Genomic DNA, 115,343 nt, shown 5'->3' on the forward strand with positions numbered 1-115,343 from the left:
GCGCATTTGACCTGCCACATAGGTAAACGAAATAAAGATCAGGCAGATCACAGCAACGATACGGGCTGTTTTGGAATAGTAACGGTCGCCGATGAATTCCGGCACGGTAAACTTGCCGTATTTGCGCAAGTACGGTGCCAGCAGCATCGCCAGCAGGCAGTAGCCGCCGGTCCAGCCCATCAGGTAGACCGAGCCGCCATAGCCAAGAAAGGCAATCAGGCCGGCCATTGAGATGAAGGAAGCAGCAGACATCCAGTCTGCTGCGGTCGCCATGCCATTGACGACCGGGTTAACGCCCTTGCCAGCGACATAAAATTCGCCGGTGGTGCTTGCCTTGGCCCAGATCGCGATGCCGATATACAGCGCGAAACTCAGACCAACGGCGATGTAGGTAAGGGTGGTAAGATCCATCTTGTCTGTCTCCCCAGATCAAGCGTCAATCGTCGTCTTCATGAACGCCGAATTCGCGGTCCAGTTTGTTCATCTTGGCCACATAGATGAAAATCAATGCGACAAAGACGTAGATGGACCCCTGTTGGGCAAACCAGAAACCAAGCTGGAAGCCCGCTATTTCGATCGTATTAAGGGCGTCGACAAACAAAATGCCGAAACCGTAGGAAACGATGAACCAGATCGCCAACAAGGTTGCGACCAGTTTCACGTTTCTCTTCCAGTAGGCTGCGCTTTGGTCATTCATCGCGCGTCTCCTTCCTAGAAATGACAACTTCCTCTGCCGACGTCTTGGTTATGTTGTTTTCGGTCGGCGGCCTGTAATCAGTGCCGTCATGGCGCAATCATCCATTTAGGGCACCAAAATCCGATACCAGTTTTCGATAACGGCCATAAGCTAATCATTAGTCGTATGAGAACGGGAGGAATAGGGTCGCAAGATGCTGAAAAAACTGAAAAACATGAGCAAAATCACAGCGCTTTGCCATTTGCACTGCAGTGCATCATGGCGTGCATTAAATATTTTAAATAAACGTATAAAGTTTGTTTTTCAGGGGTAAATCTTACGATTTGGTCACCAAAGTTAATGCTTATGTGACTGCGAACGACACCAAATGTCGTCGCGTCGTGGCGCATCTTTCCTGATCTGAAACGCATTTTCAGGGGGGATTGGTGGCCGTGTTTTACCCCTTCGGGCATTTCCAAAGCTGTTTGCTTTGTATCCTGCGCGGTTTGAAGTTGTTTGTAGAAGGCCGGTCGGTTACAAACGGGCAAAGTATTTCAGGTGCGCGCAGATTGCGTACCGTAGTTTTCCGATCCCGTGTGGTCGGACCCAACGACATTTTTGGATGGGGAATTTAATGGCATCCTACCAGTATATCTACGTCATGAAGGACCTGACCAAGATCCTTCCGGGCGGTCGCGAACTTTTTAAGGGCATTACACTGTCCTTTCTGCCCGGCGTAAAAATCGGTGTTCTCGGGAACAACGGTGCGGGTAAATCGACCCTGCTTAAAATCATGGCGGGCATCGAAAAGGATTACGGCGGCGAAGCATGGCCAGCCGAAGGTGTTCGTGTTGGTTATCTTGAACAGGAACCGCACCTTAATCCTGAGAAGGATGTGCTTGGCAACGTGATGGAAGGCTGTGGTCAGATTGTTGATGATCTGGCACGCTTTAACGAAATCAGCATGTCGTTCGGCGAACCGATGACCGACGACGAGATGACGAACCTTCTCACAGAGCAGGGCGAGCTTCAGGAACGCATCGATGCCGCCAATGGCTGGGATCTCGAGCGGACGCTTGATATCGCCATGGACGCATTGCGCTGCCCACCGAAAGACGCAGACGTTAACAAGCTTTCGGGTGGTGAACGTCGCCGTGTTGCGCTTTGCCGTCTTCTGTTGGACAAGCCTGACATTCTGCTGCTTGACGAACCGACTAACCACTTGGATGCGGAATCGGTTGCGTGGCTTGAACGTCATCTGGAAGATTATCAGGGTACCGTCGTTCTGGTGACCCACGATCGTTACTTCCTCGATAACGTTACCGGCTGGATCCTTGAACTCGACCGTGGTCAGGGCATCCCGTACGAAGGCAACTATTCGTCCTGGCTGGAACAGAAACAGAAACGCCTTGCACAGGAAGCCCGTCAGGAAGGCAGTCGCCAGAAACAGCTTGCGACCGAACTTGACTGGATCCGTCAGAACCCGAAAGGCCGTCAGGCAAAATCCAAGGCCCGTGTGCGTGCTTATGACGATCTCGTCGCCGAAGCCGCCAAGGCTGTGCCGGATTCAACCAAGATCGTTATTCCGATTGCCGAACGTCTTGGTACCGAAGTTATCACTGCCGAAGGCCTGACCAAGGCATTTGGCGACAAACTTCTGTTTGATGATTTGCACTTCCGTCTGCCGCCGGGCGGCATTGTTGGTGTGATCGGTCCGAACGGTGCGGGTAAAACCACCCTGTTCCAGATGCTGACCGGCAATGATACCCCGGATTCCGGGACGTTGAAGATCGGTGAAACGGTCAAGATGGGCTATGTCGATCAGTCGCGTGACTCACTTGATCCCAACAAGACCGTCTGGCAGGAAGTTTCAGATGGCCTTGACGAGATTCTTCTGGCGAAACGCCCGATGAGCTCGCGTGCTTATGTGTCGCAGTTTGCGTTCAAAGGTAGCGACCAGCAGAAAAAAGTCGGTCAGCTTTCCGGTGGTGAACGTAACCGTGTTCACCTTGCCAAGATGCTGAAATCTGGCTCGAACGTACTGCTGCTCGATGAGCCGACCAACGACCTTGACGTTGATACGCTCCGTGCGCTTGAAGAAGGCTTGCTGGAATTTGCTGGTTGTGCCGTGGTTATCTCGCACGATCGTTTCTTCCTTGACCGTATCGCCACCCACATTCTGGCCTATGAGGGCAATTCGCATGTCGAATGGTTCGAAGGCAACTATCAGGAATATGAAGCGGATTACAAACGCCGCTATGGTGATCAGGCCGATCGCCCGCACCGCATCAAATACAAACCGTTGACCCGCTAATTCGCGCGCAACGGGTTTGAATGACAAAAGGCCACCTTCGGGTGGCCTTTTTCTTATGTACTTGGGGGCGTGTGATTTCAGCATAGAAAAAGCCACCAACCCGAAGGTGGTGGCTTTACCTTGATGTCTGGTTCGCCAAGAGAATGACGATTAGAGGCCGGTTTTTGCCTTAAGCGCCTTGGTCAGTGCGCTGACATCATCGCCATTCTGTTGAATGACAGATGTAAACTCGTCGCGCTGGGTAATCCCCATGCTTAAGCCTTCAATCGACACATCAATGATTTTGAATTCATTGTCAAATTCGCGCATGCGCCAGACGATGCTCACCGGAGGACCATCAGGGCGGACAAACCGCGAATTAACGAACGTGTCTTTGTTGTTTTGTGTCTCGTTGCCGACGACAAACTGCTCACCATTAAGTTCTTTGAACTGGTTGGCATAGTTCAAAGCCAGATAGTTTTGCAGCAGGGTGGCAAAGTCGCTGATTTCTTCTTGGGAAATTGACCGCCAATAGCGGCCAAGAACAAAGCGCGACACCACATCCATTTCAAAGTAGCGATCCATAAGAGCAACAAATTTCTTACGGCGTACGTCGTCAGGAAGGGTCTGATCGGTCAGGTCGGAAAGTGCCTGATCGGCAAGTGCTTGAATAACTTCAGATGCACTTTGTTCTGCTGCGATCTCAACAACCTCGACAGAGGTGTTATTTGCAGCATTCACTGTCAAAGGCCACGCCGCCGCCAAAGCAAGAACTGCTGTGGCGGCGGGAATGGCGAATTTGTTTTTCAGCATGGCTATCATTTATTCGCTGGCTGCTTCTACCGCTTCATCGAAATCAAAAGATGCACTTTCATCTTCGACTTCCGAGATCGGCGATGGTGTGCCGTTGCGGATGGCCGTGTTTCGCTGCTGACGATACAAGCTGCGCAATGCTGCATAATAGTCGATTGACGATTTCTGCAGTTCGTTCAACTGATTGATCGTGCTGTAGCGTGCATGCAATGCAGTCGCGCCCAAGCCACCCCAGTAAAGGGCTTCAAAGGTCTCGCTGTTTTCAGCGCCCCAGGTCAGCGGGTTGGCGACGTAGTCAACTGCAATGCCGGTGGTGTCACGCAGGTTGGATGGGCCAAGCAGCGGCAACACAATGTAAGGGCCGCCACCAATGCCATAATGGGCAAGGGTCTGGCCGAAATCTTCGCGGCGATATTCAATGCCGAAATCTGCAGCAACGTCATTGAAGCCCAACAAACCAAGTGTGGAGTTCATGATGAAACGCTGCAGAGAAGCTGCACCCTGATCCGGATCACCTTGCAAAAATGCGTTCAAGGAGTTCAACGGTTCATTCAGGTTGCGGACGAAACTTCCGACGGCTGTTTTAACGGGTTGCGGTGCAATGTCGCGGTACCACATTGCAGCAGGATACAGAACCATGAAATCAACTGCACTGTTCACGCCATGAACAACACGGTTTACTGGTTCGATCGGATCGTAATCACTCATGTCCTGCGCTGGTTGCGTTGAAGCACAAGCCGCCAAAAACGACAGAGACCCGACAGCACAAAGTGAAAGAAGATTTCGAAACTTCATTATTTTTAGCCAACCGATGTTCGATACGTACACTGTCCCCAATTCGCCGACGCTTTTGTGTCAGAAACACAAAAAACGCAACCCGACCTACTTCCTGCTCAAGAAGGGTGTCGTGTCGTGCCTTCGCCTCGAATATCCATGTGGGTAGCATAGGGTGAATTTAAACGCTAGCGAACAAAAAATTGAAAAGGATCAACGTCTTTTTTGGTGTGGCTTTTTTGTCATACCCCTTTTGGACAGGAAAATAGGGCTTGAGCATATATAAATATATCTTTATATCTGTCTTTAGTGAACGGGAGGCGTTGCTATGGAACAGGTTCTGGCAAGATTGCGCGCGGCGGCCGAAGCAACAAGGCTTCGCCTGTTAGCGATTTGTGCCGAGTGCGAACTGACCGTGAGCGAAATCACTCAGATCATCGGTCAAAGCCAGCCACGCGTGTCCCGGCATCTAAAATTGCTGTGTGAAGCTGGACTGCTTGTCCGATTCCGTGAAGGAACTTGGGTATTCTATCGTACCCCGCACAATAGTGCGGGTGCAGATATGGTCAGGCCGATACTTGATCTCCTTCCCGTGGATGATGAAACGCTGTCACTTGATCGGGCCCGCCTTGATCAGGTTAAGGTCCAACGCGAACAGATCGCGACCGAGTATTTTCGGGCCAATGCGAAAGACTGGGATCGTATCCGGTCGCTCCACGTTGACGAGGCTGTGGTCGAAAAGGCATTGCTTGATGCCGTCGGCAACCTCGCGGGCGGACGAATTCTTGATGTCGGTACGGGCACCGGTCGTATTCTTGAGCTGCTGGGGCGCACTGCCGAAGAAGGCGTTGGCGTTGACATGTCGCGTGAGATGTTGGCGGTTGCGCGTGCGCGTTTGCAACGTGCTGACCTTTCAAATTGTCTGGTCCGTCAGGCCGACATGTATCAATTGCCCTATCCCGGCGGCATGTTTGACATCGTGATCTTGCATCAGGTCCTGCATTTTGCAGAAAAACCCGAAGCCGCAATTGACGAAGCATCACGTGTTCTGGCCCCCGGCGGGCGTCTGGTTGTGGTCGATTTCGCATCCCACGACCGTGAAGAACTGCGCGAAGAACACGCACACCGCCGTTTGGGGTTTGACGATGCGGCAATCAGTACGTGGTTTCGCGCATGTGAACTTGCCCCTGACGATGTCATAAGCCTGCCGGGCAAGCCGCTAACCGTGCGGATCTGGTCTGCCAGGGCAGATACGGAAACAGCAAAACAAAAAACACACAAGGCGGCGGAATGATCCGCAGCCTGCCCCGAAATAGTAAAGGCCCAGTCCTATAATAAAAGACCTGGCCAAGGGAACGTGAAGACAGGATTGATATGATGACGGCACAAAAAAATACGGCAGCAAAAAATGACCTGCGGGTTTCGTTCGAATTCTTCCCCCCGAAAACGGAGAAGATGGAAGAAACCATGTGGCGGTCCATCCATCGGCTTGCGCCATTAAGCCCGTCGTTCGTGTCCGTGACCTATGGGGCGGGTGGAACCACCCGTGACCGCACACACAGCAGTGTGACGCGCATTCAGGGCGAAACCGGTATTCCGGCCGCCGCCCATCTGACCTGTGTGGGACATACCAAACAGGAAATCGAACAGATTGCGCGCAAATACTGGGACGAAGGCATTCGATCCATCGTGGCTCTTCGTGGTGATTTGCCCGATGCCGGTGATACATATGTGCCGACACCGGGGGGGTATGACTATGCGGCCGATCTGGTTGCCGGGTTAAAGGAAATTGCGGATTTCGATATTTCGGTTTCGGCTTATCCTGAAATGCATCCCGATGCGCCCAGTGCGGATTTTGAAATTGACTATCTGAAACGCAAACTCGATGCCGGGGCCAACCGGGCGATTACACAGTTTTTCTTTGATAACGAAACGTATCTTCGGTTCCGTGATAAATGTCAGGCAGCGGGGATTACCGCGCCGATCGTTCCGGGTATTTTGCCGGTGACCAATTTCGGGTCGCTTTTGAGATTTGCCAAGATGTGTGGTGCGGATGTACCAAAACGCTTCCATTGGCGGTTTGATGGACTTGATGATGATCCCGACACGCGCCGTATGGTTGCATTCCACGAAGCCATTTCACAGGTTGAAGGGTTGATGAAAGAAGGCGTGACCGATTTCCACTTCTATACCCTGAACCGAGCCGAGTTGACCTATGCCATCTGTCATGCGCTGGGCATTCGCGGAACAGAACAGGCTGTTGCCTGAACTCTGCACGCCAATTGCAACGCATGATAAAAATGACTGGATAAAGATGATGAATGATCGCAAGGAACGCATTGCCCTGCTGCGCAAACGGGCTGAAAACAAGATTTTGATCCTTGATGGCGCCATGGGCACCATGATCCAGAAGCACACCCTGACCGAGGATGATTATCGCGGTGAACGGTTTGCCGATTGGAAACAGGACGTCAAAGGCAATAACGATCTGCTGTCACTGACCCAGCCTGACATCATCAAGGATATCCATCTGCAATATATCGCGGCCGGTGCCGATCTGAACGGAACCAACACCTTCAGCGCGACGACGATTGCCCAGGCCGATTACGCCATGGAAGATCTCGCCTACGAGATCAATTTCGAAAGTGCCAAGATTGCGCGTGCGGCCTGTGATGAATGGGAAGCCGCCCATCCCGGTGATGTGCGGTTTGTAAATGGTGCCATTGGCCCGACCAACCGGACCGCATCCATGTCGCCAGATGTGAATAATCCGGGGTTCCGCGCCATCAGTTTTGATCAGTTGCGCACAGCCTATAAAGAAGCCGTAAACGGTCTTTTGGACGGTGGGGCGGATACGCTTCTGGTGGAAACCATTTTCGATACGCTGAACGCCAAGGCGGCCCTGTTTGCAATTGACGAAGTTCTGGAAGAACGCGGCGAAGACGTTCCGATCATGATTTCGGGAACGATTACCGATGCATCGGGCCGCACCCTGTCGGGGCAGACGACAGAGGCATTCTACAACTCTGTTCGTCATGCCAAGCCGTTCTCGATCGGCCTTAACTGCGCACTGGGTGCCGCACAGCTGCGCCCCTACGTTCAGGAACTATCGCGCATTGCTGAATGCCGCGTTTCGGTTTATCCCAATGCAGGGCTTCCCAACGAGTTTGGTGAGTATGACCAGACCGATGCGGAAATGGCCGAGCTGGTCAAAGAATGGGCCGATAGTGGCATGATCAATTTGTTGGGCGGTTGCTGTGGCACGACCCCGCCGCATATCAAGGCGATTGCCGATGCGGTTGGTCAGTCCAAACCGCGTCCGTTGCCAAAGATTGAGCCGAAAATGCGCTTGTCCGGCCTTGAGCCGTTCGACGCTGCATAAACCTGATATTGAGTGCGAAAAAGAGATCGAACAGACCCATGAGTGACATTTCAAGATTCATCAATATCGGCGAACGTACCAACGTTGCGGGCTCGATTAAGTTCAAGAAGCTAATTGTCGACGAAGACTATGATGCAGCCCTTGAAGTCGCCCGTCAGCAGGTCGAAAACGGTGCGCAGATCATCGATATCAACATGGATGATGCCATGCTTGATGCTGAAACGGCGATGGTCAAATTCATCAATTTGATCGCTGCCGAGCCAGACATCTCGCGTGTGCCGATCATGGTCGACAGTTCGAAATGGAATGTCATTGAGGCCGGGCTTAAATGTCTTCAGGGCAAGGGGATCGTTAACTCGATCAGCCTGAAAGAAGGCGATGAACCCTTTATCGCACAGGCCAAAATGCTGCGCCGCTATGGGGCGGCTGTGGTTGTGATGGCGTTTGATGAAAAAGGTCAGGCCGACACGGTTGATCGCAAGATCGAGATTTGCGAACGCAGTTACCGGGTACTGGTCGATCAGGTCGGTTTCCCGCCAGAAGATATCATTTTCGATCCCAACATCTTTGCGGTCGCAACGGGCATCGAAGAACACGACAACTATGCCGTTGATTTCATCGAAGCCTGTAAGCTGATCAAGGCGCGCTTGCCCTATGCCAAGATTTCCGGCGGTGTGTCGAACGTATCGTTCTCGTTCCGTGGCAACAACCCGGTCCGCGAAGCGATGCATTCGGTGTTCCTGTATTATGCCACCCAGGCGGGCATGGATATGGGCATCGTTAATGCCGGTCAGCTTGTGGTCTATGAACAAATCCCCGAAGAACTACGTGAACGGGTTGAAGACGTCATCCTGAACCGTCGTTCGGATGCGACCGACCGTTTGCTGGAAGTCGCGGACAAATACAAAGGTACGGGCGGGCCAGAGAAAAAGGCCGATCTTGAATGGCGCAAAAAACCAGTCAATGAGCGGTTGGCACATGCCTTGATCAATGGCATTGCCGAGTTCGCCGAAGAAGATGCCGAAGAAGCCCGCCAGCAGGCCGAGCGTCCCCTTCATGTCATCGAAGGCCCCTTGATGGATGGCATGAACATCGTTGGTGACCTGTTTGGCGCCGGTAAGATGTTCTTGCCGCAGGTCGTGAAATCGGCCCGTGTGATGAAAAAGGCAGTGGCCTATCTGATCCCGTTCATCGAAGAAGAAAAAGACGGGGTGCGCGAAACCAACGGCAAGATCCTGCTCGCCACGGTAAAGGGCGATGTCCATGACATCGGCAAAAACATCGTTGGTGTGGTCCTGCAATGTAACAACTTCGAGGTTCTTGACCTTGGTGTGATGGTCCCCACCCAGAAAATCATCGAAACGGCCAAGGCCGAGAAGGTTGATATGATCGGACTGTCGGGTTTGATCACGCCATCACTCGAAGAAATGACATATGTCGCAGCCGAGATGGAACGCGAAGGTCTTGATATCCCGCTTTTGATTGGCGGGGCGACAACGTCCAAGGTTCATACCGCGGTTAAAATCGCACCGAACTATAACAAATCGGTGGTTTACGTCATTGATGCGTCGCGCGCAGTCGGTGTCGCCAGCAAGCTGGTGTCTGAAACACATCGTGAAAAGTTCGCGTCCGAAATCCATGCTGAATATGTCGCGATGGCGGAAAAGCACGCGGCCCAGCAGTTGCAGAAAAAGCGTTTTGCGATTGACCATGCACGTGCCAACAAGGTGCAACTTGATTGGGACGCCTATGACGTTCCTGCTCCGGCAAAACCCGGCATTACCGTGTTTGAAGATTTCGATCTGGCCGAACTGGTGTCGCGCTTTGACTGGAAGCCGTTCTTTGAAACCTGGGAATTGCATGGTCGGTTCCCTGATATTCTCAAGGACGAGAAAGTCGGTGAAACCGCGCGCAGTCTTTATGAAGACGCGCAGGCGATGCTCAAACGCATTGTTGATGAAAAATGGTTCAAGCCGCGCGCCGTTGTGGGCATCTGGCCGGCCAATTCGGTCGATGACGATATCGAGGTAACCCCGGCACCCGATCATAATGAACCGGTGATGCTGCGCACCTTGCGTCAACAGATGTTCCGCGAGAACAACAAACGTCCGAACCGTGCACTTGCCGATTACATTGCACCAAAAGACAGCGGTAAAACCGACTATATCGGTGGCTTTGTGGTCACCGCCGGTCCGCAGGTTGAAGAAATCGCTTCCAAGCTTGAAGCCGAGCATGACGATTACAATGCGATCTTGGTTAAGGCATTGGGAGACCGTTTCGCCGAAGCCTTTGCCGAACGCATGCACGAACATGTGCGTAAGGACCTTTGGGGCTATGCATCGGATGAAACGCTGGCCAATGATGATCTGATTTCGGAAAAATATCGCGGTATCCGTCCGGCGCCGGGCTATCCTGCCTGCCCGGAACATACCGAGAAACGCACATTGTGGCAGCTGCTTGATGCCAATAAAAATGTCGGCGTTGAATTGACCGAAAGCTGTGCCATGACCCCGGCATCGTCGGTAAGCGGGTTCTATTTCGCCCACCCCGAAGCCAAATATTTTGGCCTTGGCAAGATCGAACGCGATCAGGTCGAAAGTTATGCCGAACGTAAAGGCATGACCATGACCGAGGCCGAACGTTGGTTAGCACCGAACCTGAATTACGATCCGCGTCGGGCATAAAGCCCAACCGGTCGCAATGAAAAACCCCGCAGACTGCACTCTGCGGGGTTTTTTACGTTCTCAGGGACCGGATTAAAATGGTGCCAGTCTCTGCTCATCCAGTCTCAGTTTATCTTGTCGTTTCCATGAAACGACCACGCTCTGTGATGCCAACAATCAAAATACCAATCAGCGCAAGTGACAGGTAACCACCGACAAGCGGGGTGACGGTCCCGTTAAATTGCTGGCCGATGATGCCACCGGCAACCACACCAATGATCGTGCTGTAAACACCAATCATCGAAGACGCGGTTCCTGCAATCGCACCAACTGGCTCCATCGCCAGCGAATTGAAGTTGGGCATGGTCAACGAGAAGCAGAACAATGTCACCGTCAAACCAATGCCAAACACCGGAAGGGGTGGTTGGCCATTAAAGGCGATCGCAATCACAACATTGATCAGGCTGCTAAGCGCCATGACAAAGAGTGCAACGTGCGAGATTTTGCGCATACCAAGCTTACGCACCAGTCGTGCATTAACGAACGACGAAAAACTCATGCAGGCTGCGATCATGCCAAACGCCAGCGGGAACCAAACGCCAAGACCATAGACTTCCGTCTCAAAGATCTGCTGGGCGGAACCGATATAGGCCATCAGACAGGCAAACATCATTCCCATTGCGGTTGAATAGCCAAGCGTCTGACGATTGGTGGCCGTGGTTTTAATGTCCCGTGCAATCCGGCGGACGGATAATTTGTGACGGTATTCCGGATGCAGGGTTTCGGGCATACGCAGCATGTACCAGCAGGCAATGGCAATCGCCAGAACCAGCGTGCTGACAAAAATCATGTGCCAGTTGGCAAGCGCAAGGATCAGGCTGCCTGAGGCGGGTGCAAATACCGGAAGGATGATGAACACCATCATGACAAACGACATGACACGGGCCATTTCCCGACCTTCAAAACAGTCACGCGTGATTGCCATGGTCAGAACGCGTGGTGCCGCGGCTCCAAGCCCCTGAACAAAACGGGCGATCAGCAAATGGTCGTAGCTGTCAGCAAAGATCGCCATGATCGTGCCAACGCTATATATGCCCAGTCCGACAATGAGCGTCGGACGGCGACCAAAACTGTCGGCAAGCGGGCCATACACGATCTGCATCAAGCCAAAGGCGATCATAAAGACATAAATCAGCAACTGCATGCGATTGCCGTCTTCAATGCCAAAATCGTCGGCGATCGGACCAAAGGCAGGCAGAAGGTTATCAATTGAAAGGGCGACAAGCCCGATGGTGATCGCCATCAGGCAGACAAATTCAGCAAATCCGGGCAGCGGACGCGCCGCAGGGGCACCCGTTGGTTGAGGTTCATTCATAATTCGAAATTCCGTAGAAACGGTTTGGGGTGGCGCAGTTATATCTGCGTTTGCAGGCCACAGCATGGCGTATTTCACTTATAGATGGCAATGATCGTTTTTTGAAACACGCGATGCGGCCATGCGTGTTTTCCTGTCAAATAGCGCGACGCCATAAAACGCAAAATATATGCTGCCGGTGATGCCATAACGCTAAATTAGACATGGTGTTTACGGTCTTTACCCTTTATTCGCAGCAATCACCGATCCTATGATCCTTGTTCTTTCAATATTTGCTCGCCGGTGTTGCGGAAATGGCTGAAAAACTTATCAAATCGAATATCTTGCTCAGCCGCATGCGCCGTTTGGCTAAAAGCGAGCAATTGGTTTTGTCGATACTGGCCTTGGCGGTTGGTGCCTTGGCTGGCGGTGGGACAATCCTGTTTCGCGACGGGATTTTACTTGTGCAGTCATTTGTCTATGGCTGGGGAGAAGAATCCCTTCATGAGCATATGAAGGGACTGAGCAACTGGCATCTGATCCTTGGCCCGACGGCAGGTGGGCTTTTGGTCGGTATTTTCATTTACAAGTTTCTACCCGAACGGCGGGCGCATGGCGTGGCCGATGTGATTGATGCGGCGTCCTTTCACGATGCGCGCATGTCGACGCGCTGCGGGATCAAAAGTGCGCTTGCCAGTGCTGTGTCACTGGGCAGCGGGGCATCGCTTGGCCGTGAAGGACCGGTTGTCCATATGGGCGCATCCTTTGGCGCTTGGCTTGCCCGTATCCTGCATCTACGCCGCAGTGCTGCACGAACGCTTTTGGGATGTGGTGTGGCATCGGCGGTGGCGGCCTCTTTTAATGCGCCATTGGCCGGGGTGTTCTTTGCCCATGAAGTCGCCCTTGGTCACTATGCCAGGACCTCATTTGCACCGATTGTCATGTCGTCGGTGATGGGAACTGTGATTACGCGTCTTTATTATGGTTCCGACGTTGCGTTTTTAATTCCGTCCCATGAAATCCAGTCATTCTGGGAATTCCCGGCCTTTGCCCTGTTGGGCCTTTTGGCCGGGGTCGCGGCAATGCTGACTGTGCGCGCTATCGCCGTTGTGCAGAAAGTTGCTGATCGGGGTCGCGCACCGCTTTGGCTGCGTCCGGCAATTGCTGGCTTGATTGTTGGCGTTGTTGGCCTTGGTTTTCCGCAAGTCTTCGGTGTCGGCTATGGTGCAATGAATGACGCACTTTATGAAGCTTACAGCCTGACCTTTTTGATCGGTCTTTTGTTGGCCAAGGCGTTTGTCGTTTCGATTTGTATGGGGCTTGGCTTTGCCGGGGGGATGTTTAGTCCGTCCTTGTTCCTCGGTGCAATGCTTGGGGGCGCGTTTGGCATTATTGCGACCCATGTGTTCCCTGATCTGTCGTCCGGGCATGGGGCCTATACCCTTGTCGGGATGGGGGCGGTGGCGGCTGCCATTCTGGGCGCACCGATTTCGACAACCCTGATCATCTTTGAGCTGACCGGCGATTATGAATTAACGGTCGCGGTGATGGTGGCCTCGGTTTTGGCATCGGTGATCATGGATCAGTTCAATGGCGGTTCATTCTTCCAGTGGCAGCTTAAATGTCGCGGCCTTTCGACCCGCTGGGGCCGGGAGGTCAATCTTCTGCGCATGATGAAAGTCGCTGACATCATGAAACGCGAATACGAAACAGTTCCCCTGACGGACGGCCTGCCAGCCGTGCGCGAAAAGCTGATTAATGCGCCTTATTCCGAACTGTTTGTCGTTGACGAAAACGGAAAGCTGCACGGCACGATCACACTGACCGATTTGCGCCACGCGGCGTTTGATCTCAATCTGGGCGATGAAGTGACGGCGGGCCAAGTTGCGCGTTCCAAGCCACCAGTGCTTTATCGTACCGACAGCATCGAAAAAGCCGTTCGTTTGATGGAAGAAACCGGCGAAGAACATTTGCCGGTTCTCGATAATGATCAAGAACGCCAAATGATCGGTTTCGTCCATGAAAAGGATGCGATGATGGCCTACAACAACGCGCTTTTGGAATTGCAAAGCGAAGAACGCGGGGATGCCCCGCCGAAGCTGTTTTGATCTGGGTGCGCTTATGGGGACGTTTCATAGACCCGCAAAGCTTCATCTGATTGCCGGTGCACGCCCGAACTTCATGAAAATTGCCCCACTTTGGCATGCGTTAAAAGATACGTCAGATATTACGCCGGTCTTTGTTCATACGGGCCAGCACACAAATTCTGTCATGTCGTCCGAGGTCTGGCATGACCTTGGCCTGCCCGCGCCGGACCATCATCTGATGCCCTTGGGGGCAGGCCCGACCACCGAACGTCCATCTTTCCCAAACGATGCAATGCGGGCAGCCTATAAGACGCTGTGTCAGGCGGACCGACCTGACGCCGTTTTGGTCGTCGGGGATGTTAGCTCCGCTCTTACCTGTGCGACGGTTGCCCATGAATTGGCAATGCCCCTGATCCACCTCGAAGCAGGCTTGCGCAGTTTTGATCCGCGCATGACCGAAGAAACCAACCGCATTGAAATAGACCATTTGGCGGACCTGTTGCTCACACCATCCCCGGATGCAGATCAAAACTTGATCCGCGAAGGGATCGCGACGGACCGCATCGTGCGTGTCGGCAACATCATGATGGACAGTCTGGAACGCCTACGCCCGGCCATCGACGCCGCCCGGATGTGTGGTACATTGGGGTTGGAACACGACGGCTACGGGCTGGTGACATTGCATCGCCCGGAAAACGTCGATGATCCCAAACGCCTGATGGCGATCATGGGGGAACTTGAAAAACTGGCCGAACGCCAACCGATTGTCTTTCCTGTTCACCCACGTACACAAAACGCACTTCGTCTGATTGGGGGGCGACCATCCCATCCCCAGATAGCTTTACAGCTGTGCGAGCCGATGCCCTATGCGGGCTTTATCAGTCTGGTTTTGACAGCCCGTTTCGTTGTGACGGATTCGGGCGGCCTACAGGAAGAAACCAGTTATCTTGGTGTTGATTGTTTTACGCTGCGCGATACGACGGAACGTCCGGTGACTGTCACCCATGGGACGAATAAACTGGTGATGCTGGATAATATGATTTCCACCATTCGACAGCGTGACCCGCATGATTTAAGGCGGTGCGATACCCCGATTGACCTATGGGATGGTAAAACGGCAACTCGGGTTGTTGCGGCTCTCCGTGATTTTATTTCGCGTATGCCTCGTTCCTGAGTGGTGTGTCACGGATGATGCGGCAAAACGGGCGCAAAAAGTGTCATTGGGTTGGGAAAGAGTTGGCCGATGTTCCTGATTTGTTGCAATATGTAAAAAATTCAGTCGCCCGGTCGGGATGCAAGACTGGCCCTCTGACCTCAGCGTGATATATATGCCGTCATGATGGATGATCCCTTCGAAATTGATGAATTCGCCGCCAGCCCGGAAATGCGCTTGTCAGACGCCCCGGCCCCGGCATATCTTGACAACCTGAATGCCGAGCAGCGCGACGCTGTCGAAACGCTGGATGGGCCGTTGCTGGTTCTGGCTGGTGCGGGCACCGGGAAAACCCGTGTTTTGACAACCCGGCTTGCGCATTTGCTCGAAACCAAGGCGCAAAGCGAACGCCTGCATCCCCATCAGATCCTTGCGGTGACCTTTACCAACCGTGCGGCAAAGGAAATGCAGGAACGTGTCGCACAGGCCCTTGGCCGTCCGGTCGAAGGATGGTGGCTGGGAACGTTCCACTCGCTTTCGGCCCGTTTGTTGCGCCGTCATGCCGATTTGATCGGGCTGCAATCAAACTTCACCATTCTTGATAGCGACGATCAGGTCCGTCTGCTTAAGCAGATCATGGATGCCGAACAGATCGACCCGAAAAAATGGCCTGCCAAGCAGCTGATGGGCATCATTCAGCGCTGGAAGGACAAGGGCCTGACACCTGAGCGCGTCAATGAAAGTGTCGAGTTCGCCAATGGCGGGGCCAAGCACCTGTATCAGATTTATCAAGATCGCCTGAAGGTTTTGAATGCCTGCGATTTTGGTGACCTCTTGCTGCATTGCCTGACCCTGTTTCAAAAGCACCCCGACGTGCTCAAGCAGTATCAAAACACCTTCCGCTATATCCTTGTTGATGAGTATCAAGATACCAACGTCGCGCAGTATCTTTGGCTACGCGCAATGGCGATGGTTCACCGCAATATTTGCTGTGTCGGGGATGATGATCAGGCGATCTATAGCTGGCGCGGGGCCGAGGTGGGCAACATCCTGCGGTTTGAGTCTGATTTCCCCGGGGCCAAGGTGGTCAAACTTGAACAAAATTATCGTTCAACCCCGCATATTCTGGCGACCGCATCCAAACTGATTACATTCAACGATGGCCGTCTGGGCAAACAGCTTTGGACTGAACTGGATACCGGCGAAAAGGTTTTTGTCAAAGGTGTCTGGGACGGGGAGGCGGAAGCCCGTCTGGTCGGTGAAGACATCGAAGCGCTTCAGCGTAATGGTATTGGTGCCGCGCAGATGGCGATCCTTGTGCGTGCCGGTTTTCAAACCCGTGAATTTGAAGAACGGCTGATCACCCTTGGCATTCCGTACCGGGTTGTTGGCGGACCGCGTTTCTACGAACGACAAGAAATCCGCGATGCGCTGGCCTATATCCGCATGGTCGCACAGCCCAATGACAGTCTGGCGTTTGAACGCATCGTCAATGTGCCCAAGCGCGGGGTTGGCAAGGCCACACTTCAGACCCTGCATCAATATTCGCGTGATCAGGCGATCCCGCTGCCTGCTGCCGCCCGCGATTTGATTGATACCGAAGAACTTAAACCCAAAATGCGTCAAAGTATCGGCGGGTTGCTGGGCGATTTCAAACGCTGGGGCGAAATGCTGGCTGACAAGTCGCATGTTGAGGTGGTGCAGGCCGTGCTGGATGAAAGCGGCTATACCGATATGTGGCGCACTTCCAAGGAAATTGACGCACCCGGTCGGTTGGAAAACCTAAGTGCGCTTGTCTCGGCCATTGGTGAGTTTGAAAACCTGACCAGCTTCCTTGAACATGTGTCGCTTGTCATGGAAAACGTCCAAAACGATGCGGACGAAAAAGTCACCATCATGACCCTGCATGCCGCCAAGGGGCTGGAATTTGACTATGTTTTCCTGCCCGGCTGGGAAGAAGGCGTCTTCCCCCATCAACGTGCGATGGATGAAAGTGGCGTTAAGGGCCTGGAGGAAGAACGTCGTCTGGCCTATGTCGGGATCACCCGCGCGCGCAAACGTGCCACGGTGCTTTATGCCGCCAACCGTCGGATTTATAACCAGTGGCAATCGGCGCTGCCGTCGCGCTTTGTTGATGAGCTGCCCGATGAACATATTGACCGGATCAGTGATACCGGCCTTGGCGGGCATGGGGGCAATCATTCGCCCGGTGCCTGGGGGTCGGATGACTGGATGAAGATGCCAAGCTGGGCCGATGAAAGTTCAAACCGCAATCAGGTTCTGGGTGCGGGGGAACGTAAATTTGCCTCAAGCGGCTGGCAGGACCGGATGCGCAAAAACGTCATTGACGTTAAGCCCGACGGCGACGTCAGCTTTAGCAGCAATTCGAAATCGTCGAAATACAAGGTTGGGGACGCGGTACGTCACCGTAAATTCGGACCGGGCACGGTAAGCGCAGTTGAAGGCAACAAGCTTGAAATCCATTTCGAAGGTGTCGGGACAAAGAAAGTGGTCGACAGCTTTATCCTGCCGGGGTAAGCCCCGGATCAAATTTCAGGAAGACTGTTTAACCGGGCGGCGATTGCGCGCGGCCCAGACAAGCGAGAAGCAATATGACCGAACCCGTCCTAAGCTATAACTTCCAGTTCGAAGTTAATGGCGCCTATGCCGCGGCCTTTGCCGATGCGCTGTTTGAATATTGTGATGCGCTGTCACACTTTGAACGCGACGGTGATCCAGATGGCCCGTGGCGCATTGAAGGTTTCGCAGGTCAACCGTTTGATAAGGGCGAAGTCGAAACCGCAGTGTCGATCATGGCATCCGCCATGGGGATTGATACACCTGCGGTAAGCTTTGGCACCTATGAGCCCAAAGACTGGGTCAGTGAGAACCTGCGCAGCTTCAAGCCGATTTCGGTCGGACGTTTTTATGTCCATGGATCGCATTGGGGCGAAGGCGTGCCGGTGGCCAAAACCGGGCTTCAGGTCGATGCCGGACTGGCATTTGGATCGGGCGAGCACCAGACCACCAAGGGATGTCTGGCCGCGATTGACTGGATGGCCAAAAAAGGTCCGCGTTTTAACGCACTTGATATGGGCTGTGGGTCGGGCATTCTGGGCATGGCCTGTGCCAAAACATGGCGTTGCCCGGTTGTGATGGCCGATATTGATCCGGCATCTGTGCGGGTGGCGCGTGAAAATGCCAAAATCAACAAGATTGCCGATCTGGTCACCGCCATTCACTCCAACGGTTTTCAGGATACCCGCATTCGGGGGGCTGGGCATTACGACATTGTCTGTGCCAACATTCTTGCCCGGCCGTTGCGGGCCATGGCACGTGATTTGACCAGCACCCTGTCTGACGACGGTGTTGTGATCCTGTCGGGCCTGCTATCGCATCAGGAACAGTTTGTCCTGTCGGCCTACCGCGAAGTTGGCCTGTCGCTGATTAAGCGGTTCAAGGTCGAAAACTGGACCACACTTCTGGTCGGCTAAACCGAACGGATACTGGAATTCAAAAGGCCACGCATTGCGTGGCCTTTTTGCATTTTGACGCAAAAGAAAGTCGGGGAGGCGGTCTTTACCGCCCACCCGATACGTCAAGAATACTGCCCGTGACATAAGACGCATCGTCTGAGATCAGCCAGTAAATACTTTGGGCAACTTCGTCCGCTGCACCCGGCCTGCCAAGCGCGCAGGCTGGCCCCAGTTCTTTGACACGTTCAGGGCGGCCAACACTGGCATGAATTTCGGTATCAATGATGCCGGGGCGCACGGCATTTACCCGAACGCCCTTGGGCCCAAGTTCCTTGGCCAAGCCGATGGTCAGGGTATCAACAGCTCCCTTTGACCCGGCATAATCAACATATTCATCCGGGGAGCCAAGTTTTGCCGCAACCGAGGATACATTCACAAGTGCCCCGCCCGATGACAGCATGCGCGCAGCTTCGCGCGCCACCAGATAAGCCCCAAGAACATTGGTGTCAAAAACCGCCTTCATACGGTCTATGTCCATATCGGCAAGAGAGCTTTTAGGCGCAACAATCCCGGCATTATTGACCACCCCGTCAAGCGGGCCAAACCGTTCGTGGGCGGCGGCGAAAAAATCGGCAACGCTATTTTCGTCGCGCACATCACATTTGCGCGCAAAGGCATTGCCAGTAAATCCGGCCCGTTCACACATCGCACAGGTTTGATCGGCACTTTCCTGATTGCCGACAAAACTGATGGCGACGTTCCATCCCTTGCGGGCAAAAAGAACGGCCGTTGCGCGACCGATGCCGCGTGATCCACCGGTGATAAGGATTGTCTTGGTCATAGCCACCCCAAAAATGGTCTTTGTTTTGTGCACTATGGCGCGGCGGGGCGCGCTTGGTCAAAAAGAAACGGCCCTGCTGTGGAGAAGCAGGGCCGTTTCAGAGGGAAGAGACAAAAATTACCGCTAGGACCATGAACCTTGATCCTGCGTTGCGTCTTTTGGCATCCGACCAGTCCGGGCGGGATTGATCCGGTTAATCCTTGTCCTGTGTATCGATTTTACCGATTGGCGACCGGTAGTTTTCATCGTCTGCCAGATGGGCAGGGCCAGTATCAAGGCCGAGCGCTGTTTTTTGACCGAGGGCCAGGCGCTCAAGACCGTCATAGGCCGTCTGTCGACGACGAGATTGTACGATACTCAGGGCAGTAATAGGAAAACGGATCACCGTTCTTGGTCTCCTGCAAATTGACGTCCCGACAGGGCATCTTTTTGTCACCGACATGTAATAAGTTAATCTTTAGCTAATTTGTATTGCGAAGCTTGCAGGGCATTCATACCCCTGACGCATGTGAGGGTATAGGTCGCGGGTAAATGATATAAAATATGCGCAAAATCTTTGATGCTTGCGCGGGGTCGGTAACAACCCTTACATAGGGTGTCTGCCCCACGTACCGAAAGAGGATGTTCATGACGATTTCCGGCGATGCCCAACTTGCAACCCTGCTTGAACGCGACAAGGTCCGTAAGGATGTTAGCGCTATCATTGACCTGATTGATGGTGTGCTTGCAGCAGCCGATGGTGATACGCGTACCGACTGGATTGATCTGATTGTGTCCTCGCCAAGTGATGAGCTGACCTCGGCGTTACTCGCCCTGCGTGATGAACGCAAAGGGCTGTTTAAGGAAGCAAAGGACGGCTTTGATGCAGCAGAACGCGTTGCAGCCTTGCGCACCTATTTGGCCGCCAAGGGTGTTGACGGTTTTATTGTCCCGCGTGCGGATGAACATCAGGGCGAAAATGTACCGGCACGCGCCGAACGTCTGGCGTGGCTGACCGGCTTTACCGGCTCGGCCGGGGCGGCGGTGGTGCTTGGGGATAAGGCTGCCGTGTTTATCGATGGTCGCTATACCATTCAGGTGCGTCAGCAGGTTAACCGTGATCTGTTTGAATACCGCCATCTGGTCGATGAACCTGTTGTTGGCTGGTTGCATGACAATCTGAAAACCGGCCAGAAAATGGCCTATGACCCGTGGCTGCACACGGTCCAGCAGGCAGCACATTTACGCTCTGCCTGTGAGGGGGTCGGTGCGGAACTGGTGGCAATTGATACCAACCCGATTGACGCACTTTGGCACGCACAACCGGCCATGCCACTTGGCCCGGTGCGCCCGCATCCGATTGAATATGCCGGAAAGTCCACAGCCGATAAACGTGTTCAAATTGCCGACGCACTTTCGCGTATTTCCTGTGACAGTGCCATTTTGTCGGCACCAGACAGCATTGCATGGCTTTTGAATATTCGCGGTGCCGATGTGCCGCAAACACCACTGGCACTTGGCTATGCCATCATCAACGGTGATGCCTCGGTGGAACTGTTCATCGATGACCGCAAAGTCGCACCTGAAACGGTTAAATGGCTGTCGGGCGAAGCAACCTTGCGCGCGCCTGGTGAATTGTCCGCCGCATTGAAGGCGATGGGCAATCAGTCCGTGCGACTGGATGAGGCAACCGCGTCAGATTGGCTGCGCATGCAACTAAGTACTGCGGGGGCGACCGTTCGGGTTGGTCGTGATCCGATCGCCCTTCCCAAGGCATGCAAGAATGATGTCGAACTTGAAGGTTCACGCAAAGCCCACAAACGTGACGGCGAAAAAATTATCCGCTACTTCAAGTGGCTTGACGAAGCAGCCGCCGACGGCAGCATTGATGAACGCGTTGCCGCCGATAAACTTTTGTCGCTGCGTGCCGAGGACCCGCTGTTTCGTGATTCCAGTTTTGAAACCATTCCGGGCAGTGGCCCGAACGGCGCATTGTGCCATTACCGCAATACGCCCGAAAGCAATCGCAACCTGACACCGGGTGAGATTTTCCTGATTGATTCGGGCGGTCAGTATGTTGATGGCACCACCGATATTACCCGGACCACGGTGATTGGCGACCCCAGTCAGGAACACCGGGATCGCTTTACCCGGGTTCTCAAAGGTCACATCGCACTGGCCCGCGCGATCTTCCCGGTTGGTACCACCGGTCAGCAGCTTGATACACTGGCGCGCATGCCGTTATGGGAAGTCGGTCTTGATTTTGATCATGGCACCGGGCACGGCGTTGGCAGTTACCTTGGCGTGCACGAAGGCCCGCAACGCATTTCCAAGGCGGCCAACAAGATTGCCCTGAAACCGGGGATGATCCTGTCGAACGAGCCGGGTTTCTATAAAGAAGGCGAATACGGTATTCGCATCGAAAACCTGATTGCGGTCACCGAAATTGATGGACCGGTTGGCGCGGACCGTAAGATGCTTGGCTTTGAAACGCTAACCTTCTCGCCGATTGAGCGAAAATTGATCGATCCGGAATTGATGAATGCCGATGAACTGCAGTGGCTTAATGACTACCACGCGCAGGTCTATGCCCTTTATGCCGATGATCTTGACGAAGATCACCTTGAATGGCTGCAAAAGGCAACTGCACCGATCAAGAAAAAACGGGCATGATTGCGCAACGTTTTACCGCGATGTGAAAAACAGAAGCCGCTCCGATCTTTGGGGCGGCTTTTTCGTCTGTAGGGAACTGACAATCACGTTCTGATCGTGTTAAGAATGGTCCATTGGATCGATTCAAATAAAGGCGATTAACCGCTTTTTGATAACTGGAGGAAGACATGGCTGAAGTCGAAGAACAGTGGCAGGCAAACCCCAACCGCTATGACGCAGAAACCTATAAGCGTTGCGGCAAAAGTGGTCTGATCCTGCCGAAGATCACCCTTGGCCTCTGGCAGAATTTTGGCGGCGTCGATGTCTATGAAACCCAGCGCGCCATGATGCGCCGCGCCTTTGATCGTGGTGTGTTTCATTTTGATCTGGCCAATAACTATGGTCCGCCCCCGGGATCGGCCGAAGAAAACTTCGGCAAAGCACTTTCGCAGGATTTGAAAAAACACCGCGACGAGTTGGTGATTTCGACCAAGGCGGGCTATCGCATGTGGCCGGGGCCGTTTGGCGAATGGGGTTCGCGTAAATACCTGATTTCCAGCCTTGATCAAAGCCTGAAACGCATGGGCCTTGAGTATGTCGATATCTTCTATTCGCACCGTGTAGACCCCGATACCCCGTTGGCCGAAACCATGGGCGCACTTGATCAAATCGTGCGTTCGGGCAAGGCACTTTATGTCGGTATTTCGTCCTACTCACCGCAGATGACGCGCGAAGCACATGCGATTCTTAAGGATCTTGGCACTCCTTGCGTCATTCATCAGCCATCCTATTCGATGCTGAACCGCTGGGTCGAAGAAGACGGTCTGCTTGATACGCTGTCTGACCTTGGCATGGGCTGTATTGCCTTTTCGCCATTGGCGCAGGGGCTTCTGACCAATAAGTACCTCAATGGTATCCCCGAAGATTCCCGTGCCGCCCTTGAAGGATCGTTCCAGACCGGAATGCTGACGGAAGAAAACCTCAACCGCGTACGTGCGTTGAACGAGATTGCCAAACGTCGCGGTCAGACACTGGCCCAGATGGCGATTGCATGGGTGCTGCGTCGCCCTGAAATCACATCGGCCCTGATTGGTGCACGTCATGTGCAGCAGCTTGATAACAGCCTTGATGCACTTGATAATCTTGAATTCAGTGCAGAAGAACTGATCGAGATCGACAAATACGCGACCGATGGCGCGTTGAACCTGTGGCAGAAATCATCTGACTCAGAAGCACCTGTCTGATCGAACGTTCAAACTTTTGGGCGATTAATCCAAAACCCCGGCAGGTGTTCCTGCCGGGGTTTTTATATTTGCGGTCCGCAATTTGCGGGCTTAGGTCCTGAGCCTAAAGTTCGGCGGCCATGGGCATCGTTCCGGCAAGTTCGCGCAGGGTATCGATAACGGCCTTCCCACCCGTGCTAAGCGGACGGTCATGCAACCATGACAACATCACCTTGCGCGAAAGTTCCGGGCTGACAATGCGCCGTGCCCGCAGGCGTCCGGTCGAAAGTTCCATTACAAGTGAACTTCGCGGCAAAACGGTATGGCCAAGATCGCGATGCACCAGATCGACCAGCACGCGCAGGGCGTCTGCCTCGACCACAGGGGTTAAGGGCCGACCGGCACGAAAGGCGGCTTCCTGCATCTTGGCCCGCAGGCCATGTTTGTTGGTTGGCATGATGAGCGGTAAGGATAAAACATCCTCAAACGCGATGTCGGTTTCCTGTTCGCCGACCCGTGATGGATGGGAAATCAGATACAGGTCTTCGCGCCATAACGGTTCCGCATGCAGGCTGCGCGATATCATGCCATCATGCAGAATGCCGATATCAAGACGCCCCGACAGCAACCCTTCCTGAACATCCCCGGTCAGGTCTTCGGCAATTGAAATGTTCAGATCGGGAAACCGATCACGCAATGCTTCGACCAGCGCACCGGTAATCACAATGCCCGCACTGGGCGGCACACCAACATGAACATGCCCGGTGACCTGACTGCGCCGGGCTGAAAGATCGGCTTCAAGCCGTGCGAGATCACCCAGGATGACGCGGGCGCGTTCCGCCAGCATCTGTCCGGCTTCGGTCAGTTTGACCCCGCGACCCGTGCGTTCAAGAAGCTTCGTATCAAGCGCCTCTTCAAGCAGATTAAGCTGACGGCTTAAGGCAGGCTGAGACAGATTAAGCCGTTCTGCCGCACGCGACAGACTGCCGAGCTCGGCAATATGAACAAAACTTCGAAGCTGTTTGATATCCATGCTGCTGATCCTTGGGCTGCGATGCGTGCGATGATTAAATTCAATCTGCCTTAGATATAGCCAAAACTGATATCTGATAGCAATTAATTCGAATTGAATAATGACCAAATGCCAAGGATAGTGACGCTTGAGAGAGAACCGGAGACCATAATGACCTCAACGCCCCAATCACAACCCGTTGTAAAACCAGTCGGTTCGGCCTTAACGCTTGTGCTGTTGTCCACGGCCGCCTTTGCCATGAAGGGCCTTCTGGCCAAATTTGTTTATGCGACGGGGATGACGGTGGATGGGCTGTTGTTATTACGGTTCATGATCGCGATGCCGTTCTTTTGGGTCGGGGTGTATTTCTTTGGCAAGAACCGCCCCGGTGAACGGCTAATGAAACCGGTCGATCTGGCGTGGGGGGCATTATATGGCGGCTTGTTCTTTGCCGCTGCGCTGTTTGATTTTACGGCGGTCTCACTCATTGAAGTGACCGTATCGCGGATTGTTCTGTTTACCTTCCCGGCAATTGTCCTGATCCTTGAATGTCTGCACAAATGGCGGTTGCCGCCGTTGCGCCAGATATTCTGTTTTGCGGTGACCTATCTTGGTTTGGTGCTGGTTTTGGCCCCGGATGGCTTCGGGGCGGTGTCGGGTACATTGTGGATCGGGGCGTTTTGGGCGTTTGCCTCGGCATTGACCTATGCGGCCTATCTTTATTTTGGGCAACGCATGATCCAGGTGATTGGTTCAATGCATTTTGCCGCCTTGGTCAATACCATGGCCGGTCTATCGATGATTCTTTATGAACTGATCGTGCAAAACCCGCTGAACCTGAACGTTGATGGTGTTTTATGGACGGCGGCGATATCGATCTTTTGCACGGTTATTCCGTTCTTCCTGCTCTATGAAGGCATTCGTCGCATTGGGGCAACACAGGCAGCCTTGATTTCGCTGTCGGGGCCCGCGATGACATTCTTTGCTGCGTGGCTGCTGTTGGGGGAAGTTTTGACTTTGCCGCAGATTGCTGGCTTTGCCATCGTCATCATCGGTGTTGCATCAATCAAAAATGGTGTGACGTTGGCGGGTGTTGGACGATTGCTGGCCCGGCCGTTCTTTTCAGCAAACAAATAGTCAACCGGTCAAAACTCTGGTCCAGACTTGGACACTGCATTCTTCAGACAGATGCTACAGAGCCTTGTTCGTCACAATGAGGCGATGATCATTCGTCGCGTTGCCAGCGACGGATTTCGATTTCATGTTCAGGAAGCCGTTCTCCGCGGCGCCATTGCAGTGGGTCAATGAATTCACCCGCCCATGCGCCGCTGCGTGATTGGCGGGCACTGTCTTCTGTCGCGCCATATTCGGGCATTTCATCCCGGCGGGCGACAGCCATGCCCCGCGCAATCAGGCTTTGTCCGATATCGACACCATTGGCATTGCGACAAACCGCCATGTTGCGGTGATAGCGGTTCTTGCCACGTACCTCACAGGTGATCGGGGTGGCGACCAAAAGGTTGGTTGTAACTTGCCATGCTTCGGCACCGCAGGCCGTGCTTTGCCCGTTCACCAAACATTTCTGAAACCGTTCAAGCGCGTCGGCCCCCCACAAATCAATGCGGCGAAAGCCAAACTCCAGCGTATCGGGATCAACCGCACGGGCGGTTCCCGAAAGGGTGTCAAAATCGGGGTCTGCATGGGCAGGGTCGTCAGGCAGGGTGCAGCCAAGTGCCAACACCAATACCGTAGGCAGGAAAGCCAGATGGGGGTATATGTGGGGGCGTTCCTCCACCACGGGCCTCAATACAGATCGCTGTAACGAATTTCGTCAAGCTGGGCGAAAACGATCTGCCATTGATCTTCCTGCTTAAGCAGGGCAAAGGCATAGTCGCAATCAAAGATCAGATTGTTTTCCGAATTGCCAAAGCGGAAAGAGACAATCGCGCGAGCCCCGCCGGGAAGGGCTGAGTGCTGCTCGACCAAAATCGATTTTGCCTTGGCCAGATCGGCGGTTTTCAATTCTTCAAAGAAAGACTGATGATAGGTGTGCAGGTCCTCAACCGATGAAATCGCATGCACCCCGGAAAGATCATTGATCAGGCTGGGGTAATGATAAAATTCATCAAGTGCGGTTTGCTCAAGCTTCAGATGCGCGTCGACATAACGGCGAAAAAAACTCCCCAAGTCTTCCATCGGCTATCTTTCCTTTGCGTTATGACACGGTTTTAAGCAGTGGCAACCAGATCAAGCCAGCCCTGTTCATCAAGAACTGTAACACCTAATTCTTCTGCTTTCTTTAATTTGGAACCCGCACCCGGTCCTGCAACCAGATAGTCGGTTTTTGCTGAAACCGATCCGGCGACTTTTGCGCCAAGGCTTTCGGCTTTGACCTTGGCCTCGTTGCGCGAAAACAGTTCCAGCTTACCGGTAAAGACAACCGTTTTGCCATTGACCGGGCTGTCGGAAACCTGCGGGGCCTCGACGTCCTGAATGTTCAAAACGCTTTCAAGGTCATCAAGCACATCCTTGTTGTGACTTTCTGCCATGAACTCAATCAGGTCCTTGGCAACCCCCGGACCAATCTGATCAATATTGATCAATTCGCGCAGTGCATCGCTGTCGGCCTGATTGGCATCGACAATTGCCGCGCGCCATTGGCCGATTGATGTGTAATGCCGTGCCAGAAGCTTTGCCGTGGCCTGACCAATCTGTCGGATGCCAAGGGCATAGATGAACCGGTCAAGGCCGATGGTGCGCCGTTCGTTGATCCCGTCAAACAGCTTGGTCGCGGATTTTTCACCCCAACCTTCCAGTTTTCGAATTTCGTCAGCGTGGTTGTCTTCGAGGCGGAAAATATCGGCGGGTGATTGGACCCAGCCCTTGTCAAAGAACGCCTCGACATTCTTGGCACCCATGCCGTCAATGTCGAACGCATTGCGTGACACGAAATGCTTAAGGCGCTCAACCGCCTGTGCCGGGCAAATCAGCCCGCCGGTGCAGCGCGTCACTGCTTCGCCTTCTTCGCGCATGGCGTGGCTGTTACATTTCGGGCAATGATCGGGGAAGGCGTAGTCCACGGTGTTGTCGGGGCGTTCATCAAGGATGACCTCGACCACCTGCGGGATCACATCCCCGGCGCGTTGAATGACCACCATATCGCCAACCCGAACGCCAAGCCGTTCGATCTCATCACGGTTGTGCAAGGTGGCGTTTGACACCACAACACCGCCCACCGTCACCGGTTCAAGGCGGGCAACCGGGGTCAGCGCACCGGTGCGCCCGACCTGTACTTCGATGGCATTGATGCGGGTCCGAGCCTGTTCGGCCGGGAATTTATGGGCAATCGCCCAACGCGGTGACCGGCTAACAAAACCAAGGCGCAGCTGAAGTTCAAAGTCATTGACCTTATAGACAATGCCATCAATGTCGTAATCAAGATCGGGCCGCTGTTTGCCCAGATCCTCGTAAAACGCCATGATCTCGTCAGCATCGTTCAAAAGACGCGTCAGCGGATTGGTAACAAATCCCCAACCCTCAACCTTGTGCAGGAAATCCCACTGGGTCTGCGCCAGACTTTCCGACAGTTCGCCAAAGCTATAGGCAAAAAACCGAAGCGGGCGCTTGGCGCTGATGGTCGGGTCAAGCTGGCGGAGCGATCCGGCTGCTGCATTGCGCGGGTTGGCAAATGTCTTGGCGTTGGCCGCGGCCTGCACTTCATTCAGCTTCTGAAAGGCCGAGCGCGCCATATAAACTTCGCCGCGAATTTCGACCACATCGGGCGCATCATCGGGCAAAGTTTGGGGAATGTCACCGATATGGGCCACATTGGCGGTGACGTCTTCACCCTCCGAACCATCACCACGGGTGGCCGCCGTCACCAGTTGGCGGTTTTCATAGCGCAGCGATAAGGACAGGCCATCGATCTTGGGCTCGCCAACCACCTCAACCGGGCTGTGGGCGGTAAGGCTGAGGAACCGGCGAATACGGGACAGAAAATCAACAATGTCTTCGCGCGAAAACGCATTGCCCAGCGACAGCATCGGGCGGGAATGTTTGACCTTGGCAAAACCATCGGCCGGGGCCGCGCCGACTTCCTGTGTCGGGCTGTTTTTCTTCAATGTCGGGTAATGGGTTTCAAGTTCGATCAGGCGGTTAAACAGCGCGTCATATTCTGCATCGGGAACCAGCGGTTCATCATTGATGTAATAGGCTTCGTTAAAACTGCGAATGCGGTCAGAAATTTCCGCATGCTGTTTGCGTGCCTCGGTACTGGTTTCGGGCAATGCAGGGAGGTCGGGCAGATTAGGTGTGTCTGACGCGTGTTCGGCGTTCATATTCTTTTTGTTCCGTATGCAGTGTTCGCCAGTCGCCCCTTGTGTGTTTGGGGTGCTGGCTTAACGAGGTTGTTCTAACAGGCTGTCGGCAGCAGCACGGGCTTCTGCGGTGACGGAATGACCGGCCAGCATTCGGGCAATTTCTTCGCGCCGGGCACCATCGACCAAGGCATCTACACGGGTGACCATGGTGCCCTCTGTTTCGCGCTTGGCAATATAAAAATGCGTGCGGCCGCGCGCAGCAACCTGCGGGCTGTGGGTGATGACAAGGATCTGACGTTCCTTGGCCAGCAAATGCAACCGTTCGCCAATGGCGGCCGCCGTGGCCCCACCAACACCACTGTCGACTTCATCAAAGACAAGGCTGGGCACAGCCGACACACGGGCCAACACAACTTTCAACGCCAGCAGGAACCGCGAAAGCTCCCCGCCCGATGCGATTTTATTGAGTGCGCCGGGCGGGCTGCCGGGGTTGGTGGCAACGGTAAACTGGATACGGTCAATACCCTCGCTGCCCCATTCGTTTTCGTCGGTTTTGGCAATGTCGGTAACAAAGCTTGCCTTTTCCATGCGAAGCGGCGGCAGTTCGGCGTTGATCGCCGTATCAAGCTTCGCCGCGGCCTCTTTACGCGCAGCATGTAGCTTTTCCGCGGCCTCAACGAACGCGGAACGGTATTGCGCAACGGCGGCGGTCAAGCGCGACAGTTCCTTTTCGCCAAATTCAAGCTGATCGATCTGGGATCGGAAATCTTTCATCAACGCGTTTAAGCCATCGACCGGAACATTGTATTTGCGCGCAGCCGCACGCAGCGCAAACAACCGTTCTTCGACATTTTCCTGATGACCGGTATCGACATTGAGATCGGCAAGCGTTGCTGAAATCGACCGGTTGGCTTCTTCTAGCTCAATCGCGGCACGGTCGAGCGCCTCGATAATTGGTTCAAACCGGCCATCGGCCTTTTCAAGTTCACGTTCAAGGCACCTTTGCGCACCACGCAGCGCGCTTTCCGCCCCTTTGCCACGTGAAAGCTCCCCGCTGGCATCATTCAACGCCGCGACAAGTTTTTCGCCGTGCATCAAAAACTGGCGTTCTTCGGCAAGGCGTTCTTCTTCGCCTTCTTCGGGGCCAAGCTTTTCAAGTTCATCGACCGCATGACGCAGCCATTCTTCCTCTTCGCGCGCCTTATCAATGCGCGCACGTGCGGTGTTGAGTTCTTTTTGCGTTTCGCGCCAGGCCCGCCAATGATCACGCACGGCAAGGGCCATGCTGCCAAGATCGCCATGGGCATCAAGGGTGGATCGGTGCGTGGTTGGATCAAGCAACCCGTGCTGATCAAACTGGCCCTGAATTTCAACACAGTAATCGCCAACGTCACGCAGAAGGCCGACGGATACCGCCTGATCGTTGACATAGGCGCGCGATCGTCCATCGGCCGTGACAACCCGCCGGACAACCAGTTCCTCGCCCTCAAGATCAATGTCCTGCCCAGACAGCAGCCGATAAACCGGATGACCTTGCGGCAGGACAAAGGTCGCGGAAACACTGCATTTATCACAGCCATGGCGGACAAGCCCGCTGTCGGCACGCGCGCCAAGGGCCAGACCCAATGAGTCAAGCAGGATCGATTTACCCGCACCTGTTTCCCCGGTCAGGACGCTAAGCCCATCGTGAAAATCAAGATCCAGTTTGTCGATAAGGACTACGTTCCGAATGCTGAGGCGTCGAAGCATCGCTGGGTACTGATGTTGTTAACGGGGCAGCAGACAGGTCTGGCACGGATGATCGGGCAAAACGTCGCTGTAACTTGCACAGTGCCCAATCCTGATGGCGCTTGCAAGTCTTGCGCATGCCGGTATTCGGGCAAAAACACCCAATCCGCAGTCTTCTGCGAAAAATGTTTTAAAACAGCATGCAAGAACAGTTTGTTCTTGTTGTGTTCTGGTGTGATTTCATCTGTGATATCACACCATTAACGCTGGAGTCTTAAAGGGCGTTTAGGCCGGTTGTGGATAATCAGAACAGGTCACTAACCGACTGGGTTGCAGAATCCCACCAGCTTTTATCATCCTGTGCGGCCTTGATCGTGTCGTCATCGACCAGAAGCGCATAAGAATCGCTGTAATATTCACTGCCCGGGAAGTTATGGCCAAGAACCGATGCGGTGCGTTTTGCCTCACCCTCAAGCCCAAGGGCGAGATAGCATTCGGTCAGGCGCGCCAGTGCCTCGGGAACGTGCGTGGTGGTCTGGTACTTATCAAGAACCGATTTAAACCGGTTGATTGCCGCCAGAAATTCCTGACGATCCTGATAATACCGGCCGACACTCATTTCCTTGCCCGCAAGGTGGTCAACCGTCAGGTCTTTTTTCAATTTGGCATCGCGGGCATATTTGCTGTCGGGGAAACGGCGGATGATGTCATCAAGTGCCTGCATCGCGTCCTGTGTCATTTGCTGATCACGGCCGACGTCGGAAATCTGTTCGTAATAGGAAAGCGCCTTGAGGTAATAGGCATACGGCACATCCGGGTTGGCCGGATGGAGCGAAATAAAGCGGTCAATCGCGCTGATCGCATCATCGTATTTGTTGTCCTGATAATAGGCATATGCCGACATCAGGGTCGCCTTGGTCGCCCAGACCGAATAGGGGTGCTGGCGTTCGACTTCATCAAACGCCTCGGCCGCCTGTTGGTATTCCTTGGCATCAAGCAGATCTTGCGCGCTGTTATACAGCTCGGAAACCGGACGTTCGACATATTCCGGCGCATCATTGCTTGAGCAGGCAGCAAGCAGAATGGCCATGCCACAAATTGCAATGATGTTTTTGGCGCGAACGGTACTCAGCACTGTGACCTATCCTTGAACTTCGTGAGGCACATTTTAAAAAATCCGCCGGACTATATCATGGGGAGGGCGGGATTGGGCAAGTAGTTGTATGCCCATTTGGCACTTTTATCGGCCATCAGGTTTTATCGGGCAAGAAGACATTGCAAAATTCACCGTTCAGAGACGAAAAAAGGCGACCATGACGGTCGCCTTAATCACATGATCACAACACATTTTCATGCTGCAATGCTTAAGCCAGCGCTGGCTTAGGCCGTCGCCAGAACCGGCGCGTCGTTAACAGCATAAAGGGCTGATTTGCGCATCGGCACAACCTGATAGGCGCTTTCATCAGAAAGCAGCGCTTTGAGCAGCAGGTTGTTGACGTGATGACCTGATTTATAGGCGGTCACTTTGCCCTGAAGCTGCATCCCGGCGGTATAAAGATCACCCAGCGCATCAAGGATTTTGTGGCGCACGAATTCATCTTCGTAGCGCAGGCCTTCTTCGTTCATGACTTCGTCGCCCGACAGGACAACCGCGTTATCAAGCGACCCACCGCGCGCCAGACCGGCGGAGCGCATGGCTTCAACTTCGTGAAGGAAGCCAAAAGTACGGGCACGTGAAATGTTGGCAACGAAAACGCCGTCATCAAATTTGACGGACATACGCTGATTGGCAATCGCCTTGCTGGCGAAATCAATTTCGAAATCAACTTCAAAACCGTTGCCCGGCTCAATGCGTGCCGTGCAGCCGTTGTAATCGACTTCGACGGATTTCAAAACTTCGATCACCTGACGCGGTGCGTCCTGTTCTTCGATCCCGACACAGTCAATCAGGAAGTTGAACGGGGCTGAGCTGCCGTCCATGACCGGCACTTCGTCGGCATCAATGTCAATCAGGACATTATCAATGCGTGCCCCGGCAAGGGCGGCCATCAAATGTTCGATGGTGCCAATCTTGATGCCCTTGGAGGCATCGCCAAGACAGGTGCAAAGACGGGTATCAATCACACCATCATAGCGCGCCGGATACAGTGGCTGTTCCGCCAGATCCGTGCGGCGGAAGACGATGCCGTGATCAATTTCTGCCGGATGGAGGGTGATGCGGATTTTCTGACCGGAATGCAGCCCGACACCAGCGCAGCCGATGGACGCTTTGAGCGTGCGCTGACAAACGATATCGTTATCCGATACGCCTGTTTGCGCGAATGCGGCGCTTAGGTCAGTAATCTTGTTCAAGGTAACCCCCAAATCAGGTCCGTCAGTTTGCAATCAAATGTTGTGTGAAGCGTCATGAGTAATCGTAACCGTCGCTTCGTTAGTTTCAGACATTACCGATAGAATGACAATCAAACAAATCACTCTTTGTTACGCTTTGTAACCGATTTAAGTATTTGAAAATAAACGTATTTATGTCGATACGGTCAGCAAAAACGTATGTGTTTTTGCAAATGCAGCGCATCCAGTTCGCGGCTTTTTCGTCACAAGGCGTTTCGGTCCGCGTCATGCCATGAAGGTCGCCTATAAAAAAAGGGAAGGCATTTTGCCTTCCCTTTTTCGCGCGGAGAAACGTCGTTAGTTGGCCTGACGACGTAGGAAGGCCGGGATCTCAAGAAGGTCATCAGACGCACCAGGCGCCTTGCCCCGGGAAGAGGGCTCCTTGTTCATGACCTGCGATCCATCATCGTGCAGGGGCATTTCGGTCTGACGCGGCGCAGGTGCCTGCGGTTGCGCGACCTTGGGGGCAGCATGCTGTTGCGGCTGTCCCTGCTGTTCCCTGGCGGTTTTGTTTTTACCAAACAGGCTGCTTAGGACCGAACGCGGCGATGTTGCGTTCTGGGCATCTGCGGCCTCAAAGACGTCCGGGCTGTGTTTGCTGACCGGTGCGGCTTCGCTTGGTGAAACAGCGCGCGGCGGAATGAATGCCATGTCGCCGTTGCTGTTTGGTTTTTCGGTTGCACGAAGGACCGGTTTCGGTTTCAGGACCGTCTGGCCCATTTCAATCGACCCGGTTTGCTGTGCTTCGGCCTGATGGTTCAGTTCTGGCTGATGCGCACTGCCGGTGGCAGCAAAGCGATCTGCTGGAATCTGATCAATCGAAGCACCGCCTGCATAGTCATCCTGTGCCATGCCGGCTGCTGGTGCGCTGGCGGCGGCATTGCCGGCACCATGCTGACCAAATGACGGTGCAGCTGCGACTTTTTCTGCCGGTTCAGCCGCCTTGGGCTGTGCGACGGAAACAGTGGTTGGCTGCGGACGACGGACGTCTTCGGCATCAATACCGGTTGCGACCACAGAAACACGCAACGCGCCTTCGATGGTCGGGTCAAAGGTCGACCCAAAGATGATGTTGGCTTCGGAGGCGACTTCTTCGCGAATACGGTTCGCGGCTTCGTCGACTTCGTAAAGCGCCATGTCCATGCCGCCGGTGATGTTGATCAGGACAGCACGTGCGCCCTTCATCGAAGCATCTTCCAGAAGCGGATTTGCGATGGCAGCTTCGGCGGCCTCAAGGGCACGTTTTTCGCCAGATGCTTCGCCGGTGCCCATCATGGCTTTGCCCATCTCGCTCATCACAGTGCGGATATCGGCAAAGTCAAGGTTCACAAGACCCGGAACCATCATAAGGTCGGTAATCGAACGCACGCCATTGCGCAGAACATCATCTGCCATCTGGAAAGCATCTGCGAACGTGGTTTTTTCATTCGCAACCCGGAACAGGTTCTGGTTCGGAATGATAATCAGGGTATCAACATACTGTTGAAGTTGCTCTATCCCCTGTTCGGCAGTGCGCATACGGCGCGTGCCTTCAAAATGGAACGGCTTGGTCACAACGCCGACGGTCAGAATGCCGGCCTCTTTGGCGGCACGTGCGATGACCGGCGCTGCACCGGTACCCGTACCACCGCCCATACCGGCGGTGATGAATACCATGTGGCAGCCTTCAAGCTGTGCCTGAATTTCTTCAATCGATTCTTCTGCTGCGGCACCTCCGGCATCGGGACGTGCGCCTGCACCCAGGCCTTGGGTAATTTTGCGGCCAAGCTGCATTTTGCGCGTGGCTTTGCTTTGGGTCAGGGCCTGAGAATCGGTATTGGCAACAACAAAGTCACATCCTTCAAGTTCGGATGTGATCATGTTGTTCACGGCGTTTCCGCCAGCACCGCCGACACCGATAACGGTGATCTTCGGTTTTAGGTTTTCTTCCGTTTCAGGTACGGAAAAACTGATTGTACTCATTGTTTGCTCTTCCTCTCCGCGCTTTAGAGCTTAAAGATCTTACGCGACCTTCCCTTTGCCACGTATGTCAGAACACGTCCTGACACAAAGACCTCCAAGATGGTTTTAGCTGGCAAAGAGTTATTGGCGTGTTAATGCGCGCAAAAGTTTTCGAAAAAATGCAAAAAAAATCTGCATTCATTCCGATTTGCTCAGCAAACCTGCGGATTGCTTGGTTTTTGATGTTGGGAAACTAGAAATTTTCTTTAAACCACGCGCCAAGACGGCCCCAGCGACCACCCGATTGGCGGATATTGGCCATGGCTTCGCTTAACGGGTCGTTTTGCTGTTCGACGGCGCGCAGCAACAATCCGGCACAGGCCGAAAAGGCTGGACCTGCGGTTGCTTCGGCAAGGCCGGTGACGCCGTGGGGATGTGCAATGCTTGCCGGACGTTCAAACATCTGGTTGGCCAGATCGGAAATGGCATTGAGCTGACTGGCCCCGCCCGTCAAAACAATGCTGCGTCCGCCGATCTGTGACAGACCGTGTTCTTCAAGCTGGTCACGGATCAGTTCAAACGTTTCTTCAAGGCGCGGTTTGATGATGTTGATCAACATCGACCGCGGCACGTGATTGAAATTGTTTTCGTCTTCATCGCCAATGACCGGAACCGCAAGGATTTCCTGATCATCTGACGGGGATGTCAGTGCACTGCCATGCAGGGTTTTCATCCGTTCCGCATGGTTAAGCGACGTGTTCAGCCCATAAGCGATATCGCGCGTCACATGCGCCCCACCGACGGGAACCGAGGCGGTATAAATCACCTGTCCGCCATGGAAAACTGCAACACTGGTTGTTCCGGCCCCCATATCAATCACGGTGGCGCCAAGGTCACGCTGATCGGGTGTTAAGGCCGAAAGACCCGATGCCAACGGGGTGACAACGGTTTCCCGGATCGCCAGATGGCAGCGGCGCAAAAGCGTATCAAGATTGCGAAGCGGGGCTGTCTGGGTGCGCACAAAATGAAGATCAAGACCAAGGGTCGATCCATACATCCCGCGCGGATCATTCATACTGTTGGTGCCGTCCACCCGGAAGCCAAGCGGAACCGCGTGGATCAGTTCGTCACCGGCCTGACGCAACAGGGCTTCTTTCTGATCATTGAGTTTTCTGATCTCAAGATTGCCAATCGGCCGGGACCCAAGGGGTAATTCAACCGTATGTGTTTCCGATTCGGGTTGTCCCCCCGACAGGTTTACGATCACGGATTCGATCGTGTGCCCCGCCATTTTTTCGGCGGCGTTGACCGCCGCCAAGACAACTTCCTGTGCGGCATCAAGATTGGAAATTGCGCCGCTTTGTAGCCCCTTGGACATGTTGTGACCAATGCCGATGATTTTCGGCGGCAGGTCTTTTTCACGTCGGGCAATAAAACAGCAGACCTTGGACGTTCCAATGTCCAAAGCCGCAATCAATCCTGATTTGGTTTTGCTGCGTGCCAATTGAGTGCTCGAAATCTTTTTAATAGTTATTGGTTCAACTTTTATATGACGAACCTTACGCCCGTTTTCCACTAAAAGCCGTTGCAAATTGGTTAAGGCTGACCGGAGTCTTTTGCAATACGTCAATCTGATCGCGGGAATTGTCATTTTGCGGTGCGAAATGACAGGGATGATCAACCGCGGGTTTTCCCTGCTTATGGCTTTGTTGTACTGCAACGTTACAGGCCCAGCTTGACAGTCAACTGTAACGTTGCAGTAATTAACCGCCAAATCATAAAACCAACAGGGAGGAAACAGCATGTTTCTTGGCAAAATGACACGTGCCGGGATCGGAATGATCGCGGCACTCGGACTTTCGACCAGCATTGCATCGGCACAGGAAAGTGTAGAAGTCCTGCACTGGTGGACAGCTGGTGGTGAAGCCAAGGCGCTTCAGGTTCTGAAAAAGGATCTCGAAGATCAGGGCGTTTCATGGAACGACATGCCGGTCGCAGGTGGTGGCGGTGAACAGGCAATGACGGTTCTGCGCGCACGCGTGACATCGGGCAATGCGCCAACCGCTGTTCAGATGCTGGGCTTTGATATCAAGGACTGGGCGGGCGAAGATGTTTTGGCCAACCTTGATGCGCTGGCGGAAAAGGAAGGCTGGGAAGAGGTTGTTCCCGATGCTCTGAAAGACTTTTCAAAGCATGACGGTCACTGGATTGCCGCCCCGGTCAATGTGCATTCCACCAACTGGGTCTGGGCCAACAAGGCAATTTTTGAAGAACTTGATCTGAAACAGCCGACCAACTGGGATGAGCTGATTGCCGCCCTTGATAAGATCAAGGACGCTGGTTACACCGCCGTCGCCCATGGCGGACAGGCGTGGCAGGATGCCACCATCTTTGATGCGGTTGTGATGGCAACAGGTGGTCCTGAATTCTATCAGGCATCGATGATCGATACCGATCCGGATGCATTGGGATCAGATACGATGAAAACCGTGTTTGATCGCATGGCGAAATTGCGCACCTATGTTGATGACAACTTCTCGGGCCGCGACTGGAACTTGGCAACCGCGATGGTGATCAACAAGGAAGCCGGTGTGCAGTTCATGGGGGACTGGGCAAAGGGTGAATTCCTCAATGCCGGTAAAGTCCCGGATACCGATTTTATGTGCTTCCGGTTCCCCGGAACGCAGGATGCGGTAACGTTCAACTCTGACCAGTTCGTGATGTTCAAGGTTGGTGAGGACCGTCAGGACGCCCAGATGAAACTGGCCTCTGCGGTCATGTCGCCAAGCTTCCAGTCGGCTTTTAACGTGGTCAAGGGATCGGTTCCGGCCCGTACGGATGTTTCAAACGATGCCTTTGATGCGTGCGGTAAAAAAGGCATGGCCGAACTGGCTGCGGCCAACAAAAAAGGCACGCTGTTTGGCTCCATGGCGCATGGTCACTCGGTCCCGGCCGGGGTCAAAAACGCCATGTATGACGTGATCACCGCCCATTTCAATGGCGAGTACGACAGCGCGACGGCTGCTGAAGAACTCGTCAATGCGGTGGCATCCGCCCAATAAACCAAAACGATAAACCGGCGGCCGGTGCGAACATCGGCCGTCGGATAACGTGCGGAGCATGACCCATGCAACCATCCTTGCCCGGCAAGGCACAGGCAACCCTGCGGGAAGTTCTGCCCCGTCTGGTGCTGAGCCCAAGCCTGTTTCTGATCCTTTTATTCGTTTACGGATTTATCATTTACACCGGTTATCTGTCGCTGACCGACAGCCGGATGCTGCCGTCTTATGATCTCGAAGGGTTTGGCAACTATGCCAACCTGTGGGGGCAACGAAACTGGCTGATTGCCCTTCAGAACCTTGCGATTTTTGGCATTCTTTACATTGCCATCTGCTCGGTGCTTGGCTTGGTACTGGCGATTTTACTCGATCAGAAAATACGCGGCGAAGGCATCCTGCGCCCGATCTATCTTTATCCGATGGCGCTGTCGTTTATCGTCACCGGGACGGCGTGGAAATGGTTTCTGGATCCCGGTCTTGGTCTTGAAAACACCATGCATTTGTGGGGCTGGGAAAGTTTCACCTTTAACTGGATCAAGGATCGCGACATGGCGATCTATACCGTGGTGATTGCCGCTGTCTGGCAATCATCGGGGTTTGTCATGGCAATGTTTCTGGCCGGGCTGCGTGGCATCGATAGCGAAATCATGAAAGCCGCCCAGATGGACGGGGCCAGCCGATGGAGCCTCTATACCCGGATCGTGATCCCGCAATTGCGCCCGGTATTTCTGTCGGCCTTTGTGGTTTTGGCCCATCTGGCGATCAAGGCCTATGACCTTGTTATTGCCTTGACCAATGGGGGGCCGGGACGTGCGACCGAACTTCCGGCGACCTTCATGTATTCCTATACCTTTACCCGCAATCAGATGGGGGTTGGGGCATCATCGGCGGTGATCATGCTCGCGATGATTGCATCAATCATTGTGCCTTATCTTTATTCCGAACTCAGGGAGCGTCGCTAATGGCCCGTTCAACGCAACCTTCGTTTGGCACCGGCAAGCTTATGCGTGCTGCCCTGTATGCGGTTTTGATCCTGTTTGCGGTTTATTATTTGCTGCCGCTGTTTGTCATGCTGGTCAACTCGGTCAAGACACTCGATGAAATCCGCGGTGGCAACATGATGTCACTGCCCGAGGTCTTTACGATTGAGCCATGGCTGAACGCGTGGTCCAGGGCCCAGATAGGGGTCGAACCCACCGGGCTTAGCCCCTATTTCATCAACAGCATCATGATGGTCGTGCCTGCTGTGGCGATCTCGACCGCCCTTGGGGCGATGAACGGGTATGTCCTGACCAAATGGCGGTTTCCCGGCGATAAGATCATTTTTGGTCTGATGCTGTTTGCATGCTTCATCCCGTTTCAGATTGTCCTGATCCCGATGGCGCGTGTTTTGGGCATGATCGGCATTGCGGGTACGACAAGCGGTCTGGTGCTGGTGCATGTGGTCTATGGGCTTGGCTTTACCACCTTGTTTTTCCGCAACTATTACGCGGCATTTCCTGATGAGCTGATCAAGGCAGCCAAGATGGACGGCGCCGGGTTCTGGCGAACCTTTACCCGTATTTTACTGCCCAGTTCCGGGCCGATCATTGTCGTGACCGTGATCTGGCAGTTCACCAACATCTGGAATGATTTCCTGTTTGGCGCGTCCTTTGCCGATTTTGATTCGATGCCAATGACCGTGGCACTCAACAACCTCGTTTCATCCTCGACCGGGGTTAAGGAATACAATGTGCATTTTGCTGGTGCGGTGCTTGCGGCCCTTCCGACACTGATCGTTTACGTCGTTTCCGGGCGCTATTTCGTGCGTGGATTGATGGCTGGTGCGGTCAAGGGCTAAGCCAAGCAAAGCGAAGCCAAAAGCACCCATAAAAAGAATTACAGGGAAGTTATCATGTCCTTTCTACAAATCGACAAGGTTTGCAAAAGTTTCGGTCCAATCAATGTGTTGCGCGATATCTCGCTTGATGTTGAGGAAGGCGGGTTTCTTGTGCTGGTCGGCCCGTCGGGCTGTGGCAAATCAACACTTTTGAACACGATTGCCGGGCTTGAAAAGCTGACAACCGGTGAAATCCGCATTGATGGTAATGTGATTGATGATTTGCCGCCTGCCGAACGCAACATCGCGATGGTGTTTCAAAGCTACGCGCTTTATCCCAACATGAATGTCGGGCAAAACATCGCCTTTGGCCTTGAAATGCGCGGCATGCCAAAGGCCGAACGCGATGCCAAGGTGGCAGAGGCGGCCAAAACGCTTCAGATCGAACATCTTCTGGATCGTAAACCCGGTCAGCTTTCCGGTGGGCAACGTCAACGTGTGGCGATGGGGCGTGCGCTGGTGCGCAATCCGCAATTGTTCCTGTTTGATGAACCGCTTTCAAACCTTGATGCCAAGTTACGTGTTGATATGCGTACTGAAATCAAACGCATGCATCAGACATTCGGCACCACGATTGTCTATGTCACCCATGACCAGATCGAAGCCATGACACTGGGCACACGCATCGCGGTTCTCAAAGACGGGGTCGTGCAGCAATACGGCACGCCTGCCGAAATTTATAACGATCCGACCAATCTGTTTGTCGCTGATTTCATGGGGTCGCCTGCAATGAATCTGATCCCGGCGACGGTACGTGGCAACGGGGTTGAAATGGCGCGCGCGGGCGAAGACCCGCTGGTTCTGGGGTTCGATCAATTGCCCGGCGATGTGGTCGCATATGACGGGCAGGAAGTCATTGTCGGCATCCGGCCCGAAGCCATCACCGATGCCGACAGCCGGGCGGCGATGCGGGCCGGGCAACAGGTGACCGCATCGTGCAAGATTGATGTGGTTGAACCCGCCGGGGCCGACATCTATGCCATTACTGCGCTGGGCGGTAAGGAGGTCGTGACGCGCTTGCATCAGGATTGGTTTGGGCAGGCCAACCAGCATACAGAATTGGTCTTTAACCTTGAAAAAGTTGTGTTTTTTGATCCCCAAAGCGGCGTAAGACTGCGCTAGAAAATGCACATCGGAATGCCTTGCACGGAGGGACAGCGCGCTGTCTGAACATGATCCTGTTGGCAATTTGGGCCCGTCGCGTGCCCAAAGCCGACCGACGCTTAAAACCATTGCGGAAATGACCGGCCTTGGGGTGACCACGGTGTCGCGTGCGCTTAAGGACGCGCATGACATCAGTGCCAAAACCAAACTGCGGGTGCGCAAGGTGGCCGATGCCATCGGCTATCACCCTGATCGCGCCGGGGTGCGGTTGCGCACGGGCAAAACCAATGTCATCAGTCTGGTGCTGGATCAAACCGACAAGGTGCCGGAATTTGCCCGACGCCTGATTGTCGGCATTTCCGATGTCATGCGCGGCACGCCGTACCATCTTGTTGTGACACCACAATCACGCACCGATGATCCGATGGACCCGGTGCGCTATATCCTCAATACACGCGCAGCCGACGGGGTGATCATTACCCATGTGCGCCCCGATGATGAACGGATTGAGGTGCTGCGCCAAAGTGGATTGCCCTTTGTCGCGCATGGTCGCAGCCTGACGGGGGCCGAGCATGCCTATCACGATTTTGACAACCGGGCCTTTTGCGAAATGGCGGCAAACCGCCTGATTTCGCGCGGGCGCAAACGGTTGGCACTGTTATCCCCACCATCGGAATTTTCATATTATCAGGAAACGCTGGCCGGGCTGGCGGCAACGGCGAAGGCCGCCGGGGTACCGTTCCAAGTCCTTAGTGGCATTGACCTTGATAGCAGCAGCGAAGTTCTGCGTCAGGCCGGTATGGCCTTGCGCCATCAGGATTATGTGCCCGACGGCATCATTTGCGGCAGTGAACTTTGTGCCATGGCGCTGATTGACGGCATGATCCAGTCAGGCCTGAATGTCGGGCGCGATATTGATGTGATTGCCAAGGAAACGTCGGATTTGCTGAACTTTACCCGACCACGCATCGATAGCCTGCGCGAGGACCTGATTGTCGCCGGACAGCAATTGGCAACCCACCTTTTGGATGTCATTGAAGGGCGCGATACCACCAGCCTGCAATCGCTTAGTCAGCCGGTCCCGGTGTGGCGAAATGAGGGGTAAGGTGGTCGCGTTTAAGGGGGCCTAAATCCCACCCGCAAACGGCGCATCAGACATGTCTCGATTATTCATAAAAAATGAAGAGTTATTACGATTGATCATTTTTAGTGAATAACGCGAAGTTTGTTCGCAGCAGGGTGCATAATCATCGAGAACACCAATAAGTAATATTGTATGATGAATTAATGTTGTGGTTTTGATGACGGAGCAGGAGGCCAGAGCGGGGTCAGCCGCGCCCTCTTTTTTCCAGGTTGTGACGTCACGCTGCGCCCCTTTTTTTGACGGGTTGCGGTGTCAGGCGACGACATCTTCTTGGGTGGGGGCGGCATTATGTTGCATCACCTTTTTTTAGGGGGATGAGTTGCAGCGTCACGCAGCATCACTTTTTTGAGTCCTGACGGGCCGCTGGGGCAACTTGTTGGATGAGGGCGGTGTTATGCCGCGTCACCTTTTTTGGGCGGGTTGCGGCGCAGTTCGGCAGCACCGGGGGTTAGGCGGACGAAGGTGCGGTCGGGCAGGCGCAGATCGACGATCAGGACATCGCGTTCGAGCAGGTCATGTTCGTTGTTGAGTACCTCAAGGCGTTGCCATGCCTTGTCTATGTCCATGTCCATGTCCTTGTCGGGCAGGACGGGGAACCTTCCTCATGAGCCATAACGAGCGTTTATTCATCTCATAGTTTGAGCCGAATATATAACTGTCTGGCGGTTTAAGCTGGCGCGAAAACGCCATTTGGCCCAAACACGTTTGCGATAAACCGGTCGCCAATTTTATGGTGTGTCGCCGCATCCGGGTGAAGTTCATCGGGCAGGGGCATGTGTGCGTAATCGGCGGGACCATAAAGCGACTGCCCATCGAGATAATGCAGGTTGGCGTCGGTGCTTGACCGTTGGGTAACAATTTTTGACAGTTCGTCACGAATGATCTGCAATGTAAGTTTGCCGTGTGCCGTTTCGCCCCGGTCTCCGGTTGCCTGAAATTTGAGGGTGCCGTTGGCAAGGGCGGCAAAATCAAAATTACATGGGCCCGGCGTTTCTTCGTGGATAGGGCAATAGATCGGCGATATCACCAGAAGCGGCGTTAACGGATGCCCATCGCGAATGGTATCGATAAAACCATGAACCGCCGATGTGAAAGCCCGAAGGCGCATGATATCGGCGTTTACAAGGTTAATGCCAATTTTCAGGCTAATCAGGTTGGCTTTTTCATTGCGGATGGTGCGGGCAATAAAAGGGTCCAGTAATGCCCCGCCACCAAAGCCCATATTGATCAGATCCACATTACAGGCAAGGGCCGCAACCGCGGGCCACGTTCCGGTGGGGCTGGCGGCGTCGGACCCCTGACTGATGGAGCTGCCGTAATGCAACCAGACGCGGCGGTTTGGTGTGGATGGGGCGTTCATGCGCCCGGGTTCGATGGCGGCGTTGCAATGAAGGGCAAACAATTCGGTTGTTTCGTTATGGGGGAGCCATATTTCGATATTTTTCGGCCCGGAGGGAAGCTCGGTGAAGCGCGCAAAACCGGGGGCACCCTTTTGGGGCGTTGCCGTGCCTTTTGTCATGTCGATATGAAGAACGTGACCGGCATCAATCGTAGCCTGCTGGACCAATTTTCCGTCGACCAACAGGTCATACATGCCATTGGGGCGCGGTGGCATACCGACATATGATCGCTTTGTTGGCACGGCCTCAAGCGCGATTTCGGTTGCTGTTGTGCGAAATACCAGATGCACCCCGGAAGGCTGGGCTTCGGCCATTGCCAGTTGCGGGTCAAGGCATTGCGCACGGGCCCAGTCCGGCAAGCGGTGCGCAATTGTACCGGTTTCTGTGGACTCAAGATCAATCGCACCGCGTACGATATCGCCGGTGATGGGGGTGGTAATGGCGTTTTTAATCATATCTGAAACAGGGTGTTGGGGCATGGTGGGGTATGGCGAAAGTGTCAGATCAGGTCTGATCGGTGTCAGACGGACCCTTTCTTTTCCTTGGGCGGGTTGCGGCGTAGTTCGGCGGCGCCGGGGGTGAGGCGGACGAAGGTGCGGTCGGGCAGGCGCAGATCGACGATCAGGACATCGCGTTCAAGCAGGTCATGTTCGCTATCAAGCACCGCAAGGCGTTGCCATGCCTTGTCCATGTCCTTTTCGGGCAGGCGGACATACATGCCGTTGGCAAGTTGAATGTTCCAGCGGCGGTGGCCGATGCGCTGAGCACCCGTGACCTGATCATAGAGATGGGGTACTGATTTGATGATGCTGAGCATCTCGGCGGCATGTTCGGGGGCGTCGTCACCGACCAGAACCGGCAGGTCGAGATAATCGCCGAGTTCATAGTTCTGAAGCTGCGCGCCATCGCCATCAATCAGCACATGGTTGCCTTGATCTGTCTGCCAAAGGGCCAGCGGGCGGCGTTCGACGATCGAGACAATCAGGGTATCGGGCAATTGGCGTTCAACAGCAGCCGTGCGCACCCATGAAAGCTGTTCGATCCGTTCGCGCGCACTGTCGACGTCAAAGGTAATGATCGGGGTGCCGGGCTTTTTGCCGATGGCGGCCAACAATGCGTTGGGATCGGTTTTTTCGCGGCCCGATACTTCGATGTTTCTGACCGTCATGCCAAAATCCGCCGACAGGCGAATGGCTTCGTTCTGGGCGATGGTTAGCCACGCATCGGCACGCCCGGTTTGCCAAAGCGCAATCGGGCCAAGCGTAAAGACACCAATGAAGCCGGTCCACCAGACAACACGCGCGATCCGTTTGACGTTCGAGGCAACGCTATGTTGCTTATCAAGCTTTTCACGGCGTTCGCGCGCCTGTTCTTCGAGCGTGCTTGATGTTCCTAACGCTCGCATGAGGCGTCCTCCACCATCCATGCGACGATGTCGGCAAAACTAAAGCCGTCATGGCGCGCCGCATCGGGGACAAGCGATGTCGGGGTCATGCCGGGCTGGGTGTTGATTTCAAGAATGGCCAGACGGTCGTGTTTGGGGTCATAGCGGAAATCGGCCCGTGCAATGCCCCGGCATCCCAGCGCGCGATAGGCGGCTTCGGCGTTTTGGCGCAGTTTGGTGCGCAAATCATCGGAGATATCGGCAGGCACGACATGTTCGGAGCCGCCCTGGGCGTATTTGGATTCAAAATCGTAAAAGGCATGGTTGCCGGTCAGGATTTCAATGACCTCCATCGCCTCACCATCCTTGACGGCGACGGTCATTTCACGGCCCGGCACGAATTCTTCCTGCATGACGCCAGCCCCATGCACCCAGTCACGGGAAAGCATGTTTTGTTCTTCCTCGGCCGTCAGGATGATTTCAACCCCGACAGACGACCCTTCGTTATTGGGTTTGAGAACATAGGGCGGGGGCAGTGCCGCACCCTTGGCAATTTCATCGCGCGTCACCCAGACATGGCGGGCACAGGGAATGTCATATTCCATGAACATCGCCTTGGCCGACATTTTGTCCATGGCAATGGCGGACGCGCGCACACCCGAATGGGTATAGGGAATGTCCATGATTTCCAGCAAACCCTGAACCGCCCCGTCTTCGCCCCAGCGGCCATGCAGGGCATTGAAAATCACATCGGGTTTGGGATCAATGGCGGTAAGCTGTGCCGCCAGATCGCGGGTCGCGTCAATTTCAGTAACCTGATAGCCCTTTTCATGGAGCGCCTTGATGCATTCGCGCCCTGATGACAAAGATACTTCGCGTTCGGCCGACCAACCGCCATAAATGACTGCGACATGTTTGCTCATGCGTCTTTTCCTATGATTGAGTGGCCAAGGCGTTCGCCAATGCGCCGGATTTCCCAGCGCAAATCAACGCCACTGTGGTCTTTGACCCGTTTTTTGACTTCATCGCCCAACTGTTCAAGATCAAAGGCGGTGGCAGTGCCGAGATTGATCATGAAGTTGCAATGGTGCGGGGACATTTGCGCACCGCCAATGGTCAACCCACGACACCCGGCGGCATCAATGAGCTCCCACGCACGGTCCGGTGTCGGATTGGCAAAGGTTGATCCGCCAGTGCGCGATTTGATCGGCTGTGATCCGGCGCGGGTATCCTGAATTTCGGCCATGCGGTTGGCGATTTCGTCAGGGTCGCCGGATGTACCACGCAAGACGGCGGATGTGAAAATCCAGTCATCGGGCACGCCGCAATGACGATAGGATAAATCCATGTCGTCGGGGGTGACGGTATGAAGGCCACCCTTACCATCAATGGCGGTGGCGGAGACCAGAACATCCTTGATTTCGGTGCCATAGGCCCCGGCATTCATCCGCAGTGCCCCGCCAATGGTGCCCGGAATGCCCGACAGGAATTCCAGCCCGGCAATACCGGATTGTTGGGCGGTTTGCGCAACATTAAGATCGAGCGCACCGGCCCCGACATGAATGTCGCCATCCTTGAGCACGGCATCGGTAAACGGACGGCCCAGACGGATGACAACACCTCGAATGCCACCATCACGGACCAGAAGGTTTGAACCCACCCCGATGACCGTCACGGCCATATCGGCGGGCTTGTTTTTCAGAAAACCGGCAAGGTCGGCCTCGTCTGCGGGGCGGAACAACACATCGGCCGGGCCGCCGACCTGAAACCAGGTGACCTTTGACAATTGTGCGCCTTCGCGCAGCTTGCCACGGACCTTGGGCAGGCGATCAATCAGAGGTGTGTGGTGTCCCGGCGTGCTCATGACAATCTCAGTTTTTCAGGGCTTCGAGTTGGGCGGGCAGGGCGTTGGCCCATGCGCTGATGGAGCCGGCACCAAGGCAGACAACCAGATCGCCCGGTTTGGCCGCAGCGGCGATGACTTCGGCCAGTTTTTCCGGTCCTTCAAGCGCGCTGACATGGCGATGACCCCGGTTGCGCAACCCTTCGACCAGTGCATCGCGCGATGCGCCTTCGATCGGGGTTTCACCGGCTTCATAGACATCGGCGACAATGACGTTGTCGGCATCGTTAAAGCAGGTGCAGAAATCTTCGAACAGGTCATGCAGACGTGAATAACGGTGCGGCTGCACCACGGCGATGACATTGTTCTGGGTCGCCTGACGGGCGGCTTTGAGCACCGCCTTGATTTCGACCGGGTGGTGACCGTAATCGTCAATGATGGTGACACCATCAACCTCGCCGGTTTTGGTAAAGCGGCGTTTGACCCCGGTAAATCCGTCAAAGGCGGAGACGATTTTCTCATCGGGGATGCCCAGTTCAAGGGCGACGGTGATCGCCGCCAGCGAATTGGACACGTTATGGTCGCCAACCATCGGCAGGCGGACATCCTTGATGATGCGTTCTTCGCTGTCGACCCGTTCGCGGATCACGACGTCAAAGACGCTGTCGGAGATGTTGGTGCGCACATTGGTTGCGCGGACATCGGCCTGTGGCGAGAAGCCGAATGTGAAAATACGGCGGTCGGTGACCCGGCCAATCAGGGCCTGAACTTCGGGATGGTCGATGCACAAAACGGCAAAGCCGTAAAACGGGATGTTTTGAACAAAGTTTTTAAAGGCTTCGCGCAGTTGGTCGAAGTCCTTCCAGTGATCAAGATGTTCGGGGTCGATGTTGGTGACAACCGAAATGGTCGAGGGGACCTTCACAAAGGTGCCATCCGACTCATCGGCCTCAACCACCATCCAGTCGCCATCGCCAAGGCGGGCATTGGTGCCATATGAATTGATGATGCCGCCATTGATCACGGTCGGATCAAGTCCCGCTGCATCCAGCATGGTGGCAACAAGTGATGTGGTGGTGGTTTTGCCGTGCGTGCCGCCAACTGCAATCGCGGCCTTAAGGCGCATCAGTTCGGCCAGCATTTCAGAACGGCGGACAACCGGGATCATATCAGCACGTGCGGCGATGACTTCGGGGTTGTCAGATTTAACCGCGGTTGAAATCACAACCACGTTGGCATCGGTGATGTTGCCAGCTTCGTGGCCGACAAAAACCGTGATGCCAAGACCGCGCAGGCGCTGAACATTGGCATTGTCAGAGATGTCAGACCCTTGCACCGAATAGCCAAGGTTATGGAGAATTTCGGCAATACCGGACATACCGATGCCGCCAATACCGACAAAATGGATGGTGCCGATGTTGAGCGGCAGGGTGTTCATTGCGTGTCTCCTTGGTCTTTTTTACTTATGTTTTCTGCATCTGGTGTGCCTGCCGGGTTGAGACCCAGCATATCAAGCACCATATCGGCCAGCCGTTCGGCAGCATTGGCGCGTCCGGCGGTTTTGGCGGCCTTTGCCGCACGGGTCAAGGCCGCCGGATTGCGTAACAGCTTTGCCAGCCGGTCGGTGACGGTTTCACTGGAAAAACGGTCTTGCGGCATAAGCCATGCACCACCGGCGTCTTCGACCTGCTGGGCATTAAAGCGTTGATGATCATCAATGGCATGCGGCAGTGGCACCAGCAAACCGGGACGCCCGGCGGCGGTCAGTTCGGCCACGGTTGATGCGCCGGAACGGGCAATCACCAGATGGCAATCGCGCAGGCGTTCGGGGATGTCATCGATAAAGGATGCCAGTGTGACATCAATGCCCGACCCGTCATAGGTCTTGCGCACCGCATTGATGTCTTCGTCGCGGGCCTGCTGGGTGACGACAAGGCGGGTGCGAATGCCTTCGGGCAGGTTGACCAGCGCGGTCGGCAGGATTTCGGAAAGAACGCGCGCCCCCTGTGACCCGCCGGTGATCAGAAGTTTGATCGGGCCGTCTTCGGTCGGCACGTCATAGGTGCTGTTGGCGAGGGCGGCGACTTCGGCGCGCACCGGGCTGCCAGTCCAGATGACCTTGTTCTGATCATTTGGGTCAATCAGGGTGACGGTGGGGAATGACGTGGCAATGCGTTTGGCCGCCCGTGCGACCAACCGGTTGGCACGGCCGAGAACCGCGTTTTGTTCGTGAATGGCAAACGGAATGCCCAGCCACTTGGCCGACATGGTGGCGGGGATGGAGGCATATCCGCCAAAGCCGATGACGACAGCCGGTTTGGCCTTTTTAATCATCGAGCGGGCTTTGAGCGTGCCAAGCCCAAGACGGGCAGCACCCATCAGGCGGCCTTTAAGGCCCTTACCGGCAATGCCACCGGCGGGCAAGATGATGGTTTGCACCCCATCGACCCCGTCGGTATAGCGCGCAGCCCGGGCATCGGTGAAAAACAGCACCTTTGCGCCGCGCCGCACCAGCGCCTTTGACAGGGCGACGGCGGGGAACATGTGACCGCCCGTTCCGCCGGATGTCACAGCGATGACTTGCCCGGCAAGCGGGGCGTCATTGGCGGTGGAAATATCAGGTTGTGTGAGTTTCGTCATCTCGTCCACATGTTAAACGACGGCACGCGCCAAGGTTCCCCCATCAAAACCCGATAAAGGTTAATATCCCTTCAAGCGGGGGCGTTTATAGGGCGGGAATTTGTCGTTTTTTTGGGACGGGGGTGTCGTTGGGATGTTTGAGGGCGGGGCGGGTTTGATATGGCCCTTAAGGCTGCATTTGTGGTGGGGTGGACTCCCGCCTTCGCGGGAGTGACGGTGTTTTGTGTGGAGGAGATCGCGCCTTTGGCGTCATTCCCGGCTTCCTGTGCAAGATTACACCTGCCGATCGCAAAGTTTTCATGCTCCAGTATCGGACGAACGCGGGCGAGCGGCGCAAGCCTGCATTGGGTTTGTAAGGAGAATTGGCCGTTGAGCACGTCCGCTTATTGGCACAGAGTTGGTTGGTTGCGGTACGCCGGTGTGGCAACCTGCCACTTGCAAGGGCTGGACAATCATGCCCGTTACGGGTATAGTTTTGAAGGTGAATGAGTATGGACGTCTTGAAGCGAAAGGACTTTGCACGGTGGCAGGCGGGCGAGAAACTGTCAGATGCGGCGCTATGCAAGGCGGTCCAGGAAATGGAAAGCGGACGGATTGATGCCGACTTGGGCGGCCACCTCTACAAAAAACGGGTCGCCCGCCCAGGTGGAGGTAAGAGCGGTGGCTACCGCACATTATTGTCGGCTCGTGTTGGCCACCGTTATGTATTTCTGCATGGGTTCCCGAAAAGCGACAAGGCGAACGTCACGCGAGACGAGAAAAAAGCACTGCAATATGCTGGAAAAGTATTTCTGGAGCTATCAGCCAAGGAGTTGGTAAAGGCATTGCAGGCGGGTGTTTTACTGGAGGTGTGTTGTGACGAGCAAAATCATTGAATCCCTGCGCGGTGATCTGGCCGCATTGCACGATGCTGGCGCGATCAGCAAAGTGACGATGCGTGAATTCGACGCGATCTGCCCGCCGCCGGTGCGCAAGTTCAGCGCCGACGACATCAAGCGTCTGCGTGAAGCGCTGCACTTCAGTCAGCCAGTGTTCGCCCATCATCTGCACACCACCGCCTCGACGGTACGCAAGTGGGAACAGGGTGAAACGCATCCAGCGGGCCCGGCGCTCAAGCTGCTCAACGTCATCGCTGACAAGGGCTTGCAGGCCATTATCTGATGAGTGTAAGCCGGAGATACAGATAGCGGCGTCAGAAAAAGCCTATAAGTTTGTCTTAAGGCTTTGAGGTTGGCGGGCGTAAGCCTTCCCTCATTGTCCAAAGAAATTGAAAAAGCTCATCCTTGTGGTGGGCTTTTTCTTTTTTCAGTTGGGTATGGTTTCGCACTTTAAACGTGTCGAATGATCGCATGGGTGTCTATGGCTACAACTGTCGCGAAATCCCTCCGTCGACTTTCTGTTCGAGAACAAAAGAACGCGTTCTTCTTTTCCATGTCTTTTCGGCTGTGTGGGACTGAGGTGAGATGGGGCGAGCGGTGTATGCGGCACGATGGATTCCCGCCTTCGCGGGAATGACGGTCTAAGGGGTGACATAATCCGATACCAAAATATCGTCACTCCCGCGTAGGCGGGAGTCCCCCTTTTGCAAGGTTTGTGGGTTTGTAAGCCGTTATTCGCCCGGACGTTTGCGGGTGAGCGCCAGAACGAAGCCCATGCCAATCGCAATGCCGATGGTGGCCGAGCCGCCGTAGGAGACAAACGGCAGGGTCATGCCCTTTGGCGGGACCAGTTGCAAGGTCGAGGCCATGTTGATGACCGCCTGCAAGCCGAACTGGACCAGAATGCCGGTTACCGCCAGCACGACGAACAGGTTGCGTTCCCCCATGAGGCGCGAGAGGCCGCGCATGATGATGAAGGCAAAGACGCCGACGACCAGCACACAGAACAGCAAGCCGAACTCTTCGCCCGCCACGGCAAAGATAAAGTCGGAATGGGCATCGGGGATCGAGTTTTTGACCCAGCCTTCGCCCGGTCCACGGCCCATGATGCCGCCGTTCATGAAGGCTTCCATCGAGCGTTCGATTTGATAGTTGTCGCCCGAGGCAGGATCAAGGAAGCGGTCCACACGTGATTGCACGTGCGGCAGGATCAAATAGGCACTGACCGCAAGGCCAACCGCCCCCAAGCCCAGACAAAACACCAGAATGATTGGAAGGCCAGCCAAGAAGATTTGCACCGACCAGATGGAGGTTACCACCACCGTTTGGCCAAAGTCAGGCTGGATCATCAGAAGGAAGATGCAAAGTGCCAGCATCAGGCTGCTGACGATGTAGCCGGGGAAATTGGGGTTAAGCCGACCTTCGGCGAACATCCATGCCACGACAACCGCAAAGGCCGGTTTTAGGAACTCGGACGGTTGGATCGTGACGCCTGCAAGGTGGATCCAGCGTACAGCCCCCTTGATCTCGGACCCGATGAACGGGGTGATGATCAAAAGGAAAATGACGCCAAGGAACATGATGGAGGCCAGCCTTCGGACCCATTTCACCGGCAGCAGTGAGATCGAGAACATGCAGGCGGCAGCAAGACCGAGAAAGACAAACTGGCGGGTGACGAAGTGGAAGCTATCGACATTGATGCGGTCGGCCACCGGCGGGCTTGCCGACATGACCAGAAGTGCGCCAATGCCCATCAGCAAAATGATGGCGGCAAGAAACCAGCGATCGACCGTCCACCACCAGATGCCCAGAACGGAGGTGTCCGCGCGGGAAAAGGCAATATTGGTATTATGACCAAACAGCGATTTCATGAGCGTTCCTGCGCGTTGGTGGCGAGATGGGCATAAATGTCGCGGAAGGCATCGCCGCGGGCTTCGAAACTTTTGAATTGATCAAACGACGCGCAGGCCGGGGTCAGCATGACCACCGGGGCGTCATCGCCATGTTGACGGGCATCTTCAAACGCCGCCTTGGTGGCGACATCAAGGGTTTGGCATTTTTCCCACGGCAGATCGGTGCCCAGTGTATCGGCAAACGCGTTGGTTGCCGCCCCGATCAAATAGGCTTTTTTGATGTTGGGGTAAAATGCCTCAAGCCCGGCGATGCCGCCTTCTTTTGGTTTGCCACCGACAATCCAGTAGATGTTCTGATAGGCCGAGAGTGCCTTGGCCGATGCTTCGGCATTGGTGGCCTTGCTGTCATTGACAAAGACAACGCCGTCAATGGTGCCCAAACGTTCCTGACGATGAGCGAGGCCGGGAAATGACAGGATGCCATCAATGATCCGGGTGGCATCGACACCGCGTGCACGGCACAGCGCATAGGCAAAGGCAATGTTTTGCCAGTTATGTTTGCCGGGCATCCGGGTGACGGTGGTGAGATCGAGAATACGGGTTTTAGCCCCGGAAATATCATCAATCAACCAGCCATCAGAGACATAAATGCCGTGATCAACCGGCTGATTGATCGAAATTTCGATGATGTGGCGGCCGCCTTCGCGGGCCAGTTCGACCGACATTTTGGCACAAGGTTCATCATCAATTGAAATGATCGCCCATTTCGGGCCCTTGTTGCGCGCAAAGATTTGATGTTTTGCGCCGATATAGCCATCCATCCCGCCGTGACGATCCAAATGGTCGGGTGTGATGTTTAAAAGTGCGCAGGCATCAAAGGCGGCCTCGGCCAGAAGGTCAAGCTGATAGGACGACAGTTCAAGCACCAGACAGTCATCAGGACCAGATGGTTCAAGACCAAGGGCGGCGTTGCCAAGGTTGCCCCCGGCCTGCGTTTTGATCCCGGCACCGGCCAGAATATGGGCGGTGAGGGCGGTGGTGGTGGATTTGCCGTTGGTGCCCGTGATCGCCAGGGTCGGCACATCGGGTTGGGCGGTACAGAGCAATTCAACGTCGCAAATGATCGGAACACCAGCCCGGCGGGCCTTTTCAGCGGCGGCGTGGGGGGTTGGGAAGGTGGACGGGATGCCGGGACTTATGATCAGCATGTCGGGTTCGGTCCAGTCACACTCAACCAGATTGATCGGGGCAAGGCCCAATGGCTCGATCAGATCGCGGCCCGATGGATTATCATCCCACGCCCAGACAATCGCACCGGCATTGATCAATGCCTTCACACTGGCAAGACCCGATTTGCCGAGCCCCAGAACCGCGATGGTTTTGCCGCGCAAGTGTGACAGATCAATCAAGGGTGTTTTCCTTAGCGAAGTTTAAGGGTGGCAAGCCCGACAAGGGCAAGGATCACGGCGATGATCCAGAAACGAATGACGATGGTTGCTTCCTGCCAGCCCTTTTTTTCAAAATGGTGATGCAGCGGGGCCATGCGAAACACGCGCTTTCCGGTCAGTTTGAAGGATCCGACCTGAATGATCACCGACAGGGTTTCAAGCACAAACAAACCGCCAATGATGGCCAGAACCAGTTCGTGTTTGGTGACAACCGACACAGCACCCAACGCGCCGCCCAAGGCAAGCGAGCCGGTATCGCCCATAAACACCATGGCAGGCGGGGCGTTGTACCACAGGAAGCCAAGGCCAGCGCCAACCAGCGCGCCAAGGAAGATGGTGAGTTCCCCTGATCCGGCGACGTAATGGACCTGAAGATATTCGGCAAACTGGATGTTACCGATCAAATAGGTGATCAGCGCAAAACTGGCCGCGGCAATCATGACCGGCACAATGGCAAGCCCGTCGAGCCCATCGGTCAGGTTGACGGAGTTTGACGCCCCGACCATGACAAACATGGCAAACGGGATAAAGAACCAGCCGAGATCAAGCAGGTAGTTCTTGAAAAACGGGAAGGCCAATGCGGTCGAAAGCGGATCGGCGGTGTTGTAGGAAATCCAGAACGCGGCAAGGGCGGCAATGGAAAACTGACCGAGCAGCTTTATCTTACCGGGTAATCCCTTGGTGTTTTTCTTTGACACTTTGAGGAAGTCATCAAGGAAGCCCAGGAAACCATAGCCGATGGTGACGAGCAAAACCGCCCAGACATAGGCATTGGTCAGATCGGCCCACAAAAGGGTGGCGATGGATGTTGAAATCAACAGCAAAAGACCACCCATGGTGGGCGTGCCTTTTTTGGTCAGAAGGTGACCTTCCGGGCCGTCTTCGCGGATCGGCTGACCTTCGCTTTGTTTGGACCGCAACCAGCGGATCAGGGACGGACCCAGAACAAAAGCAAGGATAAGCGATGTTATGATCGCGCCGCCTGTGCGGAACGTGATGTACCGAAACAGGTTGAAAACCGGCATCTGATCGGCCAGCGGATAAAGCAGATTATAGAGCATTGCTCTTGTCGTTCCTTCTGCGACGAATTTCTATTGGGGTGCGGGTTTGTCGACCACGCCGCCCGATTTTAACGCCGATACAATTTTCGAAACGTAAATGCCAAGCGATCCTTTGATCAAAACCACGTCGCCGGACTTAAGATCGGCCTTAATCGGCGCAATTGCGGCATCCGCAGTTTCAAAATGTCCGGCATTTATGGCGTCTGGCAGGGTTTTATCAAGCTCAGCCATCAAGGGACCGACACAATAGACCCGGTTAATTTCCATCGCGGTCAGCGGATGATGAAGGTCAGCATGCATTTTAACCGCATCATTGCCCAGTTCGCGCATGTCGCCCAGAACCGCGATCTTGCGACCACCCTCGGCGGGTTTGGTTTGGGCAAGAACCTTGATCCCGGCCATCATCGAGGTCGGGTTGGCGTTATAGGCGTCATCAATCAGGGTAAAGGTGCCATCGCCCGAGGGCAGTTTGACCGTGGATGTTTCGCCCCGGCCCGCAGGCGGGGTGACATCGGCCAGATCGCGCGCGGCGCGTTCGACATCCGCACCAATGGCCGCGACACAGCCCAGAACGGCGAGTGAATTGACCACCCAGTGTTCGCCGGGGCAGCCAATGAAATATTCCAGTTCATGGCCATCAATGCGCGCGCGCACCGCACTGCCATCATTGACGATGTTGGCTTCAAACAGGCGGTAATTGGCAACCGCATCGGTGCCAAATGATTTGATGTCGGTCAGGCCCAGTTCCTTGGCCCGGCGTGCCAGTGCGAAATAATGCAGATTGTCACGGTTGAGGATGACCGCGCCATTTTTGTCCAGACCGTCAAAAATTTCGGCCTTGGCCATGGCGATTTCGGCTTCGTCCTTGAAATATTCGGTATGTGCGCCGACGACGGTGGTGATCATGGCAACCGATGGTTTGACCATCTTGACCAGCGGGCTGATTTCGCCGGGATGGTTCATGCCGATTTCAAGCACGCCATATTGCGCATCGACCGGAAGGGTCGCCAAGCTGATCGGAACACCCCAATGGTTGTTAAAGCTGGCCGGGCTGGCGTGGGTTTTGCCCTGCTGGCTGAGCACATATTTTAGGGCTTCCTTGGTGCCTGTTTTACCGACACTGCCGGTGATGGCGACGATTTTAGCGTTGCTTCGTGCGCGCCCGGCGTCGCCCAGACGGTTCAGGGCGGCCATGGTGTCATCGACCAGAAGGATTTTATCGGGATCGGTAATGCCGGTGGCATCATCGACCATGACGGCGGACGCACCAGCATCAAGGGCGGCCTGCGCAAATGTGTGGCCGTCAAAATTCGGGCCCTTAAGGGCGATGAACAGATCGCCCCTGGTGACCTTGCGGCTGTCGATTGAGATGCCCGATACCGTCCAGTCGCCGGATGTTGTGCCACCGGTTGCGGTTTGGGCATCTTGTGCCGTCCATAAAACAGCCTTGGTCATAGGGTTACTTTCTTTCTCATCAGGCCGTTACGACCAGGGTGCCGTAACGGGAATTTATGGTCAGTTGCCACCGGCAAGGATGCTGCGCGCAACCGATGCATCATCAAACGGCATTACCTGATCGCCGATGATCTGGCCGCGTTCGTGGCCCTTGCCCGCGATGATCAAAACATCATTGCGTTGCAGGATGCCGATGCCGCGTTTGATCGCATCTGCGCGGTCGCCGATTTCAATGCCGCCGTCACATGCCTTTTTGATGGCAGCGCGAATGGTGGCGGGATTTTCGCTGCGCGGGTTGTCATCGGTGATGATGGCAATATCGGCGAAATCCTGTGCGACCTTGCCCATCAAGGGGCGTTTGCCGGTATCACGATCCCCACCCGCGCCAAAGACACACACAATGCGTCCCTTGCAATGGGGACGGACAGCCTTGATCACGGTTTCAAGCGCATCGGGGGTATGGGCGTAGTCAACAAAGACCGGTGCGCCAAAGCTGGTTTTGCCAACCAGTTCCATGCGGCCACGCACACCTTCAAGCTTTTCAAGGGCGAGAACCGCCGGGTCGATATCGGCACCCGATGCGATGACAATCGCAAGGGCGGCGAGCGCGTTCATCACCTGAAAACTGCCCATCAGCGGCAGATGAATTTTGTATTCACCCTTGTTGGCCAGAAGGGTCAGTTTGGTGCCGGTGCTGTCAGGAACAGCCGAAACCAGTTTGATGTCATCGGCATTTTCGCCGTAGGACAGAACCGTCAGGCCGCGCTTTTCGCACATGGCTTTCAGGGTCGCGAACTGTTCGACATCGGCGTTCAGAACCGCAGTACCATCGGCGACCAGAAGGTCGGAAAACAAGCGGGCCTTGGCGGCGAAGTATTTGTCAAAGCTGCCGTGGTAATCAAGATGATCGCGCGACAGGTTGGTAAAGGCGGCCACGGTGACCTTCACCCCGTCAAGGCGATGCTGGTCAAGCCCGTGCGAGCTTGCCTCCATCGCGACGTGGGTGACACCGATTTCAGACATTTCATTTAAGGATTGATGCAGGGCAACCGGATCCGGCGTGGTCAGCGAGCCGGGGATTTTTGCGCCCGCAGCACGAATGCCAAGGGTGCCGATCGAGCCCGACATATTGCCCATGATCGTCCAGAGTTGTTCGGTAAAGATCGCGGTCGATGTTTTACCGTTGGTGCCGGTGATTGCCGCAATGTTGGCAGGTTGCTGCCCATAAAAGCGCGCAGCAAGCTGTGCGTAGCGCTTTCGCGGGTTTTCAACCGGGATCAGGGGAACCGTCGGAGCACTTGGACGGGGCGTTCCGTCCTTGGCCAAAATGGCGGCGGCGCCGAGCTTGATCGCATCGGCGATGTATTTCGAGCCGTCATCCTTGGCACCAGACAGGGCGGCAAACATATAGCCATCCTTTACGGTGCGTGAGTCTGCTGTCAGGCCCGTGATATCCGGGTCCTGTCCTTGGGCATGTTTAAGTGCCGCTTGATCACCTGCCATGAGTTCAGAAAGACGCAAGTTTGCGTTCCCCTTTGCGAAGTTCAATCTGCAACGCTTGCTCGATCTCCGGCGCCTTCGCATTCGCCGGTTCAATGCCCAAAAGGGGAGCAATACGTGTCACAACCTTGCCAACCGCAGGGGCGGACACCCATCCTGCTGTGGCAAATCCATAGGTTTTTTTTGTGCCTTTGGGCTCGTCTAGCGTCACCAGAACCACATATTTCGGGTCCTGCATCGGGAAGGCGGCGACAAAGGTCGACATGCGGGCGTTCTTTACGTAGCGCCCGTTCACCAGTTTTTCCGAGGTGCCGGTCTTCCCGCCAAGGAAGTAGCCCGCCACTTCGGCGTTTTTGCCCGATCCTTCGGTCACAACCAGACGCATCAAGCGACGCATCAGGTCAGACGTTTCTCGGGAAAAGACACGTTCACCAGCCGGGGCACCGTCCTGTTTGAGGATGGTGGACGGGCGGTGAATACCACCGTTTGAAATGGTGGAAATACCGTTGACGACCTGAAGCGGGGTGACGGCAATGCCGTGACCAAAGGCAATGGTCATGGTGTTGATTTCACGCCATGGATTGGGCACAAGCGGCCCGCCGACTTCAGGAAGTTCGATTTCTGGCTTGTCGAGCATGCCAAGCTTTTTGAGGTATTTTTGCTGGGTCGCACCGCCAAAGGCCATCGCCATGCGGGCCGAACCGATGTTCGAGCTGTGGACCAGAATTTCCGGCACGGTCAGCCAGCGGTTCTCGGCGTGGTAATCACGGATCGAGAAGCGCGCAACACGCAGTGGTTCGGTGGCATCAAAAACCGAGTTCAGGTTTGCCGAGCCGGTTTCAAGCGCGATTGCAGTGTTAAACAGTTTGAACACCGAGCCCATTTCATAAACGCCCAGCGTGCTGCGGTTGAACCGCGCATCCGCAGGCGCCTGACCGGGGCGGTGCGGGTCAAAATTGGGAAGGGAGGTCATGGCGATGACTTCGCCGGTGTAGACATCCATCACAAGCCCGGCAGCGCCAACCGCACTGTAGGTTTCCATCGCACTTTCGACTTCTTCCTCAAGCGCGTATTGCACCCGAGTATCGACCGACAATTGCAACGGGCCGTTGTTGATGCGCAGTTCGTTATCGAATTCGCGTTCGGCACCGGCAATGCCGTTATTGTCAATGTCGGTAAAGCCAAGCACGTGTGAGAACAGGCGGCCATGCGGATAAACGCGGCGCTCTTCACGTTGGAAATTCAGACCGGGAACGCCCAGCGAGTTGACTTCATACTGCTGTTCGGGGGTCAGGTTGCGGCGGATCCAGACGAAAGCCTTGCGTGAGCTTAAATGCCGGATCAGCGTATCTCGGTCCAGATCGGGCAGGGCTGTTAGCAGCATGTCGGCAGACTCAACCGGGTCTTTGACCACACGGGCGTCGGCATAAAGCGAATTGGTCGGAAGATCGGTCGCAAGCAGAATGCCGTTGCGATCCACGATGTCGGCGCGTTCGGTTTTAAGTTCGCGCGCATCGGTTCCCGAGGCCACAGCAGGTTCGTTGCCCTGACGCAAAACAGAGGCATCGACCAGACCATAGGTGATCCAGGTAAAGCCAACGATGAACATCGCGCCGGTGATGAAAATGCGGTTACGTGCGGTTTCAATCGCCAGACGTTCACGTTGATCGGGTCCGAGTTCCGGACGATCCCCGCGCAGCCAGTATGAGAAACGCATGAAGCTCATTGCGTGCCTCCTGCGGTGGCGGCGACCGAGGGGGCATCAATGATCATGGCGTCGGCGGCCTCGTCATACATCAGATCGCCCGGTCGGGCCCGCGGGAGTGGCAGGAAGGCAACCGCCTCGCCAAATTTGTCCAGACGATAAAGATGCTGATCGGCATTTTCGGGCAGGTCATCGATGCTGGCCATCTGGAGAATATCGATCTGCGCCAGGCTGAGATATTGCTGGGATAACCGTTCGATCCGTTCAGGATTGTTCAGGTAGCTCCATTCGGCCTGAAGCACATGGATGGTTTCCTGTTCGGCCAGAATGTCGGACTGAATATCAGCGTAGCGTTTTTCAAGGCGTTCGACTTCGTGACTGACCCAATAGGTGCCAGCCCCAATCAGGATGGTCAGAAGCAAGCCGATAATTGTTACTGCGCGGGTCATTCTTTGCCCCCTTGCGCAGTCGTCGCGGGCTGATCGTTGCGGGCAACTGCACGCAGTTTGGCCGAGCGCGCACGCGGGTTGGCGCGAATTTCGTCCTTCTGGCCGGTGACGGCCTTGCGGGTGATGGTCGTGAAGGTCGGCGTTGCGACTTCGGGTTCGCCCGGAAGACGGCGCGACATTTTGTTCGGATCGCCCGAACGTTCCTTCATAAATGTTTTGACCTGACGGTCTTCGAGCGAATGGAAGGTCACAACCACCAGACGGCCACCGGGTTTCAGCAAAGTTTCGGCCGCACCCATCGCGCGTTCAAGTTCGCCAAGTTCGTCATTTACAAAAATGCGCAGCGCCTGAAACGTGCGGGTGGCCGGATCAATGCCGTCCTTGGATTTGCGCACGACCGAGCGTACCGCACGGGCAAGCTGTGAGGTCGTGGTAAAAGGTTCTTCGGCGCGCATTTCCATGATTTTACGCGCGACCTTGCGCGAGGCGCGTTCTTCGCCGTAACGGTAAATGACGTTGGCGATGTCTTCTTCTTCGGCGGTGTTGATGAAATCAGCCGCCGTCGGACCCGCCATCGACATGCGCATATCAAGCGGGCCGTCGGTACGGAATGAAAAGCCGCGATCCGCCTGATCGATCTGCATCGATGAAACGCCGATATCAAGAACGATGCCGTCAACTTGCGGTGCGCCAGCAGCCGGGATCAGTTTACCGATCTCGCCAAAGCAGCCTTCGACCATGTGGAAACGACCGTCGTAATCGGCTTCCATTTTCTGGCCGTTGGCAACCGCAGTCGGGTCGCGGTCAATGCCAAACAGCTCACACTGGGCGGAATCAAGAATGGCGCGGGAGTAACCGCCTGCGCCAAACGTACCATCCACCATGATTTCGCCGTCACCGGGTGCAAGAGCGTCGAGCACCTCGCGGAGCAAAACCGGTTTGTGCGGGCGATCTTCTGTCGCAAAGCTGATGTCCTGATCGCTCATGATGCATCCTCCTCGGTCGGGGCACGCGGGCGGGTGCCGTTCGAGGGTTCAGTCATCGGTTTGAGTTTGAGTGTCGCGCCGCGGTTCAACGTCCGGGTCCGGCTGGCATCTTGCAGGGGTGTAAAGATGTCAGGGTTCCACAGACGGAAGGTGCGACCACGGCCAACAAAGGCGACCTGATCTTCGATGCGGGCATATTCGATGAGTTCGGCGGGCAGAATGATGCGGCCTTCGCCGTCATAAGGCAGCATGTGCGAGGAGCCAAGGATGGTATCGGCCAGATCGTCGGCCTCGTCAGAGAACATGTCGAGTTCATCAAGCGATGCTGCGATGCGCTCCATATGGCTTTCGCTGCAGCCTTCAAGGGCGCTTTCCTTGTGGGATTGATACAGGTAGATGCCAGCGAATTCTTCACGTTCAAGGGCCGCACGGAACCGCTTGGGGACGGATACGCGTCCCTTCCGGTCCAGCTTGTGAATGTGCGTCCCTGTGAACAGCACTTCGCCATTCCCCTGATCAAAAAAACCAAATCAAAAACAGGTTCCCAAATGGGAGGTCAGATGACCGGTTGCTGTTTGAAATGGATATGCCCCGCATGGCACAGAAATTATGCCTGCTTATGGGGTACCATGGGAAATGATGGGGGTCAATGGGATTTGATGGGTTCAGATGTGACGTTTTAGGGTATTCCCAGTGTTTCCGGTGTATATGCAAAAAGCCTGATTTCCGCCAAAAACGCTTTGAATCACGGTGTTATCCATCTCCTGCCCATGAAATCCCAAAGGTGGTCCATGGGAACCCATGGGGGCGCTTAAAAAACGGGTGTATGGGTTCTTATGGACGCGGCGTGTTTGGTGTAGCTTGCGGGCATGACATGCGAAGACAATTTGCGATTTAAGCCCCAATCGGGTTTGATGCGCGGATAAACTCCTGCAAGATGTTCGGATCAGGACGTGTCCTGCGCGGCATGCAGGACGGGACTTAAAGACAGCAACAGATACTGGCGCGGGGCAGCGTCAGTGAGATGAAGGACGCGATTGTTGCGGATAAAAGCTGCCATTTTCTTAATGGGTTGTGCGTTTTTGGCGATATCGATCACGCCAAGCGGCGTGGTTCCCTATGTGCAGGGTGTTCATGCACAAGGTTTGACGCTTGATCAGGCCGGGGGTGGGTCAACCTCGCCCGAGGTGACATCGCCGCAAATGCGCGAACTTCTGCCGCTGATTATGAAGCAACTGCAAAATAACCCTGAACTGATGTCGCGATTTGGCATGGGGGGACTGGGCGGGTTATCCGGTCTGTCGGGTCTTGATGGTGGCAGCGATGGTGATGGTACTGGAATGACCGGCATTCCGGGCACCGGGGCGAATGTTCCCGGCCTGAATGAGGCAATTGCCAAGGCACTGGCCCAAAAAAATGGCGGGACCGGCGTGGTGGCGCAAGGAATCCCAGAACAGGTCAAGCTGTACCGCGAACAATTCCACCCGGTTGATATTGATCAGGATGGCCGCATTGGTGCGGAAGAAGCCGCATCCTATGCCAGCTGGATGTTTCGGCGGCGCGATATCAACGGTGATAGTGTGCTGGTCGTGCGGGAATTTTCCGCCGTTGAACAACTGCCCGGATCGCCCGAAGCCAACCGGCAGCGGCTGCGCACCGAGAGCCGCCGTCTGGAATTATTGTTCGCGCAATATGATACCGACAAGGACAGTATGATCAGCAAGGATGAATTCCTGGCCCAAGCCAAAAGTGCATTTGACGAGAAACGCGGAACCGAACCCGATGTTGATCCGTTTACATTCCAGACGGTACTGCCGTTCTAAGGTCAGGACGGCGTCAAGGAAGTTTCACGCCCCAACAGGTTGTTTCCCGGTTTTGATGGCCGGGTGTATATCAGATGCCGATACCAAAAAACTGACCAGAATTAGCCCGATAATCTGGCCCCGATCAAACGACACGCCAGCGCCGACGGAGAGAGGCCATGGACAGCAACGAATTTTTCGCCCCCGTACGTACGACATCCGATGAGGGCGGCGGCAGCGAAAATGCGACCGTTACAGAAACGCATGGTGGCTCATCTGACGATGCTGCGACAGAAGCGCGTGTTGCGAAGGTGCCCGGTGCCTTGAGTGTTTCCGGCGATGACGCAACGACGATGCCATCGAGCAAACCAGTACAGTCAAAGGCACCACGGACGCCCGTCTGGGTGGATCTTCTGTCGCCGACCAACGAAGAAATTCAGGATATTGAAAAACGGTTTGGCATCGAAGTGCCGACCCGCGAAGAAATGCAGGAAATTGAGCTGTCATCGCGGCTGTACGACGAAGATGGCGCGTTGTTCATGACGGTATCGGTGTTGAACCGGGCGGCATCGGACGCACCGCAAACAGCGGTTGTGACGTTCATTCTGGTCAAGAAAACCCTGATCACCCTGCGCTATGCCGACCCGGTGCCGTTTAAAACCTTTATCCGGCGGGTCAACCGCAGCCCGTCGCTTGCCAGCAGTGCGGACGCGGTTCTTTTCGGGTTGCTTGAACAGATTGTGGATCGATTGGCCGATGTGATGGAACAGACGGCAACCGATCTTGAGGGGCTGTCCAATCAGGTTTTTGCCAGTCCCGAAGACCGCAAATCAGATCAGGGACATCAGGACACCCTGCGTCAGATCGGGCGGGCAGGCAACCTGTCGGGCAAGGCCAAAGACAGTTTGTTGAACCTGCATCGACTTGGCTTGTTCCTGTCGACACAGACGCGGCTTAAAAAGGATGCCAAGGCGCGGCTTAAGATCATTTCGCGCGATATCGTGTCGATTACCGAGCACGCCAATTTCATCGCCAACAAGGTGACCTTCCTGCTGGATGCGACGCTGGGCATGATCAGTCTGGAACAGAACAACATCATCAAGATTTTCTCGGTTGCGGCGGCCGCGTTTTTGCCGCCAACCTTGATTGCGAGCATTTACGGCATGAATTTCGAGGTCATGCCCGAACTTGACTGGCAATTTGGTTATCCGGTGGCGATTGGCTTGATGGTTTTGTCGGCGGTATTGCCGCTTTGGTATTTCAAGCGGAAGGGCTGGCTTTAGTTTCAGTTCACTCACAAAATCAGTTTGCACTTACAAAAGCGCGTGCGGTTTTTGTTGATTTCGTACCCGAAGACCCTGTATAAAATAGGTGTGTCGTACGAACGTGAGTTTGTACACACTTTCCGAGGCCCGCGTTCAACGCGGGTCTTCGCGTTTGTGGGGGACGGATGTGACTTACGTTGCTTATCTGGACGAGTTTGGACACATCGGCCCTTTTACTTCCCGAACAGACCCTAAATTCAAGGAAAGTCCGGTTTTTGGTCTAGCTGGTTTAATTTTGCCAGCGACAGAAATTCGCTCTTTCGGTACTTGGTTCTTTCAAAGAAAGCAAGAATTGCTTGGATGGGAAATTGAGCGTGCAGGTGCGCATCCGGCTACCTGGGAAAAGAAGGGTGCCGCCTTATATACGCTCAGAAATGTACAAAAGTATCGAGAACTGCGAGCACTAACAAACCGCCTCTTCAATAAGATAGAAAAAATTGGAGGCCGGGTTTTCTATGTCGGGACGGAGAAAACTGCACCTGTTGGTGATCACGACCCGAACCGGCTTTACCTCTCGGTGTTAAAAGAGGCTATCAAAAGACTTGATCATTTCTGCGAGAAAGACTGTGACAACGGTTCCTCGTTTCTACTGGTTCTGGATGAACATGATCAACGACAAGCGCTTGTAACCGCAGCAGCTCAGGCCATGTACAACCCGAATGAGCCGCGTCGTCGGCTTATAGAGCCTCCGTTCCAAGTTGAGAGTGATCGATATCAAACATTGCAAGCAGCCGATTGGATTGCTGGTCTCGTTGGGCGGTTGGGAGCTTGCTGGGCGGATGGTAAGCAGTACGAAGACTGGGAACCGTTCCGAACCTATTTTGAAGCACGATTAAATCGTGTTTCAGTACGAAGCGGTGTCCGGACTGGGGTTTTTGCCAGTTTCGTTGATCAGGAATCCAACGATATTGCCAAAAACCTTAAAGAGTAACTGGGGTAGGTGACGGCAAGGAAACAGTCGCAATCCATACTTGGAAGGCTGACTTAACTAAACTGCAAGTGCTTGTCCTTGTCCTTGTCCTCAACAGACGCGTCGAACGCCTGCCCCTAAGCCCGGCGAAATCGTTCGCGATAGTCACTTGGTGCGACGCCCAGATGCTTGATAAAGCAGCGGCGCATGCGTTCATCATCGCCAAAGCCACAGGTGACGGAGATCTGGCTGATGCGTTTTTGGGTTTGTTCAAGGGCGGTTCGGGCCGCTTCGAGGCGCATCAGTTCGATGCTTCGTGCGGGGCTTTGGCCGGTTGCGGATTTGTAGCTTCGCGAAAAGTTACGCGGGCTCATCCCGGCCTGTTCGGCCAGATCTTCGACCGACAGTCGGGTATGCAGGTGTTGCGTGATCCAGCCATGCAGCCCGTCAAAGCGTCCGGTGCTGTCGCGGGCCTGATGTTCGAGCGGCAGGCTGAATTGCGATTGCCCGCCGGGGCGGCGAATAAAAACAATCAGGCTGCGCGCAACGGCAAGGGCGGCCTCACGGCCCAGATCCTGTTCAATCATTGCAACGGCCATATCGATCCCGGTGGTGACTCCGGCCGATGTCCAGACCGGACCATCGTGGACATAAATCGGATCCGATGCGACGTGGCTTTGCGGGAACATGTCTTGTAAGCGTTGGCACCAGCGCCAGTGGGTGACGCAAGACCGCCCATCAAGCAGGCCAGCCGCCCCCAGAATGAACGCCCCGATGCAGACCGATCCGATCCGCGAAACCGTGCTGCGGTGTTTTTCAAGCCAGCCGATCAGATGTCTGTCGCGGGTGGCGTTAAGTGTTTCATCTGATCCGGCGGCGATGAGGGTATGGATTTCATCAGGATCAAGATCGGCAACCGCGATGGTATCAAGGGGAATGCCGGTATCGGTCATCACCGGCCCCCCATGGCTGGATGCCAGAACGGTGCGATAGGCGCGATCACCCGTTGCCGGATCGGTGGCCTCGTGAAAGGCTTGCAATGGGCCGGTGACATCAAGCATGACGGTTTGAGGTGTCAGAATGAAAACAATCAGACGCGACATGGGTATGGGCCTTGTGAAACGTTCTGGCATAAAATGAGGGATTATTGTCATTTATGACAAAAGGTGCTGCGTTAGTCTAGGTGGCAGGTCATCGCGACCGATGATGATTTTTGATTTAGGAACCAAAAATGACACAGAACGAGAGTGCCGCCTTGATCCTGATTGACTGGCAGAAGGGGTTTTCCGATCTTGCCTATTGGGGCAATCGTAATAATCGCGCGGCCGAGGAAAATGGCGCGACGCTGTTGGCGCATTGGCGGGCAATGGGATGGCCGGTTATTCATGTACGCCACGACAGCACCACACCGCAATCACGCCTGCATCCCGATCATCCGGGGCATGCCTTTATCGACTTTGCCAACCCCCGCGATGGTGAGCCGATCTATGGCAAATTGGTCAATTCTGCGTTTATCGGCACGACGCTTGAAACGGATTTGCGTGCACGGGGCATTCAAAAGATTGTGCTGTGCGGGATTTCGACAGATCACTGTGTGAATACAACAACGCGCATGGGCGGGAATCTTGGGTTTGATGTGACTGTTGCGGCGGATGCCTGCTATGCTTTTGACCGTAAATTGCCTGATGGGCGTGTGTTTGGCGCAGATGTGGTGCATGACGTGGCGCTGGCCAGCCTTAATGGTGAATTTGCCGCGGTTAAAACAGTCGCACAGATCATTGCCGGGTGATCGGCAATTGACTTGCGTTTGCAGCTGACGCAATTTGCCACCTGATTTCCGCAAAAGGTGCCCCCATGACCAAAATTGATACCCAAGAAAAGCTGCGTGCCATCTATGGTGCCCCCCTTGAAGTTGCCGTTTCAAAATGCCTTTCCGCACTTGATCCGCACTGCAAGCATTTCATCGATTTGGCACCTTTTGCCGTGATTTCATCGGCAGATTCGAACGGGGATGCGGATGTCAGCCCGCGCGGTGATGGTCCGGGCTTTATCAAGGTTCTTGATGACAACACCATCCTGATGCCTGATCGTCCGGGCAATAACCGGGTTGATACGCTGGCCAATATTGTCGAAAACCCGAAGGTCGGGATGCTGTTTTTTGTGCCGGGCATCAATGAGACATTGCGGGTAAATGGCGTTGCTGAAATCCGTACCGATCCGGAATTGCTCGCACTGTTTGCCGATACGCCAAAGCCGCCGGTCACGGTGATCAAGGTGACGGTCGAGGAAGCGTTCCTGCATTGTGCGAAATCGCTGATGCGGTCCAAATTGTGGGATGCCAGTGCGCAGATCGACCGCAAGACGTTGCCGACCCTTGGTAAAATGATCAAGGATCAGACGTCAGCGAATTTCGAGGTCGGGACACAGGAAGAAGCCGATAAGTATTTCGCCGCATCGATTGCCGAGCGCGGATAAGCCGAGCGGTTTTGCACGGTTTGTGAATTTTATTACAAGGCGATGACGGGATGTCATCGCCTTTGTCGTATTGGCGTTACAAAAAAATAAGACCAGATGGCCTGTAAGCCGGGTTCTGTCCATGCGGCAAGCCGCACTGTATGGCCATTCATCTGGGACGTCCGTCGCCGAACGCCTCCTGCAACCAACCCGAATGGTGGTGCGAAAACCCACCTGCCGACAATGCCGAAGCATCCGGCCGACCATTCCTATTAGGTTTTGCTCCCGGTGGGGTTTACCATGCGTCCCGCATTGCTGAAGGACCGGTGCGCTCTTACCGCACCCTTTCACCCTTGCCGAATGGCTTGCGCGATTCGGTGGTTTCCTTTCTGTGGCACTTTCCCTAGGGTCGCCCCCGCCAGACGTTATCTGGCACCGTGTTTCCGTGGAGCCCGGACTTTCCTCCCCTGCTGCGAACAGCAAGGGCGACCATCCGGCCATCTGGTTGCGGTGATGTAGGTTAGATGGGGTCGTTCGTCAAGAAAAAGCAGTGATCTCAATCGACTGTCGGTTGGGCGCAAAAATGCCGACCAATAAGCATTGGAGCCATGCAAAGACAGATTTGCGTTCCTATCCTAAAGAGTGTAAAAGCCGTCATCAAATTCATCCACTCGTATAGTTATAGGCTGGCACATTCACCCATGCATCGGGCATCCTGGTTCATAGGCGCGGTCGCGCTGTTGTTTACGTCTGTCTGCGCGCAGGCAAAAGAGATCCGCATTTGTTACGACGAATGGGTTCCCTATGCCTATGAGGGGCGCGGCGGTGCCGAGGGCCTGTCGGTTGATATTGTGCGCACGTTCATGGAGCGGGCCGGGCATGAGGTGACATTTGTGTCGATGCCGACAGCACGGTGCCAGTTTTCCCAGCGGTACGGGGCGGTTGATGGCATTTTGCTTGATGATGTTGTGCATGCCAAAAGTGCCAACTTGAAGATATCATCAGACTCGCTGGCCAGCCGGGTGACGGTTGCGGTTGTGCGATCAAGTTTCCTTGAAAGCGAATATCGCGGGCCGGAAAGTTTTGACGGCGCAAGCTGGCTTAAGGTCATTGGTGACCGGTATCCCACGTTCATTGCAAACAATCCGGATATGCATGCGGTGGAAGTTGGCGAGAATGCCAAGGGGTATGAGATGCTGCGCCGCCATCACGTCGATGTTGTCTTCGCCGATCTTGCGTCGATGCGCTATGACATTGGTGCTCAGCGCGACGCCATGCAGTTCAAGGTTCTGCACCCGGCACTTGATGTTGCCAAATTTTATCTGAGCCTTGGCGCAGAGACAGCCGACATCCTTGGCGACTTTAACCTTGCGATGGCGCACGGTGTTGAAAGCGGCGAGCTGGATAATATTTATTACCGCTACCTTGGTTTTAGCCGGAATGGCTATGCGCGCTATATCGAGCATTCTGACGGGGCGGGCACGGCAGAGAGCAACAGCATTGAACAATAGTGTTTTTGGATGTTGCGTCGTCGATAGGCAGTCGGCCTAAAGGCTGGGACGCCTATCTCGACGCGGCTTTGACCAGTGCCTTGGCGATGGCCACGCATTCGTCATCAACCTTCCCGGAAATATCGGACGGACGCCAGTGGCGCTGAAAGGCGATGCGGCGTTTTTGCCCGTCACCATCGCCATAGCCGATTTGATCAAGCAGGGGGTCAAGGGTGTTAGGAGATGTGATGGCGTCGGTCGACATTTTGGATGACATCTGGGGCCAGATTTGGGGCCATAATCCGATGCCGTGTTCGGCCAGTTTGTCCCATGGGAACAGCTCGCCGGGGTCTTCTTTGCGGTCCGGGGCCATGTCGGAATGGGCGATGATGCGGCTGGCCGGGATGGTGTGGCGGCCCAGAATATCGCGGCAAAGTGCAATCACCGATGCGATTTGATCTTCGGGGAAGGCGCGATAGCCAAATTCATGGCCGGGATTGACAATTTCAATGCCGATGGAATGCGAATTTACATCCACACATTTTTGCCATTCGCCGCGTCCGGCATGCCATGCGCGTTTGTCTTCATCAACCAGTCGGAAAATCCGCCCGTCTTCTTCGATCAGATAATGGCATGACACCGATGACGCCGGATCACACAGGCGATCAAGGGCGATTTTCCCAGATTGCATGCCGGTGTAATGCAGGACCAGAATGTCAATCTGGCTGCCGTCCGGACGGTCGCTGAAATTGGGCGATGGATGGTCGATGATGTGTGTCATTGCGTTGCCTGCCATCGTCCGATCACCCGTTCCTGATCAATCCATGCCCTGGGTTTTGCGCTGTACCGGTTTGCGCAGCATGATAACGCCCACCCCGCACAGCACAACCGCCCCGCCAATGATTTTCAGCACGGAAAAAGCTTCGCCAAAGACGATGAACGATCCAAAAACACTGATCACCGGGGCCAGAAGCGACCATGGCACGACAACATTGACGTCCTGAGTTTTTAGCAAGTGATACCAGAAGCCATAAGCAACGATGGACGACATGACGACGGTGAAGCTGAGGTTGGCCCATGCCACCCAGCTTGCGCTCATGACCGCCTGAAACGCGTGCGGTTCAAAAATCAGGGACAGGAAGAACAATTGCGGCGCGGCCATGAGTGCCATCCAGCCATTAAGCTGAAAGGTATCAATATCGCCCAGTTTTTTGATCATGACATTGGCAACCGCCCACATGAAGGCGGCAAACACCACCAGCAACAATGGCAGTTGCAGGTCGGTCATGGTCGGATCCCAGAACATGATAATGACCCCGACAAAGGCCAGTGCCATGCCCGAAAGCCGTTTCCAGCCCAGCCGGTCATTAAAGAAATAGGTGGCCAGCATCGATGAAAACGGCACGCCCAAAAGAACGATAATCGCCACCGGCCCGGCATCGATCATCGACAGGGCATAAAACAAAACCCCGAAATGGAAGGTGCCAAAAACGGCCGAAATGATCGCCAGTTTCCCCATGCGGCCACGCGGCATGCGGGCAAACGGGATCAACAGGGCCGCAACAGCGCCAAAGCGAATGGCGGTCAGCATGAAAGGCGGGATTTCACCGACCGCACCCTTGACGGTCAGCATGTTGACGCCCCAGATGATGGCGACGGACAAGGCCATGAGGGTGGCTTTTAACGGCATGACGCGGGCTTTCAACAAGGGTTGGCCCGATCCTTGTTCGGGTGCCGACCGTGTGACACGTGACCGCCGCCAAAGTTGGCGACGGGGATTTATCCCTTGATCCACTGTTTTACATCACAGGACAAATGAGTTGTTTTCAACTGCAGGCTCAAGTGTGGCGCATCTACCGTTGCGGGTAAAGTCCCGCAACGTTTCGCCCACGCCAAAAGATCACTAGGTCCTGACCCCAGATGATCGGTCTTAGCCGAGTTCTTCACGCATCATTTCAAGTTCCAGCCAGCGGCCTTCGCACTCTTCGAGTTCGGCGCGTGCGGCATCAAGGCGATCAGCCTTCTTCTGGAAGGCTTCGGGGTCCTTGGTGAACAGGCTGCCATCTGACAGGGCGGCTTCGATGTCGGCCATCTCGGCCTCAATCTTTGCCATTTTGTCGGGCAGGTTGTCGTATTCGCGCTGATCTTTATAGCTCAGCTTGGCCGCCGCTTTGGGCTTTGCCGGGGCCGTGGCCGATGTGAAGGCCTTCTTGCCGGTTTTTGCCGCAGGGCGGTCTTCGGTGGGGGCTTGTCCGGCATTTGAAAGTTTGCGCTGGGTGATGTAATCGGAATAGCCGCCAGCATATTCAACCGCCAGCCCGTCGCCCTCCATAACGATGGAGGACGTTACCACGCGATCAAGGAAGTCACGGTCGTGGCTGACCAGCAGAAGCGTGCCTTCGTAGTCATCAAGCATTTCCTGCAGAAGATCGAGCGTATCCATATCAAGATCGTTGGTCGGCTCATCCATGATCAGAAGGTTGGTCGGCTTGGCCAGTTGCTTGGCCAGAAGCAAACGATTGCGTTCGCCACCCGAAAGGGCGCCAACCGGGCTTCGGGCCTGCTTTTCATCAAACAGGAAATCGCGCAGGTAGCTGACGACATGGCGGGGATTGCCGCGCACCATGACCTGATCACCGCCGACATCGCAGAGCGTATCCCAAAGGGTCATGCTGTCATCAAGGGCAACACGTTTCTGATCGAAATAGGATGCGTTCAGGTTGGTGCCGATCTTGACCGTGCCGCTATCGGGTTCAAGCTGCCCGGTCAGCATTTTAAGCAAAGTGGTTTTACCCGCCCCATTCGGGCCAATGATCCCCACCTTGTCACCGCGCAGAATACGGGTTGAGAAACCGGTCAGGATTTCACGGTCGCCAAATGACTTGGCGATATCGGTGGCCTCGATCACGACCTTGCCCGATGTGCCACCCGTGTCAGCGGCAAGCGACACATTGCCGATGCGATCAACCTGTGCGGAGCGCTGTTCGCGCATATCATACAGACGGCGCAGACGGCCCTGGTTGCGTTTGCGCCGCGCCGAGATGCCCTGCACCGACCAGACGGTTTCCTTGGCGATCAGCTTATCAAGTTTGGCGCGTTCCTCGGATTCCTTGCGGTAGATTTCCTCGGACCATTCTTCGAACTTGGCAAAGTTAAGCTTGCCCTGATGCATCACGCCGCGATCAAGCCACAGCACCCCGTTTGACACCGCATTGAGGAAGGCGCGGTCATGCGAAATCACCACAACCGCACCGCGGAAGTTTTTAATCTCGCCTTCGAGCCATTCAATCGTCGGCAGATCAAGGTGGTTGGTCGGCTCATCAAGCAGCAAGACCTGTGGGTCGGCAATCAGTGCGCGCGCAATTGCCGCGCGGCGGCCTTCACCACCGGAAAGCTGTTTGGGATCAGCCATTGGATCGATGCTGACGGATGCGAGGAGCATGTCGGAGCGATAGGAATATTCTTCTTCATGGGCATCAAGGGCGGACAGAACAAATTCTTCGACCGTGTCATAGCCGTCAAATTTCGGTTCCTGATTAAGGTAGGCCACCTTGCAGCCCGGCTGGACAAAGCGTTCGCCGCCGTCAGCTTCGATTTCACCGGCGATGATTTTAAGCAGGGTGGATTTGCCCCCGCCATTTCGCCCGACAAGGCACAGCCGATCCCGTTCGCCAATGGCAAATGAAACATCGGAAAACAGATCATTCCCGCCAAAGGTCAGGTGAATGTCATTAATATTAATCAGCGGTGGCGCCATGGGAAAACCGATAAGCTTGGGGTCAAAAATAAGTCCATTGGCCCCCTGCAAACAGCATATAGGGTGCCGTTGCAAGGGAAATCATGCGGGATGGGCGATAGAGGGTGCTTTTGTGATCAGCGAATGCCGCGTTCTTTGCGAATTTGATCCCAGGCGGCATTGATCCGGGCCATTTTTTCATTGGCCTGTTCGATGAACTCAGGCGGCATGCCCTTGGCCATCAGGGTGTCGGGATGATTTTCACGCGACAGTTTGCGATGGGCTGATTTCAGCTCATCGTCACTGGCGTCGCGGCCCAAGCCCAACTGTTGATACGGATCGGGGCCGTTCGAGGATGTATGGGCCTGATGCACGCGGTCAAAATCGATATCGGCAAAGCCAAAGATGTGGGCGACCTTTTTAAGGTAGGCCTGCTCGGCGGGGTGCAATTGCCCATCGGCCATGGCGATCTGATAGAGGGCTTCGAGGATGCCTTCAAGCAGGGCGCGTTCGCCGCGGAACATGGTGGCGATTTGCTGCGCATAGGGTTCAAACCCGTCCGGCGATGCCTTTGCCATGTCAAAGATACGACCGACATTTTTCGCCTCGCCCGGCGGGATGCTGAACACGCGTTTAAAGGCATCGATTTCATCGCGGCTGACATGGCCGTCAACCTTGGCCATTTTGGCAGCAAGGATGATGACCCCCGTGGCAAAGGCGATCTGGCGCGGATCCTGCCCACCCGCAAAGCTTTGATAGCCACCGTAATGGGGGCCTGATCCGCCAAGTCTTGGGGCGGACGCGTTGTTTTTAATCTTGTCGACAACATGTCCTGCGGTTGCGCCAAGGATCGCGCCAAGCGGTCCGCCCAAGGCAAAACCAGCAGTTCCGCCAATAATTTTTCCCCAGATGCTCATGGGTGATTTCTGTCCTGTTGTTTGCGATGCCTGATGTGAAAGGCGGGTCAGGACAGCAGGCGTTGCCATCCGAATGCGTTCCCCCCAACATAGTTTGGAGTGGGCAGAAAGAAATGGTCAAATCGCATTTTCTAATGCGTTTGGCTCAAAAGTATCTAATACGCTATACTTTGGTAGTAATTGATCTACCGTCAGTAGAGTGTTTCTAATGGGTTCTAATAACAAAATTGTAATTTAGTAACCCTAGAACATAGAAAGTCGGGGTGGGAAATGTCTTTATTGTCACGCATGAAGCTGGTGTATCAGATCTCGCTTCTGAGTATCGTCGCGTTGGTCATCTTTGCAATTGTAGGTATTACGCAATTCATCGCCGATCAGCAACGCCAGTCCGCACAGCTTATCGCCAAGGCGGCGACAGCCGATCTGTCGATTGTCGATAATACCTCGCGTGCATTTCTGAATGCCCGGCGCCACGAAAAGGACTTTGTCCTGCGCCGCGACGAGCAATATATCGCCGCCCATGATCAGTCATCTGCGAATGTGCGCGCCGGGCTTGAGAAGCTTGCCGCGCGCGAAGAACTTGGTGATCTTCTGGGCGAGGTGGACCAAGCCCGCGCGGCCTTTGAGCAATATGTCGCAGAATTTGCCAATGTTGTCGCCCTGCAGCGTCAGATCGGTCTGGACGGCAGTAGCGGTTTGCTGGGCGAAATGCGCAGTGCCGCATCCGAGGTCGAAGGTGCCTTGGCCGATGTTGCAAAGTTTGAAGCGATGCTGGGCTTAAGCGACAGCAAGGATTTGTCGATTGAGCTGTTGCAAATGCGCGGCAACGAGAAAGACTTTCTGGCCAATATGGACCCTGTGCATATCGAAAATGTCGAGGGCCTTGCCAAGAAATTTGAAGCATCCCTTAAAAAGGCCGGCAGCATTCAGGACGATAAGAAAGCCCAGCTTGCAAAGCTGATGGCATCTTATGTTTCCAATTTCAAAACCCTTGCCGATGCGACGCTGGCGCGTGAGGAATCGCTTGGTCGGCTCAGCACCTATTACGCGGCTGTCGAACCCATTCTTGAAACGCTCAGTACAGAAATCGGATCGGTCGCAGCAGACATGCAGGCGCGTTCCGAAAACATCGCGCGAACCGGTGTGATGGTGAGCTTTGGCATCTTTATTGCCGGGACGCTGGTGCTGATTGTCATGTCGTTCATTTTGGCGCGCGCGATTGTCAGTGCGATTACCGGGCTGACATCAAAAATGACCCGTTTGGCCAACAGCGACTTCGACCTGCAACTCGGCGAAGCCGACCGTAAGGATGAAATCGGCGAGATGGGCCGTGCGGTTGTTGTGTTTCGTGAAAACGGGCTGGAGCGGCAAAAACTTGAAGCCCGTCAAAAGGAAATTGACGAACAGCAACGCCAGCGCATCGAAACGCAGGAAAAACACATTCGCGAGTTTGACAATGATGTGGTCGCGATGATGAGCGAAGTGGGCACTGCGGTCGAGCAGCTTCATTCCGTGTCAGAAGTCCTGAGGCGCAGTGCGACAACGGCGGATGAGCAATCAACAACCGTGTCGGCCGGAACCGAAGAAGCATCGTCAAATGTGCAACTTGTCGCAACGGCGGCAACAGAACTTTCCGCATCCATTCATGAAATTGCCGGACAGGTCAGCGACACGTCGCAAATGGCCATTTCGGCCAGTGAGCGGGCGCAAACCACCAATGAAGATATTCAGGGGTTGAATACGGCGGCTGTGCGCATTGGCGAAGTCATTGGAATGATCAATGACATTGCCGGGCAAACGAACCTGCTTGCGCTTAATGCCACGATCGAAGCGGCGCGCGCAGGCGAGGCAGGCAAGGGGTTTGCCGTCGTCGCAAGTGAAGTCAAGAACCTTGCCAATCAGACCGCAAAGGCGACCGAGGATATCACCGCGCAAATCGGCGATATTCAGCGCGCAACCGGGTCGGCAGTTGAGGCGATTGATGAAATTGTTCGTATGATTTCTGATATCAGCGAACGCGCGTCTTCTGTCGCCGCGGCAGTCGAGCAACAAACCGTCGCCACCAGCGAGATATCGCAAAATGTCGAACAGGCGGCATCGGCAACGCGCGAGATTTCATCGGCCATGCAGGGCGTATCGTCCGCCGTTGCAGATACCACAGAGGCAGCACAGGATGTGCGCGGGTCTGCTGATAATCTTGGCAAGCAAAGCGACGGCTTGAGTGCGCGTATTGATCAGTTCCTTGAACGAATGCGCGCAGGCTAGGCCCTGATGCGCGGTCCTGACGCCAAACGTTAAATGGCAGGGAATGCTGTTGGAAAAAGAAGTCCGATTTGATGTCGGGCTTCTTTTTTTGTGCGGACAGATACGGTCTTGCCCGCAACTGCAGCATTCTGGTTGCGGCGGTGTTGCGCGACGAGAGTGCCTTTTGCGCACGGAGTGTCAAAAAAAATCAATATTTTTCGCGTAATTTGATTTCAGAGAACTCATATACCCCCTTATGAGGCAAATGTGCTGCGATGGTGCGGTGCAAAACGAAACCGGATATGACGGTCGGGGGCGACATGAAATTTCTATCACGCATGCGGTTAATCTATCAGATTTCACTTATTGGCGTTTCGGCTTTGACGATTTTCGTGATCGTTGGGGGTGTTCTTTTTGTCGCGGATGCGCAGCGACAATCGGCGGAAAATTCTGCTGATAGTGCACTTCAGGATCGTTTGCTGGTTGATGATATCGCCAAAGAATTCCTCAATGCCCGGCGTCGGGAAAAGGATTTCCTGCTGCGGCTTGATGAAAAATACGTCACAGATCACGCAGAGACGGTTGCAGCCGTTCATGACGGGTTGGAGAAGCTTTCAACCAACCCCAAACTGGCACCGTTTGAGGCCGAAATTGGCGCAATCCTGACGTCATTTGATGCCTATGCCAATAAGTTCAGCAAAATCGTCAATCTGCAGCGCGATATCGGCTTGACCGAAGAGGGTGGCCTTCTGGGCAGTCTTCGGTCATCGGTGCACGACGTTGAAGAAGCACTGGACACCTATAACGCCGACAAGCTGACCGTCATCATGTTGATGATGCGCCGCCATGAGAAGGATTTCCTGGCCCGCGTTGATCCGAAATATGTTGATCGCATTGATGCCCGACTGGCCGAGTTCGGCCCGGCATTGGCAGCAACAAACAGCATTCCCGACGATGAAAAGAAAAAGATCACGGGGCTGATGTCATCATACGTTACGGATTTTAAGGCGCTGGCGGAAAAGATCCTGATGCGTGAGCAGGAGCTTGGTTTGCTGAGCGATTATTACGCACAGGCAGAACCGGTTCTTGAGCAGTTGAGCATCGACATTACGGCGATAAATGAAATGTTGACCGCCCAAGCAAACGATATCGCTAAACGCAGTTTGATGGTCACCGTCATTATGTTTGTCGTCGGTGCGATTGCACTGATTTCGATGTCATGGCTTCTTGCGCGCGCAATTGCCGGTGCGATTGGCGGCCTTACCAGTAAAATGGCGCGGCTCGCGGAAAACGACTTTGACGTTGATGTGAACGAGGTGCAGCGCGCCGATGAAATTGGCTCCATGGGGCGTGCTGTTCTGGTTTTCCGAGAGAACGGGATAGAGCGCAAAAAGCTTGAAGCCATTCAGGCCGAGGCAGATAAAAAACGCCGCATCCGGATGGAGACGCAGGAAAAATACATCCGTGAATTTGATGAAGCGGTGGTGTCAGTGATGGCCGAAGTCGGTGTTGCAGTTCAACAGTTGCATTCGGCATCAAACGTCCTGCGCAGCAGTGCGGATGTGGCGGCAACCCAGTCAATGGCGGTGTCGTCAGGTACCGAAGAAGCATCATCGAATGTGCAATTGGTGGCAACGGCGGCAACCGAATTGTCAGCCTCGATCAACGAGATTTCCAGTCAGGTGACGGAAACCTCCAACATGGCGCAATCGGCAACTGAACGGGCGCGCAGTACCAATGAAAACATTCAGGGGTTAAATGATGCCGCGCTTAAGATTGGCGAGGTCATTGGCCTGATCAGTGACATTGCCGGTCAAACCAACCTTCTGGCCCTGAACGCCACCATTGAGGCGGCGCGTGCTGGGGACGCCGGGAAGGGATTTGCGGTCGTGGCAAGCGAGGTCAAAAACCTTGCCAATCAAACCGGCAAGGCCACCGAAGACATCACAAACCAAATCAACGGCATTCAACAGGCAACCAGTCTTGCGGTCGATGCCATTGATGAAATCGTGCGGATGATTTCCGACATCAGCGAGCGGGCCGCAGCCGTTGCAGCCGCCGTCGAAGAACAAACCGTTGCGACCGGCGAAATTTCACAGAATGTCGAACAGGCGGCAGCCGGGACAGAGGAAATATCGGCGGCAATGCAGGGGGTTTCGGGGGCGGTTGCCGATACCAATGTTGCGGCAAACGATGTGCATGGATCGGCCACCAATCTGGGCACTCAAAGCGAGAGCCTGCGGGGACAAATTGACGGGTTCCTGGAACGTATGCGATCACTTTAACGATGAATTGTCGATAATAGATGGCGGCTGGGCTTTACCTTGCCGCCATTTTCACGATAAAATCACGACAATATCACGAGATATAAGTGTCAAATCACCCGCGAAACACCTGCGCGTGAGAAAAGGGGAACGTCGTATGACTGATAAACCACGCATTGTTTCATCATCGCATCTGGTGTCAGAGCGTGCTGCTGAACTTTCCGAACTTGAGTTTGCCCTGATCCTGTCGGGCAATGCGTTTGATCGCTGGATGGTGCGCTGCATGCGTGCGGCTGGCATGCCTGATCTGTCGGTTCTCGATATTCTGGTTCTGCATAATGTCAATTCACGCGAACGCGAAAAAAGCCTGTCGGAGGTTTGCTTTGTGCTCAATGTCGAAGACAGCCATCTGGTGAATTACGCCTTGAAGAAATTGCGCAAGCTTGGCCTTGTTGAAGGCAACAAGCGTGGCAAGGAAGTGCATTACGGCACGACACCCGATGGCCGTGCGATGTGCGAGAAATACCGTGAAGTGCGCGAAGCCTGCCTTGTCGAAACGTTCCAGCGTCTTGGCGTAAACAGTCAGGAAGTTGGCGATGTTGCCAAGACGCTGCGTGCGATTTCCGGTGTTTATGATCAGGCGTCGCGTGCGGCAAGTGCGATGTAAATCAGGCCTGCGTGATTTGGCCCGTATGATTTAGGGTCAGGAGCCATTGAAACCAAATTAATGGGTCCTGAACCTAGGGCTGAGGCAGCAGCGTTCGATTGTAGGTTGGTGACATCACGATCTCGTTAAAGCAGACCCGCATGGGAGCTGCGACCACGTAGGATACCATTTCGGCCAGATCGTCGGGCTTTAACATGAGAGAGAGTTCTTCATCGGTGACGGGCACCGGACGTTGTTTCAGGATCGGTGTGGCAACTTCCCCCGGACTGATGCAGCAGCAGCGGATGTTATTGTGCATTTCTTCCTGATTTATGCTGTGGGAGAGGTCGATAACGCCACGTTTGGACGCGATATAGGCCGGGCCGGCGGCAGGGAATTCGTGGCGCGCCGACCAGGAAGAAATATTGATGATCAGCCCGTCTTTTTGCGCGCGCATGACGGGCAAAGTTGCGCAAACCGTGTTTGCCACGCCATTGAGATTGACGGCTACGATACGATGCCAGTCGCCAATATCGAGGTCGCGCCAGTGTCGTTTGGGACTGTTCATCCCGGCACAATTGATCAGGACATTGATTTTGCCCATGGACGCCTGAATGTTGCGCGCAGCATCCGCGACCTGATCGCTGTTGCTGATATCAAGCGGGTGGATTTCGACCTTTCCGCCATCTGACTTGATCGCGGTTGCGACCTTGAGAAGTGTTTCTTCGCGCCGTGCAGACAGGGCGACCTGTGCACCCGCCGCGGCAAGCGACTTTGCGATTGCTTCGCCGATACCGCTGCCAGCACCTGTAATCCAGACAGATTTCCCTGAAAGATTCTGCATCCGATTTTTCCTTTTTGGTGATTGGTCTGGATTCTACCATATGGCAATAAATCCAGAAATATCAGATTGATGGAAGATTTAAGCAGGATGAAGCGGGCAAAATGTCCTGCGTAGTTTCCCGGTTTGTGCATGGCTGTTATGAATCTACATTGACAATTTGTCAGTAAAATGTGATTAATGTGTCGGGAGGATGCTTCGGAGTCTCGATACGCGCGATTCTGTATCGACTCCCAGTCACACAGGGAGACTTGAACAATGCTTAAAAAGGCACTTTCGACTGTCGCAATCGCGGCAATGACACTGTCCGCCGGTATGGCGGCTGCTGCTGAAAAATGGGATATGGCAACGCCGTATCCGGATGCGACTTTCCACACCCAGAACATTATTGAATTTGCCAAAGACGTGAATGACGCGTCCGGTGGCGAGCTGACCATTACCGTTCATTCGGGCGGTTCGCTGTTTAAACATGCTGATATTAAACGGTCGGTTCAGCGCGGTCTGATTCCAATCGGTGAGACGCTGATTTCGCTTCTGGCCAATGAAAACCCGATCTACACCGTTGATGCGATCCCGTTCCTGGCGACGTCTTATGACGATGCCAAGAAACTTTGGGAAGTATCGCGTTCGGGCATTGAAGCAGCCCTTGAAAAAGACGGTCTGAAAGTGCTGTATGCTGTTCCGTGGCCAGCACAGGGTCTTTATACCGCGAACCCGGTTGAAAAGGTCGAAGACCTCGAAGGTGTTAAATTCCGCGCTTATAACTCCACCACGTCCCAGCTTGCCGATCTGACCGGCATGGTTGCGACACAGGTTGAAGTGCCGGAAATCCCGACCGCCTTTGCCACCGGCATTGTTGAGGCAATGATCACATCCCCATCAACCGGTGCCAATTCCAAGGCATGGGATTTTGTGTCGAACTTCTATGACGTTCAGGCATGGCTTCCCAAAAACATGGTTGTTGTGAATGCCAAGTCGTTTGACGCCCTGCCGGAAGCCGCACAGAAAGCGGTTATGGATGCGGCAGCCAAAGCCGAGACCCGCGGCTGGGACATGAGCATGGCCGAAGCAGATGCCAAGAAGAAAATCCTGGCAGAAAACGGCATGAACGTTGCGGCACCGAGCGACGAGCTTAAAGCCGGCCTGTCCAAAGCAGGCGAAACCATGGTTGCCGATTGGCTTGAAGAAACCGGTGATGACGGCAAAGCCATCATCGACGCGTTCAAGAACTAAGGTTCTTTAGCCTTTGCGGGACCGGGCAGCGAACCAACTGTCCGGTCCCGACACGCCCCACATTTTAATGTTACTGTCCGTTTGGAATAATAGGCCACCATCGCGATAACCCGCGGGCGGAAAGGGGACTGCTGTGCGTAGATTATTAGAGCCTGACACATTTTATCTGCCCCATTTTGCCGGAGAGATCCCTCTGTCCGGCAAGGAAAGGGCCGCAGAGCGTAGCGGCGATACGGTCAAGGTGCTTGACGCGGCGGGGCAGAGGGATCTCTCGGCCCGAAGGGTTTGCTTTTGGCGGCGTTTAGCTTCGTTACACCGTTTGACCGATGCGCCGCATCGCTCTGCACGCTGTGCCTTGCCAAACGGCACGCCAAAAACAAACAAAATGGAGCAGATAAAATGAGACAGGCTCTAAATTATTTATTCAAATTCAGTGCCGGGCTGGCAGCCTTTTTCCTGATTGCCATCGCCCTTTTGATTTTGGCCCAGTCGATTGGCCGTGTGCTTGGCATTGCTGTGCATGATGCCAATGAAATGGCCGGTTTTGCGCTTGCGGCGGGGACGTTTTTGGCGCTTGGCCCGGCATTCCGGGCCGGGACACACATCCGGGTTCAAATCGTGCTGTCGCACCTTAAGGGCGGGTTCCGTCGTGTGATGGAAACCATCACGCTGTGTGCGGCGTCCTTCCTTGGCGGGTATTTCGCATGGTGGGTGAGCGTTTTGGCCGAGGAAAGCTACTCATACGGCGATACGTCGCCGGGGGTTCTGGCCTTTCCATTGTGGATACCGCAGGCCGCCATGGCCTTTGGGTTGATTGTTTTCACCATCGCAATGATCGAAGCACTGGTTGATACCGTGTGTGGTCGCGAACCGGCCTTCGCCCGTGGCGAAGCCGTTGAGCTGAACGAGTAGGGCACGGTCATGGATGTACTTCAAATTGGCCTGATCCTGATGGGGCTGTTGTTCCTGTTCCTTGGGGCCGGGCTTTGGGTGGCATTGTCGCTGTTTGCGATTGGTGTGTTTGCCCTGGACTTCTTTACCAGCGCACAGACCGGTCCGATCATCGCGACAACCGCGTGGTCCAGTCTTGCGACGTGGTCGTTGGCACCCTTGCCATTGTTTATCTGGATGGGTGAAATCCTTTTTCGGTCGCGGCTTTCCGAGGACATGTTTACCGGGTTGGCCCCGTGGTTGAACAAGCTTCCGGGGCGGCTGTTGCATGTCAATATTCTGGGGTGCGGTATCTTTGCCGCCGTGTCGGGGTCATCGGCAGCAACCGCGGCAACCATTGGCCGCATGTCGATCCCGGAATTGCGCAAACAGGGGTATCCCGACAAACTGATCCTTGGCACGCTTGCCGGGTCGGGCACGCTGGGGCTTTTGATCCCGCCATCGATCATTCTGATTGTCTATGGCGTGTCGGCGGAACTGTCGATTGCGCGCCTGTTTATTGCCGGTGTTTTGCCCGGTGCGATGTTGATCATCCTGTTCATGAGCTTTGTCGGCATTTGGGCAACGGTCAATAAGGACAAGATGCCGGCCGCGGAACCGAGCATTCCGTTTGCTGATAAAATCCGTGCATCGGGGCGGTTGATCCCGGTGATTACCCTGATTGCCGCGGTGATTGGATCGATTTACGGCGGAATTGCCACCCCGACCGAGGCGGCGGCCTTTGGTGTTGTCGGGGCGTTGATCCTTTCGGGGATTAGCGGATCCTTGACCCGTGAAAGCCTGATGGACGGGATTATGGGGGCCACGCGCACATCGTGCATGATCTGCTTTATCCTTGCCGGTGCGGCGGTTTTGACCGTGGCGATGGGCTTTACCGGTATTCCGCGTGAGCTTGCGGCATGGATCGCGCAGATGGATTTGTCGCCTTATGCGTTGCTCGCCGCACTGACCGTGTTCTTTATCGTGCTGGGCTGCTTCCTTGACGGGATTTCGGTGGTGGTTTTGACCACATCGGTGATCCTGCCGATGGTGCAGGCCGCAGGGATCGACCTTTTGTGGTTTGGCATCTATGTGGTGCTGGTGGTTGAAATGTCGCAGATCACCCCGCCGGTTGGTTTCAACCTTTTTGTTTTGCAGGGGCTGACAGGCAAGAACCTGTTTGCCATTGCGCTGGCTGCTTTGCCGTTTTTCTTCCTGCTGTTGCTTGCCGTGGTGCTGATTACCGTTTTCCCGGAAATCGCCACCTGGTTGCCACAGCAAATGAACGGCTGACCGGTTTGAATATCTGATCTTTCGTATCGAATTTTTTGACTACAGATGCCCAAGGAGACAGCATCATGGCTTCTCACGCCCAAAACGCCCCCGCTTCGCAGACCACCGGACAGCCAAAATGGCAGTTCTGGATTGATCGCGGCGGTACCTTTACCGATATCGTTGCCCGCAAACCGGACGGGTCGCTTGTCACGCACAAGTTGCTGTCGGAAAACCCGGAACGCTATGCCGATGCCGCCATTCAGGGCATTCGTGAATTGCTTGATGTTCCGGCCGGTGAAAAAATCCCGGGCGAGAAAATCGAAGCGGTTAAAATGGGCACCACTGTTGCCACCAATGCGCTTCTGGAACGCAAAGGCGATCGCACCGCACTTGTGACGACCAAGGGGTTCCGCGATTCATTGCGTCTGGCCTATCAGAACCGCCCGCGTTTGTTTGATCGCAACATCAAGCTGCCGGAAATGCTCTATGAAAGCGTGATTGAGGCCGATGGCCGCTTTGACGCGCAGGGCGAAGAACTTACCGCACTTGATCGTGACGCCCTGCGTACCGAGTTGCAGGCTGTTTACGATGACGGCATTCGTGCCTGTGCCATCGTGTTCATGCATGGGTACCGTTATACCGCGCATGAAAATGCGGCCGCCGAGATTGCACGCGATATCGGATTTACCCAGGTATCGGTCAGCCATCAGGTCAGCCCGTTGATGAAACTGGTGTCGCGTGGCGATACCACGGTTGTTGATGCGTATTTGTCGCCGATCCTGCGCCGCTATGTTGATCAGGTCGCAAGCGAGCTTGGCGGTGTGAAACTGATGTTCATGCAGTCGAATGGCGGGCTGACCGATGCCGCGAAGTTTCAGGGCAAGGACGCCATTTTGTCCGGCCCGGCGGGCGGTGTTGTCGGCATGGTCCGCACGGCCGAAATGGATGGTTTCAAGCAGGTCATCGGGTTCGACATGGGGGGTACGTCCACCGATGTGTCGCACTATGACGGCGAATATGAACGTGATTTTGAAACGCAGGTTGCCGGGGTGCGCATGCGCGCGCCGATGATGAAAATCCATACGGTTGCCGCCGGTGGCGGCTCGATCCTGCATTTTGATGGCGCGCGTTTCCGCGTTGGTCCCGACAGTGCCGGGGCAAATCCGGGACCAGCGGCCTATCGCCGCGGTGGGCCACTTGCGGTGACCGACATTAATGTCATGCTGGGCAAGGTTCAGCCGGAATTCTTCCCCAATGTGTTTGGCCCCGAGGGCAATGAGCCGCTTGACGCTGATGCGGTGCGCGCCGGGTTTGAAGCCATGGCGGCCAAGATCAAGGACAGCACCGGGCAGGTTCGGACCCCCGAAGATGTCGCCGAAGGGTTCCTTCGCATTGCGGTGGAAAACATGGCCAATGCGATCAAGCAAATATCGGTTCAGCGCGGCTATGACGTCACGGATTATATCCTGCAATGCTTTGGCGGGGCCGGTGGGCAGCATGCCTGTCAGGTGGCCGATACGCTGGGCATGACCAAGGTGTTTGTCCATCCGTTTGCCGGTGTTTTGTCGGCCTATGGCATGGGGCTTGCCGATATCCGGGCGATGCGCGAACAGGCGGTTGAGGCCAAGCTTGAAAGTGGCGCACTGGCCGGTCTTGATCAGCAGCTTGAGGTGTTGGCCACCGACGCACGCGGTGAATTGCACGAACAGGGCATTACGGATGCCAAGATCAAGATGCTTAAACGGTTGCATCTGCGTTATGACGGCACGGATACGCCGCTTATCGTTGATTTTGGCGATGTTGATGCGATCAAGGGCCAGTTCGAAGAACAGCACAAACAGCGTTACGGCTTTGTCATGAGTGAAAAGCCGCTGGTGGTTGAGGCGGTTGCGGTTGAGGCAGTTGGCGAAACCCAGAGCCTTCCAAACGCCGAAGCCAAATCCGATACCACCGATGGAGTTGCCCCCGATGCGTTGGCGACCCGTGCGGTGGTGTTTGATGGTACATCGGAAGACACGCCGTTCTATAAACGCGAAGACATGAAACCGGGGGCGACCGTGCGTGGCCCCGCCGTGATTGTCGAGCCGGTTGGCACCACCGTGATTGATCCGGGCTGGGAAGCCAAGGTCAATGCGCGCGATCATCTGGTTCTGACCCGTGTTGTCGCGATGAAACGCTCAGAAGCCATTGGCACGCAAGCCGATCCAGTGATGCTGGAAGTCTTCAACAATCTGTTCATGAACATTGCCGAGCAGATGGGCGTGACCCTGGCCAACACGTCCTACTCGGTCAACATCAAGGAACGTCTTGATTTCTCCTGTGCGCTGTTTGATCAGGAAGGCCTTTTGATTGCCAATGCGCCGCATATGCCGGTCCATCTGGGGTCAATGGGGGAATCTGTTCAGGCGGTCATGCGCAACAATGTCGGCAGCATGAAGGCTGGCGATGTTTATATGCTCAATGATCCGTATAACGGCGGCACGCATTTACCCGATATCACCCTGATCACGCCGGTGTTTGGCGACGATGGCAAGGATATCCTGTTCTATGTCGCGTCACGTGGGCACCATGCCGATGTTGGCGGGATTACCCCGGGCTCGATGGCGCCAAATTCGCGCATTCTTGAAGAAGAAGGGGTCTTGATTGACAATTTCAAACTGGTTGATCAGGGCAAGTTTGATGAACCGGGCCTGACGGGCTTGCTTGAGGGTGCGAAATATCCCGCACGTAACCCCTATCAAAACATTGCCGATTTGCGCGCACAGATTGCGGCCAATGAAAAGGGTGTGCAGGAACTGCGCAAGATGGTCGATCACTTTGGCCTTGAAGTTGTGCATGCCTATATGGGCCATGTGCAGGACAACGCCGAAGAAAGCGTGCGGCGCGTGATCGATAACCTTGAAGGTGGCGAGTTCTCCTATGAAATGGATAATGGCGCGGTCGTAAAGGCCAAGGTCACCATCCATAAGGAAACCCGATCCGCCACGGTCGATTTCACCGGCACATCCGATCAGCTTGATAACAACTTCAATGCGCCGTCGGCTGTGACCCGGGCAGCGGTCCTTTATGTCTTCCGGACATTGGTTGATGATGACATTCCGCTCAATGCCGGGTGCTTGAAGCCGGTTGATCTGATTGTGCCCGAAGGATCAATGCTGAACCCGGTTTATCCGGCGGCGGTTGTTGCCGGGAACGTTGAAACGTCCCAGCATGTGACTGATACGCTTTATGCCGCCCTTGGTGTGATGTCGGGTGCGCAGGGGACCATGAACAACTTCACCTGGGGCAATGATACCCATCAGTATTATGAAACCATCTGTGGTGGTTCGGGGGCTGGTCCCGGTTTTGACGGCACCAGTGGCGTTCATACGCATATGACCAATTCACGCCTGACCGATCCGGAAGTGCTTGAATGGCGCTTCCCGGTGATGCTGGAAAGCTTTGAAATCCGGCAAAATTCCGGTGGGAATGGTGAGTTCAAGGGCGGCAATGGCACAACGCGCCGGGTCCGTTTCCTTGAAGACATGACCGCATCGATCCTGTCAAACCACCGTCGCGTCCCCAATCAGGCGGTCGCGGGTGGGGAGCCCGGCAAACTTGGCCGCAATGCGATTGAACGCGTTGATGGCACGGTTGAGGAGCTTAAAGGAACCGACGGGGCGCAAATGCATCCCGGTGATGTCTTCATCATCGAAACCCCGGGGGGTGGGGGCTACGGCAAGGCTTGATCGTAGCACCTGTCACTTAAGATCAGTTGGGAATAGAACCGACCAAAACATGGGTCGCCGGGAAACCGGCGGCCTTTTTTTTGTGTCTGATGTCATGGATGTCATGGCAGTGTCATTGTTGGTGAAATTGACAACACTTCGTTTGTGTTGGTATAAATACCAACATGAAAGCCAATTTGCTTATGCGTGAGCGTCATCAGCTTGCGCCAGATGCTTTTGTTGAAATGCGCATTTGGCGGGTGCCGCAATCGGTGCGTGGTTCTGCGCATATGTTCAAATATGCGCTGGTTTATGTCGTCGCCGGGGAATGTGTCCTTCGCTATGACAACGAAGCTGGCAAGGGCGACCACAGGCATATTGGCGATGTTGAAATATCCTATGACTTTTCGACACCGGCGCAATTGCTGCGTGATTTCTGGGCCGATGTCGATGGATGGAGGCGGATATGACCACCGATAACACTTCCAATACGGTAACTCTTTCGGTTGCGTCGCGCGATGATGTGACCAAGCGTGCGCTTGCTGCGTTTGACGGCACAGCACAGGGGGCGCATATCTCGTTCGCATCGGTTGAGTTGCTGTGGCAAACCATGACGCCCAAACGGTGGGATTTGCTCAAAGTCATGACTGGACAGGGGGCGATGAGCATGCGTGAAGCTGCCAGGCGGGTTGGTCGGGATGTCAAAACGGTTCATGGGGATGTTCATGCCTTGCTGAACGCTGGGGTTCTTGACCGGGAGGAAAATGGCCAGATAACGTTTCCTTTTGATGCCGTGCATGTCGATTTTACGCTGACGACGGCAGCGTAAATCTGAAAATCTGGAAATCGGGCCCGCTGCGATTACGCCATATCGCACCAATTTGACAGGATGAGAGCACCGTGAAATTTTTCATATTGAACCAGCGCTATTTCGTGATCGCCAGCGTTGCGCTTTTGACAGCCGTTTTTGTGATCTGTGCTGGCGTGGTCAACAGTTGGTTCTGGGTGCCTGCCGTTATCTTTGGCGCCCTGTTGCTGGTCGGGTTTCATGACTTGCGCCAGAACAAGCATTCCATCCTGCGCAACTATCCCATAAGCGCGCATATCCGCTTTATCCTTGAAAGTTTCCGCCCGGAAATTCGCCAGTACCTGCTTGAAAGCGATCAGGATCAAATCCCGTTCAGCCGTCAGTCGCGCGGGCTTGTTTATCAGCGTGCCAAGGGGGCCGAGGACAAACGCCCGTTTGGTACGATCGAGGATGTTTATAAATCGGGTTATGCCTGGCTGACCCATTCGGTTGCGCCGACCACCATTCCCGACAGCGATTTTCGCGTTCGGGTCGGGGGACCCAATTGCAAGCAACCGTATCAGGCCAGTATTTATAACATCTCGGCGATGAGTTTCGGCTCCCTATCAGGCAATGCGATTTTGGCACTGAACAAGGGTGCCAAGAAGGGCGGCTTTGCGCATGATACCGGGGAAGGCAGCGTTTCACGCTATCACCGCGAAGGCGGTGGTGATCTGATCTATCAGGTGGCATCGGGGTATTTCGGATGCCGCAATGACGACGGCAGTTTTTCCGAGGAAAAATTTGCCGAAACAGCCGCCGACCCGCAGGTCAAAATGATCGAGGTGAAACTCAGCCAAGGGGCGAAGCCCGGACATGGGGGGATGTTGCCCGCGGCTAAGATCACCAAGGAAATTTCCGACGCGCGCGGCATTCCCATGGGGATTGATTGCATTTCACCCGCCGCGCACAGCACATTTTCAACCCCGATTGGCCTGATGGAATTCATCGGCCGGTTGCGTGACCTTTCGGGCGGAAAACCGGTCGGGTTCAAGCTGTGTATCGGGCATCGCCGTGAATTTATGAGCATCCTTAAAGCCATGCTGAAAACCGGCATCGTGCCTGATTTCATCGTGGTCGATGGCAAGGAAGGCGGCACTGGCGCGGCCCCGGTCGAGTTTGTCAATCACGTCGGCATGCCGATGCATGAGGGGCTGACCTTTGTGCATAATGCGCTGCGCGGGGCGGGGCTTCGTGAACAGGTGAAAGTGGGGGCGGCGGGCAAGATTGTGTCGGCCTTTGACATTGCGCGTACCCTTGCCCTTGGCGCGGACTGGTGTAATGCGGCACGTGGTTTCATGTTTGCTTTGGGCTGTATTCAGGCCCAGTCATGCCATACCAACTGCTGCCCGGTGGGGATTGCAACGCAGGATAAAATCCGCCAGCGTGCGCTTGATCCGGGTGATAAAAGCGAACGTGTCGCACGGTTCCATAAAAACACCATGCATGCCTTGGCCGAAATTACCGGGGCGGCGGGGCTTCATGACCCGCGCAATTTCATGCCCTATCACTTCATGGTCCGGCAAAAGGACAATGAGTTTGTTGATGGCAATGAAGCCTATCCGTATTTGCCCGAAGGGTTCCTTGTTGCCGATACGGAAATAGAGGAACTCCATGACTGGCATTCGCGCTGGGACCGTGCGTCGCCGGAAACCTTCGCGCCCAAGGAAATTCCGTTTGGGCCCTATAAAAGGGCCAAGGCAATCGCCGGAGAAAAAGCGGCTCAATAAGGAGGATGCCCAATGGCTGTAAAACGCATTGTGTCAAACTTCGCGGTCACGGATATCGCCAAGGCCAAGGCATTTTACGAGGACATCCTTGGTCTTGCGACCGTGATGGATCACGGCTGGATCAGGACGTTTGCTGCGGCGGGTGAAACCATGACCACACAGGTCAATTTCGCCACCGAGGGCGGGTCGGGCACAGCGGTGCCTGATATGTCGATTGAGGTCGATGACCTTGAAGAAACACTGGGCCGCATGACGGCTGCCGGTATCGAAATTGAATATGGCCCGACCGATGAGCCATGGGGTGTCAGGCGGTTTTATGTCCGCGATCCGTTTGGGAAGCTGGTTAATATTCTTGAGCATAAATAATAAAAAGCCCGGTCGCGAATGCAGCCGGGCTTTTTATGAAGTTTTAAATAGGTCCACACGTTGCTTCTATGGCCTTCGTGGACGATGTGTCATCAGATCATCCAGCCCGTTGGGTCAGGGTGCGGCACGCCTGTTTGAAGTGCGGAAATGCCCTTGACCATGCGGATGATGAACCAGATCAGCCCTGCCAGCAGAACAAACCACCCGATAATGATCATTGATGTGAATATGCCGACGACGAGAAAGAGCATGTAGATCCAGAACGTACGGATCAGGAACCGGTAATGGGTTTTTGCCCAAACAGGTGCGTCGCCTTTTTTAACATAAGCAAAGATCAAACCAACAAGCCCGACCAAGGGCATTACGATGCCGACAAGGTACAGGATATAGATTAGCCGGACGTTGCCGGTGAATGATTCATCAGAATTTGTTTCGATGCTAACCGCATTGTCTTCGCTCATTTGATGGTCCCACAGATAGGTTATCTTGACCGGCAAAGAAGTACCGGTTGTGTGCTTGAACCAACATTTGGGCTGCAAACTTCTCTTTTTGCAAGAGAAAGTTTTAATAAATTCCCGTTTTGGTTGCTGACTATATCCACATTCAACAGGTTGCGATTGTCTAAGCTGTCGTGCGCGGGACTTATGCCGCGCGCTGCATTTCCACAGTTGGAATATCGCGGTCGGGAACCGGCCCGGTCACAAGGAAGCCGAATTTGCGATAGAATGCTTTGGCGCGTTCGTTGTGCGCGACCACGGTCAGGCGCACATTGCTGCGCGCGCCTTGTTCGGCCAGCGCATCAAGGGCGGCGATCATGAGTGCCTTGCCCGCGCCGCTGCCGTGGGACGCCGGATCAACCATGATCCAGTCGATTTCCGGGCTTTCGTGAATGGCGATCACGTAGCCAAGCAGATGCTCGTCCGCGGTGGCGACATAGACAGAGTGGTTTTCGCTGCCAAGCGCATATTGGAAAACATCGGTCGATTTGGCGACATAGGCGGCAACCGTTTTGGCCGCAGCATCCCCCATGCCTTCGATGAAATAGGTTGAATCTGTTGCGCGCTTTGTCAGGTCGCGGATGAGAGAAAGATCGTCGGCAGTGCCTTTGCGGATCTGCATTTTTTATAAAAGCTCGTGCTCGTTATTTTGGTTGGGGCGAGGGGCAGAATACATTGAATTTGTATGTCCTGACCTTAATGACCCGGCGTTCAGTATGGACTGAATTTCATACCATGTGGTTAATGTCCAGACTTCTGAACATCAGATTTTTGCGTTGTTTGGGGAATGCGGCCTGTCGGGACTGTGATCTGTTTTTGCCGCCGATGCGGTGATGGCTATTTGCGGCGGCGTTTTTTATCGCGGTACATTTCAAGATCGGTCACGGCAATCATGTCCTCAAGACTTTGATTGACCGGATCAAAAAACACCGATGCACCCGAACTGATTTCCGGGGTTTCGCGGATCGGTGTTTTTGCCTTGGGGACCGATAGTTTGGCATTGGCAAGCGCATTGCGCACGCGGGCGATGATCGTTGTCAAATCACCGCGATTGCGCACATACCCCAGAACGGCAAACTCATCCCCGCCCATGCGGCCACAAATATCGACTTCGCGGATGCTTTCGGTGATGGCCTTGCCAACCGCACGCAGGGCTGCATCGCCGGCGGCATGGCCGTAATCATCGTTCCAGTGTTTCATGTCATCAAGATCAATGAAAATGATCCCGATGTTATGGTGATAGCGTTTGGCGATGCGGATTTTCTGATGGGCCAGCATTTCGAACCCGGCGCGGTTGTTCAGGCCGGTTAACGGGTCTGACATCGAAATATTGCGCATGATCTGATATTGCTCATACAGGCGCAAATCGGCCTCGATCAGGTCGCGGAAACATTCAAGAAGTTCAAGCTGGCGTTTGTCATATCCGGTGGGTTTGGTGTCAAATACGCACAGGGTGCCAAACACCACGCCATTGGGCCAAAACAGCGGCACCCCGTAATAGGATACATACCCATCTTCGGTCAGTTCGGGGTTATCAGCCCACTCGGGCTTGCCTGTGGCATCGGGTTCATAAAACGATGCCTTGGTTTGTGCGACGCGGCGGCAGTAAATGTTGCTGGTGGCGGGTTCGCACTTGCCCGATAGTTTGCGGTTGGGATTTGCGTCATTCTGGCTGGTCAAGGCGGCACGAAAGCCAAGTTTGTCATTATATTCGACAACATAGCCCGCCGTGGCCCCCAAAAGCCCCGTCATCAGGTCAATAGCACGTTGCCATTTGTCCATTGAAGACAGCATGGCTTCATCATTTACCAGCCAGTCCTGTGTTTTCAGGATCACCATCGAGACTGCTTTCACTTCTTGGCGTGATCATGGAGCATCGATGACCTAAACTGACATGTGGTGCCCCCGCTATCTTCATATTTGTCTGATGAAGGTTAAGAACAAGCTTTCTTTTCCATGATTTAGGGGCTGTGGGATGTGTTTTTTGTCGTCGTGGACGGTTCAATAATCTGTATTTTCGGTTTGTCGGTCAGATTGTTGCCCCTTTTACTTGCGATTGCAGGAGACAGGTTTCAAACTTGATCGGACTTTCCAATTGGCCGAACCAAGATCGATTAAAGATAAAACAGGAGACGCCCCGATGGCAGACGTGATCGATTACACGATCCATGGTGAAGAAATGCAGTTGGTCGAGATCGAACTTGATCCGGGCGAGGGGGTTCGGGCCGAAGCCGGGGCGATGATGTATATGTCTGACGGCATTGCCATGCAGACCGGAACGGGTGGTGGCATTTTCTCTGGCTTTAAGCGCATGCTGACCGGTGAGGGGTTCTTTATCACCAGTTTCGTGCATGAAGGTCAGAACAAGGGCCATGTTGCCTTTGCCGCACCCTATCCGGGCAAGGTGGTGCCGCTTGATCTTGCGACCTATGGCGGGGAAATCATTTGTCAGAAAGACGCGTTTCTCTGTGCGGCGGCGGGCATTGATATCGATATCGCCTTTTCCAAGAAAATCGGGGCCGGGTTGTTTGGCGGCGAAGGATTTATCCTGCAACGGCTGACCGGCGATGGTTTGGCGTTTGTGCATGCCGGGGGCACGATCATTAAAAAGGAACTGCAACCGGGACAGACGTTGCGCGTTGATACCGGGGCGCTGGTGGCACTGACCCCGTCGGTGGATTATTCGATCAAGTTTATTGGCGGCTTTACCAATGCGCTGTTTGGTGGCGAGGGACTTTTTGTCACCACCCTTGAAGGGCCGGGGACGGTCTGGTTACAAAGCTTGCCATTTGCGCGGCTGGCGGACCGGATTGCCGCGGCCTTGCCGCAAGATCGCAATAAGGGGTGATTCCCGCGTGCTGAGATGGACAATGGATCAGGCTGCTCACCATACGGTGGGCGGCTTTTTTTGTATTTTTCGGTTAAAAGGTAATACCAATTTGGAGCATCTCGGCGTAGGGTGGGCGAAATCATTTAAGGTCGCCCGAGCAGATCAATGGTCCATCCCCACATTCAAATGGGACATTGTAGCGTTCAGGCACACCTGATTGCCACCCGGACCAAGGGGCAAAGCCCCGAAAATACGAGGAACGTCATGTCGGATCGTCAATATGAACGCATTGAAACCCCCGAAAGCCTGATCAGCACCTTGCGCGAGATGCTTGGAGATCGGCTTTCGACAGCGGCGGCTGTGCTTGAGCAGCATGGCAAGGATGAAAGCTGGCACGCGGCATCCCCACCCGATGCGGTGGTTTTTGCCACCACGACCGAGGAAGTCGCCGAGGTGGTCAAGCTTTGTGCCCAGCATGAGGTTCCGATCGTGCCGTTTGGCGTTGGATCGTCGCTTGAAGGCCATGTTGCGGCCCTGCGCGGGGGGATTTGTATTGATCTGTCGCGCATGGACGCGATTTTAGAAGTCAATAACGAGGACCTTGATTGCCGGGTTCAGGCGGGTGTTACCCGTGAGCAGCTTAATGATCATTTGCGCGATACCGGGTTGTTCTTTCCGATTGATCCGGGGGCGAATGCATCCATCGGCGGCATGACGGCGACCCGTGCATCGGGCACCAATGCGGTGCGCTATGGCACCATGCGCGAGAATGTGTTGAACCTGACGGTGGTGACACCGGATGGTAAAATCATCAAGACCGCCAATCGGGCGCGGAAATCATCGGCGGGGTATGACCTGACGCGGTTGTTTGTCGGGTCCGAAGGAACGCTTGGCGTGATTACGGAAATTGCCTTGAAGCTGTATGGCATCCCCGAGGCGATGTCGGCGGCGGTGTGTGTCTTTCCGTCGGTTGCGGCCGCGGTTGATACCACGATCCTGACCATTCAGGCGGGTATTCCGGTTGCACGCATTGAGTTTCTCGATGAAATGCAAATCCGGGCGATCAACAAATATTCCAAAACCGATCATAAAGAAGCCCCGACCTTGTTCTTTGAATTCCATGGCACGGACGCCGGGGTGAAGGAACAGGCGGAGTTTGTGCAATCGGTTGCCGAAGAATTCGGGGCCGAGGAATTCCAGTGGGCGACCCGTCAGGAAGACCGCAATAAACTGTGGGCGGCACGTCACAAGGCCTATTACGCGTCGCTTCAGCTTGAGCCGGGTAAGGCGGGCATGCCGACCGATGTTTGTGTGCCGATTTCAAAACTGGCCGAAGCGATTTCCGAGACCCGTGCCGATTGTGATGCCAGCCCGCTTACCTGCACGATTGTTGGTCATGTCGGGGATGGTAATTTCCATACCCTGATCCTGCTTGATCCCAATGATCCTGATCAGATGGCCGAGGCAAAGCGCCTTCATGACCGGATGGTCGAACGCGCGCTTAAACTGGGCGGGACCTGTACCGGGGAACATGGCATTGGCTATGGCAAGCTTGATTTCATGGAAGCCGAACACGGGGCAGATACGATTGCGCTGATGCGTGCGCTTAAAAACGCGATTGATCCCAAAGGTCTGATGAATCCGGGGAAGCTTATTCCGGGTCTTTGATATCATCAGACTATTTATGATTGATGCGAAAAACGGGGCCTTTGCGCCCCGTTTTTGTTTTGGTTAGAACCGGAACGACAGGGAAAGTGATCCGAACTGATCGGCACCGTCTTGGGCGGTATATTCGGCGGTGCGATACACATGGGTATAGGTCAGGCGCGCCTGACCCATGATCACGGCAAAGCCGATTTGCAAATCCCCGACCAGCGGTTCCTTATCAACGGAATTACTGTCTTTGAACGTATTGCCATCCAGCGTGATATCGCGTGCGACATAGCGCCCGGCGACCCCGGCAAACAGATAGCCGCTCAGCGGGAAGCCCTCGGTATCGGGGACGAAGAAATCCGATCCCGGCAAGCTGGGGCGAATGCGCGGCGGACCATAATCGGCAGGCAGGTCAAACCCCATGCGAAACATCGTGCCGACCTCGGCATTGGTAAAGGCATTGCCAAGCGACACAGCCCCGTGCGGGGTGGCATCAAATTCGATCCCGGCAACGTCGGCTTCAAACCAACTGCGGTATTTGCGTTCATAGGTCAGATTGACGAGCGGTTCGTTTTTGATCTGATTGTCCCAGCCTTCGGGGGCGGGGCTGTTGATGTTTTTGTGAACGATTTTCTGGGTTTTGTCGGCAAGCGATGCTGGCCCGACCACGCCCAGTGTCAGTTCAAGCGTATCAATCCGCGAATAGTTGCCGTCACCGTCATTTTGCAATCCGGTATCGGACAGCAGCCCGACTGTACCGGCCAGAATACCGGCCCATGGACGATCATCGGGCTGGTTTTCGGCAATGGTGATGTCGTCGGGCGTATACATGGTCTGGCCGAAGGAATAGCTGGTTCTTATACGGCCGTTCGAGGCAAAGAACGGAACCTTCTTGGCCACATTGAGGAAGGAGGCCGGTGCGGAATCCTCGGGCGAGATAAAGGCGAGGCGCACGCCATTGGTGTAATGCTGATCACTGTTGGACGCGGTGAACAGGTCATTTTCCACCGACAGCGACACCCCCCATTTTTCATCGGGCGTTCGGGTCGATTGCGGTCCGCTGGCCGTGTTTTCCTGCGCACTGGCATGCGGCGTTACTGCCATCAGGCTGAGCAATGAAACCGATAGGGCCGCAGGATATTTGATGGCTCTGGACAAGGGCATGGTGGGTTCTACTCGCTCAATCGGCTTTGTTGTTGGGATTTCAAACCAAATTCAATTCTGATTTTGCCCAATTTATGGCGCAGTGTCGCATCATTAACGCACCTGTCCACAGTTAACATAAACTCGGCCGACGCGCGATTGTTCCCATCAGGGCCAAATCGCGCGCAAATGCCTATCAGGTGTTTGCTGTCGTGTGGGGAAAGAACCGAAAACCGGCGGCGCAAAAATATGCCGAGGTTACGGGCGTAACGTCAGGCGCCCGCCCGTTTGATCGATCATGTGATCACAGGGCAGGCGCCTTTGTTCGCGATGGGGGATGTCTTAGGGCCGTTTAGGCTGTTTTGCGGCGCAGACGTGCGACATCTGTTTGGCTGGTATCAATTATTCCGCGATAGGCATGCCAGCTTGAGAAGCCCAGAAGCGGCATGATGACAGCCATGCCAAACAAAAACACAACCATGCCACATGCTGACAGGATGGCAATCACCGCTGCCCAGCCGGTCAGGACTTTCCAGTTTTTGCGAAATGCCGCGACACTGATGATAACAGCCGTGATGACATCAACGTCACGATCAACCAGCAACGGTATAGACACGACCGAAACGGCAAAAACCATGATCGCCAATACACCGCCAAGGATGCTTCCGGTGATCAGGAAGGTCATGGCATCGCGCGAAAAGAAGGTTTCCCACACCAGCACATCAAGCGATGGCACCGTGCCACTATAAAACAAGGCAAACAGCAACATCGCAATACGTGTCCATGCGAGGAAGAACAGCATCAACATAATGCCGATGGCACCAATTTGGCCCGGATTGCGGCGAAACCCGTTCAGGCTGTGCCACAGGGTGACGTTTTCGCCCATTTCAAGGCGGCGACTGGTTTCATAAAGTCCGACAGCCAGAAGCGGGGCGAGGAGCATAAAGCCGGCCGCCAAGGGCAAGGTCAGATGAAGCTGCCCAGTTTGAAAGATGCTCAGAACCACAAGATAGCCTGCAAGAACGCAGAATGCGCCATAGGCCAGCCCGATGGCAGGGGCACGTTTGAAATCCCGCCAGCCTGCTTCAAGCCACGCACCGGATTGATCGGTGGTGATTTCACGAATGCCGATGCCGCTTATTGTGGGTTCGACCGTATTATTTGTCTGTACGATTGTTGTTTCGGTCATGGGTGTCCTCCCTGTCGCTTCTGGCCTGTTTGTTTTGGCCCGCTGCATTTGGCCCGTTGCATTTGGCGTGTCGCTTTTCGCAAAACGATCTTTTGATCCGCATGAAAGTCAGGATTGAATTTAGTGGTGTCTAAAATGTATCATTTTAAAGGGGGATTTCCAGCATCCAGTTGATTTTAAAGCATGTATAAAGAATGTGTGATGTGGCATTCTGGTAAAATTGGGTTATGTTCCCGCATGCTGTGGGGTTGTTTGGATTGGTTAAAAAATCAGATTTTAATCAGTCTGGATGCCTGATCGCGGCGTATGACCCATTCAGATGACATCTGATGTGGACAATTGAGGCGATAAGACCCATCTGAACATCGGAAAACCAATCGGGCGGTCTGTGAACAATCTCTCGCCATTTTCTATTGCGAGACGTAATTCGAGCCCTATGCTTTTGGGGCCTGACCCGAAACTTGAAATCGAACCTTAAAAGGTCGCTGCCAACCGGCAGAACGATCTTGCGAGCAAGCGGAGCCTGACTTTTGAAAAAAATCCTTGCCGTTATCGGCGCTGTGTTGGTCGTTTTGATTGCAGCGTTGCTGATCATTCCATCCCTGATCGACTGGAATGGCTATAAGGCCCAGGTCAGTCAGGCTGTCCGTGATGCGACAGGACGCGAACTTGTGATCAATGGCGATTTGTCGATGTCGTTGATCCCGTCGCCTGCCTTGTCGGCAGAGCAGGTTGCACTTGGCAATGCACCCGGTGCGACGGACGCGAACATGGTGACGATTTCAGAAGTGCGGGTTTCCGTTGCGATGATGCCGCTTTTGACCGGCAATGTTCAGGTCACCGAAATCAGCCTGATTGATCCGGTGATTGCCATCGAAACGTTTGAAGATGGCAGCAACAACCTTGTGTTTGATCCGGCACAGGCAAAGCGTTCCGGCCCGGATGCGGGGACAATCACCACGCCTGAGCCTGCAACGCCATCGACGGAAAACACCCCGGCCGCACCGACATCCGGTGATGATGGTGCAAGCAGCGATTTCTCCAGCGCCATTCAGGTCGACCGGCTTGAGGTCGAAAATGCCACAATCATATACCGCACGCCGGGCAGCGAGGAACGTATCGAGGGGCTGACCATTGGTGTTTCGGCCGATAGCCTGAATGGTCCGATGGACGGCGAAGGATATGTGTTTTATCGCGGCATTCCGTTGACGTTTGAATTTAACGTCGGACAGATCAGCCAAACCGGTCCTTTCCCGGTCAGCCTCAAGGTTGGTGTCGACAAGGTCGATGGGGGAATTTCGCTGGGTGGTAAAGTTGACCTGTCTTCGGACAACCCCGGATTTGACGGCCAGATTGAAGGCAAGTTTGATGATCTGCGCGCAGCAGCATTGCGCATTGCCGGTGAGGGAGCAGACATCCCTGATATCGCGGCCAAGCCGTTTGACCTTGGCGGGCACATCACGGCCGATGCCAAATCGGTCACGTTAAATGATTTGTCGATCCGTTTTGGGGAAACCCGCGGATCGGGGGCGATTGCGATTGATCAGGAACCGCGTATGCGGGCTGATGTTGCGTTGCGCTTTAACCAGCTTGATCTGGATTCAATTCTGGTGCTGGCCGACGTCGGTGATGGCGTAAAGGCACCAGAAGCGAACAGCGCATCGGGTTCATCATCGACCGATGCCGGAAAAGCATCCGATGAGGCGCAGTCCATTCCATCGCAAAGTTCGGTGAAATCGGGTTCAGCAAACGGGCCGATTATTCCGGCCGATCTGACAGCATCCATCGACTTTGAAGTCGAGACCCTGATTTATAATCAGACGCCCATTCACAATGCCCGCATCAATGCGGCGATTGCCAACAGCAAAGTCACCTTGAACGAGGTTTCCGCCGGATTGCCCGGTGGAACGGACTTGGCCGTGTTTGGCAGCATTTCGGGTGAAAAATCGACACCATCTGCGGCACTTAGCTATGAAATCGCGTCGGAAAATATCCGTGCGGTGATCCGTTGGCTGGGTGTTGATGTTGATGGTGTGCGCGCTGATCGGTTGCGCCGTTTCTCGCTGACTGGCGGGATTAAAGGCACGCCCGAGCAGCTTAACATTTCCGATCTGGACATGCGCATTGATGACACCGCCATTCGCGGTGCTGTGGTTGCCAATATCAGTGGTCCGGGACTGCCGTCCCTTGGTATCGGGCTTAAGCTTGATCGCATCAATCTTGATCAATACCTTCCGAGCAGCCCAAGTGCGGCGGGCAGCGATCAAGGTTCTGATGCGTCGTCAGGGACGGCTTCCGGTTCGGGGGCTGCATCATCTGATGGGGCTTCTGATCAAGGGACTGCGGGCGGCACAGATGCCGATATGGTCAAACTGATCAAGGATGCCCTGGCACCACTTGACGGGATGGCGGCCAATTATCGGTTGTCGGCCGATGAGATCATTTCATCGGGTGTGTCGGTGCGCGGGATCGTTATTGATGGCAACATCAATGGGCGCAAGATTGCGCTGAACAATTTTGCCATTGCCGATGCGGCTGGTCTTGCGGCCAGTGCCAAGGGGACGTTCAATGGTGCTGCGGACATTCCGGCCTTTGAAGGTTTGGCCGTGCGCGTTACGGCCAAAACGCTTGAGCCACTGGCGAAATTGACGGGGATTACCCTGCCAGCACCGGCCAGCAGCTATAAAAGCATTCAGGCCAATCTTGGTTTGAACGGGCCTGTGAGCGGACCAACACTTGATCTTGATGTGTCCAATCCGCTGGCACAGGTGAGCCTTAAGGGTGTGTTGGCCAATATCTTTGGGGCCAATCCCGGCCTTGATGGCAAACTTGGTGTTCAGGCATCAAGCCTGAACCGGGCACTTGATCTGGTGGCTCCGACCTATACCCCATCGGGGAACCTTGGGCGTCTGGCACTTTCCAGTACGGTTAAGGGAACGGCACAGAACATCAATCTGGGCGACCTGAAACTGGTCGTCGGAGCATTTGAAACGGCGGGGGACGTCAAGTTTGACGCGACGCAGGCCCAGCCAAAAGTCACCGTCAGCCTTTCTGGAGGCAAGCTTGCGGTTGATCCGTTCCTGCCAGCCGAGAAACGCGCTGGTTTGATGCCGGGTGCGGGAAGTGGGATGCGCAAGGCAGCATTTAACCTGCCGCAGACGGCAAGTGTCACCCGTGTTGATGCCCGTGATGGCACGCCGTGGGATGATACGGTGATTGATGTTTCGGCCTTGCGGTCGATTGATGCTGACATTGCCATTGCACTTGATCAGCTTGATTTTGATACCTACAGCCTGATGAAGCCGGACTTGAAGGCGGATCTTGTTGCCGGGTTGTTGACGATTTCCAAGCTGACCGGTGTGCTGGGCGATGGTGATCTGGCGATTGATGGTAATTTCGATGCGCGCAGCACCGACATTCCCAAACTCGCCCTCAAAGGTTCGCTCGATGGTGCACGGGTGGAAAAACTTGCTCCTATTCAGGTTGCCAGTGACCTTATCAATGGCGGTATTCAAACCAAGTTTGATGTTTCCGCATCGGGCAATACATCGCGTCGTCTGGTGTCAGCCCTTGGCGGGACAGCCAATTTTGTCCTGAACAATGTGCGGTTTAGCAATGCCGATAAACGGTCTGCTGATCCGAAACTGAACTTGCAGGCTTTGCTGCGTCAGGGACCGCAGGCCATGGTGGTTGAGGGCATTGGCAACAACGACATTCTTGAAACGCTTGAGGCCGATATCACCATTACCAACGGTGTGGCCAAAACCACACGGGTTGAGGCAACCTCACGCGTGGGGACGGCGGATGCGGATGCGACCCTTGATTTGCCCAAATGGGTGATGGACACGCAGGCGGACTTTGATTTCTCGGAAAAAATCGAAGAACTGCCGCCTTTCAGTGTTTATGCCAAAGGCAAAATTGACGATCCGGTGATTACGGGACGGATGGACAAGGTTGCGGTGAAGGTTCTTGATAACCTTTTGGACAAGGCGCTTGGCGGGGATGGATCGTCCGGTTCAAGTGGTGATTCGGGTAAGGATGCGGCCAAAGGATTGCTAAAAGGTCTTTTGAATCAATTCGGTCGCTAATCCCCGTCCTTGAGATTTTATCTTTGAAACGGCCCTGCAGTGCGGGGCCGTTTTATTTTGGGGACATTGCCATAGTAGTTGATTGTCACATAACGGCAAAAAAACCTTAACAAAGTGCCCCGGCTTCTACATGATCCGCGCGTCGATTCCCTTTGATGGTAACGGTTGATTATGTCGGTAAAGAAAACGGCTCTGGATAAGGACCTCAAGTGGCAGCGCCGCATGGATGCGGGGATGGGTGAAACCGCCTCGATCAGTGCGAAACTTGGTCTGGCACTTGTGTTCCTGCTGGCGTGTAGCGCGTTTGTCGCCTTTCAAATGGGCGGGGTACCGCAAAGTGGCTTCCTGATTGCGGCTGCCGTTATTGGCGGTTACATGGCGCTCAACATCGGGGCCAATGACGTTGCCAACAATGTTGGCCCGGCGGTGGGGTCCAAGGCGCTGACCATGGTTGGCGCGCTTTTGATTGCCGCGGTTTTTGAGGCTGCTGGTGCGATCATTGCCGGGGGCGATGTTGTCAGCACGATCAAGAACGGCATTATTGATCCGGCCCGGATGCCTGATCCTCAGACCTTTGTCTGGGCAATGATGGCGGCCCTTCTTGCTGCTGCCTTGTGGCTTAATCTTGCGACGTGGATTGGTGCGCCGGTTTCGACCACGCATTCCATCGTTGGTGGTGTGATGGGCGCTGGTATGGCCGCAGTTGGCATTGACGCGGTGAATTGGCCGACCATGGGCACGATTGCTGCAAGCTGGGTGATTTCGCCGGTTCTTGGGGGATTGATCGCGGCCGGGTTCCTGGCCTTTATCAAGTTCCGCATTCTTTATACCGACGACCGGGTTGCCGCGGCGCGCAAATGGGTGCCAATCCTTGTCGGGGTGATGGTTTCGGCCTTCACCATGTATCTGATGATGAAGGGCATTAAGAAAATCTGGAAAGTGGAAACGCCGGTTGTGATTGCAATTGGTATTGCGGCTTTCATCATTACGGTCCTGCCGGTCCGGAAGGCCGTTTTCCGGGCTTCTGCCAATATGACGGGGCGCCGCAAGGAGATTGCATCCTTGTTCCGGCTTCCGCTGGTTGCGTCGGCCGCCCTTCTGTCATTTGCCCATGGATCTAACGATGTTGCCAATGCGATTGGTCCGTTGGCGGCCATTGTTTCGGGTATCAACAGCGGTGAGATCGTGACATCTGCACCGATCCCGATCTGGGTGATGGTCATTGGCGCGATTGGTATTGCCGCCGGGCTTATCCTGTTTGGTCCGAAACTGATCAAGACAGTCGGGTCCAAAATCACCAAGCTTGATCCGATCCGTGCCTATACCGTGGCGCTGTCGGCAGCTTTGACCGTGATTGTCGCATCGGCCCTTGGTTTGCCGGTTAGTTCGACCCACATTGCGGTCGGGGCGGTGTTCGGGGTTGGTTTCCTGCGTGAAAGCCTTAATCATCGTCGTCGTCAGGTTGTGAACCCGCCGATGTTGGTGGATGGATCGGACAATACAGAGGTTGATGCGCATATCGAAGCCCTGCGTCAGATTGACCCGAATGAAGCCGAAAAGGCCGAGAAGAAATTGCGCAAGCGTCTTCTGGTGCGCCGGAACTATGCATTTACCATCGCAACTGCGTGGGTGGTGACGGTTCCGGCTGGCGCGTTCCTTGGGGCGCTGCTGTTCTTCACCATTCGTGGCATCATGTTGTAATATCAAAAAGAATAGAGTTTCGCGGCACAATGCCCCATTTTCCCCGGGGTGTGTGCGGCGATCTGCAGCGGCGGTCAGGGGTTCCCTGATCGCCGTTTTTCCTTGACCGCTCAGTGCCGCGGGCGTAAATACCCGGCCAACAACGTCGAACAGCACCCGGTCTTGATCGTCGCCCAATAAAGTGGGCCGCGAGATTTGTTATGCGTGGGGTCGACTTTATTGAAGGACAGATAGATGAAAGCCATCATTTTCGGCATTCTGGCCATGGCCGCGACGGTTGTCGCATCAAATATTCTGGTCGAATATCCGCTGCCTGGCGTTCTGGCCGATTGGCTGACCTATGGCGCGTTTACCTATCCGGTCGCATTTCTGGTGACGGATCTGACCAACCGGGCACGCGGGGCCAAGGCGGCCCGTGTTGTCGTGCTGACGGGGTTTGCGTTGGCGGTTGTGTTGTCGCTGATCTTTGCCGACACACGCATCGCCATTGCATCGGGATCGGCTTTCCTGATTGCGCAGATGCTTGATGTCACCATCTTTGACAAGCTGCGTCAGGCAACCTGGTGGAAAGCGCCGCTTGTCTCAAGCGGGATCGGGTCGGCTGTTGATACCGCGCTGTTCTTTTCCATTGCGTTCGTGGGCACCGGTTTGCCTTGGCATACATGGGCCATGGGTGATTTCACCGCCAAGGTGATTATGGCGCTGACCTGTCTTGCACCGTTCCGTTTGTTGATGGCGGTGGTGACACCGCGTCAGAATGCGGAACCGGCACGAGGGTAATATAAGCTGTCTGCTGCTTGTGATTTTTGGCGAAGGGGCGCATAAAACGCCCCTTCATTTGTTTGTTCATTGTTCTGGAATAGCCCTGATCCATGAAAGTCGATCTGTTCGATTTCGAATTGCCGCGTGAGCGCATTGCCGAACATCCTGCATCGCCGCGCGATGCGGCGCGTATGCTTGACCTGTCGTCGGCGGATATCCAAGACCGTATTGTGCGCGAACTGCCCGATATCCTGCGTCCCGGTGATTTGCTGATTTCCAATGATACCCGGGTTATTCCGGCACGCCTGTTTGGCAAGCGCGGCGAGGCAAAGGTCGAAGTCACCCTGCATAAGCAGGAAGGCCTTGGCACATGGGTTGCCTTTGCCAAGCCAGCCAAGAAGCTGCGCATTGGTGAAACATTCTGGGTGAATGATGAGTTTGAGGCCGAAGTCCTTGATAAAAAGGACGGTGGCGAAGTGGTGTTGCGGTTCAATAAGTCCGGGGCTGATTTGATTGCCGCCCTTGAGAAATATGGTGTGATGCCGTTACCACCCTATATCCGGCGTGAAACCGGCGGGGATGATCAGGATAAATCTGATTATCAAACCATTTTCGCGCAAAAGGATGGTGCGGTTGCGGCCCCGACGGCGGGATTGCACTTTACCCCGGACTTGCTGGCGAACCTTGATGCGCGCGGGATCAAGCGCCGCACGATTACGCTGCATGTCGGGGCGGGGACGTTTTTGCCGGTGAAGGTTGATGACACCGAGAACCACAAAATGCATGCGGAATGGGGATCAATTTCGCCAGAAATTGCCAATCTGATCAATGAAACGCGGGCCAATGGCGGGCGGGTTGTTGCGGTTGGGACGACGTCGTTGCGATTACTTGAAAGTGCGGCCCGTGAAGACGGGGTGGTTGAACCGTTCGAGGCCGAAACCGACATCTTTATCACGCCGGGGTATAAGTTCCGCGCGGTGGATATGTTGTTGACCAACTTCCATTTGCCGCGATCGACCCTGTTCATGCTGGTGTCGGCCTTTGCCGGGTTTGACCGGATGAAGGCGGCCTATGCGCATGCGATCGAAAACGAATATCGTTTCTATTCCTATGGCGATTGCAGCTTGCTTGAATGCGCCAGTAAAATTGATGCACGGACATAAATCCAGATGACCGAATTTCGCTATGAACTGCTTGCGACCGATGGCAAGGCCCGTCTGGGGCGGATTCACACCGCACATGGCGTGATTGATACGCCGACCTTTATGCCAGTGGGGACTGCCGCCACGGTCAAGGCGATGTTGCCGGAAAATGTTGCAGATACCGGCGCGCAGATTTTGCTGGGCAATACGTATCATTTGATGTTGCGGCCGGGGGCGGAGCGCATTGCGCGCCTTGGCGGTCTGCATAAATTCATGAATTGGGACAAGCCGATCCTGACCGATAGCGGCGGGTATCAGGTGATGTCGCTTGCGAAATTGCGCAAGATCACTGAAGACGGTGTGACGTTCAAAAGTCATATCGATGGGCGTAAATTTAACCTGACGCCGGAACGCTCGATGGAAATTCAGCATTTGCTGGGATCGACCATCACCATGGCGTTTGATGAATGCACGCCGTTCCCTGCGACCGAGCAACAGGCACGCGAAAGTATGCAGATGTCGATGCGCTGGGCCAAGCGGTCCAGAGATGCGTTTGTCAATCGCGAAGGCTATGCGCTTTATGGCATTCAGCAGGGCAGCGTGTTTGAAGCCTTGCGCCGGGAAAGTTCGGAAAAACTGGCTGAGCTTGATTTGCCGGGGCATTCGGTTGGCGGACTTGCGGTGGGCGAAGGCCAGCAGATCATGTTTGATACGCTTGATTTCTGTGTCGATATGTTGCCCGCCAACAAGCCACGTTACCTGATGGGGGTTGGCAAGCCGTCTGATCTTGTGGGTGCTGTGATGCGCGGGATTGATCAGTTTGACTGCGTTTTGCCGACCCGTTCGGGGCGCAATGCACAGGCCTTTACCCATCGGGGGACGCTGAACCTTAAAAACGGCCGTCACCGCGATGATGACCGTCCGCTTGATGATCAGTGTGGGTGCCCGGCCTGCACGAAATATTCGCGCGCCTATTTGCATCATCTGATCAAGGCGGGCGAGATGCTGGGTTCCGTGCTGCTGACGTGGCATAACCTTGCCTATTATCAGGATTTGATGCGCGATATGCGGAGTGCCATTTCCGAGGGCCGTATGGACGCATTTGCACGCGATTTCCATGCCGCACAGGAAGGCGGGGATATTGATCCCGTGCCGATCATCGAGGATTAAGGAGAACCGTCATGGCCGATCAGACGATCTATGACAATCTGACCATGCTGGGCAGTGATACCGCACAGCCCGCATCCCCGGATGAAGCCGTTTTGGAACGTGTGGCCAACCCGCAGGCCGGAACCGATTACTGTGTGCGGTTTGTCGCACCGGAATTTACGTCCCTGTGCCCGATGACCGGTCAGCCGGACTTTGCCCATCTGGTGATTGATTACATTCCTGGTGACTGGCTGGTGGAAAGTAAATCGCTCAAACTTTTCCTGACCTCGTTCCGCAATCACGGGTCGTTCCACGAAGATTGCACCATCAAGGTTGCCAAGCGCATTGTCGAAACGCTTGATCCGAAATGGCTGCGCATTGGCGGGTATTGGTATCCGCGTGGTGGTATTCCGATTGATGTGTTTTATCAGACGGGTGCGGCACCAGAAGGTGTCTGGATCCCTGATCAGGGGGTTGCGCCGTATCGCGGGCGTGGCTGACGCCGATCATCTGTCAAATTAACGTCAAAGGCTGCCTTGTGAATAAGGTGGCCTTTTGTGTTTTTGGCAGATGATTATATAAGGCAGACGAGAGTACCCAGTTCGACAACCAATAGATCAAACGCCATGGCCGCCCACAGCGCAGATGCGATTACGCTTGAACGTCTTCAGGCCAAAGCCCGTGAAATCGGCTTTGACGTCTGTGGTGTTGCGCGTCCGAGCATTGATGCGCGTAATCAGAAGCGGCTGGATGAGTTTGTTGCGGGTGGGGAATATGGGTCGATGGACTGGATGAATGATCCGGAACGGTTACCGCGCCGCCGTGATCCGGTTGCGTTGTGGCCCGATGTGAAGACCGTCATTGTGCTGGGCAGTAATTATGGCCCGGCGGAGAATCCGATGGCCTTGCTCGATCATCCCGACCGGGCGATGATTTCGGTCTATGCCAAGAACAAGGATTACCACGACCTGATCAAAAAGCGCCTGAAACAACTGGCACGCTGGTTGATGGAACAGGCGCAAAAATCAGGGGCAGGGGGTGAGCAGGTCAAGGTGTTTGTTGATACCGCGCCGGTTCTTGAAAAGCCGTTGGGCCAATCAGCCGGGATTGGCTGGCAGGGAAAACACACCAATCTGGTGTCGCGCGAATTTGGCAGCTGGCTGTTTCTGGGCGAGGTGTTCACAACCCTTGAATTTGAGGAAGCCGCGCCGGAAATTGATCATTGCGGGTCCTGTTCAAAATGCGTTGCGGCCTGTCCGACTGATGCGTTTCCAGCCCCCTATAAGCTTGATGCGCGCAAATGTATTTCATACCTCACCATCGAGCATGATGATGTGATCCCGCATCAGTTTCGCCGCGCGATGGGCAACCGGATTTACGGCTGTGACGATTGTCTGGCGGCCTGCCCGTGGAATAAGTTCGCTTCGCGGACCGAAGAGCTGGCCTTTATCCCGCGCGCGGAGCTGACAGCCCCCCGGTTGGCCGATTTCCTTGAGCTTGATGAGGCAGAATTTCGAGCGTTCTTTAACGGATCACCGATCAAGCGGATTGGCCGGGCCAAGTTCCTGCGCAATGTTTTGATTGCCGCAGGCAATAGCGGGTCCAAAAGCCTGATCCCGCGTGTGGAAAATCTGTTGGCCGATGACAGTGCGCTGATCCGGGCCAGTGCGGTTTGGGCCTTGACCCAACTGATGTCGCCCGATGCATTTGCAACGCTTAAATCAGACCATTACACGGCTGAAGAAAACCCGGTTGTGCGTGATGAATGGGATCAGGCAACCAAGGCCGCCTGATCGCACTTACAGATCAAACTTGATGAAATCGAAATGGTAGCGAAGCCCGCCGGTACTGTCGGCAAAGGCAATGCCATATCCCGGATTAAGCCGATTGCGGTCTTCGAGGTCTTCTTCTTTCTCATGACGGAAATCAAGCGGTTCGCCGCATTGCGTGCTGGCAGCCAGAAGGAAGGGCACACCTTGCCATGTGCCGGTTGCCGGGCGGTGCAAATGGCCAAAGAACAGATGTTTGATCTGTGGGTTGGCGGTAACGATTTCGCCCAGTTTCTGATCAGCGTCAAGGCGAATGGTATCCATGAACGGCAGGCCCATTTCAAACGGCGGATGATGCATGAACAGGAAGGTTGGCATGTCTTGGTGGGCATTTAGCTCATTGCGCAGCCAGTCCAGACGATGCTGGCATAATGTGCCGTGATGGGCACCGGGAACGATGCTGTCCATCATCACAAACCGCACCCCGCCAAATGTGTGTCCGTGATTGATAAAACCGTTTTCATCCACCGGGGTGTCGGGAAAGGCCTGTTTGAAGGCTGCCCGTTCGTCATGGTTTCCGGGGATCAGGATATAGGGAATGGCAAGGTCGCCCAGAATGGCAATTGCCTGTTCATACTGTTCTGGATGGCCGTGATGGGTGATGTCGCCGGTGATGACGCAAATCTCGGCATCGCGGTGGTATTTGTTAATCTCGCCAATGATTTTGCCGAGCGTGGCGGCGGCATCGGGATGGCGCGAATAATCATCACGTGCGAGAATATGCGTATCGGAAAGATGTATAAATTTCATGGCGATGCCCTATCATGATCCTAGAGCCTATTCCATTTAGATTGCACCGTTTTGCCGGAGATCACCTTCTGTGCTGCAAGGAAAGGTTCGCCGAGCGTAGCGGTGCTACGGTCAAGACCTTTGACGCTGCGGGGCAGAAGGTGATCCAGGCCCGAAGGGTTTGTGTTTGGCGACGTTTGGCAGCGTTACGCCGTTTGAACGATGCGCCGCATCGCCCTGCACGCCGTGCCTTGCCAAACAATTCGCCAAACGCAAACAAAACGATGCAATCTAAATGGAATAGGCTCTACTGAAACCATGTCCGTTTTCGAAGTACGTGCAAAGTTATAAATGTCATGGATGATACCGTTCGTAAAAGATCAGTGACAATTGCCGGGCATCGCACCAGCTTTTCACTTGAAGACGCCTTCTGGCAGGAACTGTTGGGGCTTGCGGAACGGCGCGCGGTGACCTTGGCGGAACTGGTGGTCGAAATTGACAGTACGCGCGATGGCAACCTGTCGAGTGCCCTGCGGCTTTATATCCTGCGTGATCTTCAGGCGCGGTTGGCAGAGGCATCTGATCGCGGTTCTGATCCTGCGTTGGACGGGGACGGCGAATAATCGCGGGTGCCATAGATCGGGAACAGGGCGATGTGCGGTATTGCGGGGGCGACGGCAAAAAACGACCAGGCTTTTTTATCCGATGCCTTGAACCATCTTTCCCATCGCGGTCCTGACGGTCAGGACGTCTGGCATGATCCCGATCATCGATGTGCAATCGGATGTGCGCGCCTTGCGACGACGGATGTTTCGTCGGCTGGCGCGCAACCGATTACCTCGGCCGATGGGCGGTTTGTGCTGGTCTTTAATGGCTATGTCGTCGGTCATCGCCGTGCGCTTGCCGCGTTAAAGAAAACCGGCGTTTCGGTGCGAAGTCACAGTGATGCGGAGCTTGTTTTGCATCTTTTGGCCCATGCGATAGCGGTTGATGGTGATGTCGCAGGCGCATTGGCGCAGCTTTCCGGGCAGTATGCGTTGGCCTTATGGGACCGGGATCAGGCGGTCTTGTATCTGGCGCGCGATCCGCTTGGCATCAAGCCACTTTATGTGATGAACCGCCCCGATGGGCATGTTGCTTTTGCGTCTGAACCATCCGCACTTTCTGCCTTTGGCCCATTGCACCGCGATGAGACGGTGCGCGCGCACTATTTTGCACATTTGTTTGTACCATCACCTGAAACCGGGACTGTTGATGTGCGTTTGGTGCCGCCCGGACAGGTTTTGCGGTGGCAGAATGGGCAGATCAAAAACGATGAAATTTCCCATACGGTAAAGCGGACAACATCGACGCGAGTTCAATCACCAACGAAAACCGAACTGACCGCAAAGCTGCATGGTGCCGTGTGGCAATCGGTGGCAGATGCGATGGATGCCGATTGTTCGGTTGGGACGCTGGTATCTGGCGGGCTTGATAGTGCCGGTATTGCCGCGATGGCCTGTTCGGTTGCGCGCGAACGCGGGCAGGTGCCGCCGACTGGTCTCGTGATGGGGTTTAACGACCCGGCGGTGGACGAAACGCGCGCAGCACAAAGGCTTGCGCGTCATCTGGGGCAAGAAATTCATGTCGTGTCCGCGCCGGAAAAACCGCATGAGATTTTTGATGAATTGCAAAAAGCCCTGCACAGCATTGGCGGGCCGTTTGCCAATCCATCCGTGGTTTTGATGCGCAGCCTGTCACGTGTGGTTGGACGTCACGCAAAAGTCTGTTTGTCGGGCGATGGCGGAGATGAGCTGTTTGGCGGCTACCCACGGTATCAGGGCGCACGGTTGTTTGATCAATATTGGCGTTCTGTACCCCTATCGGTTCGTCGGATGCTTGCCCGCATGGTCGGGCGCAATGGGCCGCGCAATATGGCGCGGTTCCTTGAGGGTGGGCAAGGCGATGCCAGACGTGCGTTTGAAGTGTGGAACAACAGATGTGCGGTGCCGGAACTTAAGACCGGGTTGGTCAAATATATGCAGGATGTTGATGGTACTGATGCTGATGGGTTGGCGGCTCTGATGATGGCGTTTGATCGCGATGTGACGCTTCCGGGTAATCAATTGATGATGTCGGACCGGATGGGCATGGCGTTTGGCGTTGAGTACCGGTTGCCGTTGCTTGGGCATGAGGTGGTGCGTGTGGCGGCGGAGATTGAGGCCAAACAGCACCTGCGACGTGGGGGTAAGGATATCTGGCGCGCGGTTGTCGCACCCTATTTACCCAAGGAGCATATCAATCGCCCAAAGATCGGATTTAACCCGCCAACGGCGGATTGGCTGGCAAAGATCTGTCGTCATGTCTGGGGTGATGCCGAAACGATTTGTACCGCCCTTTTTGACGGGTTTGATGTGCCTAAAGACCGGCGCGCTGTTTATTGGCAACGGGCCATATCAGGGCGCGCGCCTGATGTTGCGCTGACCCTGTGGGCGTTGATGGTCTGGCAGATGTGGTTAAACGATGGATCGGTTAAGCGCCAGCGGGTTTTAGCACAGCAATCATTCCCGCCATCAAGCGCGCGCGTCATCGCCCCAGCTTCGTGACCGGCGATAGAGGTTTAAGGCCGTCAGTGCCGTCGGGGCAAGTTGAACTACCTGACGTGACAGGGCCGTGACGTGGCCTTCATCAATCTCGTCTTCGTCGAAAATCGTCTGAGTGGTTGCGCAGAGTTCGGACAATTGACGCAGACCAAAGGTGCCGGATGTGCTTTTGAGGACGTGAACTTCGCTGCGCACCGTCGATAAATCGTCTTCTGATAAGGCCTTGTCGATTTTGACCAGACGGGATTCGGTTTCATTGATGAAAATATCAATCCCGCAGCGCGCCCCTTCGTCCCCGGCATCGTTGTAAAGCTGTTCAAGGACGCGGATATCAAGGACCGGACTTGTTGGTGATTCTGGACGCATCCGTTTGCCCAGCCGCGCACTTTTGCTGCGCAGGACCGGCGGCGGGGATGGCAGGTTGTTTTGTTTGAGTTTGTCGACGGGGGCCCGCGTAATCAGGTCACGAATGGTTTCAAGAAGCGGGCCGCGCTGGATCGGTTTGTTGATGAATTCATCCACACCTGATTGGCGGGCAATGACATTCCAGTCCCGCGATTGATGGGCCGACAGGGCGATGATCGGTGTGTGGGAAATGGGGCCTTGCATATGGCGAATACGCCGCGTGGTGTGCAGCCCGTCCATGTCGGGCATTTCAACATCCATCAGGATTAAATCTGCCGCCACGCCACGGCGCAGCATATTGAGCACAGTTTGCCCGTTGCTGGCCTCGACAATGGTGTATCCCTCGGATTGTAAAATACGCCGTGCGACCATGCGGTTGCTTTCGCTGTCATCGGCAATGATGACGGTGCCGATGTTGCTGTCGTTGGCGGACGCATTTAGGCGCATCGACGGGGGCGGGGCGGCCTGTGGTTTAACGAAACAGACCGAAATCATCCCGCCTTCGGGCAATTCTGTTTCGTTAAACAGAAGGTCTTCTTCGGCAACGCCGGTAATGAGCTGTTCCCACGCAGGATTGGCATACACAATACGTTCTTCGGCATCGAACAATGCGATGCCGGCTTGTGTTTGTGCCAGTGCTTCGATGATCTGGTTATTCATTGGCCACCTTGTCGATTCGGTGCCCAGTCCCTTACCAAAAGGTAATTAGTCTTGTTGTCTGAAACGCATAGGTTTCATTTTTGATTTCGTTCATTGTTACATTTTTTTCTAATAAGTCCATATTTTTTAACAGATGCAGCGGCGAAGCCGCCCGTCGCCACGAAACAAAACGGCAAAACAATTGTTTCAAAATGTTAATTAAATGAAACAATTGTTGAGGAAGGTTGTGGCTTGTGGCGTAATTGTCTGATCGTTTGAACAAAGGTGCCTGACCGATGGGACTTCATGCGGATTTGCGCGAAAAACTGATATCTGATTATGGGAAGTTAAGTCCGCAGATGCAGAAGGCTGCGCGCTATATCCTTGATCATCCCAATGATGTTGCCCTGCGCTCAATGCGGGCCCTTGCGCGGGCCGCCGATGTTCCGCCCAGCACGGTCACGCGCCTGATGACGGCCATTGGTGTCGATACCTGGCAACAGTTTCGCGATCATTATCAGAACCGTTTGCTTGATCTTCCGGCAAGTTATGCCAACCGGGCGCGTGAAACCCAGAATGTCTCGCAGGATGTGGATCGTGATCAGCATTTGCTCGAAAGCATCGCACGCACCGAAATCGATAACATTGACAAGGCGTTTGGGGCGGAATTGCGAGGGCGTACCATCGACGCCTGTGCCGCGATTGAAAATGCGCGACAGGTTTTTGTCGTCGGGCGTGGTGCGGCCTATCCGGCGGCCTATCAGTTTGCCTATGCCTATCGGTTATTTCGCGACAATGTGGTTCTGGTCGATGGCCGGTCGGGTGCATTTGGTGATCAGTTGCGCGGGATCAACCGCCGCGATGTGATGATTGCCATCGGTGCACGTCCCTATATTCGCGATACGGTGCGCGCCGTAGATTATGCGCGCAGCCAGCATTGCCCGGTGATTGCCATTTGTGATTCCGACGTCGCGCCGATTGCACTTGATGCGATGATCAAACTGATCGTTTCGGATAAGTCTCAGTCCTTTTTCCAAAGCTTTACCGCCGCGGTGTCGCTTGTACAGGCGATTGTTGCCCTGCTTGTGGCGCGCGGTGGGCAAAAGGCCCTGGAGCGGATTGCCACGGCAGAAGAACAACTTGCAGCCTTTGACACCTATGTCGAAGATCCCAGCCCCACACGGAATTCCTGATCATGACGCATGCATCAAACACCCCATCTGTCCCCAATGCCAAAACCCGCGTGCTTCATCGCAGCAGTGTCGCGACCCCGCCGCGTGCAGTCCGGGGCGAGGGGATCTATATCTTTGACGAGAATGGCAAAAGTTATCTGGATGCCTGTGGTGGGGCGGCGGTGTCGTGCCTTGGGCATTCCGATGCCGATGTCCGTGCGGCGATGCATGCCCAGATTGATCAGATTGCCTATGCCCATTCCGGGTTCTTTTCATCCGATGCGATGGAAGAACTGGCCGATGACCTGATTGCCCATGCGCCAGACGGGATGGATAAGGTTTACTTCGTATCGGGCGGGTCCGAGGCGACCGAGGCCGCACTTAAAATGGCGCGGCAATATTATCTGGAAATCGGGCAGCCGGACCGGAAATACGTTATTGCGCGCAGGCAGTCCTATCATGGCAATACGCTGGGGGCGCTGTCGGTCGGCGGCAATATGTGGCGCCGCCAACAGTTTGAGCCACTGTTGATCACAGCAACCCATATCGCGCCAGTGTACCAATATCGTGATCAGCGCAACGGTGAAACCGATGCCGAATACGGCCTTCGCGTTGCCAATGAACTTGAAACCGCAATCCTTGAACTGGGCGCACAAAACGTTGCCGCCTTTGTTGCCGAGCCGGTCGTCGGCGCGACATCGGGTGCGGTGGCGCCAGTGCCGGGATATTTTAAGCGCGTGCGCGAGATTTGTGATCAGTATGGCGTGTTGCTGATTTTGGATGAAGTCATGTGTGGCATGGGCCGAACCGGCACGCTGCATGCGATTGAGCAGGAAGGCATTTCAGGCGATATTCAAACCATCGCCAAGGGATTGGGGGCGGGGTATCAGCCTATTGGTGCGGTTCTGGTTTCAAAGAAAATCAATGATGCCATCGCCAACGGTTCAGGGTTTTTCCAGCATGGTCATACCTATCAGGGGCATGCGACGGCCTGTGCCGCCGCCTTGGCAACCCAGCGCGCCATTCGGGAGCGTGATCTTTTGAGTAATGTTGTCAAACAGGGCGAAAATCTTGCCGATGGCCTTCGGGCCAAACTGGGGCAGCACCCGTTTGTTGGGGATATTCGCGGACGGGGCCTGTTTCGCGGGGTGGAACTGGTGGCCAACCGCGAAACCAAAGACCCGTTTGATCCGACCATGAAGATCAATGCCAAGGTCAAGAAGGCGGCCTTTGCACGCGGGCTTATGGCCTATCCAATGGGCGGGACGATTGACGGAGTGCGTGGCGATCACGTGTTGTTTGCCCCGGCGTTTATTGTGACTGAGGATGATGTTGCCAAGATTGTTGATCTTTTTGCCGCCGCCCTTGATGACGTTTTTGCCGCAGAAGGACTGGCATAATGGCATATGGCCGGACACCGTTTGTGATTGCCGCAGCCCCGAATGGCGCGCGAAAAACCAAGGCCGATGTGCCCAACATCCCGATTACTCCGGCTGAAGTCGCCCAAACGGCCCTTGCGTGCAAGCAGGCCGGTGCGGCGATGATGCATCTGCATGTCCGTGATGAGGATCAGAAACATAGCCTTGATGTTGGGCGTTATCGCGAAATGCTGACCGAAGTTCGTGCCGCAGTCGGTGATGATATGGTTTTGCAGGTCACAACCGAGGCGGTCGGCATGTATAGTGCCGATGATCAGATGGCGATGGTCCGCGGGCTTGTGCCCGAGGCAGTGTCGATTGCCATTCGTGAAATCGCACCGGATGGCTTTGACGTGAGTGCGCTAAAATCATTCTTTGCCTTCATGCGCGAAGCCAAAATTTCCCCGCAGTTCATTCTTTATGCCTCTGATGACGTCAGGCGGTTTAACCAACTGGTGGAAACTGGGGTTTTGCCGGGGGAAAAGTTCCCGGTTTTGTTTGTTTTAGGGCGCTATAGCGCGGGACAGGTCTCTGATCCGGCTGATTTATTGCCGTTTATCGGAACGAGTTCTTATATCTCTACGTGGATGGTGTGCGCGTTTGGGGCGTTTGAGAATGCCTGTATCCTGACCGGGGCAGGATTAGGCGGGCATGCGCGCATTGGATTTGAAAATAATCATCTTTTGGTTGACGGATCGCCTGCAGACCATAATGCTGAGCTGATTGCTCAGGCGCGCGAGGGTGCCCGCCTTATGGCGCGAAAAATCGCGACGGGCGAACAGGCCAAGCAGATCATGCACCCCGTATGGTAGCTTTGGCCGATCTTAGCGGCAAAAGTGTAGAAAATTTAAATTCTATCAGGAGGTTTCGGGCTTTATAGGCTTTTAATTCGGTGTTCCGATACCTATAATCCCGCCGTCGAAGCATCTGATTTATCTGATGTTTCTATGTGATTCTTCGGTTCCACGCGGAGCGGTTGAATTCGTAATAATAGGGTGTACAAGGGAGCTATTCCTAATGAAAAAACTTATTGCTGTAGCGGGTGCAATTGCTGCGATTGCAGGTGCCTCGCTCTTCGCCGGTCCGGCGTCGGCACAGGAAAACCGTTTCATCACCATCGGTACCGGTGGCGTAACAGGCGTTTACTACCCGA

General features: G+C 54.7%; 96 protein-coding genes and 1 other RNA gene (2 of these 97 cut by a window edge). 51 read left to right on the forward strand and 46 right to left on the reverse strand.

Annotated elements, in window-relative coordinates; translation table 11 throughout:
• Both COO92_RS02355 and COO92_RS02360 read right to left on the reverse strand, forming a co-directional pair.
• Positions 1-411 carry the start of a sodium:solute symporter family protein gene (locus COO92_RS02355; protein ID WP_101299548.1) on the reverse strand. Its footprint begins 1,356 nt before the window's first position, so the window shows 411 of its 1,767 coding nt (coding positions 1-411); it begins with the start codon at positions 409-411; the stop codon falls past the left edge of the window.
• A 25-nt stretch (positions 412-436) separates the two neighbouring features.
• Positions 437-697, reverse strand: coding sequence for a DUF4212 domain-containing protein (locus COO92_RS02360; protein ID WP_101299550.1), 261 nt, complete (start codon positions 695-697; stop codon positions 437-439).
• Between the two features lie 613 nt (positions 698-1,310).
• On the opposite strand from COO92_RS02360, the gene ettA reads away from it, so the two are divergent.
• A complete protein-coding gene (gene ettA, locus COO92_RS02365) occupies positions 1,311-2,990 on the forward strand; it encodes an energy-dependent translational throttle protein EttA (protein ID WP_101299551.1) in 1,680 nt (559 codons plus the stop codon).
• 150 nt (positions 2,991-3,140) lie between these two features.
• Here ettA and COO92_RS02370 read toward each other — a convergent pair whose 3' ends face one another.
• Entirely contained in the window at positions 3,141-3,782 is a 642-nt protein-coding gene (locus tag COO92_RS02370; protein ID WP_101300020.1) for an MlaC/ttg2D family ABC transporter substrate-binding protein, read from the reverse strand.
• Between the two features lie 9 nt (positions 3,783-3,791).
• Entirely contained in the window at positions 3,792-4,490 is a 699-nt protein-coding gene (locus tag COO92_RS02375) for an MlaA family lipoprotein (protein WP_101299553.1), read from the reverse strand.
• 394 nt (positions 4,491-4,884) lie between these two features.
• On the opposite strand from COO92_RS02375, the gene COO92_RS02380 reads away from it, so the two are divergent.
• The 4 genes from COO92_RS02380 (at position 4,885) to metH (ending at position 10,622) form a co-directional block, all read left to right on the forward strand.
• Positions 4,885-5,850, forward strand: coding sequence for an ArsR/SmtB family transcription factor (locus COO92_RS02380; RefSeq protein WP_101299555.1), 966 nt, complete (start codon positions 4,885-4,887; stop codon positions 5,848-5,850).
• Between the two features lie 83 nt (positions 5,851-5,933).
• Positions 5,934-6,824 carry a methylenetetrahydrofolate reductase gene (metF, locus tag COO92_RS02385; protein ID WP_101300021.1) on the forward strand — a complete coding sequence of 297 codons (891 nt, stop codon included), beginning with the start codon at positions 5,934-5,936 and terminating at the stop codon, positions 6,822-6,824.
• 49 nt (positions 6,825-6,873) lie between these two features.
• Entirely contained in the window at positions 6,874-7,938 is a 1,065-nt protein-coding gene (locus COO92_RS02390) for a homocysteine S-methyltransferase family protein (RefSeq protein WP_101299557.1), read from the forward strand.
• Positions 7,939-7,976: 38 nt separating this feature from the next.
• A complete protein-coding gene (gene metH / locus COO92_RS02395) occupies positions 7,977-10,622 on the forward strand; it encodes a methionine synthase (protein ID WP_101299559.1) in 2,646 nt (881 codons plus the stop codon).
• A gap of 109 nt (positions 10,623-10,731) precedes the next feature.
• Here the strand turns inward: metH and COO92_RS02400 are convergent, their stop codons facing one another.
• Entirely contained in the window at positions 10,732-11,976 is a 1,245-nt protein-coding gene (locus COO92_RS02400; protein WP_101299561.1) for a multidrug effflux MFS transporter, read from the reverse strand.
• A gap of 293 nt (positions 11,977-12,269) precedes the next feature.
• Between COO92_RS02400 and COO92_RS02405 the strand changes: the two genes are divergently transcribed.
• From COO92_RS02405 to COO92_RS02420, 4 genes are all read left to right on the forward strand, one after another.
• Positions 12,270-14,063 carry a chloride channel protein gene (locus COO92_RS02405; protein ID WP_101300023.1) on the forward strand — a complete coding sequence of 598 codons (1,794 nt, stop codon included), beginning with the start codon at positions 12,270-12,272 and terminating at the stop codon, positions 14,061-14,063.
• Positions 14,041-15,216 (forward strand): non-hydrolyzing UDP-N-acetylglucosamine 2-epimerase, encoded by a 1,176-nt coding sequence (gene wecB / locus COO92_RS02410; protein WP_206186341.1) that lies wholly within the window; start codon positions 14,041-14,043, stop codon positions 15,214-15,216. The genes COO92_RS02405 and wecB overlap by 23 nt, the downstream gene beginning before the upstream one ends.
• A 165-nt stretch (positions 15,217-15,381) precedes the next feature.
• On the forward strand, positions 15,382-17,733 hold the full coding sequence (locus COO92_RS02415) for an ATP-dependent helicase (RefSeq protein ID WP_165792270.1): 2,352 nt from the start codon (positions 15,382-15,384) through the stop codon (positions 17,731-17,733).
• Between the two features lie 74 nt (positions 17,734-17,807).
• Complete coding sequence (locus COO92_RS02420; protein WP_101299565.1) at positions 17,808-18,689, forward strand: 50S ribosomal protein L11 methyltransferase; 882 nt, start codon at positions 17,808-17,810, stop codon at positions 18,687-18,689.
• An 85-nt stretch (positions 18,690-18,774) separates the two neighbouring features.
• On the opposite strand, the gene COO92_RS02425 is transcribed toward COO92_RS02420, so the two are convergent.
• Both COO92_RS02425 and COO92_RS02430 read right to left on the reverse strand, forming a co-directional pair.
• Positions 18,775-19,512, reverse strand: a complete 738-nt coding sequence (locus COO92_RS02425) for an SDR family oxidoreductase (protein WP_101299567.1) — start codon at positions 19,510-19,512, stop codon at positions 18,775-18,777.
• Between the two features lie 193 nt (positions 19,513-19,705).
• Positions 19,706-19,897 carry a hypothetical protein gene (locus tag COO92_RS02430; RefSeq protein WP_022734321.1) on the reverse strand — a complete coding sequence of 64 codons (192 nt, stop codon included), beginning with the start codon at positions 19,895-19,897 and terminating at the stop codon, positions 19,706-19,708.
• Positions 19,898-20,139: 242 nt separating this feature from the next.
• Here COO92_RS02430 and COO92_RS02435 point away from each other — a divergent pair, with 242 nt between their 5' ends.
• Together COO92_RS02435 and mgrA are read left to right on the forward strand one after the other, a co-directional pair.
• Complete coding sequence (locus tag COO92_RS02435) at positions 20,140-22,164, forward strand: aminopeptidase P family protein (RefSeq protein ID WP_101299569.1); 2,025 nt, start codon at positions 20,140-20,142, stop codon at positions 22,162-22,164.
• A gap of 167 nt (positions 22,165-22,331) precedes the next feature.
• Entirely contained in the window at positions 22,332-23,387 is a 1,056-nt protein-coding gene (mgrA, locus tag COO92_RS02440) for an L-glyceraldehyde 3-phosphate reductase (RefSeq protein WP_101299570.1), read from the forward strand.
• A gap of 103 nt (positions 23,388-23,490) precedes the next feature.
• On the opposite strand, the gene COO92_RS02445 is transcribed toward mgrA, so the two are convergent.
• Positions 23,491-24,399 carry a LysR family transcriptional regulator gene (locus COO92_RS02445; RefSeq protein ID WP_101299572.1) on the reverse strand — a complete coding sequence of 303 codons (909 nt, stop codon included), beginning with the start codon at positions 24,397-24,399 and terminating at the stop codon, positions 23,491-23,493.
• Between the two features lie 150 nt (positions 24,400-24,549).
• Here COO92_RS02445 and COO92_RS02450 point away from each other — a divergent pair, with 150 nt between their 5' ends.
• On the forward strand, positions 24,550-25,515 hold the full coding sequence (locus COO92_RS02450; RefSeq protein ID WP_101299574.1) for a DMT family transporter: 966 nt from the start codon (positions 24,550-24,552) through the stop codon (positions 25,513-25,515).
• Positions 25,516-25,603: 88 nt separating this feature from the next.
• Here COO92_RS02450 and COO92_RS02455 read toward each other — a convergent pair whose 3' ends face one another.
• The 8 genes from COO92_RS02455 to ftsA all read right to left on the reverse strand — a co-directional run bounded on the left by COO92_RS02455 (position 25,604) and on the right by ftsA (position 36,261).
• Complete coding sequence (locus COO92_RS02455; protein ID WP_240626285.1) at positions 25,604-26,173, reverse strand: thermonuclease family protein; 570 nt, start codon at positions 26,171-26,173, stop codon at positions 25,604-25,606.
• A gap of 8 nt (positions 26,174-26,181) precedes the next feature.
• Positions 26,182-26,574: a hypothetical protein gene (locus COO92_RS02460; RefSeq protein WP_022734327.1), complete on the reverse strand. Its 393-nt coding sequence runs from the start codon at positions 26,572-26,574 to the stop codon at positions 26,182-26,184.
• A gap of 32 nt (positions 26,575-26,606) precedes the next feature.
• Complete coding sequence (ligA, locus tag COO92_RS02465) at positions 26,607-28,715, reverse strand: NAD-dependent DNA ligase LigA (RefSeq protein WP_101299576.1); 2,109 nt, start codon at positions 28,713-28,715, stop codon at positions 26,607-26,609.
• Between the two features lie 60 nt (positions 28,716-28,775).
• On the reverse strand, positions 28,776-30,446 hold the full coding sequence (gene recN, locus COO92_RS02470) for a DNA repair protein RecN (protein WP_101299578.1): 1,671 nt from the start codon (positions 30,444-30,446) through the stop codon (positions 28,776-28,778).
• A 283-nt stretch (positions 30,447-30,729) separates the two neighbouring features.
• The gene (locus COO92_RS02475) at positions 30,730-31,560 is read right to left on the reverse strand and encodes an outer membrane protein assembly factor BamD (protein ID WP_101299580.1); all 831 of its coding nucleotides are present in this window, start codon (positions 31,558-31,560) and stop codon (positions 30,730-30,732) included.
• A 245-nt stretch (positions 31,561-31,805) separates the two neighbouring features.
• Positions 31,806-32,777 (reverse strand): UDP-3-O-acyl-N-acetylglucosamine deacetylase, encoded by a 972-nt coding sequence (gene lpxC, locus COO92_RS02480; RefSeq protein WP_101299582.1) that lies wholly within the window; start codon positions 32,775-32,777, stop codon positions 31,806-31,808.
• A 336-nt stretch (positions 32,778-33,113) separates the two neighbouring features.
• Entirely contained in the window at positions 33,114-34,778 is a 1,665-nt protein-coding gene (gene ftsZ / locus COO92_RS02485; protein WP_101299584.1) for a cell division protein FtsZ, read from the reverse strand.
• Between the two features lie 232 nt (positions 34,779-35,010).
• Positions 35,011-36,261 (reverse strand): cell division protein FtsA, encoded by a 1,251-nt coding sequence (gene ftsA / locus COO92_RS02490; protein WP_022732895.1) that lies wholly within the window; start codon positions 36,259-36,261, stop codon positions 35,011-35,013.
• 298 nt (positions 36,262-36,559) lie between these two features.
• Here ftsA and COO92_RS02495 point away from each other — a divergent pair, with 298 nt between their 5' ends.
• The 5 genes from COO92_RS02495 to COO92_RS02515 all read left to right on the forward strand — a co-directional run bounded on the left by COO92_RS02495 (position 36,560) and on the right by COO92_RS02515 (position 41,904).
• Positions 36,560-37,819, forward strand: a complete 1,260-nt coding sequence (locus COO92_RS02495; RefSeq protein WP_101299586.1) for an ABC transporter substrate-binding protein — start codon at positions 36,560-36,562, stop codon at positions 37,817-37,819.
• Positions 37,820-37,884: 65 nt separating this feature from the next.
• Positions 37,885-38,778 (forward strand): carbohydrate ABC transporter permease, encoded by an 894-nt coding sequence (locus tag COO92_RS02500; RefSeq protein WP_101299588.1) that lies wholly within the window; start codon positions 37,885-37,887, stop codon positions 38,776-38,778.
• Positions 38,778-39,656 carry a carbohydrate ABC transporter permease gene (locus tag COO92_RS02505; RefSeq protein ID WP_022732898.1) on the forward strand — a complete coding sequence of 293 codons (879 nt, stop codon included), beginning with the start codon at positions 38,778-38,780 and terminating at the stop codon, positions 39,654-39,656. The genes COO92_RS02500 and COO92_RS02505 overlap by 1 nt, the downstream gene beginning before the upstream one ends.
• A gap of 54 nt (positions 39,657-39,710) precedes the next feature.
• The gene (locus tag COO92_RS02510) at positions 39,711-40,817 is read left to right on the forward strand and encodes an ABC transporter ATP-binding protein (protein ID WP_101299590.1); all 1,107 of its coding nucleotides are present in this window, start codon (positions 39,711-39,713) and stop codon (positions 40,815-40,817) included.
• A 67-nt stretch (positions 40,818-40,884) separates the two neighbouring features.
• Positions 40,885-41,904, forward strand: a complete 1,020-nt coding sequence (locus COO92_RS02515; protein ID WP_206186342.1) for a LacI family transcriptional regulator — start codon at positions 40,885-40,887, stop codon at positions 41,902-41,904.
• A gap of 431 nt (positions 41,905-42,335) precedes the next feature.
• Here the strand turns inward: COO92_RS02515 and COO92_RS02520 are convergent, their stop codons facing one another.
• From COO92_RS02520 to murG, 7 genes are all read right to left on the reverse strand, one after another.
• Positions 42,336-42,509 carry a hypothetical protein gene (locus COO92_RS02520; RefSeq protein WP_240626286.1) on the reverse strand — a complete coding sequence of 58 codons (174 nt, stop codon included), beginning with the start codon at positions 42,507-42,509 and terminating at the stop codon, positions 42,336-42,338.
• A gap of 101 nt (positions 42,510-42,610) precedes the next feature.
• The gene (locus tag COO92_RS02525; RefSeq protein WP_101299592.1) at positions 42,611-43,798 is read right to left on the reverse strand and encodes an SGNH/GDSL hydrolase family protein; all 1,188 of its coding nucleotides are present in this window, start codon (positions 43,796-43,798) and stop codon (positions 42,611-42,613) included.
• A 65-nt stretch (positions 43,799-43,863) separates the two neighbouring features.
• Positions 43,864-44,748 (reverse strand): cell division protein FtsQ/DivIB, encoded by an 885-nt coding sequence (locus tag COO92_RS02530; protein ID WP_101299594.1) that lies wholly within the window; start codon positions 44,746-44,748, stop codon positions 43,864-43,866.
• On the reverse strand, positions 44,736-45,650 hold the full coding sequence (locus COO92_RS02535; protein ID WP_101299596.1) for a D-alanine--D-alanine ligase: 915 nt from the start codon (positions 45,648-45,650) through the stop codon (positions 44,736-44,738). The genes COO92_RS02530 and COO92_RS02535 overlap by 13 nt, the downstream gene beginning before the upstream one ends.
• The gene (murB, locus tag COO92_RS02540) at positions 45,647-46,591 is read right to left on the reverse strand and encodes a UDP-N-acetylmuramate dehydrogenase (RefSeq protein WP_101299597.1); all 945 of its coding nucleotides are present in this window, start codon (positions 46,589-46,591) and stop codon (positions 45,647-45,649) included. The genes COO92_RS02535 and murB overlap by 4 nt, the downstream gene beginning before the upstream one ends.
• A 7-nt stretch (positions 46,592-46,598) precedes the next feature.
• Complete coding sequence (gene murC / locus COO92_RS02545) at positions 46,599-48,008, reverse strand: UDP-N-acetylmuramate--L-alanine ligase (RefSeq protein WP_101299599.1); 1,410 nt, start codon at positions 48,006-48,008, stop codon at positions 46,599-46,601.
• Positions 48,005-49,210, reverse strand: a complete 1,206-nt coding sequence (murG, locus tag COO92_RS02550; protein ID WP_101299601.1) for an undecaprenyldiphospho-muramoylpentapeptide beta-N-acetylglucosaminyltransferase — start codon at positions 49,208-49,210, stop codon at positions 48,005-48,007. Before murG ends, murC begins: the two co-directional genes overlap by 4 nt.
• A gap of 491 nt (positions 49,211-49,701) precedes the next feature.
• On the opposite strand from murG, the gene COO92_RS02560 reads away from it, so the two are divergent.
• Positions 49,702-50,085, forward strand: coding sequence for a type II toxin-antitoxin system RelE/ParE family toxin (locus COO92_RS02560; RefSeq protein WP_101300030.1), 384 nt, complete (start codon positions 49,702-49,704; stop codon positions 50,083-50,085).
• The gene (locus COO92_RS02565; RefSeq protein ID WP_101299603.1) at positions 50,066-50,371 is read left to right on the forward strand and encodes a helix-turn-helix domain-containing protein; all 306 of its coding nucleotides are present in this window, start codon (positions 50,066-50,068) and stop codon (positions 50,369-50,371) included. Before COO92_RS02560 ends, COO92_RS02565 begins: the two co-directional genes overlap by 20 nt.
• A gap of 448 nt (positions 50,372-50,819) precedes the next feature.
• Here the strand turns inward: COO92_RS02565 and ftsW are convergent, their stop codons facing one another.
• From ftsW to COO92_RS02610, 9 genes are read right to left on the reverse strand one after another with little or no spacing between them, the layout of a single operon-like run.
• Positions 50,820-51,959, reverse strand: coding sequence for a putative lipid II flippase FtsW (gene ftsW, locus COO92_RS02570; protein WP_022732909.1), 1,140 nt, complete (start codon positions 51,957-51,959; stop codon positions 50,820-50,822).
• Complete coding sequence (gene murD / locus COO92_RS02575) at positions 51,956-53,350, reverse strand: UDP-N-acetylmuramoyl-L-alanine--D-glutamate ligase (protein ID WP_101299605.1); 1,395 nt, start codon at positions 53,348-53,350, stop codon at positions 51,956-51,958. The genes ftsW and murD overlap by 4 nt, the downstream gene beginning before the upstream one ends.
• Before the next feature lie 11 nt (positions 53,351-53,361).
• The gene (mraY, locus tag COO92_RS02580; RefSeq protein WP_022732911.1) at positions 53,362-54,450 is read right to left on the reverse strand and encodes a phospho-N-acetylmuramoyl-pentapeptide-transferase; all 1,089 of its coding nucleotides are present in this window, start codon (positions 54,448-54,450) and stop codon (positions 53,362-53,364) included.
• Positions 54,451-54,480: 30 nt separating this feature from the next.
• Positions 54,481-55,905 (reverse strand): UDP-N-acetylmuramoyl-tripeptide--D-alanyl-D-alanine ligase, encoded by a 1,425-nt coding sequence (locus COO92_RS02585; protein WP_101299607.1) that lies wholly within the window; start codon positions 55,903-55,905, stop codon positions 54,481-54,483.
• Positions 55,906-55,965: 60 nt separating this feature from the next.
• Entirely contained in the window at positions 55,966-57,426 is a 1,461-nt protein-coding gene (locus COO92_RS02590) for a UDP-N-acetylmuramoyl-L-alanyl-D-glutamate--2,6-diaminopimelate ligase (protein WP_101299609.1), read from the reverse strand.
• Entirely contained in the window at positions 57,413-59,131 is a 1,719-nt protein-coding gene (locus COO92_RS02595; protein WP_101299611.1) for a peptidoglycan D,D-transpeptidase FtsI family protein, read from the reverse strand. The genes COO92_RS02590 and COO92_RS02595 overlap by 14 nt, the downstream gene beginning before the upstream one ends.
• A complete protein-coding gene (ftsL, locus tag COO92_RS02600) occupies positions 59,128-59,559 on the reverse strand; it encodes a cell division protein FtsL (RefSeq protein ID WP_101299613.1) in 432 nt (143 codons plus the stop codon). Before ftsL ends, COO92_RS02595 begins: the two co-directional genes overlap by 4 nt.
• Positions 59,556-60,545, reverse strand: a complete 990-nt coding sequence (rsmH, locus tag COO92_RS02605) for a 16S rRNA (cytosine(1402)-N(4))-methyltransferase RsmH (protein WP_101299615.1) — start codon at positions 60,543-60,545, stop codon at positions 59,556-59,558. The genes ftsL and rsmH overlap by 4 nt, the downstream gene beginning before the upstream one ends.
• Positions 60,542-61,045: a division/cell wall cluster transcriptional repressor MraZ gene (locus COO92_RS02610; protein ID WP_022732917.1), complete on the reverse strand. Its 504-nt coding sequence runs from the start codon at positions 61,043-61,045 to the stop codon at positions 60,542-60,544. Before COO92_RS02610 ends, rsmH begins: the two co-directional genes overlap by 4 nt.
• A gap of 582 nt (positions 61,046-61,627) precedes the next feature.
• On the opposite strand from COO92_RS02610, the gene COO92_RS02615 reads away from it, so the two are divergent.
• The 3 genes from COO92_RS02615 (at position 61,628) to COO92_RS02625 (ending at position 64,603) form a co-directional block, all read left to right on the forward strand.
• Positions 61,628-62,368 (forward strand): EF-hand domain-containing protein, encoded by a 741-nt coding sequence (locus tag COO92_RS02615; protein WP_240626287.1) that lies wholly within the window; start codon positions 61,628-61,630, stop codon positions 62,366-62,368.
• Between the two features lie 158 nt (positions 62,369-62,526).
• Positions 62,527-63,630, forward strand: coding sequence for a magnesium/cobalt transporter CorA (corA, locus tag COO92_RS02620; RefSeq protein WP_101299619.1), 1,104 nt, complete (start codon positions 62,527-62,529; stop codon positions 63,628-63,630).
• Between the two features lie 169 nt (positions 63,631-63,799).
• Positions 63,800-64,603, forward strand: a complete 804-nt coding sequence (locus COO92_RS02625) for a DUF3800 domain-containing protein (RefSeq protein ID WP_101299621.1) — start codon at positions 63,800-63,802, stop codon at positions 64,601-64,603.
• Between the two features lie 116 nt (positions 64,604-64,719).
• On the opposite strand, the gene COO92_RS02630 is transcribed toward COO92_RS02625, so the two are convergent.
• A complete protein-coding gene (locus tag COO92_RS02630; protein WP_240626288.1) occupies positions 64,720-65,685 on the reverse strand; it encodes a GlxA family transcriptional regulator in 966 nt (321 codons plus the stop codon).
• A gap of 128 nt (positions 65,686-65,813) precedes the next feature.
• Between COO92_RS02630 and COO92_RS02635 the strand changes: the two genes are divergently transcribed.
• Entirely contained in the window at positions 65,814-66,371 is a 558-nt protein-coding gene (locus tag COO92_RS02635) for a cysteine hydrolase family protein (protein ID WP_101299622.1), read from the forward strand.
• Between the two features lie 65 nt (positions 66,372-66,436).
• Entirely contained in the window at positions 66,437-67,057 is a 621-nt protein-coding gene (locus COO92_RS02640; RefSeq protein ID WP_101299624.1) for a pyridoxamine 5'-phosphate oxidase family protein, read from the forward strand.
• Positions 67,058-67,145: 88 nt separating this feature from the next.
• Here the strand turns inward: COO92_RS02640 and rnpB are convergent.
• Positions 67,146-67,541: RNase P RNA component class A (rnpB, locus tag COO92_RS02645), an RNA gene on the reverse strand.
• 196 nt (positions 67,542-67,737) lie between these two features.
• On the opposite strand from rnpB, the gene COO92_RS02650 reads away from it, so the two are divergent.
• Positions 67,738-68,547, forward strand: a complete 810-nt coding sequence (locus tag COO92_RS02650; RefSeq protein ID WP_165792261.1) for a substrate-binding periplasmic protein — start codon at positions 67,738-67,740, stop codon at positions 68,545-68,547.
• A gap of 52 nt (positions 68,548-68,599) precedes the next feature.
• Here COO92_RS02650 and COO92_RS02655 read toward each other — a convergent pair whose 3' ends face one another.
• The 4 genes from COO92_RS02655 to COO92_RS02670 all read right to left on the reverse strand — a co-directional run bounded on the left by COO92_RS02655 (position 68,600) and on the right by COO92_RS02670 (position 73,179).
• A complete protein-coding gene (locus COO92_RS02655; RefSeq protein ID WP_101300034.1) occupies positions 68,600-69,307 on the reverse strand; it encodes an N-acetylmuramoyl-L-alanine amidase in 708 nt (235 codons plus the stop codon).
• A gap of 36 nt (positions 69,308-69,343) precedes the next feature.
• Positions 69,344-70,234, reverse strand: coding sequence for a DMT family transporter (locus tag COO92_RS02660; RefSeq protein ID WP_240626289.1), 891 nt, complete (start codon positions 70,232-70,234; stop codon positions 69,344-69,346).
• A 222-nt stretch (positions 70,235-70,456) separates the two neighbouring features.
• On the reverse strand, positions 70,457-72,283 hold the full coding sequence (locus COO92_RS02665) for an ATP-binding cassette domain-containing protein (RefSeq protein WP_101300036.1): 1,827 nt from the start codon (positions 72,281-72,283) through the stop codon (positions 70,457-70,459).
• 116 nt (positions 72,284-72,399) lie between these two features.
• A complete protein-coding gene (locus tag COO92_RS02670; RefSeq protein ID WP_101300038.1) occupies positions 72,400-73,179 on the reverse strand; it encodes a TerB family tellurite resistance protein in 780 nt (259 codons plus the stop codon).
• Positions 73,180-73,449: 270 nt separating this feature from the next.
• Between COO92_RS02670 and COO92_RS02675 the strand changes: the two genes are divergently transcribed.
• The 3 genes from COO92_RS02675 (at position 73,450) to COO92_RS02685 (ending at position 78,354) form a co-directional block, all read left to right on the forward strand.
• A complete protein-coding gene (locus COO92_RS02675) occupies positions 73,450-75,444 on the forward strand; it encodes a methyl-accepting chemotaxis protein (RefSeq protein WP_101299629.1) in 1,995 nt (664 codons plus the stop codon).
• Positions 75,445-75,743: 299 nt separating this feature from the next.
• On the forward strand, positions 75,744-77,708 hold the full coding sequence (locus tag COO92_RS02680; RefSeq protein ID WP_101300040.1) for a methyl-accepting chemotaxis protein: 1,965 nt from the start codon (positions 75,744-75,746) through the stop codon (positions 77,706-77,708).
• A gap of 136 nt (positions 77,709-77,844) precedes the next feature.
• Positions 77,845-78,354: a winged helix DNA-binding protein gene (locus COO92_RS02685; RefSeq protein ID WP_101299631.1), complete on the forward strand. Its 510-nt coding sequence runs from the start codon at positions 77,845-77,847 to the stop codon at positions 78,352-78,354.
• A 73-nt stretch (positions 78,355-78,427) separates the two neighbouring features.
• Here the strand turns inward: COO92_RS02685 and COO92_RS02690 are convergent, their stop codons facing one another.
• Positions 78,428-79,177, reverse strand: coding sequence for an SDR family oxidoreductase (locus COO92_RS02690; RefSeq protein WP_022732931.1), 750 nt, complete (start codon positions 79,175-79,177; stop codon positions 78,428-78,430).
• Positions 79,178-79,432: 255 nt separating this feature from the next.
• Between COO92_RS02690 and COO92_RS02695 the strand changes: the two genes are divergently transcribed.
• The 8 genes from COO92_RS02695 (at position 79,433) to COO92_RS02730 (ending at position 89,262) form a co-directional block, all read left to right on the forward strand.
• Complete coding sequence (locus tag COO92_RS02695) at positions 79,433-80,407, forward strand: TRAP transporter substrate-binding protein (RefSeq protein WP_101299633.1); 975 nt, start codon at positions 79,433-79,435, stop codon at positions 80,405-80,407.
• A gap of 399 nt (positions 80,408-80,806) precedes the next feature.
• On the forward strand, positions 80,807-81,319 hold the full coding sequence (locus tag COO92_RS02700; protein WP_101299635.1) for a TRAP transporter small permease: 513 nt from the start codon (positions 80,807-80,809) through the stop codon (positions 81,317-81,319).
• Positions 81,320-81,328: 9 nt separating this feature from the next.
• Positions 81,329-82,630: a TRAP transporter large permease gene (locus COO92_RS02705; protein WP_101299637.1), complete on the forward strand. Its 1,302-nt coding sequence runs from the start codon at positions 81,329-81,331 to the stop codon at positions 82,628-82,630.
• 65 nt (positions 82,631-82,695) lie between these two features.
• Positions 82,696-86,340 carry a hydantoinase B/oxoprolinase family protein gene (locus COO92_RS02710; protein WP_101299639.1) on the forward strand — a complete coding sequence of 1,215 codons (3,645 nt, stop codon included), beginning with the start codon at positions 82,696-82,698 and terminating at the stop codon, positions 86,338-86,340.
• Between the two features lie 182 nt (positions 86,341-86,522).
• Positions 86,523-86,789 (forward strand): toxin-antitoxin system TumE family protein, encoded by a 267-nt coding sequence (locus COO92_RS02715; RefSeq protein ID WP_240626290.1) that lies wholly within the window; start codon positions 86,523-86,525, stop codon positions 86,787-86,789.
• Positions 86,786-87,148 (forward strand): HVO_A0114 family putative DNA-binding protein, encoded by a 363-nt coding sequence (locus COO92_RS02720; protein ID WP_022732938.1) that lies wholly within the window; start codon positions 86,786-86,788, stop codon positions 87,146-87,148. The genes COO92_RS02715 and COO92_RS02720 overlap by 4 nt, the downstream gene beginning before the upstream one ends.
• A 71-nt stretch (positions 87,149-87,219) precedes the next feature.
• Entirely contained in the window at positions 87,220-88,896 is a 1,677-nt protein-coding gene (locus tag COO92_RS02725) for an FMN-binding glutamate synthase family protein (protein WP_101299643.1), read from the forward strand.
• A gap of 12 nt (positions 88,897-88,908) precedes the next feature.
• The gene (locus COO92_RS02730) at positions 88,909-89,262 is read left to right on the forward strand and encodes a VOC family protein (protein ID WP_101299645.1); all 354 of its coding nucleotides are present in this window, start codon (positions 88,909-88,911) and stop codon (positions 89,260-89,262) included.
• Positions 89,263-89,354: 92 nt separating this feature from the next.
• Here COO92_RS02730 and COO92_RS02735 read toward each other — a convergent pair whose 3' ends face one another.
• The 3 genes from COO92_RS02735 to COO92_RS02745 all read right to left on the reverse strand — a co-directional run bounded on the left by COO92_RS02735 (position 89,355) and on the right by COO92_RS02745 (position 91,598).
• Positions 89,355-89,723: a DUF4870 family protein gene (locus COO92_RS02735; protein ID WP_206186351.1), complete on the reverse strand. Its 369-nt coding sequence runs from the start codon at positions 89,721-89,723 to the stop codon at positions 89,355-89,357.
• Positions 89,724-89,904: 181 nt separating this feature from the next.
• Positions 89,905-90,381, reverse strand: coding sequence for a GNAT family N-acetyltransferase (locus COO92_RS02740; protein ID WP_101299647.1), 477 nt, complete (start codon positions 90,379-90,381; stop codon positions 89,905-89,907).
• A gap of 215 nt (positions 90,382-90,596) precedes the next feature.
• Entirely contained in the window at positions 90,597-91,598 is a 1,002-nt protein-coding gene (locus COO92_RS02745) for a sensor domain-containing diguanylate cyclase (protein ID WP_240626291.1), read from the reverse strand.
• 301 nt (positions 91,599-91,899) lie between these two features.
• Between COO92_RS02745 and COO92_RS02750 the strand changes: the two genes are divergently transcribed.
• Positions 91,900-92,607: a TIGR00266 family protein gene (locus tag COO92_RS02750; RefSeq protein ID WP_101299649.1), complete on the forward strand. Its 708-nt coding sequence runs from the start codon at positions 91,900-91,902 to the stop codon at positions 92,605-92,607.
• A gap of 246 nt (positions 92,608-92,853) precedes the next feature.
• The gene (locus tag COO92_RS02755; protein WP_101299651.1) at positions 92,854-94,257 is read left to right on the forward strand and encodes an FAD-linked oxidase C-terminal domain-containing protein; all 1,404 of its coding nucleotides are present in this window, start codon (positions 92,854-92,856) and stop codon (positions 94,255-94,257) included.
• Between the two features lie 63 nt (positions 94,258-94,320).
• Here the strand turns inward: COO92_RS02755 and COO92_RS02760 are convergent, their stop codons facing one another.
• Positions 94,321-95,406, reverse strand: coding sequence for a lipid A deacylase LpxR family protein (locus tag COO92_RS02760; RefSeq protein WP_101299653.1), 1,086 nt, complete (start codon positions 95,404-95,406; stop codon positions 94,321-94,323).
• Positions 95,407-95,737: 331 nt separating this feature from the next.
• On the reverse strand, positions 95,738-96,574 hold the full coding sequence (locus COO92_RS02765; protein ID WP_101299655.1) for a DUF2189 domain-containing protein: 837 nt from the start codon (positions 96,572-96,574) through the stop codon (positions 95,738-95,740).
• Between the two features lie 530 nt (positions 96,575-97,104).
• On the opposite strand from COO92_RS02765, the gene COO92_RS02770 reads away from it, so the two are divergent.
• The 7 genes from COO92_RS02770 (at position 97,105) to queG (ending at position 107,209) form a co-directional block, all read left to right on the forward strand.
• On the forward strand, positions 97,105-100,662 hold the full coding sequence (locus COO92_RS02770; protein WP_101299657.1) for an AsmA family protein: 3,558 nt from the start codon (positions 97,105-97,107) through the stop codon (positions 100,660-100,662).
• A gap of 171 nt (positions 100,663-100,833) precedes the next feature.
• Positions 100,834-102,363, forward strand: coding sequence for an inorganic phosphate transporter (locus COO92_RS02775; protein ID WP_165792262.1), 1,530 nt, complete (start codon positions 100,834-100,836; stop codon positions 102,361-102,363).
• Between the two features lie 234 nt (positions 102,364-102,597).
• Positions 102,598-103,143, forward strand: coding sequence for a VUT family protein (locus COO92_RS02780; protein WP_101299660.1), 546 nt, complete (start codon positions 102,598-102,600; stop codon positions 103,141-103,143).
• Positions 103,144-103,235: 92 nt separating this feature from the next.
• Positions 103,236-104,288 (forward strand): tRNA preQ1(34) S-adenosylmethionine ribosyltransferase-isomerase QueA, encoded by a 1,053-nt coding sequence (gene queA, locus COO92_RS02785; protein ID WP_101299662.1) that lies wholly within the window; start codon positions 103,236-103,238, stop codon positions 104,286-104,288.
• A gap of 6 nt (positions 104,289-104,294) precedes the next feature.
• The gene (tgt, locus tag COO92_RS02790; RefSeq protein WP_101299664.1) at positions 104,295-105,437 is read left to right on the forward strand and encodes a tRNA guanosine(34) transglycosylase Tgt; all 1,143 of its coding nucleotides are present in this window, start codon (positions 104,295-104,297) and stop codon (positions 105,435-105,437) included.
• Between the two features lie 11 nt (positions 105,438-105,448).
• Complete coding sequence (queF, locus tag COO92_RS02795) at positions 105,449-105,916, forward strand: preQ(1) synthase (RefSeq protein ID WP_101299666.1); 468 nt, start codon at positions 105,449-105,451, stop codon at positions 105,914-105,916.
• Positions 105,917-106,042: 126 nt separating this feature from the next.
• Positions 106,043-107,209 carry a tRNA epoxyqueuosine(34) reductase QueG gene (gene queG / locus COO92_RS02800; protein WP_101299668.1) on the forward strand — a complete coding sequence of 389 codons (1,167 nt, stop codon included), beginning with the start codon at positions 106,043-106,045 and terminating at the stop codon, positions 107,207-107,209.
• A 6-nt stretch (positions 107,210-107,215) separates the two neighbouring features.
• On the opposite strand, the gene COO92_RS02805 is transcribed toward queG, so the two are convergent.
• Positions 107,216-107,995 (reverse strand): phosphodiesterase, encoded by a 780-nt coding sequence (locus tag COO92_RS02805; protein WP_101299670.1) that lies wholly within the window; start codon positions 107,993-107,995, stop codon positions 107,216-107,218.
• A gap of 335 nt (positions 107,996-108,330) precedes the next feature.
• Here COO92_RS02805 and COO92_RS02810 point away from each other — a divergent pair, with 335 nt between their 5' ends.
• A complete protein-coding gene (locus COO92_RS02810) occupies positions 108,331-108,597 on the forward strand; it encodes a ribbon-helix-helix domain-containing protein (protein ID WP_101299672.1) in 267 nt (88 codons plus the stop codon).
• 30 nt (positions 108,598-108,627) lie between these two features.
• Positions 108,628-110,559 (forward strand): asparagine synthase (glutamine-hydrolyzing), encoded by a 1,932-nt coding sequence (asnB, locus tag COO92_RS02815; protein WP_101299673.1) that lies wholly within the window; start codon positions 108,628-108,630, stop codon positions 110,557-110,559.
• Here asnB and COO92_RS02820 read toward each other — a convergent pair.
• Positions 110,527-111,621 (reverse strand): response regulator, encoded by a 1,095-nt coding sequence (locus COO92_RS02820; RefSeq protein WP_101299675.1) that lies wholly within the window; start codon positions 111,619-111,621, stop codon positions 110,527-110,529. The two genes, asnB and COO92_RS02820, sit on opposite strands and share 33 nt — an antisense overlap.
• Before the next feature lie 275 nt (positions 111,622-111,896).
• On the opposite strand from COO92_RS02820, the gene COO92_RS02825 reads away from it, so the two are divergent.
• The 4 genes from COO92_RS02825 to COO92_RS02840 form a co-directional block, all read left to right on the forward strand.
• Entirely contained in the window at positions 111,897-112,793 is an 897-nt protein-coding gene (locus tag COO92_RS02825; protein WP_101299676.1) for a MurR/RpiR family transcriptional regulator, read from the forward strand.
• A 2-nt stretch (positions 112,794-112,795) separates the two neighbouring features.
• Entirely contained in the window at positions 112,796-114,172 is a 1,377-nt protein-coding gene (locus tag COO92_RS02830; RefSeq protein ID WP_101299698.1) for an aspartate aminotransferase family protein, read from the forward strand.
• On the forward strand, positions 114,172-115,002 hold the full coding sequence (locus tag COO92_RS02835) for a beta-keto acid cleavage family enzyme (protein ID WP_101299699.1): 831 nt from the start codon (positions 114,172-114,174) through the stop codon (positions 115,000-115,002). The genes COO92_RS02830 and COO92_RS02835 overlap by 1 nt, the downstream gene beginning before the upstream one ends.
• A gap of 205 nt (positions 115,003-115,207) precedes the next feature.
• Positions 115,208-115,343: the 5' portion of a TAXI family TRAP transporter solute-binding subunit gene (locus COO92_RS02840; protein WP_101299701.1), read on the forward strand. Its footprint extends 842 nt past the window's final position; 136 of the gene's 978 nt are visible here — the first part of the coding sequence; the start codon lies at positions 115,208-115,210; its stop codon lies off the right edge, out of view.

The sequence above is a fragment of the Thalassospira lohafexi genome (assembly GCF_002844275.1).
Taxonomy (GTDB): Bacteria; Pseudomonadota; Alphaproteobacteria; order Rhodospirillales; family Thalassospiraceae; genus Thalassospira; species Thalassospira lohafexi.

What these genes read in the sequence shown, in the direction of transcription:
- ligA (WP_101299576.1), bottom strand. Translation starts at nt 28,715, where the DNA reads ATGAACGCCGAACACGCGTCAGACACACCTAATCTGCCCGACCTCCCT.
- murG (WP_101299601.1), bottom strand. Translation starts at nt 49,210, where the DNA reads ATGACGAAACTCACACAACCTGATATTTCCACCGCCAATGACGCCCCG.
- COO92_RS02695 (WP_101299633.1), top strand. Translation starts at nt 79,433, where the DNA reads ATGCTTAAAAAGGCACTTTCGACTGTCGCAATCGCGGCAATGACACTG.
- queF (WP_101299666.1), top strand. Translation starts at nt 105,449, where the DNA reads ATGGCCGATCAGACGATCTATGACAATCTGACCATGCTGGGCAGTGAT.
- murC (WP_101299599.1), bottom strand. Translation starts at nt 48,008, where the DNA reads ATGAACACCCTGCCGCTCAACATCGGCACCATCCATTTTGTCGGTATT.
- corA (WP_101299619.1), top strand. Translation starts at nt 62,527, where the DNA reads ATGGACAGCAACGAATTTTTCGCCCCCGTACGTACGACATCCGATGAG.
- queA (WP_101299662.1), top strand. Translation starts at nt 103,236, where the DNA reads ATGAAAGTCGATCTGTTCGATTTCGAATTGCCGCGTGAGCGCATTGCC.
- COO92_RS02450 (WP_101299574.1), top strand. Translation starts at nt 24,550, where the DNA reads ATGACCTCAACGCCCCAATCACAACCCGTTGTAAAACCAGTCGGTTCG.
- COO92_RS02460 (WP_022734327.1), bottom strand. Translation starts at nt 26,574, where the DNA reads ATGGAAGACTTGGGGAGTTTTTTTCGCCGTTATGTCGACGCGCATCTG.
- COO92_RS02805 (WP_101299670.1), bottom strand. Translation starts at nt 107,995, where the DNA reads ATGAAATTTATACATCTTTCCGATACGCATATTCTCGCACGTGATGAT.
- COO92_RS02495 (WP_101299586.1), top strand. Translation starts at nt 36,560, where the DNA reads ATGTTTCTTGGCAAAATGACACGTGCCGGGATCGGAATGATCGCGGCA.
- COO92_RS02780 (WP_101299660.1), top strand. Translation starts at nt 102,598, where the DNA reads ATGAAAGCCATCATTTTCGGCATTCTGGCCATGGCCGCGACGGTTGTC.
- murB (WP_101299597.1), bottom strand. Translation starts at nt 46,591, where the DNA reads ATGAGCACGCCGGGACACCACACACCTCTGATTGATCGCCTGCCCAAG.
- COO92_RS02425 (WP_101299567.1), bottom strand. Translation starts at nt 19,512, where the DNA reads ATGACCAAGACAATCCTTATCACCGGTGGATCACGCGGCATCGGTCGC.
- COO92_RS02650 (WP_165792261.1), top strand. Translation starts at nt 67,738, where the DNA reads ATGCATCGGGCATCCTGGTTCATAGGCGCGGTCGCGCTGTTGTTTACG.
- tgt (WP_101299664.1), top strand. Translation starts at nt 104,295, where the DNA reads ATGACCGAATTTCGCTATGAACTGCTTGCGACCGATGGCAAGGCCCGT.
- COO92_RS02825 (WP_101299676.1), top strand. Translation starts at nt 111,897, where the DNA reads ATGGGACTTCATGCGGATTTGCGCGAAAAACTGATATCTGATTATGGG.
- asnB (WP_101299673.1), top strand. Translation starts at nt 108,628, where the DNA reads ATGTGCGGTATTGCGGGGGCGACGGCAAAAAACGACCAGGCTTTTTTA.
- COO92_RS02715 (WP_240626290.1), top strand. Translation starts at nt 86,523, where the DNA reads ATGCGTGAGCGTCATCAGCTTGCGCCAGATGCTTTTGTTGAAATGCGC.
- COO92_RS02420 (WP_101299565.1), top strand. Translation starts at nt 17,808, where the DNA reads ATGACCGAACCCGTCCTAAGCTATAACTTCCAGTTCGAAGTTAATGGC.
- COO92_RS02585 (WP_101299607.1), bottom strand. Translation starts at nt 55,905, where the DNA reads ATGACCAAGGCTGTTTTATGGACGGCACAAGATGCCCAAACCGCAACC.
- COO92_RS02765 (WP_101299655.1), bottom strand. Translation starts at nt 96,574, where the DNA reads ATGACCGAAACAACAATCGTACAGACAAATAATACGGTCGAACCCACA.
- COO92_RS02510 (WP_101299590.1), top strand. Translation starts at nt 39,711, where the DNA reads ATGTCCTTTCTACAAATCGACAAGGTTTGCAAAAGTTTCGGTCCAATC.
- recN (WP_101299578.1), bottom strand. Translation starts at nt 30,446, where the DNA reads ATGCTTCGACGCCTCAGCATTCGGAACGTAGTCCTTATCGACAAACTG.
- COO92_RS02830 (WP_101299698.1), top strand. Translation starts at nt 112,796, where the DNA reads ATGACGCATGCATCAAACACCCCATCTGTCCCCAATGCCAAAACCCGC.
- ftsZ (WP_101299584.1), bottom strand. Translation starts at nt 34,778, where the DNA reads ATGAGTACAATCAGTTTTTCCGTACCTGAAACGGAAGAAAACCTAAAA.
- ftsL (WP_101299613.1), bottom strand. Translation starts at nt 59,559, where the DNA reads ATGACCCGCGCAGTAACAATTATCGGCTTGCTTCTGACCATCCTGATT.
- COO92_RS02700 (WP_101299635.1), top strand. Translation starts at nt 80,807, where the DNA reads ATGAGACAGGCTCTAAATTATTTATTCAAATTCAGTGCCGGGCTGGCA.
- COO92_RS02705 (WP_101299637.1), top strand. Translation starts at nt 81,329, where the DNA reads ATGGATGTACTTCAAATTGGCCTGATCCTGATGGGGCTGTTGTTCCTG.
- COO92_RS02665 (WP_101300036.1), bottom strand. Translation starts at nt 72,283, where the DNA reads ATGGCGCCACCGCTGATTAATATTAATGACATTCACCTGACCTTTGGC.
- ftsW (WP_022732909.1), bottom strand. Translation starts at nt 51,959, where the DNA reads ATGAAATCGCTGTTTGGTCATAATACCAATATTGCCTTTTCCCGCGCG.
- COO92_RS02445 (WP_101299572.1), bottom strand. Translation starts at nt 24,399, where the DNA reads ATGGATATCAAACAGCTTCGAAGTTTTGTTCATATTGCCGAGCTCGGC.
- COO92_RS02740 (WP_101299647.1), bottom strand. Translation starts at nt 90,381, where the DNA reads ATGCAGATCCGCAAAGGCACTGCCGACGATCTTTCTCTCATCCGCGAC.
- COO92_RS02375 (WP_101299553.1), bottom strand. Translation starts at nt 4,490, where the DNA reads ATGAGTGATTACGATCCGATCGAACCAGTAAACCGTGTTGTTCATGGC.
- COO92_RS02630 (WP_240626288.1), bottom strand. Translation starts at nt 65,685, where the DNA reads ATGTCGCGTCTGATTGTTTTCATTCTGACACCTCAAACCGTCATGCTT.
- ettA (WP_101299551.1), top strand. Translation starts at nt 1,311, where the DNA reads ATGGCATCCTACCAGTATATCTACGTCATGAAGGACCTGACCAAGATC.
- COO92_RS02380 (WP_101299555.1), top strand. Translation starts at nt 4,885, where the DNA reads ATGGAACAGGTTCTGGCAAGATTGCGCGCGGCGGCCGAAGCAACAAGG.
- COO92_RS02390 (WP_101299557.1), top strand. Translation starts at nt 6,874, where the DNA reads ATGAATGATCGCAAGGAACGCATTGCCCTGCTGCGCAAACGGGCTGAA.
- COO92_RS02635 (WP_101299622.1), top strand. Translation starts at nt 65,814, where the DNA reads ATGACACAGAACGAGAGTGCCGCCTTGATCCTGATTGACTGGCAGAAG.
- COO92_RS02670 (WP_101300038.1), bottom strand. Translation starts at nt 73,179, where the DNA reads ATGAGCATCTGGGGAAAAATTATTGGCGGAACTGCTGGTTTTGCCTTG.
- metF (WP_101300021.1), top strand. Translation starts at nt 5,934, where the DNA reads ATGACGGCACAAAAAAATACGGCAGCAAAAAATGACCTGCGGGTTTCG.
- mraY (WP_022732911.1), bottom strand. Translation starts at nt 54,450, where the DNA reads ATGCTCTATAATCTGCTTTATCCGCTGGCCGATCAGATGCCGGTTTTC.
- mgrA (WP_101299570.1), top strand. Translation starts at nt 22,332, where the DNA reads ATGGCTGAAGTCGAAGAACAGTGGCAGGCAAACCCCAACCGCTATGAC.
- COO92_RS02820 (WP_101299675.1), bottom strand. Translation starts at nt 111,621, where the DNA reads ATGAATAACCAGATCATCGAAGCACTGGCACAAACACAAGCCGGCATC.
- COO92_RS02680 (WP_101300040.1), top strand. Translation starts at nt 75,744, where the DNA reads ATGAAATTTCTATCACGCATGCGGTTAATCTATCAGATTTCACTTATT.
- COO92_RS02710 (WP_101299639.1), top strand. Translation starts at nt 82,696, where the DNA reads ATGGCTTCTCACGCCCAAAACGCCCCCGCTTCGCAGACCACCGGACAG.
- COO92_RS02655 (WP_101300034.1), bottom strand. Translation starts at nt 69,307, where the DNA reads ATGACACACATCATCGACCATCCATCGCCCAATTTCAGCGACCGTCCG.
- metH (WP_101299559.1), top strand. Translation starts at nt 7,977, where the DNA reads ATGAGTGACATTTCAAGATTCATCAATATCGGCGAACGTACCAACGTT.
- COO92_RS02685 (WP_101299631.1), top strand. Translation starts at nt 77,845, where the DNA reads ATGACTGATAAACCACGCATTGTTTCATCATCGCATCTGGTGTCAGAG.
- COO92_RS02750 (WP_101299649.1), top strand. Translation starts at nt 91,900, where the DNA reads ATGGCAGACGTGATCGATTACACGATCCATGGTGAAGAAATGCAGTTG.
- COO92_RS02690 (WP_022732931.1), bottom strand. Translation starts at nt 79,177, where the DNA reads ATGCAGAATCTTTCAGGGAAATCTGTCTGGATTACAGGTGCTGGCAGC.
- COO92_RS02415 (WP_165792270.1), top strand. Translation starts at nt 15,382, where the DNA reads ATGGATGATCCCTTCGAAATTGATGAATTCGCCGCCAGCCCGGAAATG.
- COO92_RS02505 (WP_022732898.1), top strand. Translation starts at nt 38,778, where the DNA reads ATGGCCCGTTCAACGCAACCTTCGTTTGGCACCGGCAAGCTTATGCGT.
- COO92_RS02835 (WP_101299699.1), top strand. Translation starts at nt 114,172, where the DNA reads ATGGCATATGGCCGGACACCGTTTGTGATTGCCGCAGCCCCGAATGGC.
- COO92_RS02775 (WP_165792262.1), top strand. Translation starts at nt 100,834, where the DNA reads ATGTCGGTAAAGAAAACGGCTCTGGATAAGGACCTCAAGTGGCAGCGC.
- COO92_RS02525 (WP_101299592.1), bottom strand. Translation starts at nt 43,798, where the DNA reads ATGATTAAAAACGCCATTACCACCCCCATCACCGGCGATATCGTACGC.
- queG (WP_101299668.1), top strand. Translation starts at nt 106,043, where the DNA reads ATGGCCGCCCACAGCGCAGATGCGATTACGCTTGAACGTCTTCAGGCC.
- COO92_RS02810 (WP_101299672.1), top strand. Translation starts at nt 108,331, where the DNA reads ATGGATGATACCGTTCGTAAAAGATCAGTGACAATTGCCGGGCATCGC.
- COO92_RS02595 (WP_101299611.1), bottom strand. Translation starts at nt 59,131, where the DNA reads ATGAGCTTCATGCGTTTCTCATACTGGCTGCGCGGGGATCGTCCGGAA.
- COO92_RS02435 (WP_101299569.1), top strand. Translation starts at nt 20,140, where the DNA reads ATGACGATTTCCGGCGATGCCCAACTTGCAACCCTGCTTGAACGCGAC.
- COO92_RS02370 (WP_101300020.1), bottom strand. Translation starts at nt 3,782, where the DNA reads ATGCTGAAAAACAAATTCGCCATTCCCGCCGCCACAGCAGTTCTTGCT.
- COO92_RS02735 (WP_206186351.1), bottom strand. Translation starts at nt 89,723, where the DNA reads ATGAGCGAAGACAATGCGGTTAGCATCGAAACAAATTCTGATGAATCA.
- wecB (WP_206186341.1), top strand. Translation starts at nt 14,041, where the DNA reads ATGCCCCGCCGAAGCTGTTTTGATCTGGGTGCGCTTATGGGGACGTTT.
- COO92_RS02745 (WP_240626291.1), bottom strand. Translation starts at nt 91,598, where the DNA reads ATGGTGATCCTGAAAACACAGGACTGGCTGGTAAATGATGAAGCCATG.
- COO92_RS02675 (WP_101299629.1), top strand. Translation starts at nt 73,450, where the DNA reads ATGTCTTTATTGTCACGCATGAAGCTGGTGTATCAGATCTCGCTTCTG.
- COO92_RS02520 (WP_240626286.1), bottom strand. Translation starts at nt 42,509, where the DNA reads ATGGACATAGACAAGGCATGGCAACGCCTTGAGGTACTCAACAACGAA.
- COO92_RS02760 (WP_101299653.1), bottom strand. Translation starts at nt 95,406, where the DNA reads ATGCCCTTGTCCAGAGCCATCAAATATCCTGCGGCCCTATCGGTTTCA.
- COO92_RS02360 (WP_101299550.1), bottom strand. Translation starts at nt 697, where the DNA reads ATGAATGACCAAAGCGCAGCCTACTGGAAGAGAAACGTGAAACTGGTC.
- rsmH (WP_101299615.1), bottom strand. Translation starts at nt 60,545, where the DNA reads ATGAGCGATCAGGACATCAGCTTTGCGACAGAAGATCGCCCGCACAAA.
- COO92_RS02530 (WP_101299594.1), bottom strand. Translation starts at nt 44,748, where the DNA reads ATGCGAGCGTTAGGAACATCAAGCACGCTCGAAGAACAGGCGCGCGAA.
- COO92_RS02730 (WP_101299645.1), top strand. Translation starts at nt 88,909, where the DNA reads ATGGCTGTAAAACGCATTGTGTCAAACTTCGCGGTCACGGATATCGCC.
- COO92_RS02560 (WP_101300030.1), top strand. Translation starts at nt 49,702, where the DNA reads ATGGACGTCTTGAAGCGAAAGGACTTTGCACGGTGGCAGGCGGGCGAG.
- COO92_RS02500 (WP_101299588.1), top strand. Translation starts at nt 37,885, where the DNA reads ATGCAACCATCCTTGCCCGGCAAGGCACAGGCAACCCTGCGGGAAGTT.
- COO92_RS02640 (WP_101299624.1), top strand. Translation starts at nt 66,437, where the DNA reads ATGACCAAAATTGATACCCAAGAAAAGCTGCGTGCCATCTATGGTGCC.
- COO92_RS02535 (WP_101299596.1), bottom strand. Translation starts at nt 45,650, where the DNA reads ATGAGCAAACATGTCGCAGTCATTTATGGCGGTTGGTCGGCCGAACGC.
- COO92_RS02720 (WP_022732938.1), top strand. Translation starts at nt 86,786, where the DNA reads ATGACCACCGATAACACTTCCAATACGGTAACTCTTTCGGTTGCGTCG.
- COO92_RS02400 (WP_101299561.1), bottom strand. Translation starts at nt 11,976, where the DNA reads ATGAATGAACCTCAACCAACGGGTGCCCCTGCGGCGCGTCCGCTGCCC.
- COO92_RS02405 (WP_101300023.1), top strand. Translation starts at nt 12,270, where the DNA reads ATGGCTGAAAAACTTATCAAATCGAATATCTTGCTCAGCCGCATGCGC.
- COO92_RS02755 (WP_101299651.1), top strand. Translation starts at nt 92,854, where the DNA reads ATGTCGGATCGTCAATATGAACGCATTGAAACCCCCGAAAGCCTGATC.